Consider the following 80,914-nt stretch of genomic DNA (forward strand, 5'->3'; position numbering starts at 1 on the left):
ATTATTGGGGACTGACGCAATCTGAGGTTACGGCCATTCTGCAACGCGCCGTCCCCGATGGGGATGAGACGCGCTACCACGTACAGGAGTGAAGACCGTTGGCTTACACCCGTTATTTCGCCATCCGCTCGGGCGCCGCGCCCTACTCCCTGCGTTCGCTGGGACCCGCCAACAACGGGGCGGCCTCCCTTTCCTGCGTCCTGCTGGGGCGCGAGGCGGGCGGCTTGTGCGACTCCGCCGAGGCGGAGATTCCGGCGGCTTTTCCCGAGGACTGGGGCATTCGCGCCTGCGACTGGCTGATAGCCGGTTACAATTCCTCTAATCTCTGGTGGAGTGGGATAATCGACAAAGTGGATTTAACCGGCCCTGGCGGCGGAACTGTCCGAGTAAGCGCTAAGGGTATAGAGCACGAACTCAAGAGCATCTATCCCGTCGTCGATTTTGGCAAGGACTATGACGAAACAACCGCTGAGGGCGATCCCTACGCCACCTATCAAAACCCCACGCTTAAAGCGATAGCGCGGACAACGTCAACCCCATCGATAATCAAGACACTGTGGACTGATTACATTGTCGGCAAGGTGCGCGGCGTCGCTGTAGGCTCTTCCTGCGACATCGACTCCGCCGACACTGGAACCGATGCCGCCTACCTTGTCTATGACGGCTCCGTGTCCCTCTATGAGATTCTCAACTCTCTGGCGGAACGGACGGGCATGTCCTGGGGCTTTTATCCCTCCAGCGTCATGAATGTTCATACCTTCTTCTTCAAGCGTCCTTCCGGCGTCTTCGATCCCAATCTTCACAAGTTTTATTACGGCGTCAATTGCGTGGAACTGGCCGCCGAAACCAACCAAAACCAGGTGGTCAACAGCCTGACGCTGACCGGCGGCGCCGTTCCCGAAATCGGACAGACTTTTTCGCGGCTGATGGTCGATCCCCAATCGCAGGAGCAATACGGAGCGCGGCACGTAACGAAACGGATTCCCGGCGTGCGCCGCACCATCGACGCCCAGGTTCATGCGGCGGCCGTCTTCGACCGCCGCCGTGATCCCTATCCGGCGCTGCGCTGCAAGTGCCTGGCCGTGGGGACGACGGCGACGGACGGCAAGCGCTCCGTGCAAATCCTCGACGATTATTCTCTCATCTATCCCGGACAAACGCCGATCCGGATCGCCGACGAGTATGGCGCGGGCTACAACCTCGACGCCTCGCAGCGGCTGACGAATCAAATATCCGTCTTCTTCGGCGAGACGGCCATAGAGATGGAATTCACGCTCGGCGAGGCCAAGCCGCGGACGCTGGACCTGTGGAAGGACGCTCTCCTGCGCAACGTCGGAACCCGCCCGCGCCAGGGCTGGGAATATACTGCGCCCGCGGCCAAGACCTGGGACCCGGGCGTTCGCACGCCGAACTGCCGTATGGACATCTGCTCCCATATCGGCGTCGTGGAAGCGGACAACGGCGATGGCACCGGAACCGTGCGCATCGCGCAAGACGCCGAGGGGGGCAGCGACGCCGACCCCTATCGAGAACTCTATACGAATATCCCCCTTCCATCCGGCATCGAGGTCGGCGATTCCGTCGGGATCAATAAATACTACGAAGACGGCGAGTTGAAGGACGTGGGGACGGAGGCGCTGAGCGCCACGGCGACGGGGGCAGTTCCGGTAAGCGAAGACGACGTCATCAAGATCGTTAATTATCATATGAACGCTACGGGCCGCATTGCCCTCAGCAACCTTACGAAAATCCGCGACCTGGGCGATGCGGTTCTCTCCGGGCTGGACGACGCGCTGCTGGAACATGCGGAAGGCGACGGCATTCCTCAAGGCCGTTTGGGACAGATCGTCCGCCTGCCCGCCGAGAATCTTCCCGCTCTCTGCTCCTCCATTCGCGCGATTCGATCGGAGACCTTCGACGCCGCCTTGTCCGAAATCCGGGCGGCGTTCCCCACCGGCGCGCCGGACGAGGCGAAACTCTTCGACCGCGTGTTGAAACTGTCGAACGATGGAAAAGTGGGCCTGGCCGCCGTGGTGAAGGTGGTCATCGCCGAGATCGTACGGAATTTGTATCTGCAAAACGCCTCGGATTACGAACGCGGTGAAGTGGTGGCCGCGCCCAACGCGGTTACGAAAGCCAATCCCTCCTAATGAAAGGACGATTCAATGGACATTCCCAATTTCGACCGGACGAAAACCGAAATGCCGGCCTTTCCCGACAAGGGAACGCCGGAAATTTCCTTCAAGGATTTGACGGAAAATAAAACCGATCTGTTGAAAGCGGTTCTGCCGCCTCTTCTGCCGCTGTTTCCCAAATGGCTGCATCGCGTCGTGCTGGCGGCCTCGGACAATTCGGAGGACGAACGAAACGTTTCCGATTGCTCGATCGATACGGAGTACCGCCAAGCCTACATCCGCCTCTATCCCTCTTTCTGGGAGATGACGGAAATTCGCATGGCTCAAGCCTTGATCCACGAAGTGCTGCACATCGCCGTGGAGCCGATCGCCGAAGTGGCGAAGGAATTCATCGAATCCGCCTATCCCGACAAGGGGCCGTTCCGCGATTTCTCGGATAAGGTGTTCGTCCGGTCGGTGGAGGGAACCGTCGAGGACCTGGCGCGCTCCATCTGGGAAATACTGGCGGCGAATTCTCCGGAAAAGGAGGACGTTCTAGCCCATGCCGGGGTATAACTACTTCTCGGAAGGCGTTCTCGCGAAGACGGATTGGAACAATCTGGCGCTGGCCGTCCAATTGAACCTCAACTACCTGGAGGGCTTTGCCCATATCTATCCCTTGACGGAGATCGTCGGCAACTTGGAGGTTGTCCCGCCGCCCGTCTGGTCTTATCGCCGCATCCATAACGGCGTCCTCCAGCAAGAGACGCTGATGCAACGCATCGACCGCGTGCGCGCCGCCATCGGCTTCGCTCCCTTCGAATGGCCGTCCGGCTTCGACCTGGAATCCTCCGCGCGGATGCTGAGCGCGGCGGACTTGCAGACGCTGGCCCGCGCCGTGGGCTGCCCCTACGAGGCGAGTCAAACGCAATATCCGAGTATGGCAATGTGCGAACCGGCCTACGCCGCAACGAATGAAACGCGGACGGGATACGAATCAACTGTTGCTATTGTCTGGAGAACTAGTGGGAGCGGGATTGATTATTACACAATTTCGCGGGGCGCAAGCATGAGATCGTCAATTCATCGAACCAGCTTAAACGCTGATGCAAATCGAGCGCTTGTAAAATATATAGATTATGAACCATTCCCTGGAATGCCTCTAAAGAAATGGCGCGGCTCTTCACCTATTGAAAAAATTCAATCTTTCGCCCATGCGATTGTCGAATGCCTAGCCTGGCCGGTTACGGCGCATACGGTAGCCAAATGGTATGATTGCGGCGTAGCGGAGGCTTTCTTTGCTGCTGGGCTTCCCGATCCTTCCAAAGCATCCGGGGCGTTAACGTGTCTGGGTGAAACAATGGATATCGGAAAAGACATAAAACTATTTAATGGGACGCTCTATTTTAATGATTTGAATCATTCAGAGGGCGTAATTTGCTTTTTGCCAGCCAAATACCCAAAAAGCCAAGAATATAGCGATCCGAATGATTGGCAATTTTTTACAGAACCTGATTCTCCTGGAATCATTGGGGCGCAATTCGTTCCATTTAATTTCACGCAGGATGCTCATATAACAGCAACCGAAAACCAACCGCAAATAGCTATCCTATCTAGTCCAATCGTGAAACAAGCAAAGCATTGGGAAATCATAGTTGATTTCTGGTCACACCGTTTTCTAGTCGATACGACGGAAAAGATTCCCACGAATTATAAGGTCAGCGCCAAGATGGAAGGCAACGCCGCCATCCCAACGCTATTTAGAGCGCAAATCGCCGATGATGTTGGTAACATTGCAACAGCGGGAACCTTCGCTGAAGGAGCAGGAGCGGTGATGGATTATGTCGGAGAAACGTCGTTCAATGTGGGATGCTCCATAGATCCATCTTGGAGTGCTTTTCCTGACATCGCCGACGTGGATATCAACGATATTGAATCCTATCGGCAATTTATTTCGCAGCATACGACGGAGCAAAGAAACAATGGCTCTGTTATGAAGAGGAAGGTATGTTACGCGGAAGTGGATTTCACCATACCCGTCGTCTGGCTAGCTTCGCAGCGCTGATCCTCTCCATCTCGCTTGCGGCGAACGCCCAGCAGAACGATTGGACGCAGCGCATACGAGCGCGGGCGGGCCTCACCTCCAACGGCGACATCGACGCCACCGGGCAGACGATCCGGGGCAACGGCCTGCTGCAAGCGCTGGAGGTGCGCCAGGCCACCGACGGTAATCCGGTGACCATCGGCCAGCCGGGGCTGGGACAAATCCAAATCTACATCACCCGCGTGGGCGAGGCTTATGAGGCGGAGATTCGTTCGACGACGAACATCCCTCTGCGCCTCAACGGCGGGAGCGATCAAGTCAAATTGCTGGGGGGTGCAGCCATCACTGGCGGAACAACGAACGTTAATGGCTATTTTGAAGTAAATCAATCGCCTGTCAGGATTGTGGCGGCCACAGGAACGGATCAAGGATTGCAGATGTCGGCGTCTGCATCGAACGAGAAGGGACTGCGAGTTTATCTGGATACTGCGGCGAAGACGATCAACTTCGATAATACCCTTACCGGCGCCGCTGGATTTGCCTTCTCTCCCGCATTATCCAATCTGCCAGGGGCGAGCGGTGCATTTGCAGTTTACGCGAATAACATCACGATAGCTGCGACTAATACGACATACCTTCTTAATTATATCAACTCAACCATGTATTCGCTGGCCTGGGACCGGCTGTTGAATGAGGCGTCAACCACGACGATAGCGGATTACGTCTTGAACGTCTCCCAGTGGATCATGACTCATTTCGAGCATATCACGAATTCGACGGGAACCACGATCCCGGATTATATCGATAATCGCATTGCTTCCTATTTGGCTTCGGCTACCGCGCTCGTCCTGCCGGGAACGCTGACGGTAGGGGCGTTGCAGGGGACGAAGATCGTAGGGGATTCGATTCATGCGACGGGCGGCCTATTCGCCAGCGGAACGGTGACCTTCGCTCCCGGAACTACCTTCATCAATCCCCCTACGCAGACGGTCGATCTGACGCTGGTCAATCTGCGTCTGGATATGCTGGAATTACTATCTTCCCAGAATTACGACGATATTCAGAACCTCGAAGCCGCTCCCTCAGATCAAGAGATATTGTTTGCAGTCACCGACACCGTTACGCCAGGAACGGATTATTACGAATATCAGTTTATCGATTGGGATGACCGCGATTCGACCTATTATGACCGCGCCTGGGGCTCCGGCTTCCCCATCGTGCGTGCGGGGGTGGGTTCGGAATATACGAACTACGTGACGAACTTGGAAGGCGCCGTCGTTGCCGCATCGGCTGATCGGCGCTCTACGCGGGGCTTCCGCATTTACCTCGCCGAGGGGGAGACGTTTTCTCATGCTTGGGAAATTCGCATCTTCGGGAAGTTGATTCCCTGCGGCGGTATGGACAAGCGCGATCTCTGGACGGATGGCGGCGGGATTATGAATACAGGCATGACGTTGATGACGAAACGCATCAGCGCCGTACTGCGGCGGCGCTAAGTTTTACGCAAGTAAGTGATATTTCAAGAAATATAACATATCGAAATGATGAGTGATGAATGATGAGTGATGAAAAAGACAAAGAACTTACATTAAAAGATCGGAAGGAATCAATGAAAACGAAATGGTTTTGGCGGTTAGGCGCGGCGCTGCTTTTGGCTGTAGCGATTTGGGTGGTTTATGTGGCGTTTACTTTAATCACTGCTTTGACGGGGGCGTTCGCCGCTGAGGCTTCCATCAAAGCGGAGACGATCGTCTGCATTCCCAAACGCCCCGTCGAGATCAAGGCGGCGACGCCGGAACTGAAGATCGAATGGCGGCGGTTGCGATTGGATAAGGCGATCAAGGCGAAAGCGAAGTTGCCTTGGATTCGCAGCGCTACGGAATTTGAAAAGATCAAACCAACGGGGCTAACAAAACAGGAAGAGGCGGCGCTCAAGCGCTGCAGGCGGTTGTCATTCGAGAGAAAAAGGCGGTGCAGAAATGAATAGCGATGGTGAAAAATTATTGCGACTGCTGGCATATGCAGCCAAGGATTATGAGAGGCGTCTTTGGATGCGCATCGCGCTGATAGTGGCGTTATTGATTTTGCTTACGGCGGCGCTGATATGGATCGCGGACGATGCGGATGCGAAAACTATCGAGATTCGCAATCCAATTACTCCCGTCAATCTGGTGGACGCCGGCGGCAAGTGGATTGCGTCGGCGTCGGCATATACTGCCGAGATTGTAGTTGAAGGAACTGCAACCATCGAGCAGAGCGGAGTCATTAGTCAGTTCTTCGACGAGTTGTTTTTCGGGCGCAACGAGGCTGGTGTGATTACCTGGAAATCGCTTGATTCTCCTAAGTCTGTTATACCGGAAGTTCGCAACGGCAACGAAATCTGGTGGACAGGGCGCTGGACAAGAATCGACTATTGCCTCAAATTTACTGAGGAGAAGATTGAGAAATTTATTTATCTGTCGGCTCCGGCAAGAGACATTTTGCCCTCTCCTACTTCAACAGAGTATTTCCCTGGCGCGTTGGAAGAGCATTTGATCTTTGGTCTAGGAAGCCGTTACATGCAAGACTTGGGCGGCGCGGTTCTACAGATGGATGGCGTCGAGATTGATATTGAATCGGATCAGGCAATTGGGAATGTCGTTCGCGTTGAGAAGGACGGCAAATTCCTATACAAGATTGATTCGCCGCAATTCGATGCAGCTTTGCCTCAACATTTGGGATATCAATGTTTTCTCGGAGATTATGATCGGCTGATTAATTGCTTTCCTTGGATGCAAGCTAAAAATGCTAGATGGTTCGATCCGACATATATACTTGAAGCGGCAACTTATCTTGTTGATGGATATCTCCATGATGCTTATAACTATTATCCTGGAGACAACACCTATGGCATCTCAGTAGGTTTTGATGGTGCCACCGATGAACAATGGGGGGTTTACGATATAGATTTACCCGCCTTAGCTGCGAACTATGGGATTTCAGCAACATCAGATGGCGTATCTTTAATTACTGCATTTAGTTTAAAGTTAATTGGGCATTCGTATTCTGCCGGAAGTCCAACCGATATTTATGTTAAATACGATCCAACTCCAGTTGCGGATACAACCACATTGACATGGGCGACGCGGGACACTGCTCCATTGCCAATATGCACATGGGCGGCGGCTGGCATAGGAGAAGGAGTAACGCAGACAATCAATGATGCGGCGTTTCTGCAAAAGGTCCAGGCATGTATTGTAGCAAACATGCACTTGCAAATATATTTTATCCCTAGTTGGAGTCCGAGTGCTTCAAAGCGAGCTGTTGTATATCCAGAGGAAGCTTCCGATGTACATAACAGACCTATCATCGAGATGACGATTTACGGAGTGCCCGCTGATTTGGTTTATCCAGGCGAGTTTTTTCATCTTGCATCGCCGAAAATCGGCGCGGCATCGTTAACAGTATCAGCAAGTTTGACAAAAACTCTATATCCTTTACCAGCAGAAATTGCATTAAGCGCTTCTGGGTGGATGGAGGATATTAGCAATGCAGTACAAATAGCGAATTATACGAATGCGGTGAGTTCCGCCGATGCTTACATCTCCGGCGCATCGCCTCTTTATTCCTGGTATATAATGCCCGTAACTTATTCAAACCTTCGCGTTATGGTGGTAAATAGTGCGGCTCCTATTATTTATTATGCTTCTAATTTGCTCGATGTTTGGACTCCCTATTCCGCTGTCCACAAGGGCAGCACGGCGCAAGTGCTGGCTTCCACCTATTCGCTGATGGGTGGGGGATGGATTAAATACTACGCATACGATGGCGATGATAAAGTGCAGTGCGGGACATCGGCTACAACATTGCACACAGAGCCGAATTACGGAATTGTTGACGTGATCTTACCTTCTGCCCAACAAGATAATTCGATCCATCTAGGCGTTGAAAATCATATGTTGGCATCCGTCAGCAGGACAATATTCGCGCTGGATTATAGCGGCGGAGGCGGAACATCTGATTTTTCGGCGGATCGATTGGTAATCAATGAACATATTGCAGCGGGGACGGCCGCGGTGCTTGCGGGTATCAGCGCTAATGAAGTTTTGATCGGCGATGTAAGTTCCTCGATCTACGATCTTGCCGCGTTAAACCGCGCCCAGGATCGATTTATCAAGTGGGTTCCCAGTTCCTTCTCCGGGCGGCGGGTGACCGGCGCCACCGCTGTACTGCTGGCCGTGGGCTATTCGGGCTTGAATTCCAGCGCCACTTTCGAGGCCGTCGTCAAGCGCGGCAACGAAGCCGGCCCCAGTTACGGCCCCGCCGTCTTCGCCTACAACGCCCAGGAGTATCCCGAAATGGGCGGCATCGATTACGCCACCGCCGCTGAGACCATCTTCGGCGTCAGCCGCGCCGTGCACTACCTGAGGGCGGCGATTACGCCCGCGATGGCCACCGGCCCCTATCAGATGATCGTCACCAATAAAGACCCGGACAACGACGACATCTATCCCTATCTTACCGCCGCCGTCAACTACGAGCCGGACGTTGATTTCGACCAGGCCTCCATCGAGGCCAAGGTCGATGAGGGCGTCAACAAAGTGCTGGATCAGCTGATGGGCATCGCCAATCAGAAATATCTCAAGGTCGCTTCCGCCGTTTCCAGCGCCTCGCGCAACAAGGACGTGCCCGGCGAGTATGGCAACGCCAACGATCTTTCCTTCCCCTACGGCGTCCCCGTCTTCGTCAAGGCGCTGGTGCAGGACGCTACGGACGCGGTTTGGCGGACGAATATTGTCGCCATCGATTACCACGAACTGCTGAACGAACCGGCAATCATCTATTCCGTCACCGAGTACTCCACGCTGGAGGACGCCGTTAACGGCTTTGGCTATGCCGGACAGGTGACGCTGATAGGCGAATGATTAATCTTGGATTTTGAATTTTTGATTTTTAATTATAAAGGAAGAAAAATAATGAAAATTCTGGATCGATTTACCTATTTCCTGTGCGGTTTTCTTGCTTGCGTTGTATTGATTCTAACGACAGGCGCGCAACGGATTACTGCCCCGGACGAGCGCGGCTCCATCGCCGATCCCGCATCGATGGGGATGAAAACCTATCTCGCCCTCGACGGCTCCAACGCCCATCTCTTGCAGGTGCTCAACGCTCCGCAGGCGAACGTGACTTTCGGCGATGCCTCTGTCACGAATCTGTCCTGCTCATCCAAGGCTTCGGCGCAGATATTTCAGGCCACGCCCGGCCTCAGCGATTTGGAGGAGATCGATCTGCTCTACGGTTCCGGTGCCAGCGACAACGAGGGCGCCATCTACCGCAAGGCGGGGAGCAATATCTCCTTTTCCGTCATCGAGGGCGGCGTCGATCATGGTCTGCTCTTCGATCCCGTCGAGTCGGCGACCGACGGGCTGCGGATCGTCTATCGAGATGAATCCGGCTCTGCTACGAACCGCAAGTTTTCCGGGATGCGCTTGAACTAAGATGATCTTGTTGCTGCCGTTCTTCCTTTTGATTTCGGCGGAAGCCGCCTTCGGCGATATCGGCGTCGTCGAATCGCATCTGACTCTCTACAGCGCGGCCAACGCCTATGCCATCGACGCCATCCCGCCGGATACGCTGGACGAATACCTCCAGCCCTTCGCGTTCAGCAGCGATCCCGAACCGGCGCGCTCCGGCTATCTCTCCGGCGGCGAGCCGCTTTATCCCGCGAATGGATATATCACCCTCTGCGCCGGTTGCACGCTGAAATTCGAACCGCTGGGCGGCTGGTTTCTCTCGCCCGGCGATCGTTATGTCGGTTTCGCCGCTCTCTATTACGATGACATCGACGATTTCGAACTGGAATACCCCCTGGTCTATCAGCGGTTCGTTATCACGTATGATGGCAATCCTCTCTATAGGAAAATTTTCATCAAGTTGAATTTCAAGGATTCGCTGTATGCGGCGGCCAAGCGGATTCGGCTGGCTTGGCGCGTCTCCGTGGGTTGGCCGGAGACGGTGACTTTCTTTTATCCCGGCATTCCTTCTTCCATTTCCTATACGCCTTATCTCAATTTCCAATTCGGGAATGCCCCTACGGCTACGCCGACGTTCTCGTTCTCGCCCACGCCGACGATTCCGCCGACGCCGATTCTGCCTTCGCCGACGAATACTTATACTCCCACGCCGAAAGCCTTTCCCACGCCCCGCAACCTGGCCTGGAAGGACTATCCCGGCGGCGCTTACCAAGTGAAACTGAAGCCGTTTCCCCCCTGGCCGGAAGCGATTTCCACGGATTATCAGGAGCAGTACTGGATCGAGGGCGGCTCCTATCCCCTGGATTATGGTTCCGAGGCCGTGCTGCGCTATCGGTGGCGATTCTACGCCGTCGATGGCGATGGAATCACGTTGGCGAGCAACACGCTCTATACGACCATTCCCGCGCTCAATCTGCCTTACAATTTCCCCGATCCCAACGACGTGGTCTGGCATTTATCCGAGTTGTTCAACGCCTGGCATCCCGAATGGCTCAACCGGAATTCGCGGCTGGAGGTCTATGTCGAGCCGAAGGCGGGATCGGGATACAAGGAGACGGGGCCGTTCATCTGGAGTATGACTTGGCCGACGTGGACGCCAACGCCTTCGGCCACGGCCACGCCCACCAGAACCTTCACGGCCACGCCGACGGCCACGCCCACGGCGACGAGCACTTTCACGCCGGTTCCCACGTCCGCGCCTAGTCCGACCCATACTTTCACGCCGACTTCGACGCCGACATTCACCGCCACGGCCACCTTTACGAACACCCCAACCTTCACGGCCACGCCGACGGCGACGAGCACCTTCACGCCGATCCCTACGAACACGCCGGTTCCGCCCTCGCCCACAGCGACGCCGCTTCCCCCCACGGCCACCCCGATTCCGAAATTGGATGCGCCGTTGGTTTATATTTCCGCCGCTCCCTTTTACCGCACGACGACGGAGAACCGTTTCCAATGGTACGCCGGCGCCAATCCTTCCGGCTGTTACCCCACGGTCAATTTCGACCGCCTGATCGTTTCCTACGCTCACTATCGCGGCGGGACCTGGTTGGAGACTTATGAAATTTCGCCCTATTTCACGGCGCCGCCCTGCACGAACGAAACGCATGAGTTGACGATCGTCAAGGGCGCGTTTCAGAACGGCGATCAAATCCGGCTCTATGGACGGGTATTTCCAAGTAATTACTCGCTCAATCAGGCCAGCGATTACGGGGACAGCGTTTACTACGGCATCGTCAACTTCCTGGAAGAGAACACGCCGACGCCGATTCCGCCCACGGCGACGCCGCTTCCGACAGCCACAAATACGCCGCTTCTCCCTTCGCCCACCAATACTCCCAAGCCGGGGAATCCGGAAGCAACCAACACCCCCACGGCCACCTTTATGGCGACGCCTACGGCCACCTTCACTCCGCTTCTTCCTACGGCCACAAACACAATTCCGCCATCGCCTACGCCGCCGCCGACGGACACGCCGATTCCCACGGCCACGTTCACCGCGACTCCCAAGCCCGGCGGTCCGGAGCCGACAGATTCGCCCACTCCCAGTTTCACCGTAACGCCCACGGCCACCTACACGACGGTTCCGCCGACGGCGACGCCCACGGCGGTGGCTACGCCCACCTGGACGCCGAGTTTCACCTTTACCCCTACGCGGACGTTCACGCCGACTCCCAAGCCGGGAGAGCCGCCGGCCACTCCCACGCCTACGGTCTTGACGCCCACGCCCACCGTGGTTCCGCCGTTGCAGATCGTTTGTTACGACATCTACGAGGCGACGCATACCTTCATCGCCGACCAGGTCATCGTCGCTTATCGCCCGGAAGACAACGGCGTCGCGGCGCAGTGCCGCATCTACTTGGGAACCGGCGCCGTCATCGCCGATGCTTCCCAGGAGATCGTCGTTCTAATGGTTCCGGAGAGCGAGAAGAGCTTTGTCGTTCCAGACCATTTTTCGCAAGCGGGGATTCTGTACACGTTGGCGGCAAGGATCGTCAACGTCTTCGGGGAGAGCCAGCCCGTCTCCTGCCAGTACGTCCGGCGCACTCCAACGCCTACGCACACGCTGACGCCAACGCCGGTTCCCACCTCGGAGCCGAGTCCCACGCCGCTTCCCCAGACACCGACGCCGCAGCCGTCGCCGACTCTGAAGCAGACGACCAACTTTCGGTTCATCGTTCAAGGACGAGTCTGGAGTATGAAAATTCATTGAAAGGAAAAGAACATGACGGAAAAGAAACGCATCTCCGACGGCAATGGCGGAGAGATGTATGTCTCCCCTGAAATTGCCGTACTGGCCGTCCGGTTGGACGGCGTAATTACGATCGCGCAAGAGACGCGAAAACAAGTAACCGATCTAATGGAAAAGATCGATAGCCACATCACCCATGATGAAGAAAAGCGCAGCAAGATTCACGAGCGCATCAACCGGCTGGAAGTGGATTTCGCCCGCTCGGATACGAAAACCCAGATCAATTCGCGGTTTTGGGAGCGAGTTATCTGGATCGGCCTCATGGCCGCTTCGGGGTTATTTGTCTGGGTGCTCCAGAATCATGCGAAAGGATGAGAGAGATGAACGCGCAACTTTATCGGCCATTGATCGAACGAATATGCGCCGAAATCGGCGGAATCGATCCGCTGCTTGTAGAAGCGCTGATCGATCATGAGACGCGCGGACGCTGGGATCCGGCGGCGATTCGCTACGAACAGAAGTTCTTCGACGATTACTGCGACTGCGCCAGACTCGGCGCCCAACGCTTAAAAAAACTCAATCCCCTGGCCGGTTCGGCCTGCTCCTACGATACGGAACGCCGCTCCTGCGCCTTCTCTTTCGGACTCATGCAATCGATGGGATTGACAGTTCGCGAGCATGGATTCCGGGAGCCGTACCTGGCAGCTCTTTGCCAGCCCGAAATCGGCATTCATTGGGGCTGCGTCATCTTGAAAAAACTCTTGGATAAATATCAATCGATCGAGAAAGCTTTGAGCGCCTACAACGCAGGCCACGCTGTCGATTGGAATCATACATCTTACGTGCTGCCCATCATGCGGCGGTACGATGGATTGAAAGGAGAACAAACAGCATGAGAAAAGCCAGATACATCATTCTTGCAATCATGGCAATGGGTTTAATGAGCTGCGCTTCCTCGATGAAAGAAAAGGGATTTATCGTGGATGGCGTTGGCGGGGATTTGCTGATTCGGGACATCGCATCCGATGCGCAAATGCCTAGCGAAATCGATGTCAGTGCAAGCGCCAATATCCCAATCGACGGGACGCAGTCGCCGCTGGATTTGGCAATTGCAAATCGCGGACTGTTCTCGGTGGATACGGTGACGATCCGGAACGTGACCGGCAACGTGGTAATCGAGCGGGCGCTGACAGGGACGCAGAATGTGTCGATCCCAGAGTCGCTAGAGAAATTGTTTACTCCAGGCGATCCGTTTGGAGATTGGGAATTGAGTACAGAGATGACTACGGAAGAGACGGCGGAGACGCCAGAATAGGAGTTAATTCGATGAAAAAATGGTATTACAGCAAAACCATCTGGGGGGCGATCTTCGTCCTGATCGGCGTTACGGCGCAAGCGACTGGCCATCAATTCGCCCTGGAAGACCAGCAGACGGCCGTCAACCTGGTGACGGGGATCATTGAGGCTATCGGCGGCTTGATGGCGATCTATGGCCGCGTGAAAGCAGAAGGAGTCATTAAGTAACCAATTCGAAACCGTGCGCTAGACGCGCGGCTTCTTCTCCCCAACGCCCTGCGTTAGCCCAATGGCGCGGGGCGTTTTTTTTGTTTATTGTTACCGTGGGGTTACCGTTATATTTCTCAGGAATGTTGTAAGTCTAGGAAAATCAATCAGGCGTGGAGGGACTCGAACCCCCAGCCTGCTGATTTGGAGTCAGCTGCTCTGCCAAATTGAGCTACACGCCTTCATCTCTGATAGTAATATAAATCCAACCATTACTTAGTCAATACCTCTTGAAGAATAAAGCCGGAAACCGATCGAAAATGGTTCTTACGGCAAACTCCAAACAATATCTCCTTGATTGTTTTCGTCTTCTCCAGGCTGAGTGGGAATGCCGCCGTCGTCTTTCAGGTTCCATCCTAAACTATAGAGGGTGTATCCGTCGTCTTTCGATCGATATCGATACGTCTGTCCGCTGAAGGGATCGGCGGGGATATCGCCCAGGATTTCTTTCAGGCTGGCTAGATCGGCGGGATAGGCGTTATTCTTTTCCTTCCATTCTTGCAGCGCGAAGGATATTTTGGCGAAATCCAGATTTACTAACTGTTTATCCCTTCTCTTAATGGTATTGATTAAGTTGGGCGGATTGGCATCCATAAAAGACATAGATTGAGATGGGTATTCTTGCGCGTTTTTCGTTTTCACTTCATAATAGGTAAACGGCAGCAAGTCGAAATAATACGTCATGGCTCTTATATTCGAGGCTTGATTGATTCGCACCATGAATCGGCCGGGATAACGAAGAAAGAACAAAAACAATTCCTCATGGTTGGAGCCGCTGGTTATACTTTGAGCGCCATTTAGAAAAGCATCGATCGATAGTTTGTAAGAGGCGCATTCCATAAAAATAGATTTTTTGAGCCAAGTGTTCATAGAAATAGCGTCTATCTCTTTCGCAATCGCCGCGCGTTCTTCAGCGTTTGGCGGAGAAAAGCGTTCAAGGCCTTCCAGTGCTTGGCAGGAGTATTCGACGAGATTAAAGCCGATTAACGTTCCGATCAAATAGGGAGATTCCTCGCTGCCTAACCGGCTTAAACGAAACATTGCTTGAATGCAGCGATAAGCGTCCTCGCGCCGATCTTCCAAAATTAAGAGGAAACTCTTCGCCTGCAACAACCGAACCAAATGCCGGCGGGGCATGAAATTGGGAACCTGAATCGTAAATGGAACCGGCGAATCGTAATCGGCGTTATAACGCGCATGATCCAATTGCGCCGCTCGTTCGGCGAGTAAAACCATATCGTTATATAACTGAAGATCCTCTTTTAATCCTTCCAATTCTTCTTGAGTCAACCGGCGGGAATAGCCTTCATTAACCAAATCCGACATGCGATCTATCGTCAGATTATGAATATTGGAATTATTTTCGAGATACTTTGCGGCCTGCTCCATTATTACCGAGGCGTTTTGGGAATCGGGAATTTCGGGAGACGCCAATTGTGGGATATCGAATATAAATCCTTTCGCTTCGGCTTCCTTGACGGCGTTGTTGTACGAATAGTTCGCGCAGAGATAGGGCAAAGAAAGAATGACGGAAAGGGAAAGGATGAGAATCAGTAAAATACGATTTTTGGTTAATTTTGGAAAAAACATGCCGTTCTCTCCATCATGAATTCATGCTATGAGATCGATTTATTGCTAAGCGTACGGCGAATAAGGAGTTATACTCCCTCTTGAGGGTAACATAAAAATAAGCGAATGAAAATCAAAGGAAATAGAGTTTGTTTCTTATTGTACTCCAAAAAAGCGTCGCCATTTCAACACCAGGGGGAAATAGGGGGGAGGCAGTTCAGGATAGGAAGCGTAAGAGCGCTCGTTATACATCTTTTTTGCGCCGAAAACGAATTCGTTTTTCATCGATAATCGCCAAACTGCCAGGAAGACTTTCCAACGCGCCGGAACGCAATAAACGTTCAACAGGTTCTTTCAGCGCGGTCCATTGTTGGTCGTTAAAACGAAATACAATCACGCCGGCGTGAGATCCAACAGGATAGGAGCGTATGTCTCCAAAATCCACGTCGAAAGTCATCAGTAGACGGCTTTCTTCTGTAGCATGTTTCAATACGGAATCATCGCTTGCGCCGGATAAATTCTCCTCGCTAACAGTTGATGCATTATGCCCTTCCGCGCAAAGGCGTTCGGCGAGAGCTTGAGGCATATTTTCATCCAGTTTAATTTCCATTAACCTATCTCTGTGTGAAGAGGTTGAAATTCTTCTTCATGAACCAACCAAGCGGCGTAGGACATGGCGGCTCGAATATCCTCTTCTTGGAGTGCGGGATATTCTTTCAAAATAGCATTGATCGGCTCGCCCGCCGTCAGATAATCGAGAATGATGGAAACCATGATCCTCATGCCCTTAATACATGGTTTGCCATGACAGATATTAGGATCGATCGTGATTCGTTTTTGCCAGTCGATTTTCATGAACGTATGCTCCTTGTGTTTCTTGATTATGATTTATTTGTATTTTTCTTTATGGATTTCATATTTGGTAAGCAGTTTATGCAGTTGGCGTACAGATATCCCCGCCGCGTCGGCGGTGCGATCGATGCGGCCCCGATGCAGTGCGAGCATCTCCTTCAAATAATCCTTTTCGAAATCCTCGACGATGCGATGGCGCGCTTCGGCGAGTGGAAGAGAGGGATTGACCTTCAAGCGATGAGGAATGAAATTTTGTTTGAAAATCTCTTGGGGGAACCGTTCCGGCATCAACATGGGGGATGATTCCAGGATATAAGCCCGTTCCATGATATTTTCCATTTCGCGGATGTTTCCCGGCCATGAGTAATTTTGAAAAGCTTCCATGACCAGAGGATGGACGGAATGGATGTCTTTGACGTGGAATTTGTTCAACTTTTTTAAGAACGTATCGACCAGAAGCGGAATGTCTTCAATCCTTTCCCGCAACGGCGGTATCTCGATAGGGAAAATATTCAAACGGTAAAAAAGATCGGTGCGGAAATCGCCCTTGTCGCTCAGTTCCTTAAGATCGATGTTCGTGGCGGCGATGATGCGAACGTCAGCTTCCAACATCTCCTCGCCCCCTACGCGTTGATAAGTATGATCCTGCAAAATCTGCAATAACTTAATTTGCGCCGAGGGAGTAATCGTCCCAATTTCGTCCAGAAAAATCGATCCTTTATTGGCGATTTCGAATTTTCCCAATTTTCGCCGTATCGCTCCGGTAAACGAACCCTTTTCATGGCCGAACAATTCGCTTTCGAGCAGATTGTCCGGGATGGCGCCGCAATGAACGGCGATGAACTGCTTATCGTTGCGCTGGCTATGGCTATGAATAAGGCGGGATATGACTCCTTTGCCGGTTCCCGTTTCTCCCGTCAATAGCACCGTGGTCTTGGTCGGCGCCACCGCCTTCATTTTCTCAAACACCTCTTTCATCACGGGGCTGTTGGTTTGAACCAAGTCGATGGAATCCGTCTGCCAGAACCTGTCCCGGAGATAGTCCAGTTCGTATTGCATTTTAATGGAATCGTATAGGCTTTCCGTGACGTATTTTAATTCGTCCTGGTTGATGGGATATGTGATGTAATTGCCGCTTCCCGCCTTCACGGCTTTGACGGCTTCCCGGATCGTTTCCTGGGGTGATAGAACGATAATCTCCGCCGTGGGGAAAAATTGCCAGAATGGTTGCAAATCCTGTTTGAAATCGGAAGAAACGTTATTATGGTTGGAGTTGCGTAGGAGATGCAGATCGATGAAGATCAACTCATAGCGGTTTTTGCGGTATTTTTGAAAACAGTCGTCCCTATCGTTGGCGAAGTCGATTTTAAAGCCGGAACGATAGAATTGGCGCAAAACCTCGCGTGCAACGGCATCGTGAGTAACGACCAGCACTTTTTTCAATGAATTTACTCCATACAGTCCATTGAATGAATGGCCGGTTCAAAAACCGGGACAAAAGCAACGCAATTTTTTGTAAATTATACGAGGGAATTTTCGACCGTAAATGTTATTTGTAAACTAAAGAGCCTCTTGCAAAACTATATTATTCCTCCCCCAAGCTTGGGGGAGGTTAGGAGGGGGTTGAGATAAGTCTAACAAAATCAACCCCCCTCTAACTCCCCCCAAGCTTGGGGGGAGAATTGAAAAGAAAATTATACCATTTTTGCAAGAACCTCTAAAGATAGGGATTTGTCTCTTTTTTTGCCTAAGTACGATTAAAGAGACCGTTTTTTTCTAGATCGCAGGAGTCAAATATGGATATTGTTACATGGATCGACAAAGATTGGCTGCCGTGGGTGTTGCCTCCGCTTATTTTTTGCGCGCGCATCTGCGACGTAACCGTCGGAACGCTTCGAATCGTATCTATCACGCGGGGAATGCGGTTCATGGCGATGATTTTGGGATTTTTCGAAGTATTCATCTGGCTGGTCATCGTCAGCCAGGTGCTGCGGAATGTGAACAATATTGCGAATTTCTTCGCCTACGCAGGCGGGTATGCGACGGGCAACTATATCGGAATGTATATCGAAAACAAATTGGCTTTCGGTTCTTCGATCGTCCGCATCATCACCAGTAAAGACGCTTCGGAGCTGCTCGACTATTTCAATGCCAACAATTTCGGCTTTACCAATGTTCCCGCTTACGGCAACGACGGCAAGGTGAATGTCATATTTACGGTTATTAAGAGGAAGAATCTGCCTCAGATCGTCGAAACCGTGAAAAAATTCAATCCTCGCGCCTTCTTCTCCGTCGAAGACGTCCGCTCCGTCAACGAAGGCATTTTCCCGGCGGATGAATTGCAATTGAGCTATCTGAGGTATTTTCGTCCGTTACGAATGGGGAAATGAAACACTAGAGACGAATAGCCAAATATCCCTGCTAATTCCAACCTGATTCCCAGGAGTCCTAAATCTTGACTTGGAATAGACTCTATGCGACAAATTCATTTACCGCGAGCAGGAAACGCTTTCCCTAAAATGAAAAACCAGGAAAAGAACGATAGCGAAAATAGCGTCAAGCGCGATTAGGAGAAATCAATGAAAAAAGTCTGTATCGCTTCAATGTTATTGGCCTTCATTATTCATTCGGCATCGTCTTCCGAGGAGGAAAAAGTTATAGGCCTCATGAAGGAAACGCCGGAACGGTTCGATTCCTTGAAGGAATATCCCTATAAAATCGCATATGAAACTTATGTTGGCGACAATTGGGAAATCTTCGTGATGAATGGGGACGGATCCAACAAAGTCAACTTAACCCATACGCCAATAGTTCATGAAATGTATCCTCATGTCTCTCCCGACGGAACTAAAATATGCTTCGTTTCGGACGAAATGCAAGGCGATTCGAAAGTTCGCTGCGTTTATTACATGAATATGGACGGAACGGGACGGACGAAAGTTTCCGATCACGCCCGCCAGCCTTGTTGGAGTCCCGACGGAGAGACTATCGCTTTTCTACCGGGAAAGTATAAGAAATTTCAAGTTTTGGATTTCGCAACCAAGGGCATTTCTTTTTACAATTTGAAAACTAAGAAGATTGCAGAACATCCCAACAAGAACATCGAACATCTTTATAACATTTGTTATTCTAAAAATGGAAAATGGCTTGTCGCCACGGTGCACGGCGGGATGGGATACGACCATACCAACCTTGCCATCGAAGTAAACGGCGACGGCGTTTACGATCTGGGAATCGGCGGCTGCCGTCCTGACATCAGCCCTGACGGCAAGCATGTCGCCTGGGGAAAAACGGATAATATCATTTCCATCGCCGACGTTGATTTCGATGCCGCCGTCCCCAAGGCGGCCAATATGCGCGACGTTATTGTTGACGAGATGCACGTCTATCACGTCGATTGGTCGCCGGATGGCAAATATCTCTGCTATAGCCGCGGCGTTGGCGGCGAATTCCAGGAAAACGGTCCCGGAACCAATCGCGGCATCGCCGAACTCGTCGGCGTCCGGGGAATCTGGACCCTTTGCGTCACGTCCTCCAGCGGCGAATTCCAGTTCTGCAAAATGACGGCGGATGGCGAAACCAGCAAAGAATCGGAATGGTTTACTCCCGTCAAGTAAGGGAAAGGATGGATTCCATTGAAGATTACTATCCGGAAGCAACGAAAAATATATATATTCCTTCTCGCAACGGCTATCTCGCTGCAACAATGCGGCGGAAGCGGCGGCGTTTCCAAGACGAAGGAGATCAAAACTGCATCGGGAACGGCGATGATCCTGATTCCCGGCGGGGAATTTACTATGGGAAGCCACAGCGGCAATGCGGACGAAGCGCCAGCGCATAAAGTTTTTGTTTCCGGCTTCGCGATGGATAAATACGAAGTGCAACAAGAAAATTACGAAAATTTCATGTTGGCCGCTCCTTCCCATTTCAAAGGGCCAAACAATCCCGTCGAGCAAGTGCGTTGGTCCGATGCGGCAAAATACTGCAACGCCCGTTCCCGCGAGGAAAAGTTACAGCCGTGCTACGACGAAATCACCTACGAGTGCCGCTTCGAGGCCAACGGCTACCGTTTGCCCACGGAAGCGGAATGGGAATACGCCTGCCGCGCCGGGTCGAATGCGGATTACGATTTCGGCGGCGATCCCCAAAAATTATCGAAATACGGCTGGTTCGAAGAAAATTCCAATAAGAAAACTGGCCGCTCCGGCATGAAAAAGCCCAATAACTGGGGATTGTGCGATATGTACGGCAACGTCATGGAATGGTGTCAAGACGTTTACGACGAGAATTATTATAAGAACAGTCCCGAACGAGATCCGCGCGGTCCCGCAGATGGCGATAAAAGAATTCTGCGGGGCGGGGCATGGAATTCGAGCGCGAACGCTTGCCGAGCGGCCAGCCGCATGGCGGACGCTCCCGGAATCGCCGACGCTTGCTTTGCGCGGGACGCTTACGGCTTCCGTTGCGTACGGCGGCTGACCGAGGAAGAACTCGCCGCCTTGAAATAAATGGATTCGTGAAGAAAATTATCGCCAATCTCATTACTCTCGAATCTTAAAACCGGGTGTTTATATTGAGGAGATAAAGTAATTCCATGTTATTCCATACTTGGCCGTTCTTCATCTTTTTCCTGATCGTCTATCCCATATTTCTTGCCTTAAAGAACACTCGTTTTTGTACGACGTGGCTGCTTATTTCATCCTATGTATTTTATGGATGGTGGAATCCTCTCTATTTGTTGTTGATCGTCTATTCGACGCTGCTGGATTACATCTGCGTCAATTGCATGGCGAAAAGCCCCAAAAAGTTTATGTGGCTGATGATTAGCATCGTGAATAATTTGGGTCTCTTAGGATTTTACAAATACAGCGGTTTTTTTGTGGACAATATCAACGTAATTTTGGGATGGATTGGAACTTCGTATCAAATTCCCCCGCCCGATATATTGCTTCCAGTCGGCATCTCTTTCTACACCTTCCAATCGATGAGTTATACTATCGATTATTACCGGGGCGATATCGAAAGAGAGCCGAGTTTCATACGCTTTGCCGCTTTCGTTTCTCTCTTTCCTCAACTGGTCGCCGGCCCTATCGAGAGAGCGAGAAACCTGCTGCCGCAGTTGCAAAAACCTCCCCGTATTACGTTGGAGGATATCACCGACGGACTCTCCTTGTTCGTACTGGGTCTCTTTAAAAAAGTCGCTTTGGCGAATTATCTCGCCAAGTTCGCCGATCTGGTTTACGATGCGCCCGATCAATACCAATCGCCCGCGCTGATTTTGGCGACCCTGGCTTTCGGCTGGCAGATTTATTTTGACTTCAGCGGCTATACGGATATGGCGCGCGGCATCGCCCGACTTATGGGCTACCGCCTGATGCTCAATTTCAACAATCCTTATCTTGCCACCGGTTTGGGAGATTTCTGGGCGCGCTGGCATATCAGTCTTTCCACCTGGTTCAAGGATTACGTCTACATCCCCTTGGGCGGAAACCGGGGCGGGAAATATAGAACCTATTTCAATGTCTTCATCACGATGGTTGTTTCCGGCTTCTGGCACGGCGCCGCCTGGACGTTCGTAATATGGGGCGCGCTGCACGCCATTGGCACGGTGTTGACGCGGGAACTGGAGAGAAACGCCTGGTACAAGGAGAGCGTTCCGCGCTGGTGCAAGCAACTTTGGGTTTATATTTTCGTAAATTTTACCTGGATTTTTTTCCGGGCGGAGAATTTACATGAGGCGGGAACGATTATCGGCAGGATATTCAATTCGGGATTCGCCGATCCCCGCTTCCCGTTATTGGCGCTGGCGCTGGCGCTGGGCGTCGCCATCTACCAACAACTTTACGAATCGAATTGGAAAAAGATTATCGAACTATCTTACGTCCGAATCGCCCTCGTTGTGTTTATGATTATCTATTTGTCCATCTTCGCCGGTTCGGCCGATCAGCCATTCATCTATTTCCAATTTTAAGGAAACGGCTATATAGAATGGAATATTCATTATGAACGATAAAAATAGTTCCGCTCCATCCCCAACGCATGTTCCACCCTACGGTTCGCATTTGATCCGGCTGTCGCTTAAGGAATGGATCGTTGCCGCCGCAATTTTGAGCGTATTTTATTTTCTGTTGCCGCCATTTTGGAACCGGCTGGAGCCTCTCAATATCGGGACGGATTACCGCATCCCCTATAAACTGAGCGAAGATTACTGGATTTTCGACCGATACGCCCAACAATCCGCCGCGCAAGGACGGACGCTTATCGTTGGCGATTCCGTGATCTGGGGCGAATATGTAACGCCGGAACAGACGCTGGCGCATTGCCTCAATCAAATCAACGGCGCGGAATTTTGCGCCAATCTGGGGGTGAACGGCATTCATCCTATCGCCTTGGCGGGACTTCTTGAGTATTTTGGAAACGCCCTCGCGAATCAACAGGTAATTCTGCATTTCAATCCCCTTTGGATGAGTTCGCCGGAGAGAGATTTGCAGATCGAAAAGGAATTCCGCTTCAACCATCCCAAACTCGTTCCTCAGTTTTATCCCGCTATTCCTTGCTATCGCGCCACTTTTTCCGAACGCGCCAGCGCCGTCATGGAGCGGGACGTTACCTTCTTCGGTTGGGCGAATCATTTGCGCGTCGCCTATTTCGACAATCTTGATATTCCGTCCTGGACGCTGGAGCATCCATACGCCGATCCGTTGACGACATTGACTCAACCCCATTTCGAACCCAGCCGCGACCTGCGCCACGAACAACAATCCTGGCAAGTCAGCGGCATCCCGCAGCAGGATTTCGACTGGGTCGATCTTTCATCTTCCATGCAGTGGCGTTTTTTTCAAAAGGCCTTGGATACGCTTCAACAAAGGGGTAATAAAGTTCTCGTTCTCGTCGGTCCCTTCAACGAGCACATGTTGAAGGAAAGAAGTTTGTTGGCTTATCGGAACATCAAGAACGGCGTCAGCGAATGGCTTCAGAAGAATAAAGTCGACGCGCTGATCCCCGAACCGCTGCCCAGCGAACTATACGGCGACGCCAGCCATCCGCTCAAGGAAGGCTACGAAAGACTAGCTCAAACGATCTCTCAACGTTTTCCCAATAAAATCACCCTCTCCCATTGAAAGGAGTCTCGCCATGCGCCCAGTTTTCTGTTCCTTTGCCATTCTATTCGCCGCCGTATTGTCCGCCGATAGTTCCACGAAAGCCTTGCCTATTTTTCAGGTTCCCGATTGCCTGGGCGTCAATATCCATTTCGTGGAACCGAAGGACGAAGAGGTGGATATGATTAAGCAGGCGGGATTCGGCATGATCCGCATGGATATGGTTTGGGAAGCCGTGGAGAAAAAGCAGAGCGAGTACGATTTCAGCGGCTATCGCCGTCTGACGGACGCCTTGGCGCAAAGGGAAATCGTTCCGATCTACATCCTCGATTACAGTCACAAACTTTATGAAAAAAGCCAGTCGGTACGAACGCCGGAAGGCCGCCAGGCTTTCGCTCGCTTCGCCGCGGAAGCCGTAAAAACTTTCAGCGGCGCAAAGATCGTCTGGGAAATATGGAACGAACCCAATATCAAGCAATTTTGGGAAGAACAGCCCAGCTTTGGCGATTATGTCCTCCTTGCCGAAGAAGCGGCGAAGGCCATGCGCGCCGCCGATCCCGAATGTACGATCATTGCTCCCGCCACGTCGAGAATCCCGCTCGATTTTCTGGAAGCCTGCTTCGAACGCGGATTATTGAAATGGATCGACGCCGTATCTGTCCATCCTTACCGCGAGAAAAATCCAGAGTCGGCTTTGGACGAATACGCCGCCCTGCGCAGAATGATGGAGCGTTATCCCGAAGGTAAAACTATGCCGATACTTTCCGGCGAATGGGGATATTCCCTCTATCCTTATAAAAACAACAACATTGACGAACGCCGCCAGGCTCAGTATTTAGTGCGGCAGTTCTTGACGAATTTTTTGGCGGACGTCCGGCTCAGCATTTGGTACGATTGGCATGACGATGGAACGGATCCCAAGGAAAAAGAGCATAACTTTGGCGCGGTAAGAAACGATTACCAACCCAAAGAAGCCTATCGCGCCGCAAAGACGTTCCTCCAGCAATTTCATGGCATGAAATTTATTGAACGAATGGCGTCGGAGAGTGCGGAAGATTTCCTGCTTATATTCGGCAACGATAATAACCGCATGATGGCGGCTTGGACGATGGGCGCCTCCCATACGATCCCTTTGAAATCCCCCAAAACTGGAATGGAATCTGTTTCCATGCTGGGAGAGAAAATCCAACTTTTGCAGGAGGGCGAAGGCGTCGTCATCCCGCTTTCGGAGAGTCCGGTTTATATCCCGTTGCAGTAAAAGAAAAGGGGAGGGAATGAGGGATATCCCCTCTATAATAAATCCTCTTTTGGTATGATTGATTCGGTAAGAATTTTTTCGATGGATGTTCGATCTCGCCTTAAGGATTTAGAAAATGCCGAATCCCAGGCCAACCAAGCGCTATTGGATCGGGCTGCTTTGGCAATCTATTCTCTTATGCGTTCTTCTAGGAGAAATCCAGGCAAGCCCATCGTATGCTTCCTTCTCTCCATTAAACGCCTTCATCGAAACAATCGCTGATGGAGAGAGACAGGATATTTCCACATCGGCGAACAACGTTGTAGAGAACAATGGGATCGATTCATTTGCTCGCCGGGTTTGGAACGGGAATTATAGTTTCCTCGTTTTTGTCGCGATATGGGGATTTCTAACAGCGGCCTTAGTGATTATTGCCATAGATCGGCATCTTAAATGGCGTTCGCAACGCCAGACATTGCGTCAACTTCACAATCGATTGGTTCGATCGGAAAAATTGGCCTCTCTCGGTCAGCTAACGGCGGGCATCGCCCACGAGATCAACAATCCCGCGAATTATATTCACAGCAATATTTATCCTCTCAAGGAATATGTTTCCGCATTTAAGAAAACCGTTGAAGCCATAAAAGCCTGGAAAGAGAACATGCCGCCGGAAATGCGCCAAGAATATGACGCCGTCTATAGAGAAACCGATATGGATTATGTTTTGCAGGATTGCGATAAGCTCGTCAAATCCTTCGAAGACGGTTCCAACCGCATCGCTCAGATCGTAACCGACCTTCGTCAATATTCGCGGGGAGACCAAGGCGTTTTTATTGAATTCAATCTCCACGACGCTCTTGATTCGACGCTGAATCTATTGCAACACCGCTTCAAGTCGCATATTACGGTTCATAAAAATTATGGAGAGATGCCGCCTGTAGTATGCTCTCCCGGTCAAATCAACCAAGTGTTCATGAATTTGTTGAGCAATGCGGAACAAGCGATCGAAGGTAAAGGGAATATCTGGATCGAAACCCGCCGCGCCGGCGGCGACGTCGTCATAACGATCCGCGACGACGGCGTTGGAATCCCCCCGGAAAATTTGCCTAAATTATTCGATCCCTTTTTTACGACGAAGCCGATCGGCGTGGGTACCGGTTTAGGACTCTCCATCTCCCGCGATATCATCGAACAACACGGGGGAAATCTGTCGGCGGCCAGCGAACCTGGCGCTGGAACCTCTTTTGTTGTATCGATTCCAATTCAAAAAAAAGATCGTTTTTCTAAAAAAAATTAAGTAAAATGGAATAAAATGCTTATATCGCTGGAACGATGATGAGCCAATCGGGGAAAACGGCGATGAACGACGATAAGGACAATACGCTTTCCATGGAAGCGCGCATTTTTCAGTACGCTTTGGCGGAAGCGTTAATTAGTTCGGGCGTCATCGATGCGGAAGAATTGAAACACTCTATTATCAAATGGCGAAAATTATTGAACGTCGATAGCAAAGAAGATCCTTTGGCGTTTCTAGCGATCAAAGCGCCTTCCGAGGGAGAAATAGATTCCCCAAAATCCAAAATATCCGCCAAATCCACTGCATCCGCTCCATCCGCCTCTCATCCTCCTCTCCCCAAACGAAGGCGCATCATGATCGTCGATGACGTGCTTTACATTCGGGAAATGGTTAAAACCACTCTCGTTATGCACGGTTATGTCGTTGCGGCGGAAGCGGATAACGGCCGGGAAGCGATTCAAATATTCCAGGAATTGCGTCCCGACATCGTACTTACGGATATCGAAATGAAAGGGATGAACGGGCTGGAATTACTGCGCGAAATTCGGAAAATCGATCAAACGGCGCCCGTCATCATCATGACGGGAAATCCCAATAAAGATTACGTCAAAGAAGCGTTTGGCGCTGGTATGACGGATTTCATCGTCAAGCCGATCGATATGATGCGCTTGTTGTCTGTATTGCGGAAAGTGGATGATTTATAAAGTTTTATCTTTTCATTCTATTTTCACCAGGAGCATTTCGCATGGCTTTCAAATATACCATTCTCTGCGTAGACGATGAACAGCATAATTTAGACGCTCTTCATCGAACGTTGCGGAAGGAATACGAAATCCTCACTGCTTTAAGCGGGGAAGAGGGACTGAGGATATTGGAAACCCAACCCATATCGTTGATTATTTCCGATCAACGAATGCCCGCCATGACGGGAGTGGAATTTTTGGAAAAAAGCATCGAACTGCGTCCCGAAATCATACGCATTATCCTGACGGGTTTTACGGACGTGGAAGACCTCATCGGCGCTATCAATACGGGCCGGGTTTATCGTTATATCACTAAGCCCTGGGACCCCAATGATCTCAAAATCACCGTCAAAAGAGCGCTGGAGTCGTTTGAACTGACCCAGGAAAATCGCCGTTTGTTCGAAGACATCGTCCGTCTGGAAAAACTGGCCACCGTCGGCCAGGTCGCGGGCGGCATCGCCCACGAAGTGCGCAATCAACTAAGCGTCTTGATGGGCGTACAATTGATCCAGCAGCAATTTCCCGAAAACGTTCTCATCAATCAGGTGGCCGAACAGATGATGCTGGCGCGCAACCGCATCTTGAGCATCCTGGATGAAATCAAAGCGTTTGGGAAACAGAAAGACAGCAAGCTGCATAAAGAGCGCGTCGCCGTTTCACAACTTTTGGAACAAACCGAAGCGATCGTTTCCCTCGATCCCGACGTGAAAAAAATGGCGTTGGAGATCGAAGTCTACAACTCTCCCGCCGTCATGTGCGACCGCAACCGCATCCTTCAAGTGCTTATCAATCTTGTACGCAACGCCGCTCACGCCATGAATGGCGAGGGAACCATCTTCCTTTATGGAGATGCGCAGAACGGAGAAGTTCGCATTCGCATCAAGGACAACGGCTGCGGCATCGCGGCGGAAAATCTAGAAAAAATCTGGCAGCCTTTTTTCACGACCAAAGGAGAACGGGGAACCGGCTTGGGACTTCAAATCAGCCGCCGCATCGTGGAAGCGCATGGCGGCAAACTGATTTGCGAAAGCGAAGCGAAAAAAGGTTCGACATTCACCGTTATTCTCCCAGCGGCTTCATGAACGTTTATTCTTTTTCTAAAAAATGATTATGGATATGAATATGCTAAGCGCATTCATTCTTATTCCGTTTTTTTCTTGTTTATTGTTCATTCCCCCCGCCCATTGCGAGGAGAGCGGCGCTTCCTTTCAATGGACGAAAGCCGCGCCGGAAGATGTGGGTATGAAAGACGAAAAGATCGACGCCTTGCTGGAGACTTTGCAGGCGCATTCCACCGCCGCCATCTTAGTCGTCCGGCATGACCGCGTCGTTCTCGAATGGTATTCCGATAAAATGGCGCCGGATCGTCCCCATTACACGGCTTCATTGGCCAAGGCGCTCGTAGGCGGCATGTCCTTGCTTCTTGCCTTGCAGGATGGAAAATTGAATATCGACGATCCCGCCGATAAGTATATTTCCGATTGGAAAGACGATCCCACTCGCGCGGGGATCACAATCCGCCATCTCGCCACCCACTCCTCCGGCATCGAAGACGCGGGAGTCGCTGGGATGGGTCATCTGGAAGCGGGGGGTTGGAAAAGCCGCTTTTGGAAAAAAGACCCCGATCCCTTCACCATCGCCCGCGACTGGGCGCCGATGAAATTCAAACCGGGCGCTGGTTTTGAATACAGCAATCCCGGCATGGCAATGCTTTCTTACGCTGTAATTTCTGCTTATCGAGATTCGCCCTATCCCGATATCCGAGCTTTGTTGCGCGAGCGCGTAATGAATCCCATCGGCGTTCCCGAAAAGGAATGGTCTTTCGGCTATGGCGCGACCTATGACATCGGCGGTTTGCATCTCGTCGCCAATTGGGGCGGAGGCGCCTATACCGCCCGCGCCGTGGCGCAAGTTGGGCGGCTTATGCTGCGCCGAGGCGATTGGGAAGGGAAGCGGATTCTCGATGCGGATTGGATTTCGCGCGTAGTATCCGACGCGGGAACGCCAACGCCCTATCGCGGACCGGGAGAAGGGCCATGCCCCCGCTCCGGTTTGGCATGGTGGGTGAATTCCGACGGCGTTTTGTCCAAACTGCCCCGCGACGCCTTTATGGGCGCGGGTGCGGGCAACCAGGTATTATTGGTGATTCCCAGTCTCGACATGATCGCCGTCCGTTTCGGCGAGTTGATGCAGAAGGACAGTTTTTGGGGCGGTATCGAAGAATACTTAATCAATCCTCTGATGGAGGCCGTCAATCCGTGAAGCATCCGCTTATTTTGCTCTTGCTGGGATTCTGCGTTATACCAGGCGCAGGCGCCGAGCCTCCCTATCCTCCAAGTCCCATTATCAAGAGCGTTCGTTTCGCTCCAACCGCTTCCATTATCCGCAAGGCCGCAGACAGTGACAATTGGCCGATGACCTGGGCGGACGATGGCGATATCTATACCTCTTACGGCGACGGCTGGGGATTCGAACCCCGCATCCCTAAAAAAGTCAGCCAGGGATTCGCAAAAATCATCGGTTTGCCGGAACAATTTGTAGGCATTAATATTCGCACATCGTCCGGCGAACGTTTTGGCGATGGAGCGAAAGGCGCCAAGGCCAGCGGAATGCTGATGGTGGACGGTGTTCTTTATATTTGGATTCGCAATACGGGAAACGCAACGCTGGCTTGGTCCGGCGATCACGGCGCAACGTGGGAATGGGGATTTAAATTTACGGAAAGTTTCGGCAGTCCCGCTTTTCTCAACTTCGGTAAAAATTACGAAGGCGCCCGCGACGATTATGTATATACTTACTCGCAAGACGGCTCCAGCGCTTACGAATCGAATGATGGGCTGATCTTGGCAAGATGTCCCAAGAGCCGCATCAAGGACGCTTCTTCCTATCAATTCTTTGCGGGCTTGGATGCTTCCAACCAACCGCAGTGGGCGTCTGCGCTCGCGGAAAGAAAACCGGTTTTCGCATATCCCCATCATTGCCAGCGCGTGGACGCCGTTTATCATCCGGGGATCAAGCGCTATTTGCTGGCGTTGGGATTCAACCATGAAGGTGGCTGGGGCTTATTCGAAGCGCCGGAGCCGTGGGGGCCGTGGACGACGGCCTATTGTACGGAATCGTGGGATTTGCCAGGAACGCACGGCTACCGCATTCCCGCGAAGTGGATTGATCCGAACGATAATAGTTTTTATCTGGTTTTTTCGGGAGTTGGAATCAATGACGCCTTTTGCGTGCGGAAGGTTATGCTGAATTGAGAAATATGTCTTTCAAATCGAAGCAGTAAAGTAGGGTGGGCTCAAAGCGAAGCATAGCCCACCATTTTCTCCGCATCGTAAATGGATAAAGCAGATTCCAGCCATTCTCGAACGGCAAGCGCAATCTCATCGAAACTTTCCAACTGGTACACTCTTTCCCGCAAGTTCTTTACATTCGGCCACCCTTTGACGTACCAGCCGAGATGCTTGCGCATTTCGAATATCGCCTTGCGTTCGCCTTTCCATTGCACGGCGAGCTGGTGATGATGCAGGAAGACATTGATTCTTTCCTCCAATTCCGGCTCGGGAAGAATCTCTCCCGTATCAAGAAAGTGGAGAATGCGCCGGAAAATCCAAGGATTCCCGTAAGCCCCTCGGCCAATCATGACGCCGTCGCAATGGGTATAATCCAGCATTTTTTTGGTGGAGATGGGATCGACGGCGTCGCCGTTGCCGATGACGGGAATATCCAGGTATTGCTTCAGATCAGCAATCCAATCCCATTGCGCCTCGCCGCCAAAGCCCATAAGGCGGGTGCGGGCGTGGAAGATGACGGCGTCGCATCCTTCGCCTTGGGCAATGTCGCCGATAATGCGGTAGTTGAGCGAATTGAGATTGACGCCGGCGCGGATTTTGACCGAAAGATGCCCGGCCGCCGCCTTGCGCATGGCGCGCAGGACGCGCACAAGATCGGCGGGAAAGATGGAAAGGCCGCAGCCGGATCGGTTTTTGAATACTTTTTTTACTGGGCAACCGAGATTCAGATTGACGCCCTCGACGCCGAGTTCCTCCGCCATGCGCACGGCGTCGTAGACGCTGTCCGGCTCGCTGCCGAAGATTTGAAAAACGAGGGGATGTTCGCCGCGGCATTCTTCCAGCATTTGCATGGAACCGGCATTTCTTTCCTGCAACCCCCTGGCGCTGACGAGTTCGGAAAACGTGAGCGGGCAGCCATGTTCGCGCGCGATTTCCCTCGCCGCCCGGTCGTTGACGCCCGCAATGGGAGCCAGCATAAGAAGAGGGAAGCGATAATCGGGTTTTTCAGCGCGCGGGGATTTAACAGCCATGATTCAACTTTCATGAATAAATGGGTTTATCTTTTTCAATAATCCTAATTCGACTTGATCTAATAAGCAATTATACGATGGTATTGGCAGTATCGTAATCATGTAAAACAAAGATTAGGACGAATTCATTCCTGCCCCTCGATATCGATAGGGGACGGATGAGCGAGTTTGTGCTATTGTATTCAACGAAAACCTTATCGTTGAATGATTTACGTGCCATTTGAAGGGAGCGAATTTTTTGTTGAAATCCCTATATTTTCTAGTCAGCTTCTACTTTTTCGCCGCAATATGCTCAACCTCGAACGCCGCCATCGTCATAAATGAAATCATGTACCGTCCCTCCACTTTGCGCGCGGATGAAGAATTCGTCGAACTTTACAATCCCGATATGGTCGACGCCGATCTATCGGGATGGGCTTTCGTAGATGGAATTAACTATCAATTTCCCAAAGGCGCTCGGTTAGCGGCGGGAGGGTATCTCATCGTTTCTCCCTCGCCGGAGGCTTTTCTTGCAAAATATGGCGATGCGTCAGTTTGGGGGCCTTATCAGGGTCAACTAAACAATAAAGGCGAACGGGTGGTCTTGGAGGATGCAGCCAATCGTCCCGTCGATTCCGTGTTGTACTGTGACGAAGTCGGCTGGCCTTCCACGGCGGACGGCTACGGCCCTTCCCTGGAACGCAAGCACCCTCGTATGGATTCCAATCATCCCAATAGTTGGCAAGCCGGTCCGGCGGATGGTACGCCTAGAAGGAAAAATCAGGCCGCCGTCGACGCGCCGTTTCCCATCGTAACGGAAGCGGCGCAAAAACCCGCCGTTCCCAATTCCACGCAAAGCGTAACGATAACCGCCCGCTTTATCCACCCCTTTCCGATTCTAATCCACAAGCTTTATTACAAGCCGGAATACAACTCGACATTCGCCGAAGCGGAAATGGCCGATGACGGTCTTCATGGCGACGGCATGAAGGGCGATGGAATTTTTGGAGGCGTCATTCCTCCTTTTCCCACGGGAACAGTGGTTGATTTTTACGTAGAAGCCAAGGATATCGGCGGCGTTTCCGGCTTTTTTCCTTTGGATGGAACAAAACGCGCCGCTATTTATCTTGTGGACGATGCGCATTATTCAACCGGCCTGCCGTTATACCGCATCGTCATGCGCACCGCCGACGAAATCGATTTGCGCCGGCGCGATCCCAATAGCAATGTGGAATTGGACTCGTCCTTTATTTACGGAAATGATATTTATTATAACGTTGGCGTGCGTTTTCGCGGCAAAGGTTCCCGATATAAAGAGCCGAAATCCTACCGCGTTAATTTCACAGAAACTCGCCATTTCGGTTCAATCCGCAAGTTGGACCTTAACTCTCAGAACGTCGACCGCCAATTCATCGGCTTGGAATGCTTCAAACGGCTGCGGTTGCCCGCCCCTGAAAAGCAATTCGTATCCTTGGCTTTCAACCAAACCTTCGTCCATAATTATCTCCAAGTCGAACGGTGCGACAAATACATGATGCAGCGGCTTTTCGGCGATGGCGACGGAAACCTCTATCGCGGCGTCGAACAGGCCAACCTGGATTATCGCGGAAAAGATCCGAAATATTACCGAACAAATTATATTAAAGAAACTAATGAATTGGAGGACGATTTCTCGGACATCGTCCGTCTATGCGAGGCTTTTTCTCAATCTACGGATTCCGAATTTCCCGCAGCGGTCGCCAAACGGATCAATGTCCAGCAATGGATTCGCTGGTTCGCCTTAAAAGAATTCTTAAATGACTTGGAAGGCGGAATTTCTCTTGAACGAGGCGACGATTATTATATCTATCGTTATCCCGCCGACGATCTTTTTTATTTATTGCCTTGGGATTTGGACAGCGTCTTCGCAAAACCGTTCCAGACCATCCACCATCATGGAACGCCCTCCGCGCAACGGTTGTTGCGTCATCCCGCCTTCGCATCGTTCTATTATCAGGATTTGCTATCCCTCCTCAATAACGAACTGCCGCAAGACGCCGTCGATTCTATTATCGAAATGACGGCGCCCGTCAGTGACGAAAAACGGCGGCTGGAAATCAAAGGCATCGCCAGAGAATTGCGCGAGTTCATCCTTTCATCAATTCCCCGATCTATCTCCTGCCGCATAGAGACTATCAATTCGAAACCGGAATCCATTGTGGCGGATGGAGAAGAATGGCGGTATTTTCGCGGCGTTCGATCGCCATCCGCCGATCCTTTGGGATGGACGCAGAACGGATTTGACGATTCGTCCTGGGAAACCGGCCCATCGGGATTCGGCTATTCCGATAACGACGACCGCACGATCCTATCCGACATGATGAATCGTTATACGACGGTCTTCACCCGCAAAACATTCCATCTATCCGATCCCCAGCGTTATTCCTATCTGACTCTTCATGCGCTGGTGGACGACGGCTTCGCCGCCTATCTCAACGGAGCGGAAATCGCCCGCGACAATGTAGGGGAAACGCCTCTTTTCGATAGTCTGGCGGATAGTTCCAATGAGGCCGATAGCGTTCTGAGTTATACGATCGCCGATCCGTCCGCTTACCTTCTTCCCGGCGAAAACGTTCTCGCCGCCGTCGGCGTCAACGTCAACATCGATAGTTCCGATTTATCCTTAGCCATCAGCCTTGATGCCCAGCTATCGGGCGGGGAAATGGCGCGCTTATATGGAGCGGCGGATCCCTCGCGTACGAAGCGGATTCTAGTCAATGGCAATCCGGCGGATTATACCGCCTGGATTCCCCGTTGGGAGTATATCGCCAATTTGAAAATGGGACGCAACAGTTTCCATATCGAAGCCCTTGACGCTGCCGGAAAAGTCATCGACGCCACCCGTTTTTCCGTTATTCAAGGCGATGCGCCGCCGGATGGCGCTATGGCCTTAAGCGGCGACGCAATATGGACAAAACGGAACCATCCGATCTTATTGGAACAAACGCTCATCATACCGGAAAACGTAACTCTTGCGATCGAACCGGGAGTGGAAGTGCAAGCCGCTCCGAGCGCCGCCATCATCGTTTACGGGACTCTTTCCGCCATAGGCAGTGAAGACGCTCCCATTCTTTTTTCGGCGATGGATGCTGCGAATCCTTGGGGTGGAATCGCCGCCGACGCCGCCGCGGGGCCGCTTCGCCTAACCTGCGTTCGTTTCTCCAACGTTCGTCCATATTCTTTCAATGGGACGGACTATCGCGCCGCTGTTGCGACTCGTTTTACTCCCGCCGTTATTGAAAATTGCGAATTCTCGGATATGGATTCTCTCGGCGTTAACGCCTTCCGGTCGAACTTGACTCTGCGGAATAATCGATTTCGGAAGACAAAAGGCGGAATCTCCGCCGAAGCCTGCGATTCTCTGATCGAGGGTAATCGCTTCCAAAACATGAGTGAATCCGGCAACGCAATCGATCTGCGCGGCGAATTCGGCTCGCCTTCCCTTGTCCGGGGTAATCGCGTAGAAGGCGCAAAGTCAGGGATCGCTCTTTCTCTTTGTTCTTCCATTGTCGAAAACAATTGGGTGGAAAGCTGCTCGATGAATGGCTTATCTTCCGAAGGAGAGGGTGCTCCCTTGCTAGTCAACAATGTTTTCTGGCGCAATACTATTGGCGTTTCCTTGGCGAATCGCTCCCAAGCGCAACTGATTCACGATACGATTGTTCAATCCGTCACTGGCGTCGTTGGGCAAGGAGAAGGCGCGGCGTCTATCGTAAACTGCGTCGTTTGGGATGCTCAACAACCGATCGCCGCTGATAACCGTTCCTCGTGGAATATCGTTCATAGCGATATCATGGGTTGGCCCCAAGACGGCGCCAATTTTTCGCGAGATCCGCTTTTCGCCGATCCCGCCGCTGGCGATTTTCATCCTCGTTGGGGGTCTCCATTGATCGAAGCCGGCGTGGACATGAACATAACAAAGGATTTTGATGGACGCCTTCGTCCAATGAATTCCCTCCCAGACGCCGGGGCTTTCGAGTACGATCCCGCAACGCCCATATCGGACTGGTTTTATTTTGGAGAATTTCCGAATCCATTATGGCGTTAAGAATAGCGAAAAACTTGTACGCCTTTATTTATTTCGGATAGAATCTATAATTTTCACTCTATGATTGAGAGGATTATTTTTTGTAAAAATCTTCCAATCATGCCATTTTCTTCGCGTCATCCAGAGCGGTTATCACAAAACATATCTACTTGAAAACATCATGAAATGGCGGAGTTTAACAGGATCAAACGCCGCCACCCGTATTTTGCCATTGGAATTTTATCATCGCTTGAATGAATATCCGTTCGCGAAATTGAATTCCTCTTTGACGATGTTCCTATGTACGCAAGGGCAATGATTTGAGGCGCTATTATGATTATTACCATGAATTCCAACGCCACAAAAGAAGATATCGAAAATGTGGAAGCGGTTATCGAAGATTTGGGATATTCCGTTCATCCCATTCATGGAACCAACCTAACCGTTCTGGCGGCGGTGGGAGACGAGAGAGGAAAAGAGGGATTATACGAACGTCTAGTCAGCCAGCCGATGGTTGACAAGGTGGAATACATCCTTCCGCCTTATAAACTAGTCTGCCGCGAGGTACGGAAAGGGATGTTTCGTCCGGATACGATCATCCATGTCGAATTTTCATGGAAAGAAGGCAAAAAGAAAGTATCCATTGGCGGTTCTGAATTCGTCGTCATGGCGGGTCCCTGTTCCGTGGAAACGCACGATCAAATCATAAAGAGCGCCCGCATCGCCAAGGAATACGGCGCCAGTTTTCTGCGCGGAGGCGCATTTAAGCCCAGAACCTCGCCCTACAGTTTTCAGGGATTGGAAGAAGAAGGCTTGAAACTTCTTGCGGAAGCGCGGCATGAATTCGGCTTAGCCGTCGTAACGGAACTCATGGACGCCCACCATCTGGAACTTCTCGACCGCTATGCGGATATCATCCAAATCGGCGCCCGCAACATTCAGAATTTCATGCTGCTGAAGTCGCTGGGTTCCACCAGGCGTCCCGTACTCTTGAAGCGCGGCATGTCCACCACGCTCGACGAGTGGCTCATGTCCGCCGAATACATCGTTTCCGTAGGAAACAATAACGTAATTCTATGCGAAAGGGGAATCCGCACTTTCGAGACGAAATACCGCAACACTTTGGACCTTAACGCCGTTCCCGCTTTGCAGAAATTGACGCATTTGCCCGTCATCGTTGATCCCAGCCACGGCACGGGCCGTTCGGATCTGGTTCCGCCGATGTGTCTGGCTTCCGCCGCCTGCGGTTGTCATGGAATCATCCTCGAAATTCATCCCAACCCCTCCAAAGCATGGTCGGATGGCGCCCAATCGCTCGACGAAGAGGGATTCAAAGACATTATGAAGCGTTTGATTCCCATCATCAAAGCCGTGGGGAAAAAACCTTCGGCGGAGATGGCGAAAGTATCCGTTGGATGAAATATGGGCGAGGACAGGCGAATTTATCTGGATTACAACGCCGCGGCCCCGCTGTCCGACGAAGCGGAAGCAGCCATGCGCCCCTATTGGCATGACGTCTTCGCAAACCCCGCCAGCCGCCACCAGGCGGGACAAGCCGCTTGGGCCGCTATTGAAGCGGCGAGAGAGCAAATCGCCGGCTTGGCGGAAGGAGAATCAGGGGAAACGATTTTTACCAGCGGAGCGACGGAAGCCAATTTTCTCGCCTTGTTGGGGCGTTTCGATAGGCTGCTGGAAGAGGGAAGAGAAGCGTCTTCCATAACCGTCGCGTTAAGCTCGTTGGAACACCCCTGCGTCGCCGCTTGCGGTGAGGCGTTAAAACGCTTGGGCGCAATCGTGAAGACGATCCCGGCGACGCGGGAAGGAATTGTCGATATTCGTTTTTTCGATTCGGATGACGAATGGGATATCGTTTCCGTCATGGCGGTTAACCACGAAACCGGCGCCATCCAGCCTTTGAAGAATATAGCGGAAAAATTGAGGAATCGCCGAACTTTTTTTCATGCCGACGCCGCCCAATGGGCGGGACGCATCAATGGCGGATTCAAACAATGGGGCGTTACGGCCATTTCCCTTTCAGCGCATAAAATGTACGGTCCGAAAGGAATTGGCGCCCTGCTGACGACGGCTCCTTCCCTATTGAAGCCGCTTTTCCCCGGTTCGCAAGAAGGGGGAATGCGGGGCGGAACCGTCAACGTTCCCGGCGCCGTGGGATTTGGAGCGGCGGCGGAATGGATGACGCGAAACCGCGACGGCGAGAATCGGCGTCTCTCTCGGTTGACGGATCGTCTTTGGCGGCGTCTTTCGGAACAAACCAACGTTATCCGAACCATTACGCCGGAAAAGGCTCTGCCTAATACGCTGCATGTCCGATTCGTTGGCTTGAAAGGGGAACGTGTTGTCGACGCTTTGGATCGGCTCGGAGTATGTTGTTCCTCCGGCCCTGCTTGCGCTTCGGGATCGACGGAAGCCTCTGCCATTTTGATAAGCATGGGTTGGAGCCGCGACGAAGCGATGGAAGGCGTACGTTTTAGCTTGGGACGATTTACGACGGAAAACGATATTGAAGAAGCTTCTGATAGAATTGGTTCTTGGCTTCGCCAACAAGCGAAGCATGTCGCTTGATTTCCGGCGTTTAAGTTTTATACTATTTTTCTTGTTTTAATTTCGATTTGCCGCTTGTTTCCTTCGGTAAAACATGTGCGATTTTCCGAATTGTCCATCAAGCGCAAGCATGGAAAGTGTTCTTATGCTTTCTTGCTTATAAAAAAGTTATAAATCGAAATTCGATCAAGCGCGTAGAAGAATAAGATGCGCATCGTTGCCGGAGAATTCAAAAACAGGACGATCCATGTCCCGCATGATCGTTCCTTGGAAACAATGAGCGAAATGGTGCGCGAAGCGTTGTTTAACATCCTTGGCGATGCGGTCGTCGATGCGCGTTTCGCCGATTTGTTCGCGGGCAGCGGCTCCGTCGGCCTTGAAGCCCTCAGCCGGGGCGCTAGCAGAGTTACTTTCGTGGAAATGCGCCGCCAGGCGGCGGATGCCATCCGAAAAACGCTTGAGGTTTTTCAAGTGGATAAGGATCGCGCCCGAGTGTGGACGAGCGACGTATTTCAACTCGGCGGGAATTCCAGCGAATGGTCGGATTGGGACATTGCGTTCCTTGATCCGCCGCGCCGGGTCAAGGATAATTTTCTCGATGACCTCGTCGACCGCGGCGTCATCGGCTCCGAAAAGTTGATCGTCGCCGCGCGTCCGGTAGAGAATTGCGCGGAGATGGGCTCCAATTATCTTCGCCTTCTCGACCGAAGGATTTACGGTAAAGCCTGTCTCTTTTTCTTCGGGCGATACTACGGCGAAAGCCTATAGGAGGCAATGGGAATGTCCCATTCCATCGCCGTATATCCGGGCAGTTTCGATCCAGTAACCTACGGTCATTTGGATTTGATCGAGCGAGGCGCCAAATTATTCGAGCGGCTCATCGTCGCTGTCGTCTCCAATCCCGGCAAAAGTCCCTTGTTTACCTTAGAGGAACGGTTGGCCATGCTGCGGGAAGCGGTGAAAGGAATCGAAGGCGATTTTATTATAGATTCCTTCGATGGACTGTTGGTTCATTATATGCGCATGAACCATACGCATGTCATTCTGCGAGGGCTTCGAGCTGTTTCCGACTTCGAATACGAATTCGAATTGGCTCTAACCAACCGGAGAATGGCGCAAGATATCGAAACCATTTTTATGGCGCCCAGCGAAGAGCATATTTTTCTTCGCGCAACATTAGTTAAAGAGATTTCTCGGCTTGGCGGAGACGTTTCCGCCTTTGTGCCCCCTCTGGTAGAGCGCCGCTTGATGGAACGCCGTCAACAGAAAATAAAATTGCCGGTCTAACAAAACGATAACTAGTACGATTCATTATTTGAATAAAAAAGAGGTTAACGTCATGGCTCATCCTAAACATCGCAAGTCGAAATCCAAAAGCCGCATGGGGCGTTCGCAATGCGCCATTAAACCAGCTTCGTTAGTCGAATGCCCCAATTGCCGGGGAATGAAAATGCCCCATCGCGTTTGTCCGAATTGCGGATATTACAAAGATCGTTTCGTTGTCTAAGCTGAGGGGAATGGGATGAGAATCGCGGTGGACGCTATGGGAGGAGACCGCGCTCCGGCGGATGTTATCGCCGGCGTAAGAAGTTTTCTCTCCGAAGATCAGAAAACCGAAATTCTGTTAGTCGGGCGGCGAAGCGTTTTGGAAGGCTCTTGCGCCGATCTTCCCCTGCAAATTGTTGATGCTCCCGGCGTTGTGGGAATGCACGAATCCCCATCCACCGCTGTCAAAAAGATGACGGATTCATCCATCGCCGTAGCGACCATGCTGGTCAAGGAAGGGAAAGCGGACGCTCTGCTCTCGATGGGAAATTCGGGCGCGACCATGGCTTTTGCTCTCTTCGTTTTGGGACGGTTGCCGAATATCTCCCGCCCTGCGATCGTCGCCCCCATGCCGACGCTCAAAGGGTATACCTTGCTGCTTGACGTCGGCGTAACCGTCGATTGCAAGCCGGAACATCTTCTTCATTTCGCCGTCATGGGTTCCGCCTATTCCCATCTCGCCTTCAACGTTAAGAAGCCGCGAGTCGGCATGCTTTCCATCGGCGAAGAGGAAAGCAAAGGCAACGAGTTGACCCGCAAAGCGGCGCAGCTTTTAAAACAGGCGCCCATTCATTTTGCGGGCAACGCCGAGGGCGTAGACATCATGGAAGGCAAATTCGACGTAATCGTCTGCGACGGTTTTGTCGGCAACGTCGTTCTGAAATTCGGCGAAGGCCTGGTGGAAATGTTCGCCCGCGCTTTGGAGATGGAAACCGACCATGTTCTCGGCAAGGATATCGACGCCGAACATCGCATGGCTTTTTTTAAGGAAACCATGCGGCGCGTGGATTACACCGGCTATGGAGGAGCGACGATGCTCGGCGTCAATGGCAACTGTTTGATCGGCCATGGACGCTCCGGTCCCCGCGCCATCGCCAGCGGCATCCGCGCCGCCAAGATTGTGGCGGAAAAATGTCCTTATCATGAAATCGAAAAGGCGTTGAAAAACGCCCACATTACGACTCATTAAGCAGGAAAAGAGGTAGATCCGTGGCGCGAGCGCATATTGTATCCACTGGCATGGCCGTGCCGGAGCGAATCTTAAACAATTACGATTTGGAAAAAATCGTCGATACCTCCGATACGTGGATCCGCGAGAGAACGGGCATGTTCGAACGGCGGTTGACGGATGAATCCACAGCGGCTTCTGATCTCGCCTGCGCCGCTTCCAAACAAGCGTTGAAAGCGGTGGAAATGGCGCCCGAAGAGATCGATGCCATCCTTTTGGCCACCATTTCCGGCGATTACGTTTTTCCGGCGACGGCTTGCGTCCTTCAGCAGCGCATCGGCGCCAAAAACGCGATGGCCTTCGATCTTTCCGCCGCTTGTTCGGGTTATATTTATGGACTGTCTGTAGCGCAAGCCTATATCGAATCCGGCCGCTATAAGAATGTTCTCCTCGTCGGCGTCGATTGCTTGACGAAAGTCGTCGATTGGAGCGACAGGAATACCTGCGTCCTTTTCGGCGATGGCGCCGGAGCTTCGATACTTCAGCCGAATGGCAGCGCCGGCGTCATCGATACGGTCTTGGGATCCGACGGCGGCGCCGTGGAATTGCTTTATCAACCTTGCGGCGGCTCCCGCATCCCCATATCGGAAGAAGCCATTCGCCAGAAAAAGCATTACCTTTATCTTAACGGCAAGGAAATCTTCAAATACGCCGTGCGGGCTATGGCGCAATCCAGTCTCGACGTGCTTCAACGCGCCCGCCTGACGATAGAGGACATCTCCATCGTCATTCCCCACCAAGCCAATATTCGCATTCTTGAGGCAGTAGCCAAACGGCTGGGAATTCCGATGGAGAAGTTTTATCTTAACATCGAGAAATACGCCAACACTTCGGCGGCGACGATTCCCATCGCCATTCACGAAGCGTTGCAGGATGGACGATTGCAAAAAGGAGACATCGCTCTTCTCGTCTCGTTCGGGGGCGGCTTGACCTGGGGCGCGAGTTTAGTGCAGTTTTAATGAAAAAGAATAAAATCGCTTTCCTCTTCCCTGGCCAGGGTTCTCAAACCGCGGGAATGGGGCTTGATCTTATAGAAACGTCGGCTTTAGCTTCCCAACGTTACCGCCAAGCGGAAGATATTCTAGGATGGTCCGTCGAAGCCCTATCCCGTCCGGCGGGCGGCGGCAATCTCAATCTCACGCTTTATACGCAGCCCGCTCTTTACGTTCATAGTTGCGTCTTGGCGGAAATCCTGATGGAAGCTGGACTCGAACCTGCAATAACGGCGGGACACAGCGCCGGCGAATATCCCGCGTTGACCGTAAATGGCGCCTGGGATTTCGCTACGGGCCTGAAAGTCATCGCTGAACGCGCGCGCTTGATGCATGAATCGAAAAAAGAAGGTTCTATGGCGGCGGTTTTGGGGATGAGCGGCGAGGAAATTTCCGATTTCTGTTCGTCGTGGAAAGACGGAATATTAAGCGTCGCCGGTTTGAATTCTCCCAAGCAAACTGTAATTACGGGCGAGAAAGCCGCCGTGGAAAAAGCGGCGCCGCTTTTAAAGAATCGCGGTGCGAAAAAAGTGATTCCCATCGCGGTCAGCGCCGCTTTTCATTCGGCGCTCATGCAAGAAGCGCAATCGCAATTCGCGGAATTTCTTCAAGCGATCGAAATCAAGCCGCCAAGGATTCCATTGGCATCCAATAATACGGGCCAACCTGTAACCGATCCCGAAATCATCCGCGTTCATTTGATCAAACAATTTTGCGAACCAGTGCGGTGGATCGATTGCATGAACGCCGTCTCCTATGTATGCTCCTCCGCCATCGAAGTCGGACCGGGAAAAGTGCTCTGCGGTTTGGCGAAAGCGATTCGCGAGGATTTTCCATGCCACAGCGCCTCCTCCTGGGATGGCGTCAGAAAGGTAATCGAGGATTATGGCCTTAGCTCTTGAAGGAAAAGTCGCTCTTATCACCGGAGGATCGCGCGGCATTGGCCGCTGTACGGCGGAATGCCTCGCCGGACGCGGCGCCAAGATCGTATTGATCGATCTGGATGAAGAGGGATTGAAGAAAACGGAACAGGAAATGAAGGATCGGGGATTCGACGTTTGCGCCATGATGGCGGACGTCGCTGATTCCGCCGCCGCGCAAAAAATCGTCGACGACTGCGTCGAACGCTTTGAAAAAATCGATATCCTGGTCAATAATGCCGGAATCACCCGCGACAACCTCGCCCTGCGCATGAAAGAAGCGGATTGGGAGTTGGTTTTACGCGTGAATCTAAGCGGCTCGTTCTATATGGCGAAAGCCGTTTCGAAATATATGACTCGCGCCCGCGAAGGAAGGATTATCAACCTCGCTTCCGTCGTGGGCATCATGGGCAATGCGGGCCAGGTCAACTACGCGGCCAGTAAGGCGGGCGTGATCGGCATGACGAAGTCCCTCGCCAAGGAATTCGCCTCCCGCAACGTTACCGTCAACGCCGTAGCGCCGGGCTTTATCGATACGGCGATGACGGCGGCGCTCAAAGAAGAGGTCAAGGAAGCCACCTTGAAAGCGATTCCCCTCCACCGCTACGGCAAACCGGAAGAAGTCGCCAGCGTCATCGCGTTCTTGGCTTCCGAAGAAGCGGCTTACATCACTGGCCAGGTTATCGTCATCGATGGCGGCATGGCCATGTAAATGATGAATGATGGTAACAGTTTACACGATTGAAGAGAAATCCTAGTAGTAGTCGTAGGGTGGGCTCAAAGCGAAGCGTAGCCCACCATTATGATTAATCCCTCCGACTAGAATGAGGGAGTACAAAATCAATCAGCGATCAAAGCCGCTAGAAGCGGCTTAATTCCTATAGCGAATATCGAAGCAAAGGAGGTAAGTTTTGTGAGCGAAAATATCCAAGAAAAAGTTATCGAAATCATTGCGGAAAAATTGAAGGTGGACAAGGAAGAGATCACCCGCGACAAATCGTTTACGCGCGATCTCGGCGCCGATTCCCTCGATACGGTGGAACTCGTCATGGATTTCGAAGAGAAATTCGAAATCGACGAAATCCCCGAAGAAGAAGCGGAAAAAATCAAGACCGTCGGCGACGCCATCGATTACATTACGAATAAACTCAATGTTTGAGAATCGAACCAGACGGGAGACAAGGTAAATGGATCGACGCGTCGTCGTCACGGGGATGGGCGTCATTTCCCCCGTGGGAAATACGGTTGGCGATTTTTGGTCGTCCCTGGTCAATGGGCGCACGGGAACCGGCCTGTTGGCAAAATTCAATACGGAAGGCTTCTCTTCTAAAGTCGCCGCCGAAGTGAAGAATTTCGATCCGGATCGTTATATCGATCCCAAAGAATCGCGGCGGATGGATCTCTTCATCCAATACGCCATGGCCGCCGCGCAAATGGCGGTCGATCGATCGGGACTCGATTTCGAAAAAGAAGACAAGGAGCGGGCGGGCGTTCTGGTCGGCTCCGGCATCGGCGGCATTCAAACCCTGGAAACGCAAAAAGAGGTTCTCGATCAGAAAGGGCCGCGCCGCATCAGCCCCTTGCTCATTCCCATGTTGATCATCAACATGGCGGCGGGCATGGTTTCCATTCGCTGGGGCTTGCGGGGACCGAATACGTCCGTCGTTACCGCCTGCGCCACTGGCAATCATTGCATTGGCGACGCTATGCGCTTTATTCAACGGGGCGACGCCGACATCATGCTCGCTGGAGGAACGGAAGGCTCGATCACGCCGCTCGGTTTTGGCGGCTTCTGCTCGATGAAAGCGTTATCCACCCGCAACGAGGAACCGGATAAAGCCAGCCGTCCCTTCGATTTGGACAGAGATGGATTCGTCATGGGCGAAGGCGCCGGCATCGTCGTCTTGGAAGAACTGGAACGCGCCAAAAAGCGCGGCGCTCCCATCCTGGCCGAACTCGTCGGTTATGGCATCAGCGCCGACGCCCATCACATCACCATGCCCGATCCCGAAGGACGCGGTGCCTGCAAGGCCATGCGCCTGGCGCTGGACGACGCTAAACTGCCGGACGCGGAGTTGGATTACATCAACGCGCATGGCACTTCAACGCCTTATAATGATAAGTTCGAGACGATCGCCATTAAGAATCTGCTCAATTCCCGCGCCAAAGAGGTTCCCGTTAGCTCGACGAAATCGATGACAGGCCACCTCCTCGGCGCGGCGGGAGCAGTGGAATTGATCGCCTGCGTTTTGGCTCTCGTACATGGCGTCATTCCGCCGACGATCAACTACGCAACGCCGGATCCGGAATGCGATCTGGACTATGTTCCCAACATCGCCCGCGAGAAGAAAATCAAAACGGCGATGTCCAATTCCTTCGGCTTCGGCGGCCACAACGCCGTATTGGTGGCGCGAAAGTTCGAATGAGCCGGCGGTTTGTATGCAAGCGCAATCCTGCCAGGGCGCGGTCCTCCGCGCCCTTAGTTTTTGTCCGGAAAAAAGCATGGGCGAGATAAATTCGATCAAGCCGATTGAGTTCATGAATTGTTTATTCGTACAACTCCCAACCAACAATCCGTGTAGGAAGACGCGCGTCGAATATGTAGAGCTTGCGATAGGAGTCGACGATATACAGCTCCTTGTTGTCCGGAGAGAAGGCGCAAGCGGTCATGTAGCCTTGGATTTCGTACTTCTGGATTTCCTCCATCGTCGTCAAATCCACCAGCGTAGTCTTGCCGTTGCGTCCTGTAACCATATAGCGCACGTCGGAGGTATAAGCGATATCGCCCTCGGCGGGGATGGTGGTAAAGTTTGTTGTATCGATTAAATCGACTTCAAATTCTATGGCATATCTTGCATAATAAAAACGACTGTCGGAAGAGAATTTTGTTTCGATGACTAACGCTTTAGATAAATCTTCGTTATATTCGGCTTTATAGAGTATTTTCCCATCTATAGCATTCCACAAACGCGGTAGATTAAAATAATAGTCATTAACGAAATGCCCATCATAGTGAAATGCATGATATTGAACCGTACCGCCAACTGTCTTTTTATTGGGCGAAATTATCAGGTTTTGCGATGTATAATCCACCTGTTTATAATCGATAAACAACTTACCAATAGTATTTCTGCTGTCTTCAAGTTCTATTCTATTATCCCATCTATCTTTTCCTGTTACCATACTATCCAATTCATCAACACTTATTTCTACATTATCAATTACTTTTTCATCAAATAAATCAAAAGTAATATGATAAGGAGCGCCTTGCATCCATATAATTGTAGTAGGATCGGATAAACTTTGATAAAGTCGATAATACATATTTAAAATTTTATTAAAATTATTATCAATATGTAAATGAAAAATTTGTTTAATCTCACCTATTTTATCTTGAACATTTAGACCTAGGTCGATCCGCTTTTGCGGCAAAATTATTTTGTCATCGGCTAAAGATAAACGTGATACTGATGTTAAAATAGTAAATATGATAACGCATAACGCCCTTGTAGTAAAAACATACTTTAAATTTATATTATGAAATAAGTTAGACATTTTTTTATCCTCATATTAATTATACAAGAAATCAGCGTAGGTATAGTAAATTGAACTATACCTACGCTAAAAAAAACTTATTCCGTAGAATATTATCGATCAATCGAGTTCTAAATACATGCGTTTTAAGTCTTTCTTCGAGGAATCGCTTGGATTGACTTGCGTATAGTAAAGCATATTCCATTCATCCGTTTCATAATCCCTGCCACCCGATCCAATGAGGGACGGATAATTGCTTTTCGGATTATTATTGTAAAAATTGGAATCAATGGCGGTAATCAATAAGCCATCGTCCCAATCGACGGGATTGGAACTGGAGTGAATATAGAAACCATATCGATCTTGCGTAATGCCGCCTTGAGCTATAAGAATATAGCAATTTGTCCAAGAATTGAAACTAACTTTTGGATTCGTTCTCCATTTATCTACATTTGTAGGTTGGTCCGTATATGTACTATCTGCATTCCAAATAAAACTAAACGCGCCTCCAATCCCGTCTTCCGTCCAATTTGCGCTATCGGACCATGTGCTTGAAACACGTTTATACTTTTTCCAAGGATTGTTATTCATGCCATAGGACGAGCTGAAAACAGATGATTGCAATGCTCTTGCCGCCGACAAATTAGAGTGAACTAAATTACCGCATTCACCGTAATCGTATCCTGAACATGACTGAACAGGTATCGTACTACCCACTACATATAACGCAGGCGCGCCATTTTGTTTGAGAACGCCTCGGGTAGAGTAAATCATGTAATAATACGCACCAACCGGAACAATAGACGGATCTCCGCATCCATAACTTCCTTGTCTTCCCATGACCAGTTCATCTTCATCCATTTCATAAGATATTACTTTGTATTCACTGCCGAAACTGGGCATTTTTGTGAACGTTCTTCCAAAATTCGCGCCGCTGTCTTCGGTCGAGCGGGCATATCCGATCGACGTATTTACACTCCAATGAGGGGAGCCATTATGGTTGTTTGTCACCCAACTAATGTCATTCCAATATTGAAAATGATCCTCGCCATTATAGAAAGCATGAAGCGCTTTCTTGTTATCCGAAAGAGCATGATAAAGAATGGAAGAAATGCCAACCCAATGATCGTCGAAGTTCCTCGTGCGGTCGCCGCTGGGCGTCAAAACGGATATCGCTTCGCAAGCGCCGTTTTTCACAAGGCTGTTTTGAATGGTTGAGGCGGAAGCGTTGTACATGTTGTAACTGGAGTTATTTACAAAATCGATAACGCGACCACAGCCTGCATACACAGCAGGTTCGGAATTACCGTTGGCATCATTATATCCCGGCGCTCCATGATCGGTATGATAATTCCAGCGTAGAGCGGCTAGATAGCTTACAAAATGCGCTGGATATTGCACTCCACCATACGTATAGGCTGGAATCTGTTCCGAGCAGATCGGAAAGTCGCTGGGATTGGCCAAATATCCTGCTGTAGTCTGGCTACCATCAAGAACGGTTGTCAAATAGGCGGGATACGTTACAGCATAGACTGTTTCCGGCGCAACAGCGTCTTGTTTCGGATTTCGTTGCGCGCTTTTGCCTTGCAACGGATTAGGTTGCATGGCGTCTACATCATCCGTTGGAGCATATAAATTCACTTTAAATTTACTGCTCATAAGTTCAGCCATAAAGACATTCGCCGCAATTTCCGATGGCTCCCAGCGTTCGGCGGCGCCTACTTTGGTGTAGGACGGTTCGATGCTTAGGACAAGGGAGAGGCGCACTTCCTGGCCTGCGTATTGGGTCAAATCTTCCATAAACCAGCACGAGCCGGGGCTGACGGCGCGGTTGGGATCGAGTCCGCGGGCGGGGAAGGCGGCTTCCGCCTGCCAGGGACTGTTGGCGCTCTTACGCGTTTCGACCAGGAGATGGAAATCGACGGGATATTGCGCTCCGTTGAGGATTTCTGCTCCCCCTTGAAACTGGACGTATTTCCGGTTGGGTATCTGGACGATGCGCTGGCCGAACACGCCGTAGTTCCCCTTTCCCGCCACGGGCTGAGCTTTCATGTAGAGCGCGGCGCCCATGACGACGCCGATCTTGGGATCGCCGGTGCGCATGACGGCGGGACGCATCTTGACGACGCTTTGGTTTTCGTCCTCGGCATCAAGGGCTACCAGGGAGCGCTCCAAGTTGAGCCATTCGGTTTGGTCTTTATTCTCGACGAAATCAAAAACCTTTTCAATGGCTTTTTCCTGTGAATTAGCGGCGAGTGCGAATATGGTCATAGAGAGAGAGAGAGAGAGAGAGAACAGCGGATTTTTTCAACATGATTTCCTCCTTTTTCCCCCATCGCCAAGACGAGAGGAATAGACATAATGCGTTTGTTATATTTGTTTATGCGAATTAGTATATGGTTAGCATTGCGGAGAGAAGAGAGATCACCCCCTATATAAACAAAAATATATATTAATTATCTATAATACGCCGTTCACCAATACAATAACCCATTATGCTGCATCTGTCAAGATAAAAATGATTAAAATTTCATTATGCTAAAAAAAAGATAGATAAGTAATAATAATCATTATGAAAGTAGGTTGCTGAAGAGTACGAAGTTTTGAGTTGATAAAGCGCGAATCCGGAAGAAAGGGCGACCTTTTTTCAAATAGAAAATCCCTCTACCGTAAAGAGAAATCGTTTTCATTCATAATTTCTACTTTTCGGGTTGAGGGTTATCACAATGATTTTATGGAGTCAATGGTATAGCTGCGTCCGCCCTTCAAGCCGCGTGTTCGCGTTCACAGATTTTTATGTATTTGGTTCTGGTTTTGGATGGACAATCAACCGCATGTTATCAGGCGACTTTTGAGGATGACGCCGCGGGCGCCATTCCCAAGGATTGGAAGATTGCGGAAACCGCCGGGCAGGATAAACTGGCCGAGTGGAAAGTGATGGAGATGGAAGGCGCTCCCAACGGCAAAAAAGTTATTGCGCTTATGAAGACGTTGAATCAAAAGCGCACCTTCAATCTCGCCATCTCCGAGAAAACGAGTTTTAAGGACGTTAACATTAAATTGAAACTGAAAGCGATTAGCGGCGAAGAGGATTAGGGCGGCGGCCCGATTTGGCGCGCCATCGATAAGGATAATTATGACATTGCGCGCTGGAATCCGTTGGAGGATAATTTCCGCGTCTATTACATGAAAGAAGGCCAGCGGAAGCAAATCGCCAACATCGATCTCAAGGCCGATCCCAAGAAATGGCATGAGATCGAGATTATAATGAAAGGCGCCGCCATTACGGCGTCGTTAGATGGAAAACAATATATGCAGGTCGAAGATTCCTCTTTTTCCGCAGCGGGAATGGTTGGTTTGTGGATCAAAGTGGACGCCGCCGCCGCTTTCGACGATTTTATCATTCAAGAAATAAAGGAATAAGGTTTTTATGAGCATTCACTTTCTCACCCTCTATTTCGCCGTCGCCGCCTCCAATCTCGTTCCCAACGGCGGCTTCGAACAAGGTATGACCGGCTGGGGATCGTTATGGACGCGGGAGGCGGGCGCTGGAAGCGCCATCGCCGACCGGGAGATTGTCCACGAAGGACGGGCGGCGGCGCGCATCGAACATCGCGGCGAGAAGGATTGGAGTTTCAATCCCAACTCGCAATATCCTGCGCAGGATGGCGAATTATATACGCTGGACGCTTGGATTAAGATCGAAGGGCAGGGAAGCGCGGAAATCTGCGTCGTCCTTTATGACGCCCAAGGCGCCGTAATGGATTGGTCTTACGCTTCCCGTTCGGCGAAAGGCGCTCAGGATTGGCGGCATTTGCAAAGCAAGTTCGCCATACCTCAAGGCGTTGTCAAAATCCATCCCCGCCTTATTGGATATGGTTCCGCCACGGTATGGCTGGACGATTTTCAATTGCTGCCGGAGGGACGAATTGAGGATTTGCAGAAAGATATCCCCGCCGATATTCCTCTTGATAACGAATCGCTGACCGTTACGCTGCATACGCGCAACGGCGCCTTGTCGGTTAAAGACAAACGGACGAGCCAGACATACGATCAGCGCCCCTTCGCTCAAGAAGGCGTTATCCAGGCGGCAACGACTACGGATCGCCTTATAGAATGGGATTGGCTGCATTTTCCGTCGGGCCTCGTTTTCAAAGTTCGCCTCGATCTGGACGAGAGCCATCCCGAATTCGTTCTTGCGCTATCTGGAGAAGGCGAGTTGCCAAACCGCATCGCTTATCCGCATCCCTTCGCAAACAAAGCGGGCGAATATCTCGTCATTCCTTTGAACGAAGGCATATCCTACCCCGTCGACGACAAAACCATTGATCCCATGCGTCTGGTCGCTTACGGCGGGCATGGGATATGTATGCCTTTTTGGGGCGAGACGGATGGAAGCGCGGGGCGCATGGCCATTCTGCAAACGCCGGACGACGCTTCGATCAACATCTTTCGTCAGCAAGAAAAACTTGGCATTGTCCCGGAATGGGAGCCGCAGAAAGGCCAATTCGGCTATCCCCGTCAAATCCTCTACGCGTTTTTCGATAAGGGCGGCCATACGGCCATCTGCAAGCGTTACCGCGCTTACGCCAAAGAAACCGGCTTGTTGAAGACGCTCCAACAAAAGAAGGAAGAAAATCCCCATGTCGACAAGCTGATCGGCGCCGTCAACGTCTGGTGTTGGGAAAGCGATCCCCTTCGCTACGTGCGGGAAATGCAGGCGCTGGGCATCGAGCGCATTTTGTGGAGCGATCGGGAAAATCCCTCCGTAATCGAAGCGATGAACCGGATGGACGGCGTTCTCACCAGCCGTTACGATATCTATCAAGACGTCATGGATCCTGCCGTTTTCCCGCTGCTCAACGGCGTTCATCCCGATTGGCCTACGGAAGCCTGGCCGCAGGATTTGATGCTCGACGAATCGGGGGATTGGCGAAAGGGGTGGGAAGTGAAAGGCAAGGACGGCGCCATGCATCCTTGCGGCGTTCTCTGCGACCAACAGGCGATTCCCTACGCCCGTTCGCGCATATCCGAGGAATTGAAAACTTATCCCTACCGCTGCCGCTTCATCGATACGACTACGGCGTCGCCCTGGCGGGAATGCTATCATCCCGATCATCCCATGACCCGCTCGCAAAGCCGCTATTGGAAGATGGAACTGCTGCGCTTGGTTTCGGAAGAGATGCGTCTCGTAACCGGTTCGGAAACGGGGCATGACGCCGCCGTTCCCTACGTTCATTATTTCGAAGGCATGTTGAGCTTGGGTCCATACCGCGTTCCCGACTCGGGACGGGATATGCTGCGAATCTGGGACGAGGTTCCCGAACGTGTGGCAAAATTTCAACTAGGCCATCAGTACCGTTTGCCGTTATGGGAACTGGTCTATCACGATTGCGTAGTCTCTCAATGGTATTGGGGAGACTACAACAATAAACTGCCTTCGTTATGGGATAAGCGCGATCTGTTCAATGTTTTGTACGGAACGCCGCCGATGTTCATGTTCAATCGGCAAGGTTGGGAGAACAATAAAGAACGATTCGCGCAAAGCTATAAGAATATTTGTCCCATCGTCCGGGATGTGGGGTATTCTGAAATGCTGGAGCATCGCTTTTTGAATCCGGACCGCAGCGTGCAGCAAACCGTTTTCGCCAATGGAACCGTAGTCGCAGTCAATTTTGGCGATATTCCTTTTCAATGGGATGAGACGACGGAACTGGCGCCGATGAGTTTTCGCGTGGAGAAATTCGATGGAGCAAAGTGCTGCGATTATATGATGTATAAGTAAACGGAAAATGTCTTGATGGAACGGATTTTTCCTTTAAAATCGCCGCCATCGAAAAAATTTCCATTTTGATGGTTTTACTTCTATAATAAACTACGTTGAGCATCCATAAATGAGCGCCGAGAAAGTTCCGAAAGCGTACGATCTCGCGCGATGGGATCAAAAGAGAATGAACGAAAACGATCGGGTCGACAAGCAAATCATGAATCAACAATATATCCAAACACTTCATCGGGATTTGAAACTGAAAGATTCGGAAGCGTTCTATTATTCGTTGGTCGAGAATATTCCGCAATATATTTTCTGCAAGGATTTGGAAGGACGTTTCACATTCGTCAACCATCTCTTTTGCGAATTGTTGGAAAAGCCCATCGACGAAATTATCGGGAAGACGGATTACGATTTCTTCCCCGATAAACTCGCTAAAAAATATCGCGATGACGACCGGCGAGTCATCGAAGAGAACCGTACCTTTGAAGATGTGGAAGAGAATAAAGTTTCTTCTCACGAAACGAAATACGTCCACGTCGTCAAGACGCCGATCCATGACGCTAATGGCAATATCATCGGCATCCAGGGAATTTTCTGGGATATTACGCAGCGCAAGAAGGCGGAAGAAGAATTGAAAAACGCCAACGAGCGAATGAGGCGCGATCTTATTGCGGCGGCGAAGGTGCAGCGGGGCTTCATCCCCGAAAAAGCGCCGAAGATTCCCGGCTTTCGTTTTTCGTGGCTGTTCGAGCCGTCCGAATACATCGGCGGCGATATCCTCAACGTGATTCGCCTCGACGAGAAGCGGTGGGCTTTCTATGTTCTGGACGTATCCGGCCATGGCGTTCCGGCGGCGTTATTGTCCGTTTCGTTGACGCGCATGATCGATCAAACGTCGATTTCCATCGGCCCCGCGCATGACGAGAACCTATCGATGATGGCGTCCGACGAGTTGTACGATCCCCAAAAGGTCGTACAAAAACTCAACCGCCGCTTTCCGGGCGACGACGCCACATTTTGCACGCTGCTTTACGCCATCCTCAACGTCCAAGACGCCAGCGTAACTTGGATTCGGGCGGGTCACGTGCCTCCCCTTTTGATCCAGCAAAATGGAAAGAAAGCGGAATATCTCTACGAACCGGCGGGAATATTCATCAGCAACATGTATTATGAAGACGAGAATTTACAAACCAGTAAAATTATGCTGGAACCGGGAGACCGCTTTGTTTTGTTTTCGGACGGAATCACGGAAGCGATGAAGAATTATCAGGAATTCGGCTTCGATCGATTTGCGGATGTCATGCTCGACGCCGCCTCGCTTCCCTTGGAATTGTCCATTCATTCGGCTCTCAGCAGCGTATCGGAATGGACAGGCGTATCGAAATTCGATGACGACGTTACCCTGCTGGCGTTGGAAAGGATTCATAACGAAGGCTGAGCGAGGAAAGGCGTATCGGACCATGAGCCGTCATTGGAACCTATCGCCGGACGCATCGATCAAGATCGCTCCGCGATTATCCAACCCGGCGTTGATCCGCAAGATGGTCAATTCGCTTTCCGAAAACGAGCAATGCTTTCGGCTGGCTATTAACGATGGGGGGAGCGATTTTTCGAAAGAATTCGCCATGGCGGTTGCCTTCCATGAAAATACCGACCGGACGCGGAGAAGAGGCTATGGATTGCAAATCATCAAAACCTTCGTAGATGAAGCGCATCATGTCTATGAACCGAATCTCGGCAATAAACTGATTCTTACGAAAAATCTGCGCAACGATCTTTAATCCCCCCAACCGCTTCATGCGATAGAAGAAGTAGTTTATATTTTTTCTATGCGCGGGAGAAAATTTAAATTTCGCCGCGCGTTTTTCGTAATATAAGCGATGATAGAGCTATTGAATTTGGGCGATGACTTTACTTTATTCAATGGATTTGACGGAGAAACTGCAACGCGAGGATGCCGGTTTGCGTTAGGAGGGGTAAATGAAAGGGAAACTTATGTCGATAGGATGGGGACTAGCGGGGATGCTCTTGGCGGAGCTTCCGGCTTTTTCCGCCGAATCCGCCGCACCTATAATGGCGGCGACGGGAACGTTGCGCTTCATTAATACGGCTTTCGAGAACGCTTCTCCTTTGAATTGGGAAATTGACGCCGAAGGCCGCATTCTGATCAGCCTGATTTACGATCATGAACGATCATCTCCCAATCGCGCCAACGGCCATTGGTTTTTTCAAGTCGAAGCGGAGCCTGGCGCTTCCTTAACAATTCTCTTACAAAATTTTGATAATATATGGAATGGAAGATGGGGTTCGCCCGTTTCCGACCGGACGAATGTCTACCTTTCCGCCGATGCAAAGGAATGGACAATTCTTCCGGCGCAAAAGACGAAGGATAACCGCATTCATTTTACTATGCGCATGGAGAGCGATAAAGTTTTTGTCGCCCGAATGCCGCCTTATCGCTTGAGCGATTTGGAGAAGTTGAAGAAAGAGATCGCGTCGAATCCTCTGGTGGAAATCACGCCCATCGGACGCACCGTGGAAGGGCGGGAACTGGAAATCATCCGCGCCGGAAAGCCGGATGCGCCCTTCCGGGTACTGATCCGCGCGCGCGCCCATCCTTGGGAGGCGGGAGGCAATTGGGTAGTGGAAGGCTTTCTCCGCCAATTGTTGAAAGACGACGAGGCGGGGCGTCGATGCCGAGAGCGCTATTGCGCCTATATCATGCCCATGGCGAATAAAGACGGCGTGGCGCGGGGTTATACGCGCTTCAATGTTTTGGGCATGGATCTGAATCGCAAATGGGATATTCCCGCCGATCCTCGCGCTCCCGAAAACCAGGCTCTGGAAGCTTGGCTGGGGCGAATGATCGCCCAAGGACAACGTCCGCATCTGGCGATCGATCTGCATAACGACAACGGCGGGAATATTCATGTCAGCCGTCCCGACAGTCCGAACGCCGAAGCGTACCTCGCCAACATGGAACACTATGAGAAATTAATGCGGAAATATACATGGTTTACGGAAGGTTCCACAGGTAAAGATTTCCGCAATCCCGGCTCGTTCGGCGAGGGTCTTTTAGAGCGATTCGGCGTTAACGCTTTGGTGCAGGAGCTCAACTGCGATTGGATCGCGGGCTTGAATAAAGCGCCGGAAGCGAAAGATTGGGAACTGCTTGGCGCACAGTATTGCGAGGTTTTTTACCGGTATTTTGGAGAAGAGTAGTCGCGTAGGGTTGGCTAAAAGCCGCGTAGGGTGGGCTCAAAGCCGCGTAGGGTGGGCTCAAAGCGAAGCGTAGTCCACCAATATCTCTAACAGATACTGTTTTATACGAGTTGGTATTATAACCCAATAAATCGAGGATATCCCAGTGATCAAAGTCGATGATTATCATAAAACCTATCGGGAAACGGTCGCCGTAGAAGGATTGAGCTTCGAAGTCGGTCCCGGCGAAATTCTGGGATTGGTGGGTCCCAACGGCGCGGGAAAAACAACGACGCTGCGAGCGATATGCGGCATCATTCCGCCCACCAAGGGGCAACTCTTCGTGGCGGGGTGCGACATCGTCGAAAATCCGGTCGAAGCTAAAAGACAAATCGCCTTCATCCCCGACGACCCTCACTTGTTCGATACGCTGACGGTTTGGGAGCATTTGAAATTCGTCGCATCCGCCTACCGGGTGGAAAATTACGAAGAAAAAGGCGCAGCGCTTTTGAAAAAGTTTGAATTGGAGGAGAAGCGCAACGCCTTGGCGCAGGAACTTTCGCGGGGAATGCGTCAGAAAACAGCCATCTGCTGCGCCTATCTACACGATCCCAAAGCGTTGTTGTTCGACGAACCGCTCACCGGACTCGATCCTCGCGGCATCCGCACCTTAAACGATACGATTGTGGAGAAATCGCAGGCGGGCGCCGCCATCGTCATCAGTTCGCACTTGCTCTCGCTAGTAGAAGATTTATGCACCCATCTTCTCATCATGCACAAGGGCAAGAAACTCTTTTCCGGTTCGATCGCGGAGGCGCGCTCCGCCTTCGGTAAAGAGGGCGCCGACTCGACCTTGGAAGAACTCTTCTTCCGGGCGACGGAAGGCGAAGCCGAACCTGCGGCGGCGGTACAGGAATAAATTATGAGCTTCATGCAAATTCCCTATTTTTCCTCCCCCAAGCTTGGGGGAGGTTAGGAGGGGGTTGCGTTAAGTCTAATAAAATCAACCCCCCTCTAACTCCCCCCAAGCTTGGGGGGAGAATTTATTAGTTAATTTTATCAATTTTGCAAGAGGCTTATCATGATCAATTCCTCGCTGCTTTCCCTCAAGAAATTGCAATATCGCGCCCGGATTCGCTATACGTTTCGAGGATTGAAAACCTTGCGCGGCGCGATCTATTTCGCTTTGGGCGTCATCATGTTTTGTTTGTGGCTCGGCCCGCAAATCATGATGCTCTTCATGAATTCGCGCCATAAAAATCCCGTGGACGAGGCGATTGTAGGGACGGGGCAAACCGCTCTTCCTCTTGTTATTTTTCTGTTCTGCCTGATGCAACTTATACTCAAAGCCAGCGAAAATTCCATTTATTTTACGCCGAGCGAAGTGGATTTTTTGTTCGCGGGGCCTTTCAAGCGCAGCGAGTTGCTGTTTTATAAATTGACGGGAATGTTAATGACAACGCTATTTCCCGCCATTATCTTTCCTATCTTTCTTGGCCGCTTCGCTCATTCTTGGATCGCCTTATTCGCAGGCACTTATCTCACGCTTCTCTTTATACAAAACTTGGGAATGACAAACGTGATGATCCGCCAGATCGTCACGGAACGCGCTTTTACTTTGACGCGAAAGATTATTGTGGGATTTGTGGCGGCGATGGCTCTGTTGGGAATCTACCAAGTTATAAAAAATTCCGGGACGGAAATAGGATATATCGCCGCGTGGAATCAATTCACCCATTCCTGGATGGGAACTATGCTCATGGCTCCCTTTCAGGCTCTCGCCAACGCCATGTTGGCGAAAAACGTTTTTCCGGAACTGTTGATATGGGGCGGCATAGCCGCAGCTATGAACGCCGTTCTGCTGGTTCTCATCTTTCGTCTCGACGCGAATTTCCTGGAAACGGCGGTGGCAGTCAGCCAAAGAGTCTATGAACGCGCTCAACAGATGAAACGCAACCGGGGAGTTGCATTCCCAACGAAAACCAAAGCGGGAATAACCATGCCTTCGTTTCCGTGGCTGGGCGGCGCGGGGCCAATTCTCTGGCGGCAATTCACTAACGCTTACCGCCATTCGAAAACCCTATTCATTCTGTTGCCTATCCTATGCCTTGCTTTCGGTCCGTTTCTCTTCATGTTATTTACCAAAGGCGATAAGGGAGGCGAAGCGATCTATACGCTTTTGGGGATGGTGGTTTGGATGTCGGTTCTCTTCACGGAATGGGTGGCTTTCGATTTCCGCAGCGAGATGGAACGCATGGACTGGCTTAAAATTTTGCCGATTCATTCTCTCGCCATCGCCTTGGGTGAAATCCTGGTTCCGGTTTTGATCTATACGATCTTCGAAACGCTGCTGTTCGGCGGCTTGGCGATTTTCTTTGCGTCGATGAGATGGACGTTATTATTAACGTTGGCTTTTCTGCCATTAATCAATTTTATCATCTTCGGCGTGGATAATTTTATCTTCTTGGTTTTTCCCGTTCGTATGATTCAAACGCAACCGGGAGATTTTCAAGCCTTTGGCCGGATGATGTTGATTTTCATGTTGAAATTCCTTCTTTTAGCCGCCACTATCGGCGCGACAGCGGGATTGGGCTGGTTGGTTTATTGGCTGAGCGGCTTTTGGTCTGCGTTTTTTATTACGGCGTGGTGTCTCCTTTTGCCGGAAGCGATCTTATTCATTCCAATAACGGCGTGGGCTTACGAGCGATTCGATCTCAGCGTAGACTCGCCGGCGGCTTGATGTCAAAAAGTCAATTTCAAGATCAGAAAACAACGCCCTTATCGTTCTTCAGCGAAAGGGCGTTTTCTTTTATATCCCAACCTGCTTGCATCGCGTAACCAATCGCATATCTATTCGTTTAATAAAGCCAAAAGGAGAAAGCGGCGCTTCCCTATCCTTTCTATCCATCCATAATAAATCGCAATGAAGCCAATCCGATCTTCGCTGGATGGGAAATCTTTGGAGGTTGAAACAATGTCGAAAGTGAAAATGACGGCAGCTGGAATAGGAATTTATCTCTTTTTTGCGTCTTTATGCGGCGCGCAAACTATCAAATTCTTTCCCGTCGCTTCGCCGGATCAAAGTGTCAGTTTCGTGGTCATGTTGACAGATCGAGGCGAGGAGAAAGGATGTTTAATCTATAACCTTTTCTATAAGAATGACGCCGTCATTGGCGATTCGCGCTTAGGATTCGAAATGAAAGACGCCCCGGCGTTAAAAAATCATTTCGTTTATGCGGATTCCAAACAGGAAATTCATGACGATGTTTTCACGCCGATTTACGGCGAAAGAAAAACCTCTGCCAACCATTACAACGAAGCCCAGATCGATTTTCGGGAAAGCGATAAGCCCAACCGGCTGCTGCGCATAAGAGTGCGATCATACAACGAGGGCGCGGCATTCCGCTACGAATTTCCCGAACAGCCGGAGCTGAAGGATTTTACGATCGCATCGGAATTGACGCAATTCAACTTGTTTTTCAACTTTATGATGTATCAGGAGCATGGAACGGAGGGGGAATACAGCCGCCTGCAAATCAGCAGCGCCTCGTCCGAATGCGAAACTCCGCTCACCATCGAAATGGGCATCGATCCGGTAATGTGCATCATGGAGGCGCAGTTGGACAATTATTCCCTGATGCGGCTCTCGCCCGTTAAAGGGTTGTCTCACGCTCTCGCCGCCGATCTGGCCGGTCCCGTCAACGCCGCCCCGCCTTTCGCTTCGCCTTGGCGGGTCATCTTATTGGGAGATAAACATGGCGATTTGATCGAGCGCAGCGATTTTCTTCTCAAACTCAATCCTCCCATCGCTCTGAAGGACTCGTCTTGGATCAAGCCGGGCAAGGTTATACGTTGTACTCAACTGAATACGGAAGGCGGAAAAGAATATATCGACTTCGCTGAAAAACATAAAATCGACTACGTTCATTTCGACGCGGGCTGGTACGGTCCGGAATGGGAGAAAGATTCCGACGCCCGCAAACCTAAGGAGGATTTGGATTTACCCTTCTTGATCGACTACGCCAAGAAGCGCCATATTGGAATCAGCCTCTATGTCAATCGCAACGCTTTAATGACGCAATTGGACGAAATCTTGCCCCTTTATCGGAAATGGGGCGTTAAAGCGGTGAAATTCGGCTTTGTTGAAGTTGGAAGCCAGGCTGCGATGCGTTGGTTGGCTGAAGCGGTCAAGAAAGCCGCCGATTGCCTATTGATGGTGGATATCCACGACGCCTATCGCCCCTCCGGCCTTAGCCGCACCTATCCCAACCTCATGACCCAGGAAGGGGTGCGGGGCAACGAGCACATGCCCGCCGCCGGACATGACGCGATTTTGCCATTTACCCGTTTTCCGGCGGGGGCGGCGGATCATACCATTTGTTATTATACAAACCGCATGAAGACGACGCGCGCCCATCAATTGGCGGCCTCCGTGGTTTATTACAGCCCATTGCAATTCCTCTTCTGGTACGATAAGCCATCCGATTTTCAAGGCGATCCGGAGATGGAATTTTTCGAAAATCTTAAGACGGTTTGGGATGAAACGAAAGTGATTCAAGGCCGCATCGGCGATTATGCCGCCGTCGCCCGTCAAAGCGGTCAGGAGTGGTTTGTTGGCTGTATTACCGACGAGAATGCGCGAGTTTTGGATATCCCCCTTACTTTCCTGACTCAAGATGCGAAATACGTTGCGCATATTTATTCCGACGGAGACGAGAAAGACGGAACCAAGGTGAAGATCGAGCGCTATCTCGTTGATTCCGCTACGGTAATTCAAGCAAAAATGGCGGCCAGCGGCGGCTGCGCCATGCGTATCGTCCCGGCGGCGGCGGCGGATTCGAAATCATGGCGACAATATGTAAATCCTGACTTTTCAAGATAAATCATTGATAACGTTGCGCGATAAATATCCTTATGCTATAATAACATTATAATATTATAATGAATTGTAGCGGTTAAATCCACCTCTGAAGGATTACGGGATATTATGATAAAAACTCTGAAGTACATTAATGCTTTTTTCATCCAATTGCCCGGCATAAAACAAGTAACGTATGGATATTTATTCTATATCGGGATTGGTTGGCTTCTTTTGTGTTTGCCTTGGTCGCAAGTTAAGAATGACGTGTCCCCTCTGGACAACCTTTTCGTTTCCGCTTCCGCCATATCCACAACGGGGCTTTCCCCCGTGTCTGTATCCGATAGTTATACTTTTTTTGGTCAATTGGTGGTTTTAGCGTTGATTCAATTTGGCGGAATTGGATATATGACGGTCGGCTCTTTTATTATTCTGATCCGCAAACAATCCCTGCCGGAAAGCCGAGTGGACGTATCGCAAAAGGTGTTTTCGCTGCCAGCTGGTTTTAAAATGGAAAAGTTCATCTTCAGCGTGATCTATTTCACTTTGTTGATCGAACTCGTCGGCGCCGTAGCGCTCTATTATGTTTTTCAAACGTTGCAAGCGCCCTTGCCTTTATGGAGCGCCGTTTTTCACAGCGTTTCGTCTTTTTGCACGGCGGGATTCGGCCTCTACAACAACAGTTTCGAATCCTATGGCGGAAGCGTACGGCTGAACGCCGTCATCGCCGCACTCAGTTACGCGGGCGCCATTGGCTTTATTGTATTTGTCGATATTTGGCGCTGCGTAAAAGGCAGCGTGAAAAGCATCACCTTGACCAGCAAGATCATATTGCACGCTACGTTTTGGATTTCCATCATTGGAACTATTCTGTTATTTGTAGCCGAACCAAGTTTTCAAACTCTTCCAGCGGAAAAACGATGGCTGGCTTCCTTTTTCCAAGCCATGACGGCCATGACCACCGTCGGTTTCAACACGATGCCCATCGGTATGCTGTCCAAAGCGTCGCTCCTGCTCATTATCATTCTGATGGTGATCGGCGCTTCCCCTTCGGGGACGGGAGGTGGATTGAAATCGACGACGTTCAGCGCCATCATCGGAATCATGAAAAGCGCCATACGAGGTTCGTCTGAAGTGACTTTTTGGGGACGAGCGATTCCTATCGATCGTTTGATGACGGCCACCGCGACGTTAGGTTTTTACTCTGCGTTGCTGATTACGGGCGTTTATCTGCTTTCTTTAACGGAATCTTTTAAATTCGAGGAAATATTTTTCGAAGCCGCTTCCGCCCTAGGCACGGTAGGATTGAGTACGGGGATTACGGCTTCGCTGTCGCATTTGGGGAAACTGATTATTATTTTCTTGATGTACGCCGGGCGGTTGGGCGCGTTGACGTTCGGCATGGCCTTCTTCCTGCGGGATCGCTCGTTCCAAAGCATCGAAGAGGACCTGGCCGTATGATAATATAAATCTGCTTTGAGTTTGTTGTTTTTAAAATTCCTCTCCCAAGATAGGGAGAGGTTAGGTGAGGGTTGATAGTATTAATCTAAATTATTTCCTCACCCTAGCCCTCTCCCACAGGGCCTGATCTTTACCCACAAGTATTGAGGAATTATGAATACCTGAATCGAGATTGTCGGGAATAAAGAATAACCAAGTTGGTTAGTCAACCCGCCGTTAAAACGGCGGACTATTATCGTTTGCCCCTTTAAAGGGGCATTTGATAATAGCCCAGCCTTTCAAGGCTGGGAGAGAAAAACACATGTTAACTCCATAGAATCCGAATCGTCCGTGAAATCTGCGATTCGAAATTTTCGTGGTATTCGCGCCCTTTCGTGTTTTCGCGATTCGAAAACGTGAAAAATGAAACTTTCTTCCGCCCTTGATTAATGGGGCGCCAAGGGCAAGGTTGTTTTTGTCCTTGAGTAATCCCCTCGACTTGTGGGTAAAGATCAGCCCACAGGGCGAGGGAATTAATATCGCCATTAATAAACGCTGCCCGGCTCGACGGGTCCCGTCGTTACGATATCGCCGGAACTGCGCAAACCATTTGAAGCCTCGTAGGGGAAAATGCGGTAGGCCGCGCCATTATTGAATCCTTCGCGGCCATCGGGGCCGACGCTCAGGACGGAATATTTGGCGCCGCGAATCCAGCAATCGTTATACAAAGGAACTCCTTTGACGAATCCTGGTTCCTGGTCGAAATTTTCAAAGACGTAGTATCCAGCGTGCAGCGTGATGGACGTGTCCCCTTTAAAATTGATAGGATCGGAAAAGGGATCGCGGGGGATGAAGGAGATATAAGCGATCGGCGTGGTCAGAAGGGCCAGTTCATCGTTGCGGTTGATGACCTCGCGGCGCAAGTATTGGTTATTGTCCATGCGGTACATTTCCATCGCCGTACGGATGGAACGCAACTCCGCATTGACTCGGGCGACTTTGGCCCGCAGCTGAGCGTTTAAAAAATTGGGAACCGCAATGGCGGACAAGATGCCGATGATGGCGACGACGATCAATAATTCGATTAAGGTAAAACCATACAGCCTCTTTTTCATCTTTCTTTACCTCCCCAATAAGAGAACGAATTGTATGATATATAGAGCCTCTTGCAAAACTCCATAATTCCTCCCCCATGCTTGGGGGAGGTTAGGTGGGGGTTGCTTTAAGTCTAACATAATCAACCCCCCTCTAACTCCCCCCAAGCTTGGGGGGAGAATTTAAAAGCGGATTTTATTAATTTTGCAAGAGCTTCATATAAATAAATGCATTTAATGTATTTATAATTGCTTGTTATGTAATTCACTTAGGGTATCCCGCGGCGACAATATAGACGGGTTTTTCCTCCGGTTGTAGTCCCATGATTTTTTGTTCTTCGGACGAAACGACCGATCCTATCGGTACGGCGCCAAGGCCCAATGCCGTGGCTTGGAGAAGGAGATTCTGGGCGGCGTGTCCCGCTTCGAGGTGGACGTAGCGCACCGCTTCTTCTTTGTATTTTATCGCCGTTCGCTCGAATACAGCTGCGATGACGAAGATGCAAGGGGAGCCGTAGACATTGCCTGGCGCCAGGCTTTCCTTGGTGAATTTCTCCCGTTGGTCTCCAGAAAGAATCGAGACGACGGCGTGCTCTTCGGGAAGGTAGTGATAGATTCCGCTGGGGAGAATTACGTATAGTTCCAAGGGATAGGTCGCCCCGGCGGAGGGGACGGTGCGGCGATTTTGATCCGGACGGTTGATTCCCTGCGCCGCCCAGAGGAGTTGTCCCACGATTTCCCATTTGGGAACTTCCGGCGTGAAGGAGCGAATCGATTGGCGTTGCCAAAGGATTTCTTCCAGGGAGGCTTTGCCTTTGGTTATTGCTTTGGGCAGTTGAATTTTCTGCGGCGTTTCTTTTTTTTCTTCCGCATAGAGCGATAACGGAATCAAACTTAGGGCGATCATCGATAGTAAGTTGGCCAAGAAGATTTTCGGTCGCATGGGATTTCTCCGCGTTTGTTGAAAAACGATGTTCGATTTCCAAGCAAAACGAGAACGAGTCTCTTTTCAAGGGTTCCAGAATATCCCATTGGACAAAATGAAAATCAAGAGATCGATTACGTTCGAATCGCAGGAAGTAAGCGATCTTTCAAAGAGGTTTATAAAAGGCCGATTCCAAGGTAGGATAAAATAATAACCATATTGAATGAGCATTCTTGATTCGACGACGATGAAACCAGCCGTCCTGATATCCGGCGACCTTGTTCAATACCTCGAAACGGGCGCGATAAAAAAAATCTCTTTTCACGATTTAACGGGCGCAAACTATCCGTGGGAAGTTAGCGTACAAACCATCCCCAAACTGCAAATCCTTTTAATGAAAATCGAAGAGGATGTTCGATCCCGATTTCCGGATCAGGAAATTACTTGCGTCTCATCCGGCCAAGGAATGTATTGGTTGTCGAACGCGAGCATGGAGCGTTTTCTGCGCTTGATGGAGACGAAAGTATCCCGCTTGAAATTCGAGGGTCCTCTTCCCATTTGGAATTGCGCATCGACGGAGTTATTTTCTTTTCATGTTGACAACCTGAGGCGGTTGATTCTGGCGGTTGCGCACGATGCGGCGTTGTTGGAGCGTCTTAAGCCGCATATCGACGGTCAACATGAATATCTGGCGCGGGAATTCAAGACGGGCGAACAAAGTCTCCAAGCCTTTTTGCCGGAAATTATCAAACAGGCGTCTCTATTTAACAATTTCCGCTCCGATGACATCGACTTCTACGAGCGCTGCCGCGTCACTCGCGAATTGCTAGGGCGTAGAGAGACATCGGTAGAGGAACTTGGGTATTCCTTGGAGCGGTTGGATCGGGTGGAAGCCGTATTGAAAACGAGATGCGAAAAGGCATTCCCCTTATTCTCGCAGCGAGTCGAGTCGATTTACCATCAAATGAAAGAGGCGCTGCGGCGGAGCGAAAGCGCTCAATTGAACCGCGCCAACCGGTGGGAACTGCTTTTCGACTCGGCGGGCGGCGTTCCGGAAGGATTCCACGGATATGCGAAATTGACCGCCAAGGAAAGAGATGGATTGATCTCCTTCGTCGATTCGAGAGAAACGGAACTTGGCCAAAGTCCTTTGGGACAAGAAACGTTGTCCCGCGCTCGGGAAGCGCCCGCTGAAATCCTGCGTGAAATCGCTGCTCCGCCAGCAATCGCTATTGCGCCGGCGGCGGAAGGAATCGCCTTGAGCGATCAGGAGATCGTCGATCTGTTGGCGGGCAAAGCCTACGCCGCCAACGATGCGCTTCCGGCGGAAACTTCGCCGTCTCCATCCAAAAAGACAAAAGACGATTACAAACGGATGGCTTTTACGACTCGCCGCCGCTGAGCCGAAATTCGCCTGATTATATAACACCGCGCCGGTTGCGCATCAAGCGCGAATGGCATTGCGCTTATTCGTGCCGAAGCGCTTCGATGGGATCGAGATTCGCCGCGCGAATTGCCGGGTAGATTCCGAAGATGATGCCTACGGCCATGCTGATGCCCAGCGATAGAATCAAACTAAAAGCGTTGACGACCGTCGGCATTTCCGCGAAGAAAGTAATCAGAAGGGGTATTAAGATTCCCATACCCATTCCGATCAGCCCTCCCGTCGTAGAGAGAACGACGGTTTCGATGAGAAATTGAGTGACGATTTGTTTTTTCTTGGCGCCGATCGCGCGCCGGATTCCAATTTCCCGCGTCCGTTCCGTAACCGACGCCAACATGATGTTCATAATGCCGATGCCGCCGACGAGCAGGCTGATGCCCGCGATCGAACCCAGCACGATATTGAAGGTCCGCTTGGTTTCTTCGGCCTGCCGCAGCAAGGCTAACGGCACGTTGACTTTATAATCGACTTTTTTGTGGAATTGCTTCAGCATTCTTTCGATTCCGGCGGCGACGGCTTCGACGTTATCGGTGGAATCCACTTCGACGATGATTTGATGCAATTCGACCATTTCTCGCGATTGCGAGCCGGCGACGGTTCGCGCGAAGATGTCGCCATATCGTTCTTGGGCTACGTCGATCGGAATATACGCGTCGATTTCCTGATCGGGAGTTTGAACGTCGCCGCCGACGGTTCCAGCGTTTTGGACGATGCCGATCACTTCGAAATAATCGCCGCCCAATCGCAGCGTCTGGCCGATGGTTCCTTTCGCGGCCAACAATTTGCGGACGCCGTGCTCCGTCAACACGACGACGTTGGCGTGGTCGTCGAGGTCCCGCTGCACTAATATTCTTCCCGCCGTGATAGGCCGTTGCACCAAATCGAACCAGATGGGAGTCGTACCTACTACCCGCAATTCCATAGCGCGTTCGCCCAATCGTCCCTCTTTGCGGATTTCTTTTACCGGAACCGTTCGCTTAACGTGGGGAAAACATTCGTGAATGCGCCTTTCGTCGTCGTAGAGCAAGCCGTAGATGCTCATCATGATGCGGACATTGGTCATGGATTCTTCTTCGATCGACTTGGCCGAAGAGATGATAATGTTGTGGCTTCCCAATTTACGGATGCGGTCGAGCGCTTCCTTGCTGGCCCCTTCGCCCACGGCCAGCATGGCGATCACGCTGCCGACGCCGAAAACCACTCCCAACATCGTGAGAAACGAGCGTAATTTGTGAAGCAACAGATTTTTAATTCCGAGTTTGACTTCCCGGACGTGTTTGATGAGTACCATTATTCCTTACCCTCGATGCGCTCGATTTTCCCGTCTCTCATGTGAAGGCGGCTCTTGGCGTATTCCGCGATGTCTCTTTCGTGCGTGACCATGATGATGGTTTTGCCTTGTTCGTTCAGTTCCCGAAGCAGGTTCATGATCTCCACGCTGGTGTGGGAATCGAGGTTGCCGGTGGGTTCGTCGGCCAAAAGAATGGCGGGATCGTTTGCGAGAGACCTGGCGATCGCCACCCGCTGCTGCTGCCCGCCGGACAACTCCATCGGACGATGGTTCAACCGTTCTTCCAAACCGACAAGTTTGGCCAACGCGCGCGCTTTTTCGGCGCTCTCTTCCATTTCCCATCCCTTATAATAAAGAGGCAACTGGATGTTTTCCTCGACGGTGGATTGGGGAATCAAGTTGAAACTTTGAAAAATAAATCCTAAATGCTTGAGACGCATATCGCTCAGTTGATCGTCGTCAAGGGCGCTTACGTCATGTCCGCTTAGCCAATATCGTCCCGACGTCGGGCGGTCGAGGCAGCCGAGAAGATTGAGCATCGTGCTTTTGCCCGAACCGCTGGGGCCTAGAATCGCCCAGAAGCTGCCCGTTTGAAACAATATGGTTACTCCGTCTAGCGCTTGAACGATTTGCGTCCCCATATGGTAGACTTTTTTAACGTTTTCCAGCTGCGCCGCCGCGCCGTTGGATGGAAAAGAATTCATCGTCATTGGGATTCGGAACCGCCTTGCTGGGGAGCTTGTTCCTGGCCGCCTCGGCGCGGAGGTTGTCCCCCGTTTTGTTGGGATCGCTGCCGCATCGCGTCTCGTTCTTCCTGCGACATATTTTGGAAGCGCTGGCGCATCTGTTCGCGTTGTTCAGGGGTCATGTTTTGAAAATCAGGCCTGCCGCCGCCCATCTGACCGCCGCCCATTTGACCGCCTCCCGGTTGTCCCTCGCCTGGTTGCCGATTTTGGAAGCGTTGCCGCATCTGTTCGCGTTGTTCAGGAGTCATGTTCTCAAAATCGGGCCTCCCGCCGCCGGTACGTCCTCCTCCCGAACGCCGTCCCGAGTTTGCGCCATCCATACCGGGCATGGCTTGATCCGCTCCCGGCTGCGAAGGACGTCCCATCTCCGATCCTGGCTGGGGTAATGGATTGGCGGCTTGATTTTCTTTGGCTTCCTTTAGAATTTGCGGAATATCGTCGGCGTTTTTGAAACGATCTTCTCCGGATACCTCCGCGGAAGAAAGCGGAGGATTCGTCCATACGATCTCTCCTTTTTTCAAACCGCTCTTAATTTGGGCAAGCCGGTTGTTATCCAGCCCCAATTCGACCGTGCGTTGTTCCCATTGATTCTCTTTGGCCACATACACGGAGAATTTATCTCCGATGCGCAATACGGCGGGAATAGGGACATACACGGCGTCTTCAAAATAGTCGACGATAATAGCCGCCTCGCAGCCCATGCCGCTGCGCAATTCGTCTCCATTGCCATCGATGAAAACCTGGGAGTCGTATACTTTTAGATCGGGATTCATGAAGATGCTCTGGGCGTTAGGCAGCGGAGCGATCGTAGCTACTTTGCCCGTAAATACTTTTCCGGGTACGGCGTCCACCGTGATGCGGACGGGCATGCCAATGCGGACTTTTTCCAGACTGGATTCCTGAAGCTTCACTTCCGCCATATAGGAGGAAGTAGTCGGCAAGTGAATCAGTTCTTCCCGTTCGCGAACCTGCCGTCCTTCCTGCAGAGGTTGATCGTTGCCGCCGAACATGCGCCGCCCCATTTGCACGCTGGTGGCGTAAACAACCAAACCGTCCATAGGCGCCTTGATGACGGCTTTGCCAATCTGATCGTTGATTTTCTGCAACTTGTTTTGTTCTTGCTGGTATTCGGATATTTTCGCTTGCAGCGCCGCCGAGGCTTGTACGATATTGGCGTTCGCTTGCCGTTTGGTTCTTTCCAAAGCCATATCCGCTTGGGAAACGTCGCTGACCAATTGTGCGATTTGCCGTTTGTAAGTGAATTGTTGAAGAAGTTCCAAATCGGTTTGAGCTAAATCTTTTTGAATTTGAATTCGAGTAGCCGAGAGTACGTCCGTTTGCAATTCGGACTGAGACAGATATTTTTGATCGAATAAAATCTTCGACCATTTGACTTTTTCTTGCGCCAGATTCAGTTCTTCTTCCCGTTGTTTGATCATGGAGAGAGATTCTTTTTCCAATTTGGGGAATTCGCCCTCAAGATATTTCCTCAAATCTTGTTTGGCGAATTCAAAGACTAAATCCGCCTTGTCGATATCGCTTTGCGCCTGGCTTTCCACGATCGCCAGATTCTCCCGCGCATTGATAAAAGCGGCCTCGGCGTTTTGCACTTTGATTTCCTGATCGACTCTCTGGTCGATCAAATTGCTGACGTCCAATTCAACCAGGATGTCGCCGGTTTTGACGCGGTTTCCTTCGGGAATGATGAAGAGGATCGTGCTCGATCCTTCCAGTTCGTTTTTGATGATTTCCTTGTTGCGCGCTTGAATGGTTCCCGCCACATCGACGCTGATGGTGAGCGGTCCTTGCTGCACTTCGTACGTCGGTTGGTTGCGGAGGGGATTCTCCTGCAGACGATTGTTGATGGTGGCGTAACTGATCCCCGCGACGGCGGCTAAGGCGACGATGACGAACCAGAAGGATTGGCGGCTCAAAATTCCTTTTTTCGATAGATTGGGTTGCGCGTTCATTTTTTTAACTCCTGGGGAGAATATTCTTTCCACATTCCATTTTCGTCGACGAGCAAAACATCGAGATCGCGCTGCAATTCCAATTCGGCTATGCGGTAACGAACCATAGCCGACGTCAGCGAGTTTTGCGACGAGAGCAACGCCCGTTGCGCTTCCAACACGTCGCGGATGATGACCCGTCCTGCTTGCAGCGAAAGATTGGTGCTAGTTACGCGTCGCTGGGCTAGATTTACGGCTTGCGCTTGAATTTGCAGGCTGGCTCGGGCGTCTTGCAAAGTGCGCAATCGGCTGCGAATGCTCAATTTGATGGAATCTTCCGTATCCTGCAAATCGCGAGATGCTTGTTCCAGGTCTAAGATGCGTTCCCGGTAGGTTTTGATTTCCTGGGTTCGTTCGATGGGCAAATCCAGCGTCAATAAAGCATTATATCTTCCTTTTTCGAAGTTGAGATCGCCGCCGCTTTTAGCGCTTCCCAATAACGTCAATTCCGCTCGCAAATCGTCCGCCGCCACCACCAATTTTCGTTGCGCATCGTAGACTCTTCCGATGGAGGCGCGCAAATCGAGCCGGTTATCCAGAGCCAGTTGGATGGCCGCATCGACGTCCAATTCCATAGGACCGGCGTTTTCTTGCGTCAACGGACGCAGCTCGACGGGAGCATCTGCGGCGGGCACTTCTTTTTCCATCGCATCTATGCCGCTGCTTTGCGAGATGGACTTCGTCGATTCGGTCAACCGCGTCAGTTCTTCCCCATCGAGTTCAATATTCGCATCGGGCGGCAATCCCAAGGACATTTTTAAAGAATCCAACCGGTTTTGATAAGATATCTGGGCGCTGATCCATCCGTTGCGGGCGCTTAATTCGTCTTGGATGGTTTGATCGACTTCGATCGGCGATTTTTTCCCCGCATCGGCTTGGCGGCGCATGAGCCGGGTGTAGGTGATGGAGCGTTGATAATTGGCTTCGGCGTTGTCGATTTGATCGATGGCCTGCAAAACCGATAGATATTCCGAGGCGATGGAAACCGCAAAAGTACGTTTGTATCGCTCGAAAGTGTAGATGGCATAGACGGCATTGCGTTCGGCTTGGGTTAAATTTTCCGCGAAGATGTGTTTTCCCGAACCGCGCAACAGGGGAATAGTGATCGAGGCGTCTCCCGAAGCATCGATGTCCGTTTTGTCGAAGGGATTCAGCATTTTAATCAGATCGAAGCCGATTCTGGCGGAGAGTCCCACGCCGTTCAACAATTGACGGGAGAATCCGCCCGATTCCGAGTTCGTAAAAGTGTTGGTTGTTTTATTGCCGCCTAAGTTGGATTCGATGGAGTTGCTCAGCGAACCGGAGAAGGTATTCCGGTAACGGTCGCGCGTCAGATCGAGATTGAGCGCCGCCAGGAAAACGTCTTCTTTTCTCGATCGATACTCCTGATTGTTTTTAGCAGCGACTTGCAGCGCATCCAAAAGTTTCAATCGCAGCGGTTCGCTGGCGTAGGATAGAGTGGCATGGGAAATCGCTGGCTGCGCTTTCCAATAATCGTCTTTAGGCCAAAAAGGAATAGCCTCGATATCCTTGGCGCTCAATGACGCCGGCGAACTGTAAGGCAGCATTTGATCGAGCATCAATTTTTTCCGCAAGGATTCTTCAGGCGATTCGAGAGAGAACGGTTCGATGCGGCCCAGGGCTTCCATTTGTTTTTGCTCGATGATTTTGTAGGCCGTTTGATCCAATTTTTCCCGGTATTTTCCGGGAGAGGAACAACCGGCCAGCATCATTGCGCCTATCCCGAAGGAGATCAGTTTAAATAGAGTATGTTTGCGCAAAGTATGTTCTCCTCATGCTCAAAATGTCTATTTCTCTATCTATGAAAAACGGTCCGCATCGCTGAAGATCGTTTTTTGAGTATAAAGAATCCCGGTTTCTGAGATCGGTATAATCTTTTGTTTTGGCTATCCGTTCGGCAACCAACGATAGAATTCAAATGAAATCATTTTCACCCTATAGGTCATGGCGATTGCATAAAAAGTTCCACTTAATATTTGCGATGAAATGATTTATTCCTCAATTAACCAACATTGGCCGTTTGCCAGCGGATACTCTGCTCCCGTTAGAATTTGCCGATATTAAGTCCTCTCTTGTTTTTAAGCCTTGAAAGGGTGAAATAAGATAGCCCAGGCCAACGGCTTGGGAACAGGATCAACAAAAACATTAAGCAATGAAAGAGCGAAATAATTAATTCGTATTTCTTCTCTTCATACGGCTAAATAGGTTCATTTTGGCAATGATTTTCTAAGGAAATCTTCCTTTGCATCATCATTTAAAAAAACCGCCCTTCCTCGCCGTCTGTGAATTTTCCGGGGTTGACGATCGGAGGCAAGGGCAAAATTTTTTTACTCTTGACGATTTTAGATCGGAAGATGGATCGCGTCGTTTGATCCATCAATCTTTTTCATCATTTATCACTCGTCATTTCTATTATCCTCACGCCGTTTTCCGCCGATTCAAAAGCGAGAGTAGGAAAAAGACGCCGAATAGAATCGAAATGACGAACAAGGAGGGCGGCAGCTTAAGGGCGATCCGGTCCGCGGCGATGACGCCCGCCGCCGACGAGACCAGGCCTATGACGAGAGCGATAGGGAACAGGTTTGCAAAACGTCTCGCTGTCAGGGCGGCGCAGGCGCCGGGCAGGATCAACAAAGAAGTAACGAGTACCATCCCCGCCGCTTTGACGGAGAAAACGGCGGCGGCCGTTAAGAGAAAGAATAAAAGATAATGCAGAAAACGGATGGGAACCCCGGTAAGCGCGGCGTATTGCGGATCGAAGCAGAAAGCGAAGAATTCCTTATATAGGAAGAGAATCGCAAGCAAGACGGCGGCGGCGATGCCTGCCAGCCAGTAAAGCTCCTGCGCGCTGACGGAAGCCAGACTTCCGAACAGATAGGGAGCGATATCCACAATTTGTTCTCCGCCATTTCGTTGCGCCAGAAATATTTGTCCGAGAACCATGCTGACGCAGAAATAGACGCCAATGGCGGCATCCTCGGAAATCGTTTCCTTGCGGCTGGTCCAGGCCATAAGCCAAGCCGCTGCGAAACAGAAGCCCAATGCGATGGCGTAGACTTTCGTATCCGGAGCGGAGAGGGCGGGATAAAGCCATAGTCCCAAAGCCAGGCCGGGCAGTGCGGCGAAACTAATCCCTTGCCCAAGGAACGCCATCCGCTTCGCATTGACGAATACGGAAAGAAGAGAGCACGAAAAGCCGATCAGCAATGCGGCCAAGAGCGTCCGTTGCAGAAAGGGATATTGCGCAAAATCATGAGATAGAAGTTGAGAAAAATCTTGAAGAGCATCCATCGAATTGTTTTACCACCGTCCCTGCGGTTGAAATTTCTTCCCTCTCCATTCCTTATCCGCTTCGAGCGCGGCGTCCAATTCGCATGGATAATCGCCGGAGAAAGGCTTGCGTTTGAACAATTCGGCCCGTTCGTGCCAATGCAGCGTTCCGTTCAGGCAGGCGATGCGCTCGGAGCATTGGGCTAGATGGCGAAGTTCTTGCGTAACCAGAATAATGGTTAGATTCATTTCCCGCTTGATCTCTTCGAGGCATTCGAAGAATTGCGTCTGCCCGTCGCTGTCCAAGCCTTTCAACGGCTCGTCCAACAGCAGCAAGCGCGGATAGGAAACCAGAGCGCGGGCAATCAGAATTCTTTGGAGCATGCCGCAGGAAATTTCTCCAATTAGGTTGTCTCGCAAATGATCGATGCGCAACCGTTCGAGCAGGAAACGGGCGCGTTGTTTGTATTCCCGCTGTATGGGCAGAAATTTGCCGCTGACGCCGATGGCGCCCATCAAAACGGCGTCATAAACGGAGGCGGGAAAAGCGAGGGAGAAAGCGGGACGTTGGGGCGCGTAGCCGACGCCGGAACGTCCGCGCCGCCAGCGCCGGGGCTTGCGTCCGAAAACGGCGATGCGACCGCGCGACGGCTTGATTTCGCCGAGCAAGGCTTGCAACAGCGTCGTTTTGCCCCCGCCGTTGGGGCCGGCGACGGTCAGAAAATCTCCTTCTTCTACCGCGAGATTGACGCCGCTAAGCACTTCGCGTCCCCCGCGCCGGATGGAGAGGTCTTGAATATCCACAACGGGATGAAAACCGACTCCCGCAGCAAGCGGGGAATGGATACGCCCGGCAGGTTCATCCATCAACGCCATTGGAAAGGCCTTTCTTGAACGAATTGAGATTGTAACGCATAGTTTCGATATAGGAGCCGCGTTCGGGATCGTTCGGCGCTCCTAAAGCATCGAGCGGCAAAACGTTGCCCGCCTTCTCTTCCTTTATAACGCGAAAGCCGCGCTTCTGGTTCGAAGTCTCGACAAAAATAACGGAGCGAGGCCGATTTCGCAACGCTTCCGCCAACTCTTTCCCATCGGCATATGCCGTTTCCGCAAGGCCGTAGCGCCGCGCAAACGGCGCGAAGGAGCCGCCTGCGATCGCGTACTCCTTATGAGGCAGGATAGCGAGCGCTTCGCCGATTTCGCGATGCAGCCGATTCAATGCGAGAAGATACGCCTGCGTTCGTTCTTCGATTTCACTCTCTTTTTCCGGGAGAATGGCTTTCATCCGGTCTGCAAGGCAGCGAACGGCTTCCTGCGCCCAGATAGGATCGAGCCACAAGCGGGGATTCGTTTCCCGTTCACTCTCGCTGGAAGAAGCGATCTCGGCGATGCGTTCTTCCTGCCATTTTTGCAAATCGATAATCTCCTGTTTTTCTTCCACGGCGTCTTGGATATATTCTGTCACCCATTCGTCCCATCCATACCCCACTCGCACAATCAATTTAGCCTGATGAATCCGTTTCGCCTGCGTCAAATCAAGTTCGCTAAAAGGCAGAACAGCAAGAGGAGGTTGAAGCAGAACAACCTGGGAACCGGATGGAGCGATGTTTTGACACCAATCGAATAAAGGGAAAAGCGCCGTTGCCGCCAGAATATCTTCTGGTTCGTTGGCGGTTTGGCAGAATTGCATAAAAACCGAAAGAAATACGGCGAGAAGGGCTATTGCCGTTCTTCCAGCCAAATTGTTCTTAGTTCTTAAGTTAAAATACCTCATTGGTCTTTTCATTGCATGGTTCTTTGTTATGCTAGTATTCTGCGGCATTTGGAATAATTCCCTCTTTCTCTGGGAGAGGGGATGGAATTGCGTAACATGAGTTATTGAGTATAAATTGAAACGTCTTCATCATGGCAGCCGATGTTATTTTCCGATAAACGCTCATCCTTGAGAAAATTGCGATTGAAAACCCCGGCCGCTTTCTGCCTGCCGGGATTTCACGCCGATCCGGTTTGGATCAAGACGCAAGCGGAATATATCGAGCAATGCTTCTCCCTCGTCCGGCAATATCTATTAGCCTGCCGGGCCGATCCTTATTATGGCGCATATCTCTCGGAAATCGATTACCTGAAGCCTTATCTGGACCTTTATCCGGAAGAGATTTCCTGGCTTTCCACGCTAATCCAACAGGAACGTTCCATTGGCGGCGGGTCCTACAATCAACCGAACGAAACGACTATCGGCGGAGAGTCCATCATCCGCAATCTGCTGATAGGACGATTATATCATAGAACGTTATGCGGATTCGATGCGCCCGTCTATATGAATTGGGACGTATTTGGACACGTTCCGCAACTGCCGCAAATTTTGGAGCAATGCGGATTTCAGGCGGCGGTTTTCACGCGCACGAATTACCGCGATCCGTCAACTCCCGTCCCCGGCGTTCCTAATCTTTTTCTATGGCGCTCGCCCAATGGTTCGAAGATTTACGCCCAGCGCGTGAATTATCTTCTGCCTCCGGACGCGGATTTGAAAGCCATAGCGGCGGAGGCGTTGCAAGCCCAACAAAAAATCGGCTCTCTTCTAAACGCCGCCCTGATCCTGGACGCGGGGGATATGCAGCCGCCGCGTGCGGAAATCGTAGGCCGAGGGCGAGAACTATCCGCCGCAGAACCTTCCCTCGTCGTTACGGGTGCGGCGGCGAACAAATATTTTTCTCGCGTCGATACGCTCGTCGCCGCCAAGAAGATCGCCCTGGAAACCGTGACGCGGGATATGTCCCAATACAACGAAGGCTGCGAATTGACGCGCATGGATTTAAAGATCGCCAACCGGCTGGCGGAAAATTGGCTCTACGAAGCGGAACTGTGGTCTACCATCGCCTCCGCTTACGGGCATCCTTATCCTTCGCGGGAATTGGACAAAGCGTGGCGCCAGGCGTTGTTCTGCCAGCATCACGACGCCGTTACTGGATGCGGGACGGATGTGGTCTTCGTCGATATTCTTGATTGTTTTCGTGAAGCCGTAGAAATCGCCGTCAAGGAGCGGGATGCGGCGTTGGCGGCGTTGGCTTCCGCCGTCATGGTTCCCAAAGAGTATAAGGCCTCTTATCTTGTTTTCAATAGCCTCCCCTGGCGGCGGGATGGAGTCGTCCGCGCTTGGATAGACGTAGAAGGCGAACTCGATTCGCAGGCTTTGATGGACCGCCAAGGCCGGGAAATTCCTTATGAAGTCGAACATGCGCTGTTGAATCCCGATGGCTCCGTCGCCCGGGTTTTGGCGATGTGGACGCAGAAGGAGACTGAAGCGGCGGGTTACGGCGCCGTTCATTTCGCTCCCCGCGAGATTCCCCGTATGCCCTATATCATGGAAGGTCCGGCGCCCGCCTGGATCGAGAACGAATTTGTCCGTTTGAGCGTCGATGCTCATCGGGGCGGCGGCATCGTCAGCCTTATCGATAAAGAAACGGGAAAAGAGTTTATCAATCAAGATCACCCTCAGCCAGGCCATGATGTAATGCTTTTGACGGAAGGCGCGGGAGACGAACCGGCCTGGCGGTTGTTGACATCCGGCGAGAAGGAATTGGGCAGCGATAGAACGGCGACGGTTACCGCCATCGAGGGCGGCGTTTCCTCCCGTTTGATTATCAAAGCGGCTGGACCGGGACCCTGCAACCGCATCCAGGAAATTCGCATCTACCGCGAACTGCCTTTTATCGATTGCCTGACCATCCTGGATAATTATCAGGGCCGTAAACGGCAAGTGTTGGAAAAAGACCCCCGTCAAGTCCGCGATCTCTACCTTTTGGCGTTTCCCTTGAACTTGCAGGGAGCGATTCCCGTGTTGGAGGATCGTTTTTACGCCAAAGCCTACCGTAAAAGCTGCGGCGCGATGGAATTTTTCAGCTCCTTCAACCGCTGGGATTCTCAGCACGCCATGAATTCCTGCCACCGGTGGATGGATGTTTCCTGGACGTATCTTGTGCGCTTTCTGGAAAATAAAGAGGAAAAAGCCAGTTTGGCCGTAGGACCATCGGAAACGGTCATTGGCCAAGATAAGCATAGGGCGATACGCGACCGCCTGATTATACATCTGGCCCGCCACGGCGTAACTTGCACTCCTCGTTTCGCCCAGGACGATCCGGAGCCGGATCGGCTATTCCGCCAATGTTCGTTTTCCATCGGAACGGAGGAGGAGAACGCCTATACCCATAAATTATTGGAGCAAAACGCTGCCGCTAAAGCCTATTACGAAAAAGGCTTGAAAGAGATCGGTTGGGTGAGCCTTGTGCTGGAAGATCATTCCAGCGATTCCAAAGCGCCGCCCGTTCCGGTATTCCTATTCGCGGGCAAAACGGACGCCCTTTTATCGCAAGCGGTGGAGGACATGATTCGTTCCACAGTGGCGCATCGATGGGATTGCCCTATGGCGGCTTGTTTCCTAAACCATCCCGCCGTAGTAGAGGATTTCGGCCTGGCGGTAATGAACCGCGGAAACATTTTATGCAGCCTGGAAGCGGATCAGACGTTAGCTCTGGCATTGATGCATACGGCGCCCTATCCATCTCCCCAAACGCCTTGGCATTTCGATTTCGCCGAAAAGAAGAATCACGTCTTCCAATTCCGGCTCATGCTGCACCGGGGCGATTGGCGTCTCGCCGAGATTCCCCGCCGGGCGATGGAATACAATCACGAACCGCATGTCTTGAGAGTAAAGCCGCAGGAAGGTTCGCTTCCCGCGCATAAATCTTTCATTTCCATCGAACCGGGAAATATTCTCGTTTCCGCCGTCAAGCCGCAGGGATTTCCCGAAGCGGAATACCGCAATCCCAATCGCGAGGGATTGCCCATCATCGCGCGCTTTTACGAAGCGCATGGCGAAGAATCCAATTTATGGCTGGAGTATTGGCAGAATTTGCGCTCCGTGAAGGCGGTGCAGATCGACGAAACGCCCTTGAACCGGAAACGCGAAGTATTCCGAGAAGATCAATTTATCCGCGCCTTGGCTCACGCCAATGAAATCCTCACCTTACAATTGGATTTCAAACCGGAAAAAGGGATTTTCGCCAGGAACGCCAAAGAGTCGAAGCCGCCCTGCCTAGCGCGCACCCGCTACTGGCGGATGAACGAAGGCGCCGCCCCGATCGGATTTCTTCCCCTTTCCCTCTCTTTGCGGGGAGACAGCCGATCGAATTCGATTTCTCTCGAAACCACGGCGCTGCATTTCGACCTGGCGATAATCAACAATTCCGTTTCGCAAGAACGAGAGGGAGAAGTAGAACTGTCGACGCCGCCGTATTGGCGGGCGATTCCATCCAAAATAAAATATCGCCTCCAGGCGGGTGGATATCAAATCTTTCCGCTTCATCTGATTCTCGACGGCTCGGAAAGAGACGGCTTTTTTAAGGCGAAAACAGAATACGATGGAATCGTTCTGGAGGATTTGGCGCATTTTGGACGGATTCCCGAACTCGATTTGTCGATGACGTTGACGGAAGAAGCGTTTAATGTTCAATTGAAAAATACTTTTCCTTATGATATTTCCGGTTTCGTCAGTCTGATCGGTCCCGTTGAATCCTGGCCATCGCTTTTGGCGGGCGAGTATTCTCTATCCTCCATCGGTTCGCCGAAGCAGAATTTTTCCGTTTCATCCGGGGGTGAAGCGGTTTTGGCGTATCCCGTAACCGAATCGCCGAACCGATTCGGCTTGCATGGCGATCATCATTGGGTGATCATCAAATTGGCGGCGCACTATGCGATACGCTATTATCACGTGCGTTTAGACGGCGGAAAATCGGAAGGATTGGGAAGAATTCTTCATCCGCCTTACGAACGCCTCCCCAACGAATGATTTTTCACATAAACTTTAAAATTCGATATAGTAATGAGCCTCTTGCAAAACTACATTATTCCTCCCCCAAACTTGGGGAGGTTAGGAGGGGGTTGAGATAAGTCTAACAAAATCAACCCCCCTCTAACTCCCCCCAAGATTGGGGGGAGAATTGAAAAGAAAATTATACTATTTTTGCAAGAACCGCGTAATAGTAAATCGCTGGGTGGATTGAGCGAAGCGAGCCTCGCAAAAGTTTCTATAAAAATCCGCATCCGAGTTTTTTCGATAAAGTAATGAATTGGAAGCGATGGATAATTGGTTGGTCGGCGGTCTTTTCCCTAACCGTCGGAGCCATGGCGGCGGAAAAAGCCGATCGCGTGTTGATAGGCGAAATCGGCGGGAAAACGATCCGCTTGACGATGGTTCTCCTGGATGGATCGGAATACGTTCAAGCCTCGGAAATTGCGCCCTATCTCAACAAAGAATGGGAATACGACTCTTTTTCTGGGACGATGATCTTCAATGCGCCGAATGGAGAGAGGTTTGGCATTAAAATTGGGGATCAACGCATCCTGGCCGGTTCCAAAATCTTGCGCCATGCGTCCGCCCCCCCGATCCGGCGCAACGGGCGCATCTATATCCCGTCCCATTTCGCCGTAACCTATCTTTTTCCTAACGTTAAATTTACGGAAGCAAGTGCGAAGACGATCCCAACCGCCGCCGCGCCTTCCGAAAGCCCATCTGCTCTACCGTTAGCGGCGGCTACTCCCCAAGATTATATTTTTCGCTATCCTACGCGAACGCCTCCGCCTCCCACTCCTACGCCGTTTTTGTATCCCGCGGGGGGGACGCCTTTGCCTTTACAATATCAGACGCCCATTATTCCTTGGACGGCGGAAACTCCCGTCTCCCCTCCTGGCGATTTATGGACGAAAAGAATAATCGTTCTCGATCCCGGCAACGACCGGACCAATCCTGGCGCGGGCGGCGTCGGCGAAGTGCGCGAAGAAGAACTGACGCTGATCCTATGCGAAAAGATAGCCAAAGAACTTCTGAACGAACGCCGCTATGAAGTCGTTTTCACCCGGAAAAGGGGACAGGATTTAGCGATAGGTAACGACGAGCGGATCAAGGCGGCTAATGGAGGGGAGGGCAATGTTTTCGTCAGCGTCCAATGCGGCTCATTGTATTCCGATCGGGTTTCTCGAGGAGCGGTTTTTTATATGAATCGAGTGTTGGATGCGCCCTTGCCGATGGGAAAAGAACCGGGGGAAACGCCGCTCTTGTGCAAATCCTGGCGCGCGGCCTATCAGGATCAGGAAATCGCCAGCAACCTCTTGGGAAAAATCGTCAACCAGGAGATGCAAAAATGCTATCAAAATGAAGGCATCGTCCAACTCGATTCCAATCCTCGGCCCGCCCGCCTGGCAGCGCTGCGCGGTTTGACCATGCCCGGCATCGTCGTCGAATTAGGAAATCTCAATCACCCAATGACGGCCCAATATCTTTCCAGCGGCCGCATCCAAGAGAAAATCGCTTATCACATAGCGAAAGCTATTATCGATTTTCTTTATCAATGGCCCACAGCGGCGAACGGCGCCCAGGTTCCATGACAAACGAACGATGAGGATAACATGGCCAGTTTGATTGTTTTGGCATGAATCGAGGTTAGAAATCCGAACCCATGGATATACGCGCCCTAATCATTCTTTTATTAGTCATTCTCCTCATCGGTAGTTTGGGGACGGTGTATTATCTCTATGAGGAAGTTTACGTCCCAGCTGGCGATAGGCCTGCGCCGAACGCCGCTGCGAAGCCGAATGCGGCAATACCCGGCAATCTATCCATTGAAGTCGAAGTGTATTATCTTACGGAAGATCAGCAGCAATTGGCCGTGGAAAAACGCGAAATCGCTCCTACCAATTCCATTACAGAACGAATCGAAGTTGCGCTGCAATTTCTTTTGCGGGGGCCTTTATCGAGAAACCTGATTTCTCCGATCCCCAAAGGAACTCAATTGGAAAGTATTTTTTGGAGCGAGCCGGACGGGAGAGTTTACATCAGTTTTTCGAAAGAATTGCTCGCCATGGCGCCAGGACATGGCCTAAGCGAATGGGCGACGATTTACAGCATCGTCAACACGGCGGCGGCTCAATCGACGGCGGTGAAAGACGTATTCATCCTAGTGGGGGGAGCGATTGCGAGCCAACAAAACAACTTTAATACTCTATGGGATTGGTCTCTTCCATTCCGCCCCGATCATTCCTTAGTGCTGAATCCCGTACAATCCCAAAAACAGTGACTAGCGCTTCATTTCAATTGAAATTGTTCTATCTCCCAGAGGGCTGATCTTTTTCCGCAAGTTAAATAGAACATTCATGAACAGCGCCTTAACTTTTCTCTTGCCGCGTTTTTGAATCGCGAAACCTCGAAACGGCCCGAATTCCACGAAATTTTCGAATTACGGATTTCACGGGAATTCATTCATACGGCGCGATCCCTTCCACAATTTTTTTCCTTTTTTTTCGTGATTTTCTTTTTTATTTCGCGTTTTCGTTCGCAGCCCATAAGGCTGCCTGTCTTGCCGGTGAAAGTCCGGTCGCGGTAGTTGGCTGTTTGACCGCGTAGTCATATTCGACGCCTCTGCGAGGCGACTTGGGAGGTGAAAGCTCGGATGTAAACGTCCTGGCCGGTGCAGGGCTAGCAAACCTGCGGGCCGTAGCATTAAGCGAACTTTGCAGCCTCGTGACACGATCCACACTGGAACCGGAGCGCGCGGAAATTGTGGATGCCGAGCCTGTACGAAAAAGGTGAAGGCCAACGTCAGCGGTGAAGCAACAGTCAAGAGCAGCCGCTGAGTCTACCGGGGTACGGAAGATGGCGCGCAGGGACAGACAGGCAGAGTAAATTGGGGACCCTCTGGCCCTCCGGAGTAATCCGAAGCATCCCCGTCGGACGAAGAATAATAAGCCGACGGGAGAGGACCAGAGGCTCGGATGAGGCCATAGTAAGCGATGACCCGGCGGGACAGCATAACCCGCTGGCGAGCCAAGGGCCTCTGGACTGGATCGCCTCCATAAGAGGGTTCCGCTAAAATGTCCGCAAGGACTATAGGAACCTGAGAACGAGGCTGTGGCGGCGTATAAGTCGAGGTTGGACGAAGGTCGCCGTCGAATTCCAGTTTGAAGCCGTACTGGGGAAAACCCGCCGTACGGAATTTTAGAGGAGGAGCAGGGGACGGGGTGCATGGTCTGACGACCTTTTGCCACGACGCTGGAAACGGCTGATACATCGGAAGTCGTTGACCTAAACATTACCGCACCTGCTCCTTACTCGGCGATTCAACGCGACGATCATAAT

Annotated in this window: 67 protein-coding genes and 1 tRNA gene (1 of these 68 cut by a window edge); 50 read left to right on the forward strand and 18 right to left on the reverse strand. The window is 51.2% G+C overall.

From position 1 onward, the window contains the following. From AB1656_05135 to AB1656_05195, 13 genes are all read left to right on the forward strand, one after another. Window positions 1–92 carry the 3' portion of a hypothetical protein gene (locus tag AB1656_05135; protein MEW6234752.1) on the forward strand. The gene continues 604 nt to the left of window position 1, outside the view, so only the last 92 of its 696 coding nucleotides appear in the window; its start codon lies beyond the left edge, outside the window; it ends in the stop codon at window positions 90–92. Window positions 93–98: 6 nt separating this feature from the next. Further along, window positions 99–2,150, forward strand: a complete 2,052-nt coding sequence (locus AB1656_05140; GenBank protein MEW6234753.1) for a hypothetical protein — start codon at window positions 99–101, stop codon at window positions 2,148–2,150. A gap of 15 nt (window positions 2,151–2,165) precedes the next feature. Further along, on the forward strand, window positions 2,166–2,690 hold the full coding sequence (locus tag AB1656_05145; protein MEW6234754.1) for a hypothetical protein: 525 nt from the start codon (window positions 2,166–2,168) through the stop codon (window positions 2,688–2,690). Further along, window positions 2,677–4,179: a hypothetical protein gene (locus tag AB1656_05150; protein ID MEW6234755.1), complete on the forward strand. Its 1,503-nt coding sequence runs from the start codon at window positions 2,677–2,679 to the stop codon at window positions 4,177–4,179. Before AB1656_05145 ends, AB1656_05150 begins: the two co-directional genes overlap by 14 nt. Continuing rightward, on the forward strand, window positions 4,122–5,654 hold the full coding sequence (locus tag AB1656_05155; GenBank protein MEW6234756.1) for a hypothetical protein: 1,533 nt from the start codon (window positions 4,122–4,124) through the stop codon (window positions 5,652–5,654). Before AB1656_05150 ends, AB1656_05155 begins: the two co-directional genes overlap by 58 nt. A 113-nt stretch (window positions 5,655–5,767) precedes the next feature. Beyond that, entirely contained in the window at window positions 5,768–6,145 is a 378-nt protein-coding gene (locus tag AB1656_05160; GenBank protein ID MEW6234757.1) for a hypothetical protein, read from the forward strand. Beyond that, on the forward strand, window positions 6,138–9,062 hold the full coding sequence (locus AB1656_05165) for a hypothetical protein (protein ID MEW6234758.1): 2,925 nt from the start codon (window positions 6,138–6,140) through the stop codon (window positions 9,060–9,062). Before AB1656_05160 ends, AB1656_05165 begins: the two co-directional genes overlap by 8 nt. Before the next feature lie 51 nt (window positions 9,063–9,113). Further along, window positions 9,114–9,635, forward strand: a complete 522-nt coding sequence (locus AB1656_05170) for a hypothetical protein (protein ID MEW6234759.1) — start codon at window positions 9,114–9,116, stop codon at window positions 9,633–9,635. Between the two features lies 1 nt (window position 9,636). After that, window positions 9,637–12,387: a hypothetical protein gene (locus tag AB1656_05175; protein ID MEW6234760.1), complete on the forward strand. Its 2,751-nt coding sequence runs from the start codon at window positions 9,637–9,639 to the stop codon at window positions 12,385–12,387. A 12-nt stretch (window positions 12,388–12,399) separates the two neighbouring features. Then, window positions 12,400–12,741, forward strand: coding sequence for a hypothetical protein (locus AB1656_05180; protein MEW6234761.1), 342 nt, complete (start codon window positions 12,400–12,402; stop codon window positions 12,739–12,741). Window positions 12,742–12,746: 5 nt separating this feature from the next. After that, window positions 12,747–13,262, forward strand: coding sequence for a lytic transglycosylase domain-containing protein (locus tag AB1656_05185; protein ID MEW6234762.1), 516 nt, complete (start codon window positions 12,747–12,749; stop codon window positions 13,260–13,262). After that, a complete protein-coding gene (locus tag AB1656_05190) occupies window positions 13,259–13,681 on the forward strand; it encodes a hypothetical protein (protein ID MEW6234763.1) in 423 nt (140 codons plus the stop codon). The genes AB1656_05185 and AB1656_05190 overlap by 4 nt, the downstream gene beginning before the upstream one ends. An 11-nt stretch (window positions 13,682–13,692) precedes the next feature. Further along, entirely contained in the window at window positions 13,693–13,890 is a 198-nt protein-coding gene (locus AB1656_05195; protein MEW6234764.1) for a hypothetical protein, read from the forward strand. Between the two features lie 147 nt (window positions 13,891–14,037). Here AB1656_05195 and AB1656_05200 read toward each other — a convergent pair. From AB1656_05200 to AB1656_05220, 5 genes are all read right to left on the reverse strand, one after another. Then, window positions 14,038–14,111: transfer RNA gene (locus AB1656_05200), tRNA-Trp, on the reverse strand. Window positions 14,112–14,196: 85 nt separating this feature from the next. Further along, window positions 14,197–15,519, reverse strand: a complete 1,323-nt coding sequence (locus AB1656_05205; protein ID MEW6234765.1) for a hypothetical protein — start codon at window positions 15,517–15,519, stop codon at window positions 14,197–14,199. A 223-nt stretch (window positions 15,520–15,742) separates the two neighbouring features. After that, on the reverse strand, window positions 15,743–16,108 hold the full coding sequence (locus AB1656_05210; GenBank protein MEW6234766.1) for a DUF5615 family PIN-like protein: 366 nt from the start codon (window positions 16,106–16,108) through the stop codon (window positions 15,743–15,745). Continuing rightward, window positions 16,108–16,353 (reverse strand): DUF433 domain-containing protein, encoded by a 246-nt coding sequence (locus AB1656_05215; GenBank protein ID MEW6234767.1) that lies wholly within the window; start codon window positions 16,351–16,353, stop codon window positions 16,108–16,110. The genes AB1656_05210 and AB1656_05215 overlap by 1 nt, the downstream gene beginning before the upstream one ends. Window positions 16,354–16,386: 33 nt before the next feature. Further along, entirely contained in the window at window positions 16,387–17,784 is a 1,398-nt protein-coding gene (locus AB1656_05220; GenBank protein MEW6234768.1) for a sigma-54 dependent transcriptional regulator, read from the reverse strand. Between the two features lie 362 nt (window positions 17,785–18,146). Here AB1656_05220 and AB1656_05225 point away from each other — a divergent pair, with 362 nt between their 5' ends. The 11 genes from AB1656_05225 to AB1656_05275 all read left to right on the forward strand — a co-directional run bounded on the left by AB1656_05225 (window position 18,147) and on the right by AB1656_05275 (window position 29,981). Continuing rightward, window positions 18,147–18,740, forward strand: a complete 594-nt coding sequence (locus AB1656_05225) for a DUF2179 domain-containing protein (protein MEW6234769.1) — start codon at window positions 18,147–18,149, stop codon at window positions 18,738–18,740. Between the two features lie 189 nt (window positions 18,741–18,929). Continuing rightward, the gene (locus AB1656_05230; protein MEW6234770.1) at window positions 18,930–19,967 is read left to right on the forward strand and encodes a hypothetical protein; all 1,038 of its coding nucleotides are present in this window, start codon (window positions 18,930–18,932) and stop codon (window positions 19,965–19,967) included. A gap of 18 nt (window positions 19,968–19,985) precedes the next feature. Next, entirely contained in the window at window positions 19,986–20,858 is an 873-nt protein-coding gene (locus AB1656_05235; GenBank protein MEW6234771.1) for a formylglycine-generating enzyme family protein, read from the forward strand. 86 nt (window positions 20,859–20,944) lie between these two features. Then, complete coding sequence (locus AB1656_05240) at window positions 20,945–22,321, forward strand: MBOAT family O-acyltransferase (protein MEW6234772.1); 1,377 nt, start codon at window positions 20,945–20,947, stop codon at window positions 22,319–22,321. Window positions 22,322–22,352: 31 nt separating this feature from the next. Continuing rightward, a complete protein-coding gene (locus AB1656_05245; protein MEW6234773.1) occupies window positions 22,353–23,471 on the forward strand; it encodes a hypothetical protein in 1,119 nt (372 codons plus the stop codon). Window positions 23,472–23,595: 124 nt separating this feature from the next. After that, window positions 23,596–24,708: a cellulase family glycosylhydrolase gene (locus AB1656_05250; GenBank protein MEW6234774.1), complete on the forward strand. Its 1,113-nt coding sequence runs from the start codon at window positions 23,596–23,598 to the stop codon at window positions 24,706–24,708. 115 nt (window positions 24,709–24,823) lie between these two features. After that, window positions 24,824–25,984, forward strand: a complete 1,161-nt coding sequence (locus AB1656_05255; protein MEW6234775.1) for an ATP-binding protein — start codon at window positions 24,824–24,826, stop codon at window positions 25,982–25,984. A gap of 62 nt (window positions 25,985–26,046) precedes the next feature. Beyond that, window positions 26,047–26,688: a response regulator gene (locus tag AB1656_05260; protein ID MEW6234776.1), complete on the forward strand. Its 642-nt coding sequence runs from the start codon at window positions 26,047–26,049 to the stop codon at window positions 26,686–26,688. A 41-nt stretch (window positions 26,689–26,729) separates the two neighbouring features. Beyond that, entirely contained in the window at window positions 26,730–27,809 is a 1,080-nt protein-coding gene (locus AB1656_05265) for an ATP-binding protein (GenBank protein ID MEW6234777.1), read from the forward strand. Window positions 27,810–27,849: 40 nt separating this feature from the next. Then, on the forward strand, window positions 27,850–28,989 hold the full coding sequence (locus tag AB1656_05270; GenBank protein MEW6234778.1) for a serine hydrolase: 1,140 nt from the start codon (window positions 27,850–27,852) through the stop codon (window positions 28,987–28,989). Beyond that, complete coding sequence (locus AB1656_05275) at window positions 28,986–29,981, forward strand: DUF4185 domain-containing protein (protein MEW6234779.1); 996 nt, start codon at window positions 28,986–28,988, stop codon at window positions 29,979–29,981. The genes AB1656_05270 and AB1656_05275 overlap by 4 nt, the downstream gene beginning before the upstream one ends. 41 nt (window positions 29,982–30,022) lie before the next feature. Here AB1656_05275 and dusB read toward each other — a convergent pair whose 3' ends face one another. Continuing rightward, the gene (gene dusB, locus AB1656_05280; GenBank protein ID MEW6234780.1) at window positions 30,023–31,048 is read right to left on the reverse strand and encodes a tRNA dihydrouridine synthase DusB; all 1,026 of its coding nucleotides are present in this window, start codon (window positions 31,046–31,048) and stop codon (window positions 30,023–30,025) included. A 238-nt stretch (window positions 31,049–31,286) separates the two neighbouring features. On the opposite strand from dusB, the gene AB1656_05285 reads away from it, so the two are divergent. From AB1656_05285 to fabF, 12 genes are all read left to right on the forward strand, one after another. Next, window positions 31,287–35,114 carry a CotH kinase family protein gene (locus tag AB1656_05285; protein MEW6234781.1) on the forward strand — a complete coding sequence of 1,276 codons (3,828 nt, stop codon included), beginning with the start codon at window positions 31,287–31,289 and terminating at the stop codon, window positions 35,112–35,114. 312 nt (window positions 35,115–35,426) lie between these two features. After that, complete coding sequence (gene aroF / locus AB1656_05290; protein MEW6234782.1) at window positions 35,427–36,512, forward strand: 3-deoxy-7-phosphoheptulonate synthase; 1,086 nt, start codon at window positions 35,427–35,429, stop codon at window positions 36,510–36,512. A gap of 3 nt (window positions 36,513–36,515) precedes the next feature. Then, window positions 36,516–37,676, forward strand: coding sequence for a cysteine desulfurase family protein (locus AB1656_05295; GenBank protein ID MEW6234783.1), 1,161 nt, complete (start codon window positions 36,516–36,518; stop codon window positions 37,674–37,676). A 186-nt stretch (window positions 37,677–37,862) separates the two neighbouring features. Further along, entirely contained in the window at window positions 37,863–38,423 is a 561-nt protein-coding gene (locus tag AB1656_05300; GenBank protein ID MEW6234784.1) for an RsmD family RNA methyltransferase, read from the forward strand. A gap of 12 nt (window positions 38,424–38,435) precedes the next feature. Beyond that, a complete protein-coding gene (coaD, locus tag AB1656_05305; GenBank protein MEW6234785.1) occupies window positions 38,436–38,942 on the forward strand; it encodes a pantetheine-phosphate adenylyltransferase in 507 nt (168 codons plus the stop codon). A gap of 52 nt (window positions 38,943–38,994) precedes the next feature. After that, on the forward strand, window positions 38,995–39,162 hold the full coding sequence (gene rpmF, locus AB1656_05310; GenBank protein MEW6234786.1) for a 50S ribosomal protein L32: 168 nt from the start codon (window positions 38,995–38,997) through the stop codon (window positions 39,160–39,162). A 15-nt stretch (window positions 39,163–39,177) separates the two neighbouring features. Then, the gene (gene plsX / locus AB1656_05315) at window positions 39,178–40,170 is read left to right on the forward strand and encodes a phosphate acyltransferase PlsX (protein MEW6234787.1); all 993 of its coding nucleotides are present in this window, start codon (window positions 39,178–39,180) and stop codon (window positions 40,168–40,170) included. 20 nt (window positions 40,171–40,190) lie between these two features. Then, window positions 40,191–41,168, forward strand: coding sequence for a beta-ketoacyl-ACP synthase III (locus AB1656_05320; protein MEW6234788.1), 978 nt, complete (start codon window positions 40,191–40,193; stop codon window positions 41,166–41,168). Continuing rightward, entirely contained in the window at window positions 41,168–42,103 is a 936-nt protein-coding gene (gene fabD, locus AB1656_05325; protein MEW6234789.1) for an ACP S-malonyltransferase, read from the forward strand. Before AB1656_05320 ends, fabD begins: the two co-directional genes overlap by 1 nt. Continuing rightward, entirely contained in the window at window positions 42,087–42,833 is a 747-nt protein-coding gene (fabG, locus tag AB1656_05330) for a 3-oxoacyl-[acyl-carrier-protein] reductase (GenBank protein ID MEW6234790.1), read from the forward strand. Before fabD ends, fabG begins: the two co-directional genes overlap by 17 nt. Before the next feature lie 201 nt (window positions 42,834–43,034). After that, window positions 43,035–43,280, forward strand: coding sequence for an acyl carrier protein (gene acpP, locus AB1656_05335; GenBank protein ID MEW6234791.1), 246 nt, complete (start codon window positions 43,035–43,037; stop codon window positions 43,278–43,280). A gap of 28 nt (window positions 43,281–43,308) precedes the next feature. Next, complete coding sequence (fabF, locus tag AB1656_05340) at window positions 43,309–44,547, forward strand: beta-ketoacyl-ACP synthase II (GenBank protein MEW6234792.1); 1,239 nt, start codon at window positions 43,309–43,311, stop codon at window positions 44,545–44,547. Between the two features lie 121 nt (window positions 44,548–44,668). Here the strand turns inward: fabF and AB1656_05345 are convergent, their stop codons facing one another. Together AB1656_05345 and AB1656_05350 are read right to left on the reverse strand one after the other, a co-directional pair. Beyond that, window positions 44,669–45,676, reverse strand: a complete 1,008-nt coding sequence (locus tag AB1656_05345; protein ID MEW6234793.1) for a hypothetical protein — start codon at window positions 45,674–45,676, stop codon at window positions 44,669–44,671. Window positions 45,677–45,775: 99 nt separating this feature from the next. Beyond that, the gene (locus tag AB1656_05350; GenBank protein MEW6234794.1) at window positions 45,776–47,926 is read right to left on the reverse strand and encodes a hypothetical protein; all 2,151 of its coding nucleotides are present in this window, start codon (window positions 47,924–47,926) and stop codon (window positions 45,776–45,778) included. Window positions 47,927–48,451: 525 nt separating this feature from the next. Between AB1656_05350 and AB1656_05355 the strand changes: the two genes are divergently transcribed. From AB1656_05355 to AB1656_05400, 10 genes are all read left to right on the forward strand, one after another. Then, window positions 48,452–48,751, forward strand: a complete 300-nt coding sequence (locus tag AB1656_05355) for a hypothetical protein (GenBank protein MEW6234795.1) — start codon at window positions 48,452–48,454, stop codon at window positions 48,749–48,751. Window positions 48,752–48,814: 63 nt separating this feature from the next. Next, window positions 48,815–49,078: a hypothetical protein gene (locus AB1656_05360; GenBank protein MEW6234796.1), complete on the forward strand. Its 264-nt coding sequence runs from the start codon at window positions 48,815–48,817 to the stop codon at window positions 49,076–49,078. A gap of 7 nt (window positions 49,079–49,085) precedes the next feature. After that, window positions 49,086–51,440, forward strand: coding sequence for a glycoside hydrolase (locus tag AB1656_05365; GenBank protein ID MEW6234797.1), 2,355 nt, complete (start codon window positions 49,086–49,088; stop codon window positions 51,438–51,440). Between the two features lie 166 nt (window positions 51,441–51,606). Beyond that, window positions 51,607–52,866, forward strand: coding sequence for a SpoIIE family protein phosphatase (locus tag AB1656_05370; protein MEW6234798.1), 1,260 nt, complete (start codon window positions 51,607–51,609; stop codon window positions 52,864–52,866). Window positions 52,867–52,888: 22 nt separating this feature from the next. After that, window positions 52,889–53,209: a hypothetical protein gene (locus tag AB1656_05375; GenBank protein ID MEW6234799.1), complete on the forward strand. Its 321-nt coding sequence runs from the start codon at window positions 52,889–52,891 to the stop codon at window positions 53,207–53,209. A gap of 199 nt (window positions 53,210–53,408) precedes the next feature. Next, window positions 53,409–54,650 carry a M14 family zinc carboxypeptidase gene (locus AB1656_05380; GenBank protein ID MEW6234800.1) on the forward strand — a complete coding sequence of 414 codons (1,242 nt, stop codon included), beginning with the start codon at window positions 53,409–53,411 and terminating at the stop codon, window positions 54,648–54,650. 145 nt (window positions 54,651–54,795) lie between these two features. Next, window positions 54,796–55,548 (forward strand): ABC transporter ATP-binding protein, encoded by a 753-nt coding sequence (locus AB1656_05385; GenBank protein MEW6234801.1) that lies wholly within the window; start codon window positions 54,796–54,798, stop codon window positions 55,546–55,548. Window positions 55,549–55,710: 162 nt separating this feature from the next. Beyond that, window positions 55,711–57,369 carry a putative ABC exporter domain-containing protein gene (locus tag AB1656_05390; protein MEW6234802.1) on the forward strand — a complete coding sequence of 553 codons (1,659 nt, stop codon included), beginning with the start codon at window positions 55,711–55,713 and terminating at the stop codon, window positions 57,367–57,369. A 234-nt stretch (window positions 57,370–57,603) separates the two neighbouring features. Beyond that, entirely contained in the window at window positions 57,604–59,511 is a 1,908-nt protein-coding gene (locus tag AB1656_05395; protein MEW6234803.1) for a glycoside hydrolase family 97 catalytic domain-containing protein, read from the forward strand. A 105-nt stretch (window positions 59,512–59,616) separates the two neighbouring features. Continuing rightward, window positions 59,617–60,948, forward strand: a complete 1,332-nt coding sequence (locus tag AB1656_05400; protein ID MEW6234804.1) for a potassium transporter TrkG — start codon at window positions 59,617–59,619, stop codon at window positions 60,946–60,948. Between the two features lie 524 nt (window positions 60,949–61,472). On the opposite strand, the gene AB1656_05405 is transcribed toward AB1656_05400, so the two are convergent. After that, window positions 61,473–62,042 (reverse strand): prepilin-type N-terminal cleavage/methylation domain-containing protein, encoded by a 570-nt coding sequence (locus AB1656_05405; protein MEW6234805.1) that lies wholly within the window; start codon window positions 62,040–62,042, stop codon window positions 61,473–61,475. Between the two features lie 244 nt (window positions 62,043–62,286). Further along, window positions 62,287–62,964, reverse strand: a complete 678-nt coding sequence (locus tag AB1656_05410) for a SagB/ThcOx family dehydrogenase (GenBank protein MEW6234806.1) — start codon at window positions 62,962–62,964, stop codon at window positions 62,287–62,289. Between the two features lie 229 nt (window positions 62,965–63,193). Here AB1656_05410 and AB1656_05415 point away from each other — a divergent pair, with 229 nt between their 5' ends. Further along, complete coding sequence (locus tag AB1656_05415; GenBank protein ID MEW6234807.1) at window positions 63,194–64,348, forward strand: hypothetical protein; 1,155 nt, start codon at window positions 63,194–63,196, stop codon at window positions 64,346–64,348. Window positions 64,349–64,412: 64 nt separating this feature from the next. Here the strand turns inward: AB1656_05415 and AB1656_05420 are convergent, their stop codons facing one another. The 7 genes from AB1656_05420 to AB1656_05450 all read right to left on the reverse strand — a co-directional run bounded on the left by AB1656_05420 (window position 64,413) and on the right by AB1656_05450 (window position 73,468). Continuing rightward, entirely contained in the window at window positions 64,413–65,681 is a 1,269-nt protein-coding gene (locus AB1656_05420; GenBank protein MEW6234808.1) for an ABC transporter permease, read from the reverse strand. After that, a complete protein-coding gene (locus AB1656_05425; protein ID MEW6234809.1) occupies window positions 65,681–66,385 on the reverse strand; it encodes an ABC transporter ATP-binding protein in 705 nt (234 codons plus the stop codon). Before AB1656_05425 ends, AB1656_05420 begins: the two co-directional genes overlap by 1 nt. Window positions 66,386–66,387: 2 nt before the next feature. Next, on the reverse strand, window positions 66,388–68,397 hold the full coding sequence (locus AB1656_05430) for an efflux RND transporter periplasmic adaptor subunit (protein MEW6234810.1): 2,010 nt from the start codon (window positions 68,395–68,397) through the stop codon (window positions 66,388–66,390). Then, window positions 68,394–70,217, reverse strand: a complete 1,824-nt coding sequence (locus AB1656_05435) for a TolC family protein (protein ID MEW6234811.1) — start codon at window positions 70,215–70,217, stop codon at window positions 68,394–68,396. The genes AB1656_05430 and AB1656_05435 overlap by 4 nt, the downstream gene beginning before the upstream one ends. A 658-nt stretch (window positions 70,218–70,875) precedes the next feature. Further along, window positions 70,876–71,748: a metal ABC transporter permease gene (locus tag AB1656_05440; protein ID MEW6234812.1), complete on the reverse strand. Its 873-nt coding sequence runs from the start codon at window positions 71,746–71,748 to the stop codon at window positions 70,876–70,878. 9 nt (window positions 71,749–71,757) lie between these two features. Further along, complete coding sequence (locus AB1656_05445) at window positions 71,758–72,603, reverse strand: metal ABC transporter ATP-binding protein (protein MEW6234813.1); 846 nt, start codon at window positions 72,601–72,603, stop codon at window positions 71,758–71,760. Continuing rightward, window positions 72,587–73,468, reverse strand: a complete 882-nt coding sequence (locus tag AB1656_05450; protein MEW6234814.1) for a metal ABC transporter substrate-binding protein — start codon at window positions 73,466–73,468, stop codon at window positions 72,587–72,589. The genes AB1656_05445 and AB1656_05450 overlap by 17 nt, the downstream gene beginning before the upstream one ends. 216 nt (window positions 73,469–73,684) lie before the next feature. On the opposite strand from AB1656_05450, the gene AB1656_05455 reads away from it, so the two are divergent. From AB1656_05455 to AB1656_05465, 3 genes are all read left to right on the forward strand, one after another. Then, window positions 73,685–77,572: a hypothetical protein gene (locus AB1656_05455; protein ID MEW6234815.1), complete on the forward strand. Its 3,888-nt coding sequence runs from the start codon at window positions 73,685–73,687 to the stop codon at window positions 77,570–77,572. 275 nt (window positions 77,573–77,847) lie between these two features. After that, complete coding sequence (locus tag AB1656_05460; protein MEW6234816.1) at window positions 77,848–79,167, forward strand: N-acetylmuramoyl-L-alanine amidase; 1,320 nt, start codon at window positions 77,848–77,850, stop codon at window positions 79,165–79,167. A 71-nt stretch (window positions 79,168–79,238) separates the two neighbouring features. Then, entirely contained in the window at window positions 79,239–79,856 is a 618-nt protein-coding gene (locus AB1656_05465) for a GerMN domain-containing protein (GenBank protein ID MEW6234817.1), read from the forward strand. A 558-nt stretch (window positions 79,857–80,414) separates the two neighbouring features. On the opposite strand, the gene AB1656_05470 is transcribed toward AB1656_05465, so the two are convergent. Continuing rightward, on the reverse strand, window positions 80,415–80,846 hold the full coding sequence (locus AB1656_05470; protein MEW6234818.1) for a hypothetical protein: 432 nt from the start codon (window positions 80,844–80,846) through the stop codon (window positions 80,415–80,417). Window positions 80,847–80,914: the final 68 nt, after the last annotated feature.

It is taken from the genome of Candidatus Omnitrophota bacterium (genome assembly GCA_040755155.1).
In the GTDB taxonomy this organism is placed as follows: domain Bacteria; phylum Hinthialibacterota; class Hinthialibacteria; order Hinthialibacterales; family Hinthialibacteraceae; genus JBFMBP01.

Excerpts from the sequence above, each read along its gene's own strand:
- AB1656_05420 (MEW6234808.1), bottom strand. The coding sequence starts at position 65,681 with ATGGTACTCATCAAACACGTCCGGGAAGTCAAACTCGGAATTAAAAAT.
- AB1656_05355 (MEW6234795.1), top strand. The coding sequence starts at position 48,452 with ATGTATTTGGTTCTGGTTTTGGATGGACAATCAACCGCATGTTATCAG.
- AB1656_05440 (MEW6234812.1), bottom strand. The coding sequence starts at position 71,748 with ATGGATGCTCTTCAAGATTTTTCTCAACTTCTATCTCATGATTTTGCG.
- fabF (MEW6234792.1), top strand. The coding sequence starts at position 43,309 with ATGGATCGACGCGTCGTCGTCACGGGGATGGGCGTCATTTCCCCCGTG.
- AB1656_05165 (MEW6234758.1), top strand. The coding sequence starts at position 6,138 with ATGAATAGCGATGGTGAAAAATTATTGCGACTGCTGGCATATGCAGCC.
- AB1656_05405 (MEW6234805.1), bottom strand. The coding sequence starts at position 62,042 with ATGAAAAAGAGGCTGTATGGTTTTACCTTAATCGAATTATTGATCGTC.
- AB1656_05370 (MEW6234798.1), top strand. The coding sequence starts at position 51,607 with ATGAACGAAAACGATCGGGTCGACAAGCAAATCATGAATCAACAATAT.
- AB1656_05350 (MEW6234794.1), bottom strand. The coding sequence starts at position 47,926 with ATGACCATATTCGCACTCGCCGCTAATTCACAGGAAAAAGCCATTGAA.
- AB1656_05365 (MEW6234797.1), top strand. The coding sequence starts at position 49,086 with ATGAGCATTCACTTTCTCACCCTCTATTTCGCCGTCGCCGCCTCCAAT.
- AB1656_05245 (MEW6234773.1), top strand. The coding sequence starts at position 22,353 with ATGAACGATAAAAATAGTTCCGCTCCATCCCCAACGCATGTTCCACCC.
- AB1656_05470 (MEW6234818.1), bottom strand. The coding sequence starts at position 80,846 with ATGTATCAGCCGTTTCCAGCGTCGTGGCAAAAGGTCGTCAGACCATGC.
- aroF (MEW6234782.1), top strand. The coding sequence starts at position 35,427 with ATGATTATTACCATGAATTCCAACGCCACAAAAGAAGATATCGAAAAT.
- fabD (MEW6234789.1), top strand. The coding sequence starts at position 41,168 with ATGAAAAAGAATAAAATCGCTTTCCTCTTCCCTGGCCAGGGTTCTCAA.
- AB1656_05180 (MEW6234761.1), top strand. The coding sequence starts at position 12,400 with ATGACGGAAAAGAAACGCATCTCCGACGGCAATGGCGGAGAGATGTAT.
- AB1656_05460 (MEW6234816.1), top strand. The coding sequence starts at position 77,848 with ATGAATTGGAAGCGATGGATAATTGGTTGGTCGGCGGTCTTTTCCCTA.
- rpmF (MEW6234786.1), top strand. The coding sequence starts at position 38,995 with ATGGCTCATCCTAAACATCGCAAGTCGAAATCCAAAAGCCGCATGGGG.
- AB1656_05185 (MEW6234762.1), top strand. The coding sequence starts at position 12,747 with ATGAACGCGCAACTTTATCGGCCATTGATCGAACGAATATGCGCCGAA.
- AB1656_05390 (MEW6234802.1), top strand. The coding sequence starts at position 55,711 with ATGATCAATTCCTCGCTGCTTTCCCTCAAGAAATTGCAATATCGCGCC.
- AB1656_05375 (MEW6234799.1), top strand. The coding sequence starts at position 52,889 with ATGAGCCGTCATTGGAACCTATCGCCGGACGCATCGATCAAGATCGCT.
- coaD (MEW6234785.1), top strand. The coding sequence starts at position 38,436 with ATGTCCCATTCCATCGCCGTATATCCGGGCAGTTTCGATCCAGTAACC.
- AB1656_05410 (MEW6234806.1), bottom strand. The coding sequence starts at position 62,964 with ATGCGACCGAAAATCTTCTTGGCCAACTTACTATCGATGATCGCCCTA.
- AB1656_05195 (MEW6234764.1), top strand. The coding sequence starts at position 13,693 with ATGAAAAAATGGTATTACAGCAAAACCATCTGGGGGGCGATCTTCGTC.
- AB1656_05215 (MEW6234767.1), bottom strand. The coding sequence starts at position 16,353 with ATGAAAATCGACTGGCAAAAACGAATCACGATCGATCCTAATATCTGT.
- AB1656_05155 (MEW6234756.1), top strand. The coding sequence starts at position 4,122 with ATGTTACGCGGAAGTGGATTTCACCATACCCGTCGTCTGGCTAGCTTC.
- AB1656_05265 (MEW6234777.1), top strand. The coding sequence starts at position 26,730 with ATGGCTTTCAAATATACCATTCTCTGCGTAGACGATGAACAGCATAAT.
- AB1656_05160 (MEW6234757.1), top strand. The coding sequence starts at position 5,768 with ATGAAAACGAAATGGTTTTGGCGGTTAGGCGCGGCGCTGCTTTTGGCT.
- AB1656_05150 (MEW6234755.1), top strand. The coding sequence starts at position 2,677 with ATGCCGGGGTATAACTACTTCTCGGAAGGCGTTCTCGCGAAGACGGAT.
- AB1656_05145 (MEW6234754.1), top strand. The coding sequence starts at position 2,166 with ATGGACATTCCCAATTTCGACCGGACGAAAACCGAAATGCCGGCCTTT.
- AB1656_05445 (MEW6234813.1), bottom strand. The coding sequence starts at position 72,603 with ATGGCGTTGATGGATGAACCTGCCGGGCGTATCCATTCCCCGCTTGCT.
- AB1656_05415 (MEW6234807.1), top strand. The coding sequence starts at position 63,194 with ATGAAACCAGCCGTCCTGATATCCGGCGACCTTGTTCAATACCTCGAA.
- AB1656_05230 (MEW6234770.1), top strand. The coding sequence starts at position 18,930 with ATGAAAAAAGTCTGTATCGCTTCAATGTTATTGGCCTTCATTATTCAT.
- dusB (MEW6234780.1), bottom strand. The coding sequence starts at position 31,048 with ATGGCTGTTAAATCCCCGCGCGCTGAAAAACCCGATTATCGCTTCCCT.
- AB1656_05240 (MEW6234772.1), top strand. The coding sequence starts at position 20,945 with ATGTTATTCCATACTTGGCCGTTCTTCATCTTTTTCCTGATCGTCTAT.
- AB1656_05210 (MEW6234766.1), bottom strand. The coding sequence starts at position 16,108 with ATGGAAATTAAACTGGATGAAAATATGCCTCAAGCTCTCGCCGAACGC.
- AB1656_05295 (MEW6234783.1), top strand. The coding sequence starts at position 36,516 with ATGGGCGAGGACAGGCGAATTTATCTGGATTACAACGCCGCGGCCCCG.
- AB1656_05175 (MEW6234760.1), top strand. The coding sequence starts at position 9,637 with ATGATCTTGTTGCTGCCGTTCTTCCTTTTGATTTCGGCGGAAGCCGCC.
- AB1656_05425 (MEW6234809.1), bottom strand. The coding sequence starts at position 66,385 with ATGAATTCTTTTCCATCCAACGGCGCGGCGGCGCAGCTGGAAAACGTT.
- AB1656_05300 (MEW6234784.1), top strand. The coding sequence starts at position 37,863 with ATGCGCATCGTTGCCGGAGAATTCAAAAACAGGACGATCCATGTCCCG.
- AB1656_05345 (MEW6234793.1), bottom strand. The coding sequence starts at position 45,676 with ATGTCTAACTTATTTCATAATATAAATTTAAAGTATGTTTTTACTACA.
- AB1656_05400 (MEW6234804.1), top strand. The coding sequence starts at position 59,617 with ATGATAAAAACTCTGAAGTACATTAATGCTTTTTTCATCCAATTGCCC.
- AB1656_05430 (MEW6234810.1), bottom strand. The coding sequence starts at position 68,397 with ATGAACGCGCAACCCAATCTATCGAAAAAAGGAATTTTGAGCCGCCAA.
- AB1656_05260 (MEW6234776.1), top strand. The coding sequence starts at position 26,047 with ATGAACGACGATAAGGACAATACGCTTTCCATGGAAGCGCGCATTTTT.
- plsX (MEW6234787.1), top strand. The coding sequence starts at position 39,178 with ATGAGAATCGCGGTGGACGCTATGGGAGGAGACCGCGCTCCGGCGGAT.
- AB1656_05270 (MEW6234778.1), top strand. The coding sequence starts at position 27,850 with ATGCTAAGCGCATTCATTCTTATTCCGTTTTTTTCTTGTTTATTGTTC.
- fabG (MEW6234790.1), top strand. The coding sequence starts at position 42,087 with ATGGCCTTAGCTCTTGAAGGAAAAGTCGCTCTTATCACCGGAGGATCG.
- AB1656_05380 (MEW6234800.1), top strand. The coding sequence starts at position 53,409 with ATGAAAGGGAAACTTATGTCGATAGGATGGGGACTAGCGGGGATGCTC.
- AB1656_05205 (MEW6234765.1), bottom strand. The coding sequence starts at position 15,519 with ATGTTTTTTCCAAAATTAACCAAAAATCGTATTTTACTGATTCTCATC.
- AB1656_05225 (MEW6234769.1), top strand. The coding sequence starts at position 18,147 with ATGGATATTGTTACATGGATCGACAAAGATTGGCTGCCGTGGGTGTTG.
- AB1656_05395 (MEW6234803.1), top strand. The coding sequence starts at position 57,604 with ATGTCGAAAGTGAAAATGACGGCAGCTGGAATAGGAATTTATCTCTTT.
- AB1656_05170 (MEW6234759.1), top strand. The coding sequence starts at position 9,114 with ATGAAAATTCTGGATCGATTTACCTATTTCCTGTGCGGTTTTCTTGCT.
- AB1656_05190 (MEW6234763.1), top strand. The coding sequence starts at position 13,259 with ATGAGAAAAGCCAGATACATCATTCTTGCAATCATGGCAATGGGTTTA.
- AB1656_05465 (MEW6234817.1), top strand. The coding sequence starts at position 79,239 with ATGGATATACGCGCCCTAATCATTCTTTTATTAGTCATTCTCCTCATC.
- AB1656_05255 (MEW6234775.1), top strand. The coding sequence starts at position 24,824 with ATGCCGAATCCCAGGCCAACCAAGCGCTATTGGATCGGGCTGCTTTGG.